This is a genomic window from Thermocoleostomius sinensis A174, from assembly GCF_026802175.1.
Taxonomy (GTDB): Bacteria; Cyanobacteriota; Cyanobacteriia; order Elainellales; family Elainellaceae; genus Thermocoleostomius; species Thermocoleostomius sinensis.
On record NZ_CP113797.1, the window covers coordinates 2,764,961 to 2,880,303 of the forward strand.

The following is a 115,343-nucleotide window of genomic DNA, read 5'->3' on the forward strand; positions in this document are numbered from 1 at the left end:
CATTTACCGAGTGGTACATTTCGTTGACTACATTCGTTCCATGCATAATCTGATCAATACTAGCGTTCGTTGCTATTATTACTGCATGGATTTGTGTCTGAATGTTTTGAACAAGCGTTTCAATTTCTGTTGTTGATTCTGCCGATCGTCGAGCTAGTGTCTGGATCTCATCAGCCACTACAGCAAACCCACGTTCTGCTTCACCCGCACGAGTCACTTCAATCGCTGCATTCAAGGCCAACAATTGAGTTTGTGCGGTAAAAGGACGAATTAGGTTCGCAGCTTCGGAAAATTTCTGCGACAGTTCGTACAGGCGTTTAATCTTTTTGTTACTGTCGGAAATAGTATTGCGAATATTCAACATTCTGTTTGTCATTTTATTAGCAGTTGTATGACCTTGCTGAACGATCGCTGTGGTAGTTTGTATTGCTGTTGTGAGTTGTTGAGCATCGACAGCTATAGTTCGCATTGAATTCATCAGGGAGCGAATCTCCTGGGTATGCCAATCAAGCCGTTGTCCAAGGTTCGCAATCGCTCGCACAACTGTGCGTTCTCGTTCGGCGACTTTGGTCAATTGCGCGTCGGCCTGAAGCTGTTGCAGTCGTAACGCTAATTCTGTGCCCATATGCCAAAGCAGATCAGTGTCAGCTTCTTGCCAATGACGATCGTCTACTTGAAACGCAACCAGCCCGCCCCAAGCTTGTCCATTTACCCAAATCGGCAATGCCAAGCCCGTAGTCATTTGTAACCGCTCCAACAACTGCTCACACCAGGAACGTTGCCTTGATGAATCAAAATTTTGATGATTGATTATTACGGGACTAGCTTGATAATCCGGATCAACGCATAGTGCAAATTCAAGATCCTCCGCAACTACAAAGGTTCCTTGCAACGATCGTGATTCCTGCGCTGTGTCAGCCAATATCTTAAGCTGAGAGTGATTGACCCACTGCAATAGCAACACCCGATCGCTCCTAAGACCATGCTGAAGCCAAGTCACAGCCACTTGATATAACGACTCTACATCCCCCGCTTGTCGAAGTGCTTGCCCAACCGCCCTGCCTTGTTGCCGCATCGTTTGTAACTGCTGCTGCACTCCCATCTCAATCAAATCTTCGATGCCGTCGTGCGTCGTTTGGAATAACTGCCCGATTTGCTGTAACCTCGTTTGCAATCCGGGTTGATTCAGCAAGCCAGCCTTTTCCAACTCGGTTCTTAGACCAAGCATAGCGGTGGCAAATTTCTGTGCGTCTGGACTGTTTCCAAGCTCAGCTTGTCGCACCGTGTCAATCACCCTTGCCCGCTTCCAAGACTGGTGATCGGGGGTTTGATGATGACGACCCTGAATTAACTCTACCTCCTCACCCACTACATCTGAGGATTGGAAGCTACTTGAGCTATTCGTTGTCTGAAGACAAGAAGGGCCGATCTCAGCAGATACAAACGCGACCCCATCAAACTCACTAAAGAGATCTTCATCGGGCTGCGCAGATGGATAGTATGGATTCATAAGATTCACTCTGTTAAAGAAACAGAAGTAACAAAACAAAATCTAGTGATTAGAACCAGTCCTGAAGCAACTTTTTAATTTGCTTAACTATCAAACCTGATACAGATGTAGATGCCGATCGTGGATAATTGCAATCGCACTTAGAAGAGGAATTTGGGAATCTTGTAAATAACTTTGAACAAACGGTAACGGAATCGATGAAGATAGAAATGTGGCGGCAGCTTGAAACTTCTGCCATGAATAGGACTCAATGTCTAGAACTGTGGATACTACAAATCCGATCGTCTGTTGGTCTGCTTCAATCACAATGACGTTGAGGCTCGGAGATGGCGATGAAGGAACATCAGATTGACCCATTGCTCTCGATCGATCGAGTACTGAAGATTGAGTTATGCCTAATTGTAGTCCCAAATCTACTAGCCACAAAATTCTTCCTCGGTGGTAATACACTCCTAAAACACAGCGAGGCATCTGTGGAATCGACAAAATCTCCTTTGCTGAAATACTTAAAACTTCTCGAACGCATTCTAAGTGGAACAGGGCCGTTACCGTCGAACCAAGCTGAAACCGCAGTACTCGAATTTGGTTAATGTCGATTGTTTCTCGCCAAGCTGGGCGCGTTTGTCCGATCTGCCGTCCGTAGACCTCAACCTTACAAATTTCCTCTAAATGCAGTTGGCTAAACTGTTGCCGCATCCAAGTGCTCAGTAAGGATTGATCAGGAACCGTCACTGCTTCTACAACAACCCCAAGTCGATCGTCTTTACGACCGCACTTCACAGTCATTTCCATTGGTTGCAATCCTTGATTCAGCAGTTTCGCAATGGCGGAGGGAATACCCTGTTGCACCTGCTGACGTTCGCCGGAACCAAGGTTGGGCAAAGACTGTTGCTGCATCCAGCCGGACTGTACCATTGCCATCGTTGTCTACTATTGTTATCTACTATCGTTACTATCGTTAGCTGCCATCGTCCGTTCCTACAATTGTTCGCGGCAGTATTGGCTTTACAAACGCGAGGAACGATCTCATTTGCAGTATCTAGTAAACCCAAAAAACAGCCATAACTTAACAGGATCATTGACTCAACCGATTGAACTCCAACCAAAATCAACCAGTGAGACAAAATACAACACAAAAATTAATGTGGACTTGGATAAAGTTGCTCCGCTGAGGGGATAAGCAAGGATGTTTGTCTAAGATATTTGTCTAAGATATTTGTCTAGTTCATCCATTCCTGTATTGCAATGGTCAACCCTTGCTTGAAAGATTCATCCAGATCAAAGCGATCGGCGTATTCGTGTAATCGTTGATATGATTGTTGCCAATCAAGTTGCTTTAAAGCAGCAATCGCGTGAAAACGCACACTGGCACTTGAATCGGCGAGAAGATGGATTAGGGCATCAATCGCTATGGGTTGCCCTAGTTGTCCTAAGCTGAGGGCAATGGTTTGCTTATGCTTAAGGGTGAGAACCTGACCAGAGCGATGCAGTAAATCCAGCAGAATTTGAGTTGCTTGCTCTTGCGTTTTTGGTGATTCCGTGCGCCCTAACACGGCGAGAATTTCTTGCTGAACGTCAGATGTGAGGAGGGTAGCAAGCTGGGCTGAAGCGGATACAGAGTGTTTGATTAGAAAATGCAATGATTCTAGGGCGTGTGGGGTGTCGATCCGGGATAAAGCGCGCACCGCTTCTAGTTGTAACGCTACAGGTGTATGAGGCGATTGCAACACCTCGAACAGCGCATCGGCTGCCTGATTGGTACCAATCCGACCAAGGGCGATCGCTGCTTGACAACATACGTCAAGATTAAAATCTCGCAATCGTTCCTGCAAGTGTTGTGTGAGTTGCCCTAACTCAGGGGTATCCATATGAGCCGCTTGAATGCCCAGTCCAATCACGGCCGCTTTGCGCACACTGGTTGTCAGGTCCGCAAGGGCTGGCAGCAGCACAGTTGAAACAGCGGGTGTGTGGAAATGGCTAAGGGCTTCGATCGCGGCAGCACGGATAGCAGGATCGGGATCGGATACCAACGTCAGCAAAGGAGAAATAGCCTCAGGGTGACGAATTTGAGCTAATGCCTTAACTGCGAAAAGCCGGGTAGCTTCTTGTTGCAATAGGGTGGTGAGAGGAGCGATAGCGGTTGTGCCGTGATGGGCTAATGCAGTGGCGGCCATCCCTGCCACATCTTCATGGGTTGCTGTGGCTAACAAATTCACCAACGCGGAAACGGCAGCAGGATGCGCGATGTTGCCTAAGATCCGCGCTACAAACCACAGCAGTTCCCAATCGGAATCTTCTTCTTCAAGAATGACCAACAATGGCTCGATCGCGACCGCACCGCTTTTAGCAAGCAGTTTGCTGGCTTCCCAACGAGCTTGAAAGTCGCCCATCTTTAAGGTGTCAACGGTTACTGCTACCTTGAATTGAGCCTCAGAGAGAGACGACTCAGCGACATGCGGGCGAACTGAACTGGATTGTGTGTTGGTCGATCGATTCTTAGTCATGATCGCAGAACAGACTTGGAGTTATGCCGAGTCTACTGTGAGTTTGATGCAGAATGCTACTAAGTTTGACTTTGTTTAGTACCATTCGCGCTCACACCATGTAAAAATCGCATCATCATAACGCAATTGATACATGTAGCCTTTTGATTTGTGTTCAAAGTTACGAAAGAGCTTTGTCTACTTGTTTAGGATGAAATCAAGCAATTGATTTAGTTAATTGATTTCTACCTTGAATCAATCTATAGGGTGAGGAATTGAAAGAAAGGTTAACCCTTGATCGGGTTCAAACTAATGTCTGTTTAGTGACCTATGACTATGACACGTTCAACCCTAGTAATGATCAAATTATGAACAGCTTATTAATTTGCTTTCCATGCAATTCAATGATTTTTTAAAAGAGAAAAAATTGCTACAAAATCATCAAAATTTCAACGCTAGTCTATTTTTGATTTATTGAATGAGAAGGATCTAACTAAATAAGAAATGTTGATGTTGTAGCTAATGCAATTGTTGTTTTTCATAAGTTAAGCCGTGATATCAAGATCAGATATCTACGGTAGGTATTTACGTGACACAAGTTTGATAGTTTCTCAATGTTTGACTAGATTTAATCGAAAATTTGACCGAAAAAGATGACTCAAGAATATATTGCTCATTTCTTCAGATTCATTCAATGTCTATCTAAAGTCATAGAATTACACCTTATTTTGTTAAAAACACTTGTGCTTTTTGTAACGTAATAGCCTTTGATTTAAGTGCTCAAGGCTTAGCATCAGCCCTTGGATAGATTTATGCAGAAATTGCATGGCGTAATGCGAAAAAGACATTTGAGATGAACTTTTGTAACTGAGGCTACGAAATTAAGCTTGTATTTTCCTTACCTTAAGCCATTAAGTTGGCTGCAACGAACGTTTTCAAAGTCTGGAAGAAATCAATAGTTTCAAGTTTCAGAATGTTACACACTCAGCCATCTAACGCAAATAGAGGATAGATCCGTGACTAGTGTTCTCACTAATCAAGCCAGCCAAAATAAGTTCGAGAAATTCAAAGCTGAAAAGGACGGTCTGATGGTCAAGGATGAGCTTGATCAATTTGCCCAAATCGGATGGGAGGCGATGGATGAAACCGATCGCGATCATCGATTGAAATGGGTAGGGCTGTTCTTCCGTCCAGTCACACCTGGCAAGTTTATGTTGCGGATGCGGATGCCAAGCGGAATTCTCACCAGCCATAAAATGCGTGTACTCGCAGACATTGTTCAACGGTATGGAGAGGATGGCAATGCTGACATCACCACCCGGCAGAACCTTCAACTTCGGGGTATTCGGATTGAAGACTTTGCTGATATTTTCCGCCGCTTGCGGGAAGCTGATATGACCAGCGTTCAGTCTGGCATGGACAATGTGCGCAACATTACCGCGTCACCAGTGGCTGGATTAGATGCCGACGAGTTGATCGATGTGCGGGATCTGGTGCAGCAAGTGCAAGACATGATCACTAATGGCGGCGAAGGTAATCCTGAGTTCACCAACCTACCTCGCAAATTCAACATTGCGATCGAGGGTGGGCGAGACAATTCGGTTCATGCCGAAATCAATGACATTGCCTTTGTGCCAGCCTTCAAACCAGAACCCAACGAAACAGTTTCCAACCCTCAATCCCCAACCTCCCCTAGTCCCCAGCTTGGATTTAATGTCCTTGTGGGTGGTTTCTTCTCGGCCAAGCGCTGTGCCGCTGCAATTCCTTTAAATGCATGGGTTGCCCCTGAGTCTGTGGTTGCACTCTGCCGTGCGATCTTGGAAGTTTACCGCGATCATGGATTGCGGGCGAATCGACAGAAAGCTCGGTTAATGTGGCTGATCGATGAATGGGGACTGGAAAAGTTTCGATCGGCGGTGGAAGAAAAGATGGGTCAACCGCTGCATCCGGCGGCTGAAAGAGATGAGATTGACTGGGAAAAACGCGATCACATCGGGGTATATCGACAAAAGCAACTGGGATTCAACTATGTCGGCTTACATGTGCCCGTGGGTCGGTTGTTCGCCCCGGATATGTTTGAAATTGCCCGTTTGGCGGAGGTATACGGCAATGGTGAAATTCGCCTGACCGTAGAGCAAAATCTAATTATCCCAAATGTTCCCGATTCGCGCTTAGAAGCCCTGTTGCAGGAGCCGCTGCTAGAGAAGTTCTCTGTTGAGCCGACACCACTGGTACGATCGCTGGTTTCCTGTACTGGCGCTCAGTTTTGCAACTTTGCCCTGATCGAAACCAAGAATCGAGCATTGGCAATGATTCGGGAACTAGAAACTGAATTGGAACTCACGCAACCAATTCGGGTGCATTGGACAGGTTGCCCAAATTCCTGTGGACAGCCGCAGGTCGCTGATATTGGGTTGATGGGCACGAAAGCGAGGAAAGACGGCAAAGCAGTTGAGGGCGTGGATCTGTATATGGGCGGCAAGGTCGGCAAAGATGCGCACCTTGGTTCCTGTGTCCAGAAAGGCATTCCCTGCGATGACTTGAAACCTGTACTACGTAATTTAATGATTGAGCAGTTTGGAGCGCGTCCAAAACTGGAGGACACTATGGCTTAAATTCTTACTGGATTGTTCCCGGAAGCTGGGTCTGATGACTGTTTAACCAGGAAATATGGTTCATGCAATCACGTTGGAATGGAGTCGATCGATTCACCTCTGAATGAGATTGTATGGTCAATTTTAGATTGCCAGATTTCATCGCAATTCTAATCGCTCCACCACATTGTATTGATTTGCGTTTTGTTACACAGTTTTGTTCACTTTTAGTCCTCTAGATAGAGAAGGAAACAGTTAACTCTTTATGTCCAAAATTACTCGTCGCAACTTCTTAATTACGGCTGGAGCTACCACAGCAGCTACTCTTTTGGTGCATGGTTGCAGTTCTGGACAAAATACCAGTTCTGAATCAAATGCATCCCCTGCTGCTAGTCCGGTTGCAGCGATCGATACCCCCGAAGTGACTACAGCTAAGCTTGGGTTTATTGCGCTAACAGATTCGGCTCCGCTGATTATTGCCAAGGAGAAGGGACTCTTCGCGAAGTACGGAATGCCCGATGTAGAAGTTGTCAAGCAAGCTTCTTGGGCAGCTACCCGTGACAATTTGGAGCTTGGGTCGCAAGGGAACGGCATTGACGGCGCGCATATCTTGACGCCAATGCCTTATTTGATGACGACTGGTAAGATTACTCAACAACCGTTGCCAATGTATATTTTGGCGCGGCTCAATACCAATGGACAAGGGATTTCAGTCGCCAATACCTATGCCGATCTGAAGGTAGGCACGGACAGCAGTCCCTTGAAGCAGGCGTTTGCTCAAGCCAAATCGCAAGGTAGAGATCTCAAAGCAGCCGTGACTTTTCCTGGTGGAACACACGATCTCTGGATGCGATACTGGCTAGCAGCCGGCGGCATCAACCCAGACAGCGATATTTCTACGATCGTTGTTCCACCGCCACAGATGGTGGCCAATATGAAGGTGAACACGATGGAAGCGTTTTGTGTCGGAGAACCCTGGAACGCACAATTGGTAAGCCAAAACCTGGGCTACACGGCGTTGGTGACGGGCGAGTTGTGGAAAGATCATCCTGAGAAAGCCTTTGCTTTGCGTGCTGATTGGGTCGATCAACATCCTAAAGCCGCAAAGGCGCTGACAATGGCGGTTTTAGAAGCACAACAATGGTGCGATCAAGCGGAAAACAAAGCTGAAATGTGCGACATTATCTCCAAACGAGAGTGGCTGAAGATTGATGCTCAAGATATTTTGGGACGAGCCAAGGGCGACATTGACTATGGTACAGGGAAGACCGTTGAAAGCAGCCCGCTGTTGATGAAATTCTGGGCAGACAATGCCTCATATCCCTTCAAGAGCCATGATCTCTGGTTCCTGACAGAAGAAATTCGTTGGGGCTATTTGCCACCTGATACCGATACAACTGCCCTAGTGGAGCAAGTAAACCGCGAAGACATTTGGCGGGAAGCGGCCCAAGCTATTAACGTACCTGCTTCCGACATCCCTAGCAGCACCTCTCGCGGCGTAGAGACCTTTTTTGATGGCAAAACCTTTGATCCTGAAAACCCTGAAGCGTATCTAAATAGCCTCGATATCAAGAAAGTGTAACCGACCAAGCCAGGCTGAGGATTAAATGAGGAAGTTCCAGTTTAATTACTCGGCCGTCGTCTAATTTGTCCCCCATCCCTGATTGCTTCAATTCAACTCCATTTTATTCTCATCCATCCCTCACTTTGACTTATGACTGTCACCCGTCAACGATCCACTCGATCGACTCAAACTAACTTTGCATCGCAATTGTTGTCTCGAAAGCAAACTCGAAAAATTGTTGCACCCATCATTGCGCTATTCATCTTTCTAGTTGTTTGGCAGTTGCTATGTATGTCTCCTACGGCTCCCATTCCAGCGCCAACACAAGTTCTGCAAGATACTTGGGAACTGATTGTTGATCCATTCTTCAACAATGGCGGAACGAATGTTGGTTTATTCTGGCAAATCATGGCTAGCTTAAGGCGGGTAGCGATTGGATTTACCTTGGCAGCCGTAGTTGGCATTGCGCTTGGGGTTCTGATTGGAACCAGCGGTTTAATTTACGATGCAATCGATCCATTGTTTCAAGTGCTGCGAACGGTGCCTCCTCTGGCTTGGCTGCCGATCTCGCTAGCTGCATTTCGTGACAATGAACCCTCGGCGATTTTTGTGATTTTTATTACTGCTATTTGGCCCATCATCATCAATACGGCTGTTGGGGTGCAGCAAGTTCCACAGGATTACAAAAATGTGTCCAGAGTGTTGCAACTTTCTCGTTGGCAGTACTTCACCAATATCTTAATTCCCGCTACCGTTCCCTATGTGTTTACCGGATTACGCATCGGCGTGGGGCTATCTTGGTTGGCGATCGTTGCAGCAGAAATGTTAATTGGTGGTGTTGGTATTGGCTTCTTTATTTGGGATGCATGGAACAGTTCGCTAATTAGCGAGATTATTTTGGCACTTGTGTACGTGGGAATTGTGGGTTTGCTGCTTGATAAACTCATGGCCTTCATCGGTAGGCTGGTTGTTCCTGGAGAAGCTGGAAGATAAGCATTTTCATCTTCTCACTATCCCTTACCCTTCATCCTTCATTATTTTCCACTCCCATGTCTACTTTCGTTGAAATTGACCACGTTGATAAGGTATTTTCGCTACCCAATGGCGATTACTATGTGGCCCTAAAGAATATTGATTTAAAGATTCACCAAGGTGAGTTTGTGTCGTTAATTGGGCATTCCGGCTGCGGCAAATCGACACTACTCAATATTGTTGCCGGTCTCGATCGCACAACAACGGGCGGGGTACTGCTAGAAGGACGGCAAGTGACGCAACCGGGGCCCGATCGCATGGTGGTGTTCCAAAACTACTCGCTGTTGCCTTGGAAAACAGTTTACCAAAACATTGCCCTGGCAGTAGATTCGGCTCTAAAGCATTTGCCCAACGGCGAACGGCGCGGCATTATTGAACAGCACATTGATCTGGTAGGGTTACGCCACGCTCGCGATAAGTTTCCCCATGAATTGTCAGGGGGCATGAAGCAGCGGGTGGCGATTGCTCGCGCCTTGGCCATTCGTCCCAAACTGCTGCTACTGGATGAACCATTTGGCGCACTCGACGCCTTGACACGCGGCAATTTGCAAGAGCAGTTGATGAAAATTTGTCAGGAAAGCCATGTCACCTGCATCATGGTGACGCACGATGTGGATGAAGCGCTGCTGCTGTCCGATCGGGTGGTGATGCTGACAAATGGACCCGAAGCTCATATCGGTCAAATCTTGGAAGTGCCGATTCCGCGGCCTCGCCAGCGGTTGGAAGTGGTGAATCATCCCCGTTATTATTCACTGCGTAGCGAGATGATTTATTTTCTCAATCAGCAAAAGCGGGCCAAGCGGCGGCAGTCTCAGCAAAAAGTGGCGATCGCTGGCAACGGCTTAAGCAAGGTGAATCTAGATATCGGCTTCATTCCCCTCACTGACTGCGCTCCGCTAGTAGTGGCTAAAGAGAAGGGCTTCTTTGCCAAGCACGGACTAGAACAAGTCACGTTGTCGCGGGAACCGAGTTGGAAGGCCATTTCAGAAGGCGTGGCATCGGGACGATTGGATGCAGCACAGATGGTGGCAGGAATGCCACTGGCAATGACCTTGGGCGTGGGTTCAAAGGCTCCTTTGCCGGTAATTACGGCGCTAGTACTCGATCGCAACGGCAATGCCATCACCTTTAGCCGCCACTTGTTCAACCGAGGCGTGCGCACCGTTGCTGATTTCAAAGCCCTGTTAGCTGACACTCCCGATCGAACGCATACGCTGGGCATGGTGCATCCGGCCTCAATGCACAACTTGCTGCTGCGCTATTGGCTGGCTTCGGGTGGCATTGACCCCGATCACGATGTCAACCTGACGGTGATTCCTCCGGCTCAAATGGTCTCGAACTTGAAGGCGGGTAATATTGATGGCTACTGTGTTGGAGAACCCTGGAATTCGCGGGCTGTTTACGAAGGCTTGGGCGTCGTCATGGCAACTGATCTTGACATTTGGGCTGGACACCCAGAAAAAGTGTTGGGGGTGCGAGAAGACTGGGTCAATGCGCATCCCGAAACCCACAAGGCCCTCGTGAAAGCTCTGCTGGAAGCGTGTGACTACTGTGATGATATGCGCAACCGCGAAGAGATTCTGGGCTGGTTGTGTCAGCCGCAATACGTAGGAACAGATCCCACCTATACGCGCATGGGTTTTCTCGATCCCTACGATCGGGGTACAGGAGCGGAACCGGAATGGTTGCCGCGCTTCAATCAGTTTCATGTCGATCGAGCCAACTGTCCCGGTCGGGCTGAAGGGCTGTGGATTTTAACCCAACTCGCACGCTGGGATATGACTCCCTTCCCCAAAAACTGGGTAGAAATTTTGGAACGGGTACGTCGGGTTGATTTGTATGGAGCCGCCGTGCGCGAATTAGGACTTCCCGATCTAGAACTCGATCGCGAACCCTTTCAGTTATTCGACAAAGTGGTATTCGATCCCGATGATCCGATCGGGTATCTCAATAAGTTCTCGATCTGTCGCGACTTCCGCATTGAAGAAATTAACATCGACGTACCTACTTCTGTTGCTGCCTGACTTCATTCTTATTCCTCCTCCGTACCACTATGCATACCCTAAACGATCTCCATCTGACTCCCGTTGCTACTTGTTCTCCATTTCTGCGGATTGAGAATGTTTCCAAGATCTATCCCACTCCTAATGGCCCATATCCAGTGTTGCAAGGGGTTGATCTCACGGTCAACGAGGGCGAGTTTGTTTGCTTGATTGGTCACTCTGGCTGCGGCAAAACCACTTTGTTAAACATGGTGGCGGGATTTAGCCAACCCACCACAGGCGCAGTTTATCTACAAGATCAACCAATCGCTAAACCCGGACCCGATCGCATGATGGTATTTCAAAACTACTCGCTGTTGCCCTGGAAAACGGCCTACGAGAATGTCGATTTGGCGGTCAAAGCGGTGAATCCTAACATGTCGGCGGGGCAACGACGCTCAATTGTGCATGAGCACTTAAACATGGTGGGGTTGACCGAAGCCGCCGATAAGCGCCCCGGGCAATTGTCGGGTGGTATGAAGCAACGGGTGGCGATCGCCCGTGCCCTAGCTATTCGCCCACAGGTGTTAATTCTCGATGAACCGTTTGGAGCACTTGACGCGATTACCAAAGAAGAGTTGCAGGAAGAGTTATTGACCATTTGGCGAGATCACCAAGTTACTGTGTTAATGATTACTCATGATATCGACGAAGCTCTATTTTTAGCCGATCGACTGGTAATGATGACGAATGGCCCGGCGGCCCAAATTGGTGAAGTGTTGGATATTCCTTTTCCACGCCCTCGAAATCGTGCTCGAATTTTAGAAGACCCCAACTATTACGATCTACGCAATCATGTTTTAGATTTCCTCTATCGCCGGTTTGCACACAGCGAAGATTAAATCGAGCAAGTTTGTCAACTGTGAGTGGATGGATTTAGTGGGTCTTCGTTGGCAACAGGGACAGCCACGTGACCCATTTTTCTTCCCCACTCGGTTCGCTAATCTACTGAATCTGATGTGTGGCGCTGAACGTGTGGCGTTCTAGTGTTTTGAGGCAGCTATGACAGAATGCACAAAAACTCTTTGCCCTTACTGTGGTGTTGGTTGCGGTTTAGAAGTGTCGCCACCAGCGCGTCCGGGTGGTAAAGCAACGCACCGAGATAGTCAAGGTAATCCCATTTGGCAGGTGCGGGGCGATCGAACCCATCCATCGAGCCAAGGCATGGTCTGTGTCAAAGGAGCGACGGTCAGCGAGTCGTTAGACAAAGATCGCCTCAAATATCCAATGTGGCGCGACAGCCTGAATCAGCCATTTCGCCGGATTTCGTGGGATGACGCCCTCAACCGAATTGTCGATCGGATTCAAACCATCCGTCGCCACCGTGGCCCTGATGCCATTTGCATGTATGGGTCGGGACAGTTTCAAACTGAAGATTACTATGTGGCCCAAAAACTGATGAAGGGCTGTTTGGGAACTAACAATTTTGATGCCAATTCCCGCCTGTGTATGTCGTCAGCCGTGGCAGGCTATCTGCAAAGCTTTGGCTCTGATGGTCCACCCTGTTGCTATGACGATCTAGAATTGACTGATTGCGCTGTCTTGGTTGGTACAAACGCCGCTGAATGCCACCCGATCGCCTTTAACCGACTGCGCAAACATCACAAGCGCAACCCGCACGTCAAGATGATCGTGGTTGATCCGCGCCGCACTGCCACCGCCGAAGCCGCCGATTTGCATCTGGCAATTCGCCCCGGTACAGATATTGATTTGTTCAACGGCATTGCTCATCTGCTGTTGCGTTGGGGCTACTTTGATACAGCGTTTATTGACGAATGCACAAACGGATTTTCCAAGTACACTAGCTTGTTGCCGCACTATTCCCCCGATCGAGTGGCGCAGCACTGTGGTATTGGCGTAGGTGATCTGGAAACAGCCGCCCGTTACTGGGGCGAGGCGAAGCGCGTGCTATCGCTGTGGTCGATGGGCATGAACCAATCCTCAGAGGGAACGGCGAAAGTCTCAACGCTAATTAACCTACACTTGATGACAGGGATGGTGGGTAAACCAGGAGCCGGACCCTTTTCTCTCACAGGTCAGCCCAACGCGATGGGTGGACGAGAAGCGGGAGGATTATCTCATCTATTGCCAGGCTATCGATCGGTGAAAAATCCGCAGCATCGAGCCGAAGTCGAACAAGCTTGGGGAGTGCCAAGGGGACAAATTTCACCGCAGCCAGGACGTGATGTGTGGCGTATGATTACTGGACTAGAGCAGGGTGAGGTAGAACTGCTGTGGATCGCCGCTACCAATCCGGCTGTGAGTATGCCCGATTTGCAACGCACCAAGGCGGCGCTGCGCCAGTCACCGTTTACAGTGTATCAAGATGCCTACTATCCCACGGAAACGACCGAGTATGCCCACCTGCTATTACCAGCGGCTCAATGGGGAGAAAAAACTGGCACCATGACCAATTCTGAACGAGTGGTGACGCTGTGTTCAAAGTTCCGCGATCCGCTGTGGGACGCCAGGGCCGATTGGGCTATTTTTGCTGAAGTGGGACGCAGGCTGGGATTTGTGGAGCAATTTAACTTCGCCAGCTCAGCAGAAGTTCATGCAGAATTTGTGCGGCTAACCCGCGATCGTCCTTGCGATATGTCAGGCATGAGTCACGATCGGTTGCGGCACGGCCCGATGCAGTGGCCCTATACCCAGGCGGATGCCGAAAACCCAGATGCGAAAGCTTATACAACGGGTAAACGGTTGTACACCGACTGGCGCTTTCATACGCCGGACGGGCGAGCTCACTTTGTAGCGTATCCTTCTAAAGGATTGGCCGAACCTCCCGACCCCAACTATCCGTTTGTGCTGACGATTGGACGGCTGTATGGACACTGGCATACCCAAACTCGCACGGGACGCATTGAAAAAACCGCCAAAATGTACCCAAACCCGTTCTTGGAGATTCACCCCCGCGACGCCGAAAAGCTGGGCATTGCTGATGGTGATTGGGCAGAGGTGCGATCGCGACGAGGCAGCATTCGCGTTCCGGCCAGCGTCACTAAAAACATTGCCCCTGGAACAGTGTTCGTACCAATGCACTGGGGTGCTCTGTGGGCCGACAACGCCGAAGCCAATGCCTTGACTCATCCAGAGGCTTGCCCCTCATCACTGCAACCAGAACTGAAAGCCTGCGCTGTGCAAATTCTTAAAGTTCCGCCGTCTACTGTGAGCGAATCAGCAGCAATCGCACAGGTCATTCCGGAAGCTAATCCCGCTATGCACGTTTAGCAATAGGGCTGTAAAGCTGGGATGAGGTAGTGAATCAGTGTCGAGGCATCGACTCCTAACTCCGATCGCTCTGTTGCCGCCATGATCCCGGCTTGGGCGTGCCACCAGGCCGCACTGAATACTACCTGTTCAATTGCCGTTCCCCGTAACACCCCCTGTGCTAACAGTCCGCCCATCAGCCCAGTTAACACGTCTCCTGTACCCCCTCGCGCCAAAGCAGGGGTACTTTCAGGATTGAGCCAAGCCGTGCCGTTGGGGCTGGCGATCGTGGTTCTGGCCCCTTTCAGGAGTACCACCGCTCCGCTTTGTTGGGCGGCTTGCTGGGCTGCGGTAATCCGATCGTCGCTGGCTTCTGCCAACTCGGGAAATAGGCGCTTGAATTCGCCCCAGTGTGGCGTCAGGATTGTGGGGGCAGTCCGAGCCTTGAGCGTAGGTAAAGTTGCCAAGTTGGCCAAAATATTCAGCCCATCGGCATCTAGTACGACCGGACGATCGCGAGCCAGGACTTGCTGCACCACCGGACTCGCCGCAGGCGTTACCCCACAGCCGCAGGCGATCGCGTTGTATTTTTCCATCTCCAAGTCCTCTGGCAACTGAGCCATTGCACCCGTATCATCTTCAGAGCAACCCATCACCAGCGCATCCGGCAACTGGGCAATCAGCAGTAACCGCATTGATTCCGGTACGGCGATCGACAACATCCCCACGCCACTTGCCCTAGCCGATAATCCTGCCAACACTGCCGCTCCCATGTATTGCCGCGATCCGCACACTAACAGCAAATGTCCCTGTTTGTACTTATGCGTCGTTGCTGGGCGGGACAAAGGCAGTGATTCGATCGCCATCGCTGGAGTAATTCGTTGCAGCTTGGGCGTTTCGCCTAACACCGCTGTAATATCAGCTAGCGGCAGCCCAAAATCGATCAAGTGAGACTCACCCATATAGGCTAGGGCTTGTTCTTGCAAAAAAGCGCGTTTCCACAGCCCTAAACACAAGGTATGCGTTGCCTGAATCGCTGTTCCTAACACAGCCCCCGTATCTGTGTGCAAACCAGATGGTAAATCAATACTGACCACAGGCTGCGACCATTGATTGACTTGATCCACCGCTGCCGCGATCGCTCCCTCTAGCGATCGGGTGAGGCCAAAGCCAAACAACCCATCAATCACTAGATCGCACGAGGCCAGAGCCTCAATCTGATCCTGTACGGAAATGCCCAAACTGGCGATGTATTGAGCATGGCTAGCCGTAAGATCTTTCAATTGGCTGAACGGTTGATATAGCTTCACCTCATAGCCGCTGACATGTAACTCCCGCGCCACCACCAGCGCATCGCCGCCATTGTGCCCCGGTCCCACTAACACCCCCACGCGAGGAAATTGGGATACCGAAAACCGCGATCGCACCCAGGCGGTAATCAACCCCGCCACTTTTTCCATCAACGCCGCCACAGGCATTCCCGCAGCAAACACGCGCCCCTCAATGTGGCTCATTTGCTCTGCTGTCACCACAAACCGCTGAATGGATTGCGATCGGTTCAAACCTAAAAACTGTTTAGAATCGGGATGTATCATGACCAGTAATCAACCTTGATAAGAACGAACATCAAATGAACCTCGATCGATTGGATCATTTAGTTTTAACGGTACGCGATCTGGAAGCAACGTGTGATTTTTACACGACCGTTTTAGGAATGACGATCGTGACCTTTGGGGATAACCGCAAAGCCCTACAAGTTGGACAACAAAAGATAAATCTACATCAGGCTGGACAAGAATTTGAACCGAAAGCTGCTGCGCCAACGCCCGGTTCTGCTGATGTGTGTTTCATGACCAGCACGCCATTGGAACACGTGATCATCCATCTGCAAACGCAGGGTGTCGCGATCGAGGAAGGAATCGTGCCACGCACGGGGACATTAGGAGCGATGCGATCGATCTACATCCGCGATCCCGATGGTAACTTGATTGAACTCTCGAACTCCATCGATTGCTGTGCATGAAGCAACCCAGCGACCTACCCTCTATGCTTGTTCAGTGTAGAGTTAAGCATGTCGAGTCAGATGTCTACTAGGCTTACCCACACCTTTCCTTATGCGTACCATTGCCGAAATCAATGAAAAGATTCGCCGTCGCCAAGCCGTTGTTTGGACGGTCGAAGAATTGAAAGCGCGGGTACAGACAATCGGAGTGGGGCAAGCGGCGAAGGAAGTCGATGTTGTGACAACGGGCACATTTGAGCCGATGGAATCGTCGGGCGCTATCCTCAATCTGGGTCACACCGATCCCCCCATCAACATTCGCCAATGCTGGTTAGATGGCGTACCAGCCTACTCCGGCTTTGGAGCCGTAGATCTCTACCTCGGTGCAACGCAAATGTCCGATTTTGGGGGCATGGCCGATGGCGGTGATGGTGGCGAGTTGCGCGACCGGGGAGGTGGACATGTGATTGCTGATCTAGTGGCTGGCAAAACGGTACATTTGCGGGCGATCGGACAGGTGAGTGATTGCTACTCGCGAGCTTCCTTCGAAACCACCATCACCCGCAACACTATTAATCAATTTTACTTATTTAACCCTAGAAATCTATATCAGAATTTTATTGTAGGGGTGAACGGAGGCGATCGACTGCTCCATACCTACTTGGGGCCGCTACAACCCCATCTAGGCAACGCCGTGTATTCCAATCCAGGGGCGATTTCCCCGTTGCTTAACGATCCTGATTTAGAGTTAATTGGCATTGGCACACGCATTTTTCTGGGCGGCGGTGTGGGCTATGTCGCCTGGGAAGGGACACAACATTTTCCGCTACAAAAACGATTGCCCAATCGCACCCCGATCGGCCCGGCTGCAACGCTAGCGTTAATCGGAGATGCCAAACAAATGCAGGCGCGCTGGGTGCGCGGTTGTTTTTTCAAAAGCTATGGCCCGTCATTGATGCTGGGGGTGGGAATTCCCTTACCTGTGTTGCATGAAGAGGTAGTAGCCCGCTGTGCGGTACAAGATCACGAGTTGGCCGCTCCAATTATGGATTTTTCAATTCCGCGACGAGTACGTCCTACCTTTGGATTGGTGAGCTATGCTCAACTTAAATCCGGTCGAATTACTATTGAAGGAAAATCAGTGCGTGTAGCGCCGCTTGCTAGTATTTATTTATCTCGACAGGTGGCGCTAGAGCTAAAACAATGGATTACGTCGGGCAAATTTACACTCACTGAAGCGGTAGCTCCGATTTCAATGGAACGATCGTTTCTGGCTCAGGAACAGTGGGGAACTCGTATTTCATTGGAATGAAAAGTTTTGAAATTTTTAGCCGCCCGATGATTGCTACCGATACTTCTCAAAACAAAACCTGCCCGTACAGAGGGCAGGGGCTGTGCTCAACTGAAGCAATTGCCGTTAACTCTCAGGATTATCTAAGTTGCGGCGCTTAATGGGACGAGGGCTGGGCGGGCGATTTTCTCGATTTTGCGGAGGAGTCGGACGATCGCTACCACCACTGCGAGTTGGACGCTGTTGACCATCGCGATTCTGCCAGCGCTTCCGAGGGGGGCCGCCCTGCGGTCTTCTGCCACCGCCGCCCCGACGCTGATTGAACGGAGGTCGCTTGCTGCGTTTTTGGGGCGGCACTGCCCCGATCATGGTGCCTTCTTGAACCACCAGCATGTTACCTTCTCGCTGAACATGCAAATCCCAAAAATAGCCGACAGCCTTGCCTTCTAGTGCCCCCACCAGCATGACCTTAAACGCTTTATTCTCGGTTGTACCCGGACGAGGCGCTCGCCGAATTTTCACTAGCAAGCGCTTATCTTCGATTGATTGATAAATTACCTCACCCCGCACTGAGAAATACCGATCGTCGAGATCATCAGCAGTCGCCTGGGCTGGAGTGCTCTCGGTGGCGACGCGGTTAGATTCTGACCCTGTTTCCGACGGTGTTATAGCAGCGGTATCGCTCGGAGCCAATTCTGTCTCAGTCTCTACCTGTACATCAGATTCTGCGGCCTTTTCCTCGGTCGTTGTACCGAGCGCTGTGTCTGTTGTTGCGGCTTCAGATGACTCATCCACAGCCTCTAATTCTGATTCGGTTGCCTCTGCCTCTACCAGCCCTGTTTCCTCGTTAATGGCATCGATAGCTGGCTCTTCGGTGTTGTCGCCGAATCGCTCGTCATCTGCGTCATCTTCTGCGTCATCTAATGTCTCTAATGTCTCGTCTGTTTCATCCTCAACCATCGCTTCGTCCACTAGATCGTCCGATAGATCGAGATCATCCTCCTCAGATTCATCTTCGGACAGGCTTAATGCTGAGTCAGCCATTTCCCGATTGAGATTTTCGGGTTCCCAAACGCCCACAATTTGCACATGCAAATTGCCATCGCCCTTCTCTCGGGTGCGAGGATAGACGACCCAGAGGTGAGACTGCTCCAAGTCTAGATGCTTTTTCACCAAGCTCATCACCCGTCCCAGCAAAACGGCTCCGATCTCAACGCCATCATCTGTGATAATTTCACCGCGTGTAAACTGTTCTCCAGACGGGACATACTTTCCGCGAATTAAGCCGATCGCCCGATATTGCATGGGTTCGCTGGCTGGCGGAATCGGTTGCTGTCGTAGAACAGATTGTTTGGCTGATTCGCCTTCCGACGCCGGGATTTCCGACGAAGTGCCTGCTGATGCAGTTGAAACAGCGCCAGATGGAGAAGATTCAGCAGCTTGAGGGGGCGTTGTAGACTCGGTGGAAGCAGTGGAAGCGGACTCTGTAGATGAGGACTCTGTAGATGAAGATGAGGGATCTGTAGATGACATGGTCTCTGACGGAGTGGGAGGAGCGGGAGGAACTGCAATTAAAGGTGAATCGAGAGGCTGATCCATTGCGTTTTCTGCGGAAGACGGAGGTTGCGGGACGACTTTGGCTGGATCATCAGCCGATGGCTTTGAGGACGAAGCCAACTTAGATGACTGATGAGACTTGTTCTGGGCAGAACTCATAGAACCTCCTTGATAGCGGGAACTCGCCGTTCACCGTTAGCTAGAACAGCAGCACATAACCTGAACACTAAATTCTAGTGTGGAATTAAACACTAGGTTAGCATTCAGCTTGAAAGTACTCTGCATATAGGTTAGGTCTTTAGGCAGTGAACTGAGACAATTTGGACGATGTATTCCAACAGGACTAAAATTCTAGCCTTAAGCTGGGAACAATACGTCTTAACTTCACAGTTTTCTGTCTAAGTTTCCAATTTCAGAGTTCCCAACTTTCAACGAAGTTATGAGAACGACCCTGTTTGATTTATCCATTTTGTTTATACAATTGCGATCGCCGAGATCAGGGATTTCTGCTGTAAATTCTCTGCAAAGAGTTGATTTTGGCTTAGTTTAGGACACTTGGCAGAGATCGCTAAGATGGCTGTAGAGTTTGGAAACAAAGTGTGCTTAAAAAGCAAAATCGCTGGATTATTACAACCGTGATGGCATTAGTGGCGCTAGCGTTTGCCGGACTGTCCATTGCCCCCTTGTTAGGAGCGTTTCAAAATACTCCCCAGGTTGCGGCTAGTCCTAGTTCCCCACAAGAGCGATTAGAAACCGAGGCTAAGGGCTATGAGTTAGTGCTTCAGCGCGAACCAGACAACCAAGCGGCACTGCGAGGTTTGATTGAAGTACGGGTTCAACAGGGAAATATTGAAGCGATCGTGCCCGTTCTGGAAAAATTGGCAGAACAAAACCCAGACCAAGCCGACTATCAGGTGTTGTTGGCACAAACCAAGCAGCGCACAGGAGATTTAGAAGGTGCGGCCCAAGCCTATCGCACGGTGTTAGAAACTCGTCCAGGCGATATCAATGCGCTCAAAGGGTTGTCAGATCTGTTGATTCAGCAGGAACGCCCGCAGGCGGCGATCGGGCTATTGGAAGAGACGTTAAACACAGCCGATGCGGTTAACCAAGCTCAGCCTGGCACGATTGATCCAACTTCAGTTCGGGTGTTGTTAGGAGAAGTATACTTCAAACAACAACGGTATGAGGACGCGATCGCCACGTATGACCAGGCTGCTCAAATCAATCCTGAAGATTTTCGCCCAATTTTAGGAAAAGCCCTCGTTCTGCAAGCCCAAGGCAAAACCGAGGAAGCAGCCCCCCTCTTTGCTTCGGCTGAATCGCTGGCTCCGGCTCAATTTAAAGATCAGGTGAAACAACTGGCTGCTGCCCCCAGTCCGTCCCCGGTTCCAACGACAGAGGTGACTCCTGAAGAGCCAGCAGTTGAGAGTGGGGAGTAGGGAATGGAGAATGGAGAGCTGCTCTTCGGTGGTTGATTCGATGGTTGATTCGGTATTCAATCGAGGGTGATTTGCTCTAGCACTTTGATTTCTCCTTCGTCGTTGACTGTCCAAACGTCGTAGTTGCCAACCACGTCGCCGTGTTCGTCTAAATTCAAGTTGCTGCCAGCCCCTTGATAGTCAATGTCTTGTCCTGATTTCAATAGCTTGAGACCTGTACAGATGTTGGTGACTTCAACTCCAGGTGGATTGGCGACCATCGCCAGTTGCTCCTTGATTAAAGCTCCGTCATTGGAGCTAGCCGCCTGAGCCGCTAGCATTAGTAGGGCCACTGCATCCCACGTATGGGCTACATAGGCTCCCGGTGTTTCCCCTAAACGCTCTTTCCACAACTCTATAAAGTTATCCAAGGCAGGACCCGATGCCCGGGGAACGGCTCCAAAGGCTCCTTTCAGAACCTCTTTGCCATCGTAGAATTTGTTGATTTCTTCGAGTAGTGACTGGGGTTGGATGTTGCCCGCAATTAAAACGGGTGTTCCTTGAGATAGTCCAGCTTCGTAAGCCGCTGTCAGCAATAGCGCTCCCCCTTGATCATCTAAGGCGGCTACAACTGCGTCGGGTTCTCCAGCATAGGGTGAAAAGGCTTCAAAAGCTTCAAAGGTTAAACTGCTGGCTTCGGGAGGATAGCGAGTGGGGTAATCTTTGTTGAGGACAGTTCCACCTAAGGCTTCAAAGGCTTCAATAAAAGCTTGTTCAAAACTGATCCCGTCATCTGTGTTGGCCACGACGATCGACACCCTGCGATAGCGGCGTTTGATAGCTAGCTTAGCAAGAGCACGAGCTTGATACATATCCGAGGGAACCGTGCGGGCCCAATATCCTTCAAATTCTCCGTTTGCGGCTCGTTCAGAGAAAACTGGGCTGGTGGTAGCAGGCGATACGATCGGAATTTTGTTTTGCACTGCAATATCCAGCGCTTGGCGGGCGTCACTATCGACAAAGCCGATCGCGACAACGTTAACTTTCTCAACCGAAATGAGCTTTGTCATAGCCGATGCAGCTACCTCTGACCGTGACTGATCATCCTCTACAACTAAACTCACGCTGTGATCGTTGACACCCCCACAAGCATTCACTTGGTCAATAAGCAGCGGCAAGGTTTCAATCATAGGTTGTCCAACGCTAGCCAATTCGCCTGTATATGGCAGGATGGCCCCAACTTTGAGTCCTTCTGGCTCTTCTACCAGCGGATCATCCGGTGTGACTGGCGGAGTGCTGCCTAAGGATTGACACGCAGCTAATGGGGCAATTGCGAAGCAGCCGATCACCAAGGACAACAGTTGTTTGTGCAATCGACATGTTTTGCGATTGAGGTTTTCACTCGTTAATGTTTTGCGATTTATCATTTTTATCAACCACACCATCAGCACCTATGCAGCCAACCACGCGATGCCCCTTCTTGATATCCCTGTCGTAACGACCTCGGCATCAAGGCGATGCTTTTAGTCATAATCCTCGCTAAACTTTTGCGCAAAGGACAGGTTTCTTAACTGCAATCGTTACAATCTGTCTGCAATCCGGAAGATGTTTCGGGAGTTGCCGTTATGATGAGTAGACCGTTGGATTAACCAGCGTCCAACATTCAACAATCTAATCCAAAACCTAATCCAACCATCTAATCCTAGGGGACTTTTCAGGGAACGCCTTGAATGTTTTGTCTCCCTTAAAACTAATTCAATCTGCTCAGGTGACTTCACGTTTTAACGTCGCATATGCCTTCAGCTTCAACGCAATCACGATCGGCATTAGGCAGCACCCCTACGGCTGCGTCCACAGGTGTGCCCTTTCCTCGCTCGGAACCCGGAGAAACCAAGTTTACTAACGCTGACTCTGTCGGTATGAGCCAGGTGATTGTTAGCTTTAACCAGGTTAGCAAGGTTTATCGCAATGGTTGTCAAGCCCTGGAGGCGATTAACCTCCAAATTCGTCGGGGAGACTTTTTATTTATTACAGGTGCATCGGGGTCGGGCAAGTCAACGCTATTAAAGCTGATGTATGGTGAAGAACGTCCAACACAGGGCGAGGTGATGATCAATGATGCCAACCTAGCGGGACTGCGTGGCGATCGGCTGTCAAAGCTCCGGCGTCAGATTGGCGTTGTTTTTCAAGACTATAAGCTCATTCCCCGGCGCACGGTCTTTGAAAACGTGGCGTTTGTGTTGTGGGCCCAGGGTTTTACCCGCAAGGAAATCCATCGGCGCTTGTTGCCAACCCTAAAACTCGTGGGATTGCACACCAAAGCCGATTGCTTTCCAGAGGAATTATCTGGGGGTGAACAACAGCGCGTCAGCATTGCCCGAGCGATCGTTAGCACTCCTCCGCTACTGCTAGCCGATGAACCAACGGGCAATCTTGATCCAGATAATTCGCTTCAGGTGCTCAAAATCCTCAAAAAGCTGAATGCGATCGGTATCACAATTGTCCTCACTACCCACGATGAGCAGCTTGTTCGAGCCACTCGCGATCCGGTGATGCAGCTACGCAACGGGCATCTGTTTCAGGCTCGATGAAGAGTATCGCTACTCGGATCTACCTTGTGACGTTTTATTCAGCTTTTCGAGGGGTTGCCGGAGACGGCACAGGCGATGTTGCCCGTTTCAGCAGCCGATCGCGAATCTGATTCAGTTGAGCTTGGCTGTCAATTGGCGATCGAGGCTGCGGTAATTCGTTATTGGGCCAGGTGTTTAAATCATTGCAAGGGCAATCTAGGGTTTGTGCCCCTAGGCTCACCATTGGCACAGGCATCGCACAGCGAGCGCACGATTCGATCTCCCACTGCGAGGATAGCAACTCATGGATACTTTGTGACGTGCCTTCTAGATAGCAACGATGACCATCAAACTCAAGCACCCGGTTCCAGCAGGCTTCAAATTCAGGGCTATAGTGGTTGTTCTGAAGCACAGGTTGAGGCAGCAGGGTTTCTTGCCCATCATTCAGCACAAGAGGCTTGCCAAGCTGGAACCAGTAAGCGAGATACCGTTTGACCTGATCAGAAGACGCCATAATTCCTTTGCACGCTGCTGTTATAACAAACAAGAACCAAAACTGTTAAACCAAAACACCAAAACTTTTACAAAAATAGAAGATTGCTAAATTGCTGACTCAAATGTACACAAGTCACTATTTCTGATCACTCTATCCAAAGAACGGCTCTGTAAAGTGTGATAAAGCTAGGATCTTTCTCTATCCTAACGAGGATAGGGCCCCTTCTCCAGCTTAAAATCCGTAACAATCATTAAAGTTCTATAGAGAATTGATCACGAGTTGAAGCATTGTTTGAGAAACACTTGACCAAGGGGACTCCTAATTGACTGAGATTTAAGGCATATCCGCCTGTGACGAGGTAAACCGGATCAGCCAATCCTCCAATATGTCGAGTTAATTTCCCCAATCGATCGCGAAACTGACGCCCGCTTGGATAAGCCGGTACAACGCCCCAACCTGCTTCTTCGCTGACCAGAATCACCAACCGATCGGTTGTCGCTAAACACTGCAATAAATCTTCAGCCGTGTGTTCCCAAGCGGTGTCATCTTGGTCAAGAAAGTTTGCCAGCCAGGTTCCTAGTGAATCAATTAGTAAGCAAGCACTTGCTGGACTCCTACGAATAGTAGCCGCTAGCTCGATAGGGGCTTCGATCGTTTGCCAAGAAGCTGGACGACGGCGCTGATGTTCAGCGATTCGGGCCTGCCAATCTGGGTCATTCGGGTCAAGGTGGGCTGTGGCGACATAAATCACAGGCTGACCTGACTGCACGGCCAACATCTCTGCCCATTCACTTTTGCCCGACCGGGCTGGGCCTGTCACCAAAATCGGAGGCTGACTCATAGGCGTCTACTTAGGAAAATAAAAAACATATATCTGACCAGAAAAAAATCGTTAGAATGATCGTTGTATTCGGATTATTCAACTACAGGTAGTGTGTTGAGGCTGTGGCAACGGTTTTTTAAGCAATGGGCATTGGAGCCACTGTGTTGGGGGATGATCTAATCCACCAGCAATCCTGTTTCTGTCTGGTATTGATTCAGGACGATCGAGGAGATTAGATTCGGGACTTTGTCAGAGTAGTAGCTCAGCACTTCGACACTAGCTTGGGGAAACTGCGCTATGAAACTTAGCTTAAAGCGGATTGCAGCCACGTTAGATCAGCTTGGTGCTTACATCAGCGCCGCGAATATATGCCCGATTGATTACAGTGATTACGCCACTAGTCATGTTGGTCTTTCTCGTTTAGGTTTAAGGAGCGCGATGTCTTCCACTCAGCCAGCCAAGATGAAATCCTCATCGATTGAACCGTTTCCCTTACCTAACCCATTGGGCGGGGCGCTGTCAACGACTCCTGGAACCTCTGGAATGTCTCCAAAGCCGTCAAAGAAGCAGTCTCAGGACCAATCAGCTAGTCAGCGTCATCAAGCGCAACGGATAGCGCCAACAGATGCTATGGCTTCGGGTGGGGCGTCTCTGACGGGACAACCTGGCACGATGATGTCACCGGGTAAGCCAGGCAAAGGCCACCCCACCCCAGATCCATCACAGCGGGCGGGTCTCGAAATGGGGGAACCTCGGTATGCTGCCAATCCAAACTTGGCGATCGGGCTGTTGAAGCAGGTGGAGACGCTTGTCCAAGGGTGGCAGGCTGAACTTGAACAGATTGCTCAGCAAATTCGAGCTATTTATGACGATGGTCCAATTGTAGATGGTTGGCTAGAATCCTACCCTGCTGATGCACAGCCTGCTCAAGCAGCCAGCGTATCGGTGTTGCGCTATGCCGAAATTGATCACTTGATGAAGCTAGTTGAACAGATCTGTGCTACCCAGCCTACCTCTATGAGTGAGGACATGTGCCGTACGCAGTATCGCCTCTGTGGCCTCGATCCAGATGGTAAGCTGTGGTCGCGTCCCTGCCCTTCCCAGCAAGTTCCCTACGTTAGTTTGGCGATCGCCCGATATCAAAAACTGCGAACCTTGTTTGCCAAAAAGCAATCAATCGACGCTCGCCTTATGAACTTGGTTGAGTCTCTCACTCGGCTACATGGGCAAATCGGGCATCATTAAAGTCTTTCTCGAGAAAATCTTACTCGAGGTAGCCCTTATCCTTGCGATTGTCCTTCATCTGCCAGCACTTTCTCCCTAGAATCTCCCCAGTAAGCGCTATACGTCCACACCTCATTGTTACCACGTGTCTCCATTGACCAGCGATAGATGGCGGATTTAGGATCGACGCCAACTTCGATCAGCTTAGCGCCCATGTAATATTCCATCTGCATTTTGGTTCGCTCTTTTAACGCGGGTGGTTTGTTTTTTTCGATCGTGCGAGACAAATGTGCTTGGGTATGTTTAGCCATAGAACGAAATCGGAACGTCGAAAGCGTTGCGTTGATTAATCTTCTAATTATCTGATTAAGGAGAATTGGTCGTGGAATTGCTAGTGGGTGAATTCGTAGCGGCGCTAGCGGTAAATGTGCGTTCTTCAACGGCTCCGAGTTCTCCCATCCGTTCAGCTCTAGCGTTGTTAAAGGCGACTTGAACGGCTCCAGCATTGCCCGCCACAATCGTTACAGCTTCCCGACCGTTCCAACGACGTCGAGTGCCTCTTGGTAATGTTTCCTCTAGAGCGACCTGCCCATCGACGATTACTTGAATCCAAGAATCACCCGTTAGATTTACGTCTACGGTGACAGGAGCGGCTGGCGATTGAGCCGGACTGGGCTGTAGCGTGGGCGAAGGAGACGCCACGGGAGACGAAGCGCTAGCTGGCTGGTTAGGTGAGGGAGACGGCGAAGGGGGTGTTACCGTTGCGGTAGTGGGAGTAGGTGCGGTCGCGGTTGCAGGCGGTTCTGCGTCGGCTGGGGCAGGCGATGGATCGGCAACGACAGTCGGTTGCGCGTCAGAGCGGCTGAGTAACCAATACAGTCCTCCTGCTAACAATGCTAGTCCTAGCCCAAGCCCCCAAATCGGCAAGCCCGATCGGCGAGAGCGCCGCATTGAAAATCGTTTAGGCAGTGGGGCATCTACAACAATCGGTTCGGAGGTGGAGTGAGCGAGGGATTCATCAATGTAATCAGGTTTCGCATCGAGATGAGTTGCTGCATTGTTGACGGGAAATTGCTGGGCAATCTCCCAACCGTCTAGCCCCAAAGCATCGGCATAGCGACGAATGAACCCTTGCACAAACACTGGCTCTGGTAATATTTGCGATTGCCCCGCCTCGATCGCTCGCAGCAACCGTAGCGGAATGTAGGTTCTTGCCGCAATTTCCTCCAAGGTACGCGCTTGGCCTTGGCGAATTTCACCAAGGTAAGCCCCGATGGCTTGCAATTGCTCTGACTGTGTTGAGTCCAGTTTATTCACCCTTTTTCCCCAACTGTTCTACAAACGGTCTACAAACGCCTATAGGTCGTAAATCCACAAAACTTAATAGTGACTATTAAGTTAATCCTTTGAGCGGTCATTTTCAAGCGGCACCGGCACCGGATCATATCCGCCGGGATGAAATGGATGGCAGCGCAACAGGCGGCGCACGCTGAGCCACCCTCCCTGAATTGGGCCAAAGCGATCGATGGCTTCTATAGCGTACTGCGAACAAGTCGGTTGAAACCGACAGGTAGGCGGAAATAGAGGCGAGATGCCCACGCGATACAGTCGAATCAATCCAATCAGCAAAAATTTCATGATTCTTATTCTAGAAAATGCTTCTAGGCAGAACGATCGTTAAACTCTTGGTTGCCATACGCCCACAGGCTGGCAAACCCTGCCCTTAGAGCTTCTACCAGTCCAGCGATCGAGTTTGCTCAACGGATGGTATCGATGGCTCAAGCGGCAACGTCAGGGTAAAGGTGACTTGATTATTGCTGCTGTTTACCCAGATCTTAGCGCCTAGATGCTCAGCCAATCGCTTTACTAGGGCTAATCCCAGTCCTGTGCCTCCATACTGCCAGAGATCGGGACTGGGAATTCGATAAAATTTATCAAAAATTCGTGGAAGGTCAGCCGCAGGAATTTCAATTCCGGAGTTGCAAACCTGGAGCTTCAATTGTGAAGTTGTTACTAGCGGAGAAGCGGTGCGTAGCAGGAGAAAGTCAGTAGCGTTGGGTCGATCGGCTCGTGAGTGAGCATTGGCTTGACCAGAAACGTAATCTACCATAACTCTAATATTTTCTCCGGCTGGAGTATATTTACAGGCGTTGTGCACCAGTTCCGTGAGAATTCGCTCTAAGCTACGCAGATCAGTGGATACTAACGGTACAGTGTCTGAAATCTCGACTTGTAGCCGTTGAGCTTGGCAGCGGGCCCGTTCTAGAAACGGTTCAAGCACATGGGGAATCCAGACTTGTAAGTTAATCGGGGTTAGAACGATCGGCTCTGTGCCAGCTTCTAACCGAGACAGATCTAATAAATCATTGATGAGCTTGGTTTCCCGAATACACTCATCTTGTAACATACGAAAGTAGCGAATAGATTGCTGAAACGAGGCAGGATGTGGCAATGCATGGACAAAATAACGGGCTGGCAAGCGATCCGTTGAATGGTAGGTAGAATCACAAACAGACGATGGGCAACGATCTGAGTGGTGAAGATCTGAAGAACAGCAGTCTGGTATGGCTGGCTGATGGCAAACTGAATCACCCTTAACGTCAGTTTCTTGCTCTGGAAACAGCAACAGTTCGAGCATTTGAATCGCCATTTCAATGTTTGCCATTGGCGATCGCAGTTCATGGGAGACGGTATTCAAAAATTCATCTTTGAGAGCGTTGAGTTGTTCTAATTTGCGAACTTGGGCTTGGGCTGCTTGATAGAGACGAGCTTGCGGAATGGCGATCGCACACTGGTGTGCAACTTGTTCAATTAACCATATTACTTCTGGGTCAAAATAGGTATCTGCTTGGTTATACAGCCAGATTTCGCCAATTGCTGTGCCGTTGTGCATGATGGGGCAACACAGCACTGCCACGGGTTGGTTAAGCGAACGGAGATGAACAGGTAACACAATCCAACAGAATTGAAGACAGTGCCCTCGCAAAAGCTCGGAGTAAAGGTCGAGATGTTCGGACATCTCCAAGACCAGTCCTTGTACAGTCGGCATCTTACCCGCTGGAGTAAACTCATAGGCAATGGTTGACGTGCCCTGCGTCCAATCCAGTTGCCCCACTTGGCAGCTATAGGTGTTTAGACCGATCGCTAGTTCTTGTGCAGTTGCTTGTAGGATTTGGGCTTCGTCTAGACTAGCGCGTACCCGATCGGTGATTTGTCGCAGCAACGCTTCCAACTTCAGCCGCTTTTCCCAGCGTTGCGCCGGGGACGAGAGGGCTGATTCCAGTTCGAAGGGAGGCAATAGAGCCTGGACAGAACCATTCATCGATGATGTACTCTGCAATTGCTCTAACTTGGCTGCCAAAATCAGGGCTACACCTTGCCATATGTCCAGTTCGCTGGTTTCCCACCTATGGGGATGACGATGAATCAAGACGATCGCCCCTTGCACCTGCTGATGTACCATCAACGGCACTATCAGAACCGCACCGATACCATAAGAGTCCAATACTTGCTGCTCGGTTGCTGAACCCTCGATATGGGTCTGCTGAATCACATCTCCTTGCTGTAACCGCATAAACCAATGGGACAACTCTGGTTCTGCTAGCAGCATTGCTCCATCGATCGCCGCAACCGTTATATCTGTGTCTGATACTTTTGTGTCTGACCAAGTGGCCACCAACTGTACAGATTGGATAGATGGTTGAGCGTTTGTTTGTAGGCTTGGAACGAATACCGCCGCCGATGCATCAGTGACAGCAAAATTTAACTCAACCAAACAGGCATGAGCCGCACCAGAAGCCACTCCAACTCGCTCGATGACCGCTGTATAGCAAGCATGAGCACTCTGACAGAACAACAACCGCCGTTCAATTTCAATTAAGGCATTGAGATAGGGGTTGCGGATCGGTACCATTTGGTGGGGATGCTGTTATTTTGCTTATGTCACGTGACACTAACCTTTAACTCCACTGCCTGTTTCGGTTGGCACGATGTAACGTTGCATCAGTCCAAAAAATAGCAAAATTGGCGCGATCGAAATCACCGATCCGGCGGCAATCAATCGCCAATCCAAGGAGAAAGCCCCGGCTAATTTGGCAACTCCAAGCGGCAGGGTGTAATAGTCTGGCTGATCCAACACAAGCAGTGGCCAGAGAAAATCACTCCAAGAACCAATAAACACGAAAATTGCAAGTGTCACCAAGGCTGGGCGAATAGAGGGCAGCATCACAAACCACCAAATGCCCAATTCCGAGCAACCATCCATGCGGGCTGCCTCCTCTAGTTCTTTGGGAACTCCTTGAAATGCTTGGCGCAGTAGAAAAATGCCAAACGCAGACGCAATCGCCGGAAAAATTAACCCTAAATAGGTGTTTCGCAATCCCAACTGCACGGTGAGGATATACAGCGGAATCATGACAATCTGAAACGGAATCAGAATGGTGGAAACAATCAGCGAAAAGATTAGCTCGCGTCCCCGAAATTGCAGCCGCGCCAACGGATACGCCGCCAGTGAACAGAGAAGCAGATTCAGCCCCACCGTTAGCACTGCTACCACACTGCTGTTAAACAAATAGCGCCCAAACGGATTCGTTTGCCAAACTTTGACAAAATTCTGTACCGTTGGCTGCTGGGGAATAAACTGCGGCGGGAATTGAAAGATATTCTCTGTGGGTGATTTGAACGCTGTGCTGGTTAACCAAATCAACGGCAGCAGCATCACCAAGGCGATCGCGCTCAACAGCAAATAGGTCCAAACCGGACGCAGCGAGGAAGCTAGGAGCCGAAAAGAGTTCTGAGCAGGACGTGAAAACGGACGCTCCATACCTTCTATGCCAACCTGCTCCTTCATGCATCCTCCGCTTCCCTATCACCTATTACCCACTACCTACTACCTTTTACCACCTATCAGACTAACTGCGTCATCTCATCATGTTGAGGGTGTAACGATTTACCCGCTTGCAGTGCCCCATAGAGACGGTTTAAGGCGTTCATGTAAGCTTGGGCCGAAGCGACAATAATGTCAGTGTGAGCACCGTGACCAGAAAAGATCCGATCGTCATGCTTCAAGCGAATCGTGACTTCACCGATCGCGTCAATGCCAGCTGTAACGGATTGCACCGAGAATTCAATTAGTTGGTTGGGAATATCAACCACACGATTGATGGCTTTGTAAACCGCATCGACAGGCCCTGTACCGATCGCTGCATCCGTCAATTCTTCACCGGTGGGAGTGTGTAAAGTGACGGTAGCCGTAGCGCGGGCATGATCGCCACACGAGACTTGTACGTGCTCTAGCCGAAATAGTTCTGGTACTTGCTGCACTTCATCGTTGGCGATCGCTTCCAGATCCCAATCAGTGATTTCTTTCTTCTTATCGGCCAGTTCCTTAAAGCGCAGAAAGGCCCGGTTTAGCTCTTGATCGCTCAGTTCAAAGCCCAGTTCTTTCAGACGTGTGCGGAAGGCATTGCGGCCTGAATGCTTGCCCAGCACAATCTGATTATCGTTGAGTCCGATCGACTGCGCATCCATAATTTCGTAGGTAAGCTTGTGCTTCAGCACGCCATCCTGGTGAATCCCCGATTCATGGGCAAAGGCGTTGGCCCCCACGATCGCTTTATTGGGCTGTACCAGCATTCCGGTGAGGTTAGAAACCAATCGCGAGGTTTTGTAGAGTTGGCGCGTGTCAATGTTGGTCAACGGCGCTTCCGATTCTGGAGGACGCCCCAAAAAGGGATTGAAATACTGCCGGCGCACATGCAATGCCATCACCAGTTCTTCTAGTGCTGCGTTGCCCGCCCGTTCGCCAATGCCATTGATGGTACATTCCAACTGCCGCGCCCCATTCTTGACCGCTTCCAGGAAGTTGGCCACCGCTAGCCCCAAATCGTTGTGTCCATGCACCGAAATGATGGCTTGATCGATATTGGGCACATTGTCTTTGATGCCGCGAATCAGTGCACCGAACTCTGAAGGCGTCGTGTAGCCCACGGTATCGGGAATATTGATGGTGGTGGCTCCAGCGGCGATCGCCCGTTCCAGCACTTGATACAAAAATTCGGGGTCTGATCGTCCAGCATCTTCCGGCGAAAACTCGACATCCTCGACAAACGATTTGGCATAAGCCACCATTTCTGGTGCAATGTCCAACACCTCTTGGCGCGTTTTTTTCAGCTTATATTCCAAGTGAATGTCGGAGGTGGCAATAAAGGTGTGAATGCGGGGTTTGGCAGCAGGGGCCAACGCTTTAGCCGCCGTTTCAATATCTTGACGAGTTGCTCGGGCCAGACCACAAATGGTGGGGCCATGCTCTACTCCTACCTGCTGGGCAATTTTCTGCACAGCTTCAAAGTCCCCCGGACTGGCAAAGGGAAATCCTGCCTCAATGACATCTACACCCAACCGCGCCAGTTGTCGGGCAATCGATAGCTTTTCTTCAACGTTGAGCGTAGCACCAGGTGATTGTTCACCATCACGAAGCGTGGTATCGAAGATGATAATGCGATCGGGCTGCAACGGATTATTCATAGCAGGATTAACCGAAAGTAGAGGGAATTAAGGAAATTAACTGAATCAATAACTGATCAATACGCCTAGGCAGCTTTTTAAAGCAACAGCAATTAGCGCTACCGATCGTAGCATTGACAATCATAGCGATTCTACAAGTCTCTTTTTAAGAGAATTACGGTGCTGCCTAATGAATAATGTCGAATTCTGTCCATCACTCTCCTAGTTAGAAGGAGTCAGAAGGAGCAGCTTCAGGAACGATGGAGGGCGGCTCTGATGAAAATGAACCTGGAGCGGTGTCAATGGAAGGCAGATCTTCTGCAAAGGGGGCTGGGGCCGCATAGGGGGCAGGTGGATCTTGCACAAAGGAATCCGTGGGCGGCGCTTCAAAGTTGTAGTCGTAGGTAGGTGCTTCTTGTACAAAGGAATCGGTGGGGGCTGGAGCGACCTCAGGGATGGGAGGAGCCTGGCCAAAACTGCCCGGCGATGGTATTTGAAAAACAGGGGCAGGCGGATCTTGGGCTACAGGTGCTGTTGTGGTGCTATCGCTAATGCCAGAACCAGCCTCGGTTGGGCGCTCGATCGGGCCAAGGGTACCTGCCTCTGGGGTTCCTTCTGGAGTTATAGCGATTCCGGTTTCCGCCGATGAGCTTGAAGATTGAGTGGCTTGTGCTGCTTCCTGAATGCGGCGGATTTGATACAGTGCATCCTCTACCCGATCGGCTCGTCCCTGCTGGGAAAACAGGTCGGCAGACTGCTGCAAATCAGCGATTGCGGCGTCAATGTTTCCCAAAACGGCTTGCCGGATACCGCGTCCGTAAAAAGCAGCAGCAAAACTAGGATCGATTTCTGTGGCTTTGGTGTAAGCCTCGATCGCTCCTTGATGATTGCCCTGAGTTGTCAGCACATTACCCAAATTGTGATATGCGACCGCATCATTAGGATCGCGTTGAATTGCCTGTTGATAGTCATTCAGGGCTGACTCGTAATTGCCGAGCCGTTCCCACACCAGCCCTCGGTTGTTGTAGCCATAGGAATCATTGGGATTCAGTTGCAATGCCCGAGTACAGGCGTCGATCGCTGCGTCGTATTGTCCTAAATTGCTGAGATTGTTGCACAAGCTAACAAACGCCGTGTAGTTATTGGGATTCAGTTCGGTGGCTTTGGTGCAGTCTTCCACCGCTTTTTGGTGTTCGCTCATCTGTCCCTGTGCTTGACAGCGGGCAATGTAGGCTTCGACGTACTCTGGATCAAGTTCGATCGCCTTGGTGACATCTTCAATGGCGCCACGCCGATCGGCCAAGCGAAATCGAGCGGCTCCACGATGGTAATAGGCATCCGCATTCGTGGGATTCAGTTGAATTTCTCGCGAACTTAAAACTACCGCTTGGGTGTAATAAGTATTGGCTTCTTCCCGGTTGCGTTGCTCGGTGTAAAAGTTACCCCAATTGAGGTGAGCGATCGCATTATCTGGATCAAGATCAAGTGCCCGTTGGCAGTCGGCTTCGGCGCGATCGTTATCTTCCAAGCGCAGATGCATTCCACACCGACGCGCATAGGCATCTGCATAGGCTGGATTAATCCGAATTGCAAGGTTATAGCGATCCAGAGCGGCTTTGATGTCACCAAACCTGGCTTTTTGTCGTCCTTGATCGTGAAAATAAGTTGCGACTCGATTTTTTTGACTATAGCCAATGCCTGCAAAACTGCCGAGGGTCACTAGGGCAATCGCCGTTGCGGCTAGAAACCGTTTCAGTCCAGACGGCACAGACGACCTAGCTGGAACCGTCCCCGCTGTTCCAGAGTTAGCGCTCGCATTCGAGGCAACAGCATTGACTTCACTCGATGTAGACGTTGCCTGCTCAGTCCTGGTTGCAGGCGATGCGGTAGCCAAAATGGTTGGAACCGCTGGGGGCATCGCCTGAATTTCTGGTAACACCGTTGTGGCTAGTCTATTCGGGACAAGTTCATCTAAATGAGTCAGATCGGCAAGAACCAAGGCAGCTGTGGCATATCGCTGTCGGTAATCCAGCCGTACCATGTTATCGATGACAGTGGCTAACGCTGGACTGACCGATCGTCGATGGCGCCATCTGACTTCACCGGGTGGATGGCTACTGGAATCTTTAAGCAACGAGATTTCATCGGCGGCCAAACCTAACAGGGCTTGAATGGCAATCATTCCCAGCGCATAAATATCGCTGTTGAACTGGGGTTGCCCGTTGAACTGCTCGATTGCCATATATCCAGGCGTGCCAATGGCGATCGTGGGGGTATGTTGCCCCAGCGCAATTTGCGTTCCCAGTTCTTTGACGGCTCCAAAGTCTATTAGCACCAGCTTATCGTCAGGTTGGCGACGCATCAGGTTGGCAGGCTTAATGTCGCGGTGAATGACGCCTTGTCCATGCACGAACACCAAAATTTCCAAGGCTTCTTTGAGAAACCGCACCACCTGATCTTCAGACCAGGGCACACCCGGAATCATTTCCTGCGTGAGCGGATGCCCCGGAATAAATTGTTCCACTAGAAAAAATTCTTGCCCTTCTTCGATATCAGCCAGCAATGTCGGAATCTGGTCATGATGTCCCAATTTTTCGAGAATTTCTGCTTCTTTTTTGAACAAGCGGCGAGCATGTTGCAAAGCTTGCGGGTTGCTGTGAGAGTAGCGCAGTTGCTTGATGACACAATAGGGATGCCCCGGACGCTTAGTATCCTTTGACAAAAACGTTTGCCCAAACGCCCCTCCGCCTAAGATTTTAATGACCTCATAGCGTCCGTCTACGATCACACCATTCATACGGCCACCTCAGCCCTTTTCAGTCAATACAACCTGCAAATTGGGTACACACAAGCCAACACAACGATCGTTTCAATATTGATTATGAGGAGAAATTTCACGCTATGCTTTGCAAATTCACTCCCACGTGTATTGACTTCCGACTGTTTTTCCAATATTCCGGATCGATTCAATAGACGGTAACACGTGCCAAGCCGTAACTAATGCAGCGGTGTTCCCGACTCGACTACCCGATCGCCAGGACTGACCTGAAATAAACAGCTACCTGCGAAAAACCCTAATATCAAACCAGAAGCGTGACCCACCAGGCTGACTTGGGGCGTAAACACATCAAAAACGACTTGCAGCACTACAATTAGCAAAACTAGCCGCAGCCGCCTTGCTGCAATTCTAGCTTTTTCCTGCCGCCAGCCTTTTAACAGGATGGCAGCCATGACGCCTAGTAGACCCATAATGGCTCCAGAGGCCCCGACGGCAAGCAGATCGGAAACCTGCGTCAGCATGGCCAAGGCAGCGATCGCTAACATAGAACCGATGCCACTAAAGAAATAGACCAGCAAAAACTTGAAATGGCCTAGGGTTGCCTCCACGAACCCACCGATTGCCAACAGCGCTATCATGTTTGCCAGCAAATGCACTGCACCATAGTGCAGAAACAGCGCACTGATCAGCCGCCACCAGTCGCTTGGCAAATTTTCGGGAACCAATGCCCCCATCCGATATAAGGTGGCCAGGTTTTCGCTACCGCCCCACCACATTTCTAATGCAAAGATCAAGCTATTCAACCCAATCAACCCATAAGTAACATACGGTTTGCTGCTTGTGCCATTGGCTCGGCCGCCATAGCGCGCTTCCTGTCGAATAGTTTGGGTAAGCTGAGTCAAGGTGTCTCGCGATTCGGCTGTGAGTTGCTGCAATGGGATCAGGGAATGCGACAGTCGCCAGGTGATGGCGTTGTACATAGATGGATCGCAGTGCTGTTGTAAAGTCAGCAAGGCCTCGCGGGACGATCGCTCATACCCTGCGGCCCAATCGGCTGTAGCCAGCCAAAACTGCCGCATCTCTGGGGAATAAATTTTTAAAGGCCCAGTTAGCAACTGCTGCACTAGTTGGGATTGCCCGCAAAAAGCCAGAACTAATAGCCGAGCCACATTGAGAGTAATCGCGTCGCTGCTTTTCTCAAACTGCTGTTCAAAAAGAGCCAGCGATCGTACCAATTCATTCACCTCTCCGGTTTCCCCCAGCGCCCGCAGGTAATGAAGAGCGATCGTCGAGTCGCGAAAAATTTTCTCCTCTGACCAGTTACAACGAATCCAGGTCAGCAGTTCGTCCCACTGTGCCCCCATCCGATAGAGAAACGCCGTTGCAATTCGCCCTGTAGAATTGGTGACCCTGCTATGGCGTTGAAACACCTGTTTAGCGGCTTCCAATTGATCTTGCTGCGCCAGTTCCAGCCCCAACAGCACATCTGGATACTCTAGCCAGCCATCAGCCGGATGCAGCCACCGCAACCGGGAGGCCAGTTTCCGAGCTTGACGATAGCGTTCTTGATAAAACAAGCGGTTTACCCTGGCAAATCCTATTAACGGCGTCGCCACAAACAGCGCCCAAAACCCGCCACTGATCCAACCCGCTCGATCGGGAACTACGACATACGCTACAACCAGAATGATCAAAATCACGCTGGAAACGATCAGCCAACCCCGAGGCAGCCGGGGCGATCGCAACAGCGAGAATAAGCAAGAGAAGAAAACAATTTGCAGCAGCAGAATGTTGAAACTCATGGGGTAGGGTGAAGATTGGGGGAAGGAAGGCTAAAGTATACAGGCTACAGGCTAAACGGAGAGTTGCACTACATCATTTATCCTTTCTTTCCTGATATCCCTTCCCATTATTCCTTACTCTCCACTGCCCTATCCCCCCATCCTTTATGATCAAAGGCAACCGTCTCAATTAGCATGACAAGCTATGGCTATAGTTTGGGAGTTGGATTTCTACTCGCGCCCAGTGCTGGATGAAAATCAAAAAAAGCTCTGGGAACTACTGGTGTGCGAAAGTCCGACGGATATTCGTACCAATCCTGACTCTTTGTTTCGCTACTCAGAGTTTTGTGCCAGTACCGAGGTCAACTCTGTACGACTGCGGCAAGCTTTGGAGCAGGCGATCGCCCAAGCGCCCAAGCCACCCGATCGCATTCGGTTCTTTCGCCGCCAAATGAACAATATGATCACCAAAGCCTGTGAAGACGCAGGCATTTCGGTCTATCCGAGTCGCCGTACGTTAGCGCTGAACCGTTGGATTCAACAACGACTGCGGGACGTTTATCCCACTCTGCCCAACTACCAAGCCAGCAGTAACCCGTCGGTGAACTTACCTGCTTCTCCACCACAACCGCTACCCGATGCGCTGCGCGGCGAAAAATGGATGTTAGTTACCTTACCTGCCTCTGCACTTGCAGAAATGCCAGAATGGGATATTTCGTTTGGTGAAGCATTTCCTCTAGAATTGGCAGAGGTGCCACCCGATACAGCCATTCCGGGGCTGATTATTTTCTCGTCGCGGGCCATGCCTCTAGCGGCTTGGATGTCGGGATTGGAATTGGCGTTTTTGAAGCTGAACCCTGAGCCGCCAGCCAAGTTAGTGTTGGAAACCGGAGCTAACGATGCCTGGATTTTAGCTAATGTGGCGTCCGCACCCTTGCAAATCGAAGCCCAAAATTTTGAACAAGCCAAGGAAAAAGCAAATTGGGTGCATTTCGTGGCGGTGCAATCAGACCCAAATGCCGAGTCGTTTGCCGGGTTTTGGTTGCTCCAGGAATTGAATCTACTCCATAGTGCATAAATTTCTACAAATGCCCTTGTCGCAGGGTGCAGGTGTGATGGTGAATTTATGATGGTGAATTGCCTAAAGTTGAGCTAGAGTAGCAGAAAAGGCGGCGTAACATCTAGACCTTTTCAGTTTCCTTGGAGGGTTATCTCCGAATTCGTTTTCTGATGTCTAGTGTAGCTGCGGAGTCTGCGGAGGAAAGTCAAAATGTGCATTTGTGTGAACTGCCATTATGTCGATCGCTGTACTACCTATCACGCCGTAGAACATCAGCATCAACAGCCCCATCTTACGGACTCTCCCACTTTTGAAGCAGTTGAACCCACCATCAATGTCAATATTCGTCAGAGGGATGACTTTATTGAAATGGAGTGGGATGTAGTGGGATGTTTGAGCTTTGAAGAAGAAGTGGGCAAGTGGTCGAGGTTGCGCCCAGGTGAGCTAGTGCCGACCTGACCTTGACGAGGGTAGGAGAGGTAGTCCGGCTGACCTTGCCTCTGAAACACCGTCATCCTAATAGTCGCAGTCCGGCCGATCGCACCACCTCGTAGGTTTGATTCATATTGGCATCAGGTGGGATGAAGACAATAAAGCCATCACGACCACGAGTGAGTAGCACCCGATAGCTGTTGAGTCGTAGCCGCAAGGGGTCGCGCACCTGTCGCTGCCGGGAAGTTGTTACCCAGGTGGACTCTTGCCAACGCAAATCATTCCCCCAGCCTATGATTGGCAAATCGAGTTCCAATCCCTGACAACCAAATTCGGTCACAACATCTGCGAAGGCGCAACAGGAAAGCGGCGAATCAGGCGGGTCGATATACCAAGGGCCAACTTTCACCCGCTGCGTTGCTTTGTAGTCGTTGGCGATGCCGTATTGGCTAAGGTTGTGGGCGCGAGACGAAGCCAGCAGTCCATAGCGTTTATTGGACTGTGTGACATAGCGATCGCGACAGTAGGTTTTAGCCGCCTCCAGATCGCGAGTCAGGTAGGCATCAAATCCGCTAGAAATGAGCGATGGCATCAATTGCGTTGCTGCCTCAAAGTTTCCCGACAGTAGATGAGCTACCCACGTTTGCACATCGCTAGCGAGATGGCTGCGCAGTGACGTTGTTAGATTAAACATCGGCTCGGCGTGGAGGCGATCAGGTGACACGGCTGTAAAGTGATGGGCTGGTTCAGGTGGACAATGCACATGCCACTCTGATTGAACTTGCATTAACCCCTGATTCCACTGTTCAATGCCATCTTCTTCGCCCACATGGATCTGTTGTCCTTCGCCAATTAGCCCAACCACTACTCCCCAATTGGGCGATCGTTCCGCAATGCTTAAGACTGTCCCGGCAGCAGCACTCTGGATACCATACTTCTCCGCCATTCGTTCCGCATCCCAGGCTCGTTGCGCTTCATCAAACACAATCAAATGTTCACGAGGAGCTTTCCGCTGACGCACTTCATGGTCGATGTAAAAATTTCGAGCTGCTTGCACGAATACTCGACTTTTAAGGGCATATTGCAACACCGCTACCAAGGGCGCATTCCCCGATAGAAATACAGCTTGCCGATCGCCTGATTGCAGATGCGCTTGGTAAACAAACTGAAGCCCCACCAACGTTTTGCCTGCCCCCGGCACCCCCGTGATCAATACTAGATGTCGTTCGTGGTGCTGTGCCGCTGTTTCAACTAATCGATTCAGATAGGCAATGAGATCAGGAATACCAGCGCTGCGGGCCCGTTTGATGTCAGGCAACGGCTCATGCTGAAAAATATGGCGGGCTGCCTGCACAATCGTCGGTAGGGGCTGATACTCTGCACTGAGCCACGCATCAGGATTGATGGGCGCGATCGATGCTGTGTTTGCGGCCAGTTGGCTGAGGTAATTGGCAATGTCATTGGGATTAAGAATCAATACCTCGTCTTGCCATCGGCTGCTTGCAGTGCACTGGGTTGGAATTAGAATTGCGCTGATGTGGTGATGGGCAGATGCACTGTGATATTCAGCCAAATCACGGGCATAGGCCGCCACTTGGTCTAGATCCGCTGTGGAAGGCGATCGTTTTTGCTTAAACTCAATCACCAAAATCTGATCAACCGCGAGGAGAATTAAATCAGGTCGGCGTCCCCCTTCGCGCGGCAATTCATACTCAAAGATCAACGTCCAATTGGCCGCGGCCGATCGAGTCTCAACAAATTGAGTGAGTTGGGACTGTAAAATCTCAGCACTATCTAGCCACGCTTGCCGCTGGGTTGCGGTGGGGCGCTGCCGGTAAAGCCGTTGGTAGGCGCTGCTGATCTTGTCCAACCAATCTGTAGGCAAAAGTTGGAGAAATTGGACGATCGAGCCTTGCCAACCATAGGGGGCAAACTCAGCAACAGAGGTAGGTTGCTGAGGATCAGGTTGAAAAAAAGAGAGTTGATTGACTGGTGGCATCGTTGATGAATGGGTTGCGATCAGAAGAGTTGGGCAGTAGAGGCAAATCTTTAGCAGCTCAAACGAGTCCAATTGATTAATTGTTGCAGAATATTAAGTTTTTCAAAGCTCTATGCAGTGAATTCAGAAATTTAGATTCGGTGATCACGTCAAACGATCGGCTAGCCACCACAGCACCGGAGACAGCAACAGGGCTGGCAAAAAAGAAGCAACGCGAATTTGAGCAATTTGCAGCAAACCAAGCCCTAATCCCAGAATCATTAGCCCGCCTACCCCCGTCAACAGCAAGACTGGAGGAGCCGTCGCCGGATCGGGCAAGGTTTGCGCTAAACTACCTGCCAGCAACGACAAGCCTCCTTGATATACCAAGATGACGAGAATTGAGAAACCGACGCCAATCCCATAGCTACTGGTGAGAGCGATCGCTGCCAGCCCATCCATAGCCGCTTTCAGCGTCAGCAAAGTATTGTCGCCTGTAAGACCGTTATTGAGGCTGCCAATCAACGTTAAGGGGCCAATGCAAAACAACAGACTAGCTGCCACAAAGCCTTCTGTGAAACTGCCCTTCCCCTTGAATCGTCGCTTCAACCAATTGCCAATTTTGGTCAGCCCTTCTTCCAATCGCCACCATTCGCCCAGTAGCCCGCCGACTACGATCGCCAATAACCCCACGATGACTCCATCGATTTGCCCCGCCTGCGCTTGTGTAAGGCTATTGGCCATCGTCAAACCGATAAATAGCGTTATCAACCCCAATCCTTGAGTAATAATTTGCTGCATTTGCGCTGGCAACCGACCACTCAGCGCTAATCCCAGTGCTGTTCCTAGTAATACTGTGATGGCATTGATCCACGTACCGCTGGTCTTTGCCCAAAAGTCGATCGACATAATGAAATGTCTAAAGGCTAAACTCTAAAGGCTCTCCTCTGCAACCTGGCACTTTCTTATTAGCCCTTAAAAAAAGGGAGCACCGTTGCCCCCTCTCCAAACCTAGATGTATTCAAAAATGCAGAAAAAACCGGATGGCGTTCCAGATATGTGGTCTCTATTCCCCCGGCTGTCGCCGTCCCCCTGATTCAGGAAGATTGTAGGGGATGCCAAGAGATGTCACCAGGCTTGAAACACCATTAAAAAACCGCACCGAAATCGGTCTTAGTAGGCTAGACCCATACTGCGGGTTGTTTCTGCGCCTAAATACACCCGAATGCTGAGGAAGTCTGTCGGACAAGCCGTTTCGCACCGCTTGCAGCCTACGCAATCTTCTGTGCGCGGCGAGGAAGCAATCTGCCCGGCTTTACAGCCATCCCAAGGAACCATCTCTAAAACGTCTGTTGGACAAGCACGAACACACTGAGTGCATCCAATGCAAGTGTCGTAGATCTTGACTGAATGAGACATTGATATAACGGCTCCAAACGACGTGATATTAAGGGCCGCCCCATGAGATTTGCGCGATCGGCTTAACCTCAAGAGTTGACCGGCTTTTGACGTTCTTTAATGTCGAAATCCAGTGTACAGCAAGGCTTTTACCTAGCCTTGAAAAACTTTAAAGAACGTAATATGGGGAGTGAGTGGGGAATGGGGAACAGGGAAGGGGAGTCAGGAGTCGGGTCAGGTTCATTCTGCGCATCCACTTATTCTCTCTTAACCTTTCTTCCTCCTTCCTCACTGCCTTCTCTAGATAGATGACAGCATCTGCCCCTCTCAGGTGAAATAAAACCAAAACTCGCGGAATCTGAAGCTATGGCACTCTTTGATCAAATTTTGGGCGCACTTAACAACCCAAATCAGCAAGCCAGCCCCGATCAACTCAGCAGCATTTTGGGAACGATGCAGCAGACATCTAACCAGCAGGGGATTGATCCAAACACTACACAAGCCGCTATGTCGGTCTTAGGGGGATTTGTGCGTTCGGCGTTACAGCAACAACGCCAAACACAAGGGCGAGCAAGAGCCGAGGCGATCGTGAATCAGTTTGCTGGAACGACCCCTAGTATGGCAGCCGTTCAAGCCCTATTTGGTATGAATGGGCAAAATCAAGTCGTTCAGGCGATTTCGCAACGAACAGGTATCCCACCGCAAACAATTCAAATCTTGCTGCCGATCTTAGTACCACTCGTATTAAATTTGTTGAAAACTGGAGCAAGTAATTCTAGTGCCTCTGCTACAACAACAACAACATCTCGTTCAAGTTCTAATTCTGTACTAGATTCATTTTTAGATTCAGATGGAGATGGTCAAGTGGATGTCGGAGACGCACTACGTTTAGCTGGGCAATTCCTCAATCAACGCCGATAAATTTCGTGAATTTAATGTTAATTCATTAGCAAATTTATTGAGTACCATTCATTGAGTTGATACCAGTCTTCTCATTTAATTCATTGCATCGATCGCAAGTCACTGTCTATTTGTACAGTGGCTTTCTTGTTTTGATTTTGGAGAAATTGTTTACTTTATCGTTGTCACAATTCTAGGTTTATTTCAAGCTAAAAACACCCCTTAAAATAGTTTTTTTTGCACCTATACAAAGCAATAAGTTTTTGCTCATTCGTATTCTAACTATCGGCATAGAAAAAGATAAACATTATAACTAGAAAGCGAAAGTTGAAGAAAAACAGCGATATGGCGTGTGGGCAATCATTTAAGCTATCTGACTGGATTAATTTCTGATTTTTAGCTCAATTCTTGTAAAATTCCCACTTTTACCTTCATGTTTGTAGAAAAAATTGATTAATTTACGAGCGCCAAAAAATGACACTATAAGACGAGTCACCCTGAAACAACGAGAAATTTCTTAACAACTGGAGTAGTTTAGGGTTGAAGGGAACAAAGTGTTATGTAGTTAACCAAGTAACGCAATAAAGATATCTCTCTTCAGATTTGGTGGATGAGTCAATTGAGCGATGAGCGAGGCAAATCAATTCTTTACTATGAAAACTAACAACTGATTTGAAGTTTTAGAGGATACAAAATGGCACTCTACAAGATCAGAGATTTCTATCCTGACTATCGCGATCTGTTTGGTGATCATGACATTCTAGGGTACGACCTTTATTCAGGAGACGAAAAGGTTGGTTCGGTTGATAATTTGTTAGTAGATGAAGATGGTAAATTCCGTTATCTAGTAATTGGAACAGGCGTTTGGATCTTTGGGAAGAAAGTGTTACTTCCCATTGGTCGGGCGCGTATGGATTACAACAACCGTCGGGTTTATGCTGATACCTTAACCCGCGAGCAGGTAGAAAATTTGCCTGAGTTCAATGAGGATGATGTCATCGATTACGACCAAGAGGAGCGTGTACGGGGCGTTTATCGTCCTTCAGCAGGCACAACGATGGCATCAGGGATGACTTCTGGTGCAGTGATGCCACCAGGAGACGTTCCAGTGGATACTGGTGCACCAATGGGAATGTCTGCACCTTTGACTGGAAACACAACCGATCGAGTAGACGATCGTCCCCTAGGTACCACTCCAACCTACGATCGTGACAGCTACCGCTATGACTACGATCCAGATTTGTACACCATGAACGAGCAAAATCATCAGCAATTGCGGCTGTATGAAGAGCGCTTGGTGGCAGACAAGACTCGGCATCGCACAGGTGAAGTTCGCGTTGGCAAGCGTGTTGAAACTGAAAACGCCCATGTATCTGTACCCGTTGAGCGGGAACGGGTTGTCATTGAGCGTAATGCACCAACGGATGCCAGAGCGACTACAAATCTAGGGGCGGACGCCTTTAATGAAGGTGAAGTTGCGCGTGTAGAGGTCTACGAAGAAACGCCGGATATCCGCAAGGAAACGTTTGTGCGGGAAGAAGTGAGTATACGTAAAGAAGTCGATCGCGAAACTGTGGAAGCCGATGAGCAACTCCGTAAAGAGCGCCTCGATATCGACAGTGAGGGCAATCCGGTTGTGCGAGATACTAACAACCCCTTAGATCCTCGTCGATAGAGCTTAGCTAATCGTTCCCTGTTGCGGATGCCTCTAGATCAGCTTTCTTGGCTTGATTGGTGCAACTTGGCTGGTAAAGGGCTAGTTCTATGAATCGACCTTGAATCTGATTTGATAGTGGGATAGTTCGAGACAAAAGCCATGTAGATAGATCTAAATCTCTGTCTGCATGGCTTCTAGTGCAAGCTTTACTCACGCAAACTCAAGTAACCAGTGTTAAAACGACCCATGCACGACCGTCATCCAGACCCGATCGCTCCGGTTAATTCTGCTTCCACGTCTATAGAGCCTCTTTCTCACAAACAAATTCAGCTATTAGAAGAGCGGCTGCGTGTAAACTTGCGTAAGCGCAAAGTGGGGGAAATTGTCCTTCGCAAAGAAATTGAAACGCAAATTGTTGAAATTCCAATTCGTCGCGAAAGACTAATTGTTGAACAAGTCGGCTCAGACCACAGACAACTTGCTTCGATCGATATTGGTAAAACTGAATTTACAGAGGCAGAAATTGCCGCTCTCATTCATCAATCCGATGAGGAGTTGAACTCGCTACCGTCAACCCCTGCCATTTCTGTGCAAGTGGCACATCAATTGCTCACTGATGTGCTCAGCAGACCAGGATATGAACAAACAAACATTCGACTTAGCTTTGAAGATCCGGAACTGCAATCAATTTATCAGCAATGGTTAGAGCGTCATTTGAGACCCATTTAAGCGATCGGTCGGATAGTTATCAATTAAAAAACCGCCCAGGCTGAAGCTTGGCGGCTCTAGTTAGACTTAAATAAATAAAGTAAAACAAAAGTAAAACAGTGGACGTTGCATTCCACTCGCCCTTCGGTTAACGGTTTGCTATGGCTGGCATTCCAAGCACGTCCTCAATTCGGGGCATTGCTTCGAGAGGAATGACACGACCTTCCTCTTCAAAGCCAGGAATTTGATCGAAGTTGAGGTATCGATACAGATCGGCGGCAAACGGATCGAGTTTATTGGTTATGATCTCCATATACTCCTCGATCGTAGGAATGCGTCCCAGAAGGGCACACACAGCCGCCAGTTCTGCCGAACCTAAATACACTTGTGCACCTTTGCCCATGCGGTTATTAAAGTTGCGCGTCGAGGTCGAAAACACCGTTACACCATCGGCCACTCGCGCCTGATTGCCCATGCAGAGGGAACAGCCGGGCATTTCGGTTCTGGCCCCAGCGGCAGCAAAAATGCCGTAATAGCCTTCTTCGCGTAGTTGCTTTTCATCCATGCGCGTAGGGGGACAAATCCATAGGCGTCCTTTCACAGGGCCCGCTCCTTCCAAGACTTTGGCCGCTGCGCGATAGTGACCAATGTTAGTCATGCAGGAGCCAATGAAGACTTCATGGATAGGATCGCCTGCACATTCCGACATCAGCTTTATGTTATCGGGATCATTGGGGGCCGCTACCAAGGGTTCTGTGATTTGATTGAGATCGACTTCAATTACATCAGCATAGTCAGCATCGACATCGGCTTCCATCAACACCGGATTCGCGAGCCATTGCTCCATCTTGGACACTCGCCGCAAAATGGTTCGAGCATCACCATAGCCCCGTGCCACCATGTTTTTCAGCAACGCCACGTTCGATCGCAGATATTCCGCCACGGTTTCAGGGCTAAGTTTGATAGTACAACCCGCAGCCGATCGCTCTGCGGTTGCATCAGTGAGTTCAAAGGCTTGCTCTAGTTTCAGATCAGGTAAGCCTTCCATCTCAATAATTTTTCCCGAATAGATATTTTGTTTATTTTCTTTAGCAACAGTGAGTTTACCTTGCTGAATCGCGACATAGGGAATGGCATTGACAATATCGCGCAGCGTTACACCGGGTTGCAGCGTCCCCTTAAACCGTACTAGTACTGATTCCGGCATATCTAACGGCATCACGCCCAAGGCTGCTGCAAACGCCACTAGTCCCGATCCCGCCGGAAAAGAAATCCCCAACGGAAAGCGCGTATGGGAATCGCCCCCCGTGCCCACCGTATCTGGCAGCAGCATCCGATTCAGCCAAGAGTGAATAATGCCATCCCCCGGTCGCAGAGAAACTCCACCACGAGAGGTAATAAAATCGGGCAATTCATGATGGGTTTTGACATCCACGGGTTTAGGATAGGCTGCTGTGTGGCAGAAGCTTTGCATGACTAGATCTGCCCCAAAGCCCAAGCAGGCCAATTCTTTCAACTCGTCGCGAGTCATAGGGCCAGTGGTGTCTTGAGAACCCACCGTTGTCATCATTGGTTCGCAGTAGGTGCCCGGACGCACGCCCGGCAATCCACAGGCTTTTCCTACCATCTTTTGCGCGAGGGTGAAGCCCTTTCCAGAATCGGGGGGCATCTGGGGACGAGTGAAGACGGTGCTTGGTTCCAATCCCAAGGCGGCGCGAGTTTTGTCGGTCAGCGTTCGACCAATTAAGAGAGGAATGCGACCACCTGCGCGCACTTCATCCAGAATGGTATCGGGTTTGAGGGTGAAGGTGGAAATTACCTCTCCCGCGTCGTTGGTGATTTCGCCCTTATAGGGATAGATCGTGATCACATCCCCTGTTTCCATCTTTGTCACATCGCATTCGATCGGCAGCCCGCCTGAATCTTCTACAGTGTTGAAGAAAATTGGGGCAATTTTGCCACCCAGTACATAGCCACCTGTGCGCTTATTGGGCACAAACGGAATATCCTCGCCGATGTGCCATTGCACTGAGTTCGTGGCCGATTTACGCGAGGAACCAGTCCCTACAACATCCCCCACATAGGCCACTGGATAGCCCTTCTGTTTCAGTTGAGCGATCGTTTCTAGCGCACCTGGCATGCGGCTTTCTAGCATTACAGTCGCATGTAGGGGAATGTCGGGGCGGGTGGTAGCGTGAGGAGCCGGGGAAAGATCGTCGGTGTTGGTTTCACCAGGAACTTTGAATACGGTGACAGTAATCGATTCAGGCAGTTGGGGGCGACAGGTAAACCACTCGGCATTAGCCCATGCATCGACGACTTGTTTAGCATAGACATTGCCGCTCTCGGCTAGCTCCAGGACATCGTGAAAGGCATCATACACCAACAGCGTTTTGCTAAGGGCAGCTACAGCGGCTGTCGCCAAGTCTGCATCGTCAGATTGCAGCAAATCTACTAGAGATTGGACGTTGTAACCACCCATCATCGTGCCCAATAGCTCTACAGCTTGCTTAGGTGACACTAGGGGACTGGTGGCTTCACCCTTGGCAAGGGCTGTCAAAAATCCGGCTTTCACATACGCCGCCTGATCGACCCCTGGAGGAATCCGATCGCGCAGCAGGGACAGAAGGGCTTCTTCCTCGCCTACTGGAGGATCTTTCAAAAGCTCACATAGAGCTGACGTTTGCTCAGCAGAGAGTGGCAAAGGCGGAATGTGTAGGGACGATCGCTCTGCAACATGATTCCGATAGGATTCCAACATTTCTTATACCTCTTCAGGCAGCAAAACTTTGTAGCCAGCCAATTTCAGCCTCTAGATTTTAAATCTTGGGTGGACGGAAATAAACGATAACCATCTGAGAGATCAGGAGATTCAGTCATTCCACGATCGCCCCAGTGCATTGCCAAACCGTCAAATGAGTATGACGATTGGAAACTTTACCCCAAATTCTTGGTCTAGCTGATTAGGCTAACTAGGTGTTACTTGACCACACTCTATAGATAGATCTACATTTCTACGGTAGCTTGCTGCACAGTTCGTTGAGTTAATTCTTCCATTGCTTTGTTGACCTGCTATTAAAGACTGAGAACTTGACAGCCATGCTGGAACCGTCTTTACCATAGGGCAGACTAAAGATGCAGATTCAAGATATGAGTCAGTAGAGTGGACACACTCCTACCAAAATCTATCAAAAATCTATCAAATGCGCTCCAGTTGTGGTGTTGAGGTAAAAGTAGTGAACGTTCGCGAATGGTTATGTTCAGCAATTCAGGGTGTTGTCCCCCATAGTCTTGCTAGCCGACGGGGGCAAACCCAGTTATTGCTATATTTTTGGGGCGCGATCGCGCTTTGGCTCTCGATCCATTCTGTCCCTAGAGTGGCTCAAGCAACAGATACTCAAGCAACGGATACTCTGGCGGGGATCGCTGAAGAACCAGACGCAACTCCGGTAGCTCCCTCTCAAGGGGCACGATCGTCTCAATTAAGCCTACGCCTCCATCCCGGCTTCTCTATTCCAGAGTTGCCTGACATTCAGCCGATTTTGCCCGAAGCCCAAACCATGCGCTTGGTGCTGAATTTAGGTGAGCGGCGCGTGTTTGTTTATGAAGGAGACGAGGTGAAGGCAAGTTATCCTGTGGCCGTTGGAAAACCCGGTTGGGAGACGCCGCCCGGAAGCTATCAAGTGATTTCGATGCTGCAAGATCCTGGTTGGATCAGCCCCTTCACCGGAGAAGAAATTCCGCCAGGGCCAGATAACCCCTTGGGCGATCGCTGGATCGGCTTCTGGACAGACGGGCGAAATTACATTGGATTTCACGGCACACCTAACCGCGAGTCTGTGGGGCAAGCGGCTTCCCACGGCTGCGTGCGCATGTTTAATGAACACATTCGACAGTTGTACGAGATGGTAGATATGGGAACACCCGTGATTGTGGAAAATTAGGGAATGGGAAGTCGGAAGTTGGGAGTCGGTAATTGTCTCACTCCTCATCCTTATCTTCCCAAAGCCTTGATCAACGCAGTTTCGGTACTTTCCGGGATTTCTCTGTATTCTTTGTACAAGTGTTAGAGTAGAGAGCAACGAGTATACCTAGATGCAACGGTAGGAAAGTTCCTAGCTATGCTAAATCGGATTGGCGGGCAATGGCAGGCTGGCGATGTCATCTTAGACTTGTACAAAGTAATCAGCATTCTGAGTCAAGGTGAATTTGGCGAAGCGTACAAGATCCGACATTTGGGCTGGGATATCGATCTGGTTGTTAAAAGCCCAAAACCAGCAATTGTAGAAGCGTTAGGGGTTGATCAGTTTGAGCAAGATATCGACGCCTGGGTTCAATTAGGGACGCACCCCCACATTGTTAGTTGCTACTATGTGCGACGGGTGAATAATAGTCCTCTAGTGTTTTCTGAGTATGTCGCCGGGGGCAGTTTGCATGATTGGATTCAAAGTCGGCAGTTGTATGCTGATGGCACCACTCGATCGCTGCATCGCCTTCTGGACATTGCTATTCAGTTGGCTTGGGGGTTGCACTATGCCCACGATCGCGGGGTGATTCATCAAGATGTCAAACCCGAAAATGTATTGATTGGCTCTACGGGTGTGGCTAAGATCACAGACTTTGGCTTGGTCAATGCTAACGCAATCGCCAGTAGCCTCAGCGTCAGACAAAACTTGGGGGGTGCCAATACCCTGCTGACGGAAAATCGGGGCGTGGTGACGGCCGCCTATTGCTCACCCGAACAAGCCAGTCAAACGGTGTTGAGCCGGCGCTCGGATCTATGGAGTTGGGGCTTGACAGTCCTGGAAATGTTTGCTGGAAAGCGCACCTGGACATCGGGGGTGGTGGCCGCACAAACCCTCGATCGCTATCTTCAATCCAACCACGAGTGGCATTTGCCGCGAATGCCCGCTCCTGTGGTGGCGCTATTGCAGCAGTGTTTTCGCGAAAATGCGGATGAGCGGCCTCACACGATGTTGGATGTGGCCCAGTCGCTTCAGCAGGTCTATCAACAGGTGACAGGCGAAAGCTATGGTCGGCAACTGCCGGATGAATCGCATGGGGCAGATGGGCTAAATAATCGAGCGGTGGCCTTGTGGGATTTGGGCCATCATGAGGAAGCAGTGCAGCTTTGGGAACAAGCTCTTGCAACTCAACCGCAGCATCAAGAAGCACTGTATAACCGTGGGCTGGTGCTGTGGCGATCGGGGCAACTGAAAGATGACACGGCGCTCTTGACGCAACTGCAAGCCAGTCGAACTCAGCCAGCCGATTGGAATGTTGATTACTTGTCAAGCTTGATTTACCTTGAGCAAGGCGATTACCAAACAGCATTGTCTATCTTGGAAACTCTCCGCACGGCTGGTGTCCGATCGGAACGGGTAGATGCGACGTTTGCGGCCGCCCGGGAGCGATCGCGACTAGCAGCCCGCCATCTACCAGACTCGGAGCAGTTGCAGCAGTACGCCCACCGGGATGTCACCTCTGTGGCGTTGAGTCCCGATAACCGCTATGCCATTACGGGCAGCGACGACAAAACCGTGCGACTGTGGGATGTCGCCTCCGGCCGCTGTATTTGCACCTTCCGGGGCCACAAAGCTGGAGTATCTTCGGTGGCCTTTAGTCCTAACGGCAACTACATTCTTTCAGCTAGCTGGGATAAAACTATCAAGCTATGTGAAATCGTCACTACGAGCTATGTCCGCACGTTTAAAGGACATTGGGGGGCGGTACAGTCGATCGCCTTTAGCCCCGATGGCTATTACTTTTTATCGGGTAGTGATGACAAAACTCTAAAACTCTGGGAATTGACGACCGGGAAATGCCTGCGTACATTCCGAGGTCATCGCAGTCGTGTGTCTTCGGTTTCCTTTAGCCCCGATGGACGCTATGCCTTGTCTGCCAGCGATGACAAAACCCTGAAACTTTGGGAAATTGCTTCGGGTCGCTGTGTTCGCACCTTTGAAGGGCATACCGCCTATGCCACCTCGACGCTCTATAACTTCGATCGCTACTGCATTTTGTTTGGTAGCCCTATGCAGATGTTGGAAGTGTCGAGCGATCGAATTATTCGCACCTTCGATGGACACCAACTGTGGGTGAGAACGGCCGTGTTTGAGCGAGACGGCCGCTACATCCTCTCTGGCAGTGACGATACGACGGTTAAACTCTGGGAAGTGTCCACAGGTCGCTGTTTACGCACGATGACAGGCTATACACAGCCAATCCGCTCGGTTGTCCTTAGTGTAGATGGGGCCTATGCCCTAGCGGCAGATTCTGAACAGGTGAGGTTATGGGCAGTCAACTGCAACACGTTACCATACCAGGCTCCATTGCGCTTATCGCAGTCAAAAACCCAGGAGATGGTGGTATCCAGCAATCAGTCCTATGGGCAAGAATTGGCACAGGCTCAAATGGCCCGTGAGCAAGGCGATATGATCAGTGCGGCACAACACCTGCGCAAAGCTCGATCGCAGCCTGGCTATAATCGCAGTTCCGATGCGCTGGATGCTTGGCTCAGTCTCTATCGCTACTTACCGCGCCGCGATCTGACAAATGGCTGGGAACTGTCCAGTTTCGATCGCCATGCTGATGCAGTCTATGGAGTGGTGTTCAGTCCCGATAGTTCCTATGCCCTGTCTGCTAGCGGTGACGGCACTATTAAGCTGTGGGAAGTTTCCACGGGGCGAGCACTGCGCAGTTTTGAAGACCATCGCGATCGGGTCAATGCCATTACCCTCAGCCCCGATGGCAACTATGCTTTGTCCGGCAGCAGCGATACCACCCTGAAGCTGTGGCAGGTGATGACTGGCAGTTGTTTGCGCACCTTACGCGAACATACCGATGCTGTCTATGCGGTGGCCTTTAGCCCTGATGGTAGCTATGCGCTATCAGGGAGTGCCGACTGTACATTGAAACTGTGGGATGTCACCAGCGGACGCTGTTTGCGCACCTGGGATGGGCATCGGGACAGCATCAATGCCGTCGCCTTTAGCCCTGATGGTAGCTATGCGCTATCAGGGAGTGCCGATTACACCTTAAAGCTGTGGGATGTGGCGCATGGCACATTTGTGTGCAACTACGAAGGGCATCATGACGCGGTGCGCTCGGTCGTATTCAGCCCGGATGGGCATTATGCATTGTCAGCCAGCGATGATGCTACGTTGAAACTATGGGAAGTGTCGTCGGGACAATGTGTGCGTACACTCGAAGGTCATACCGGAGCGGTGCGATCGGTGGTGTTTAGTCCCGATGGGCACTTTGCCTTATCAAGTAGCCACGACAAAACCCTGAAGATTTGGGATATTTCTACCGGGCAATGTTTACAAACCCTCGAAGGTCACACTGGAGCTATCCGATCGGCAGTCTTTAGCCCCGACGCTCGTTATGCGCTCTCGGGTGGAATGGATCGAAGCTGCAAACTGTGGCTTTTGGACTGGGATTTGACCAATCAACCACCCGCAAAGTGGGATGAGAAAGCCCGCCCCTATTTACAAACTTTTCTTACCTTGCACACCCCCACCGTCGGCAGCTTGCCCCAGACCCGCGAAGCTAGTCAGCAAGAAATTACGGATGCTCTCACCCGTCAAGGATTGCCCGCTTGGACAGAGGCGGACTTTGGAGCGTTGATGTATCAGCTAAGCTGTGCTGGGTTTGGCTGGCTGCAACCGGATGGAGTGCGACAACAGTTGGCTCAGATGGCGGTGACAGCAAACTCGCTGGCTCCTGCTCGATCGGAGGAACCAGACAAAGTAGACCGCACGGCCTTCGCTACCGACTATGACACGGCCTTCGCCACGGCTGTTGTGGAACCAGGGCAAACCATAAAAGTGGTGCTGGCTGTCACCGAGGGCAGCCTTAAAGGACAAGAGTATGAATTTGGCGATCGCACTACCTGCGTCATTGGTCGAGCGAAAGACTGTAACCTACAACTGCCCAATGACGAATATCATAAAACAATTTCGCGCTATCACTGCCTGCTAGACATTAATCCTCCTGCCATCCGTATTCGCGATTTAGGTAGCCTGCACGGAACCTATGTTAACGGTCAAATGATTGGCCGGCGATTGCCCAATCAAACGCCCGAAGAAGTGGCACAAATGAATTTTCCAGAGCATGATCTGAGCACTGGTGATGAAATTAAACTGGGCAAGACAGTCTTTCGAGTTCGAGTGGACGGCGCGATTGATGAAGCGAATATGCCCACCTCGATCGCACCACCCCTAGACCAAATGGATCAAACCGTGCTGGGTAATCCAGTCGCTAAGTCGCCAAATGTCTCGATTCCGCAAGCACTGTCCGATCGTCTTGCGGCTGAATCGCTCTCGGCAAACCATTATGCCGTACATGCATCTGCGATGGAGCAGATCAATGCATCCGATGCCATTGAGGCTCAGGACACTCCCTTGCCCTTAGTCGAGGGTTACACCATTCTCAGGCAAATTGGAGCCGGAACTACAGGGGTGGTGTACTTAGCGCTAAGCCACCAACTGGAAGAACGAGTGGCGCTGAAGATCCTGACTCCTAAAACCGTCGTACGATCGACAGTCATCGATTTGTTCTTGCAAGAAGTGGAAAACACGAAGGTTTTACAGCACCAAAACATCGTAAAACTGCTAGAGTCTGGCTATGTGGATGGCAAGTTTTTCTTCGCGCTGGAATATTGCGATGGTGGCAGTGTTGCCGATCTGATGCAGCAACGTGGCGGGCGCTTGTCAATCGATGAAGCCATGCCAATCATCCTGCAAGTCCTAGAGGGGCTGGAATATGCTCACAATATTGAGGTTCCTAATACGAACCACAATGGCGCCAAAACGCTGCCTTTAGTCCATCGGGCACTCAAACCAGCAAACTTGTTACTGACCTATGCTCCCGGAGCACGCATCGCCAAAATTGCCGAGTATGGGTTGGCTAAGGCATTTGATCAAGCTGGGCTGGGGGGGCTATCCACTAGTGGCAGTACGGTAGACATGACACGGTTTATGCCGCGACAACAGGCGGTTAATTTTAGGTACGCCAGCCCTGAAGTCGATGTTTGGGCCTGTGCTGCCTGTCTCTATTACATGCTGACCGGTAACTATCCCCGTGACTTTACAGGAAAAGATCCCTATCTGGCCGTTCTGCAAAACCAACCTGTGCCGATCAATCAGCGCCATGTTGCCATTCCTCCAGCCCTGTCTGAGGTGATTGATTATGCGTTGGTTGATAATCCAGAGATTCAGTTTAAAACCGCTAGGGCGTTTAAAGAAGCTTTGAAGCGGGTGGTGTAGCCACTGGACACCAGACTGCTTTCGCAACATCGAGAAACGCGAAGGTAGCACTGGGTAATAGGCTGTTGGCTAAAATGGCGACTCCAATCACCCGCTCTAAGGGAACGGGTAAGTGTTTTACCTGAATTTCGTCAGGAATCGGCTCTGCCACAAGACGGGCTATGATAGCGGCTCCTAGTCCTTGCTGAATCATGCTGGAAATGGTGGAGTCTTCCCGAACCCTGTAGGCAATCTGTCGCGTTTGACCAAACTGAGCTAGATGCTCATCTACTACCCGATTGTGATGAACACTACGCTGATTGATGATCATGGGTAATTGAGCGAGTTGTTCCCAGGTTAGCGGTCGATCGTCTTTGTCAGTGGTAGGCGGCAAAAGCACCACAAACTCATCGTAAAACAAGATCCAGGTATCAAATTCCGGGGCTGTGGGCAACACTGTGAAGCCAATATCGGCTTGTCCATCGCGCAGCGCTTGTTCCACTTCCAAGTAACGATCGTATTCCACCAGCACCACCTGAACCATAGGAAACTTGCGGCAAAACTGAGCAATGACTTTGGGCAAAATATGAGTGGCAATGCTGCGTACAGCGGCCACCCGCACCTGTCCACTTTGTAGCCCTCGATCGAGATTGGCTTTCGTTGCAATTGATTCCAATAACCCTAAGATCTGCCGCGCATCCGAAAGAATCTCTTGTCCGATCGGCGTTAACGTCGCTCCGTGCCGTCCTCGCATCAGTAACAGCACCCCCAGTTCTTCCTCCAACGTAGCAATGGCATGACTGACAGTAGATTGAGAAACCCCTAGGTCTAGCGCAGCCGCACTAAAGTTTTGGCAAGTTGCCACAGCGACAAAAGCTCGAAGCTGAGAGATTTTGAGGTTAATTTCGCTCATACACCATCCCATTCTTCCTCTTCATTCATACAAATCCTGTTTCTATCGATCTATCGATGAGATCGATACAACCCATCTAAACCATCCGTTGTTTAACGATTGCATTGATTTTAGGGTGAATAAGGATTGTAAGAACGATTTATGAATTACCCAGTTCTTTGTCAATTGACCAATAATAACTAACAGAGGAGGCAGACATGACAGTTAATCATGATTGTAATCAAGATAATTTTTTGACTAAATTCGGTACCAGTTTTAATAAATATACCGATAAACGCATTGTCATTCGTTGTGCAGCAGTCGATGATGTACCAGTAATTCTGAAGCTAATTCACCAAAAAGCCGAATATGATGGCTGTCCTGACTTGGTAACAGCCACCGCCGAGCACCTGCACGCTGATCTATTTGGAGCTAAAAGATCAGAGATTGTTTTGTTAGTTGAAATTGAGGATACGATTGCTGGATTTGCTACCTATTATTTCACCTATTCCTCATTTCTATCCAAGCCAGGAATCTGGTTGGACGATCTCTATTTAAGACCCGAATTTCGTGGGCAAGGAATTGGGCAAACACTCATGCAGCAGCTTTGTTACATCGCTCAGCAAAGTGGCTGCGAACGAATGGACTGGACAGTTGCAACACGTAACGATCGCGGCATAAAGTTTTACCAAAAAATGGGCGCTACGATAATAGAGACTGTACGGTTGTGTCGTCTAGACAAACAGGCGATCGCTCGACAGGCGAAGGAAACCCCAGGCGTACATTCATGAATTGCTAGCGCATTGATTGAAACCCTATTTATTTTGCTGCCCTATTACGATTGTTGTTATTGATTGTTGTTATCGCTGTAACACTTTGATAGGGTAGGCAAGACCTACCCCAGAAAGTGTGTTGCTTCTCCCGCCTTAATCCCAAGCACTCCGCATTCTTTCTCGTCGTTTTAAGGCAGCTAACATTTGCTGCTTAACGGCACCTGCCCACTGATCAAAGTTGAAGGTGGGATCAGTAGCTCCAACGGTGGTTCGTTCAACAGAGGATGCGGTTGTTTTTTCCGATCGGGAGGTATTGCTCATCGTAAACCTGCTTTTCATAAAACAAGACATATAAGACTAGTCTGCCCTAATCTACCCCCCTAAAGTCCAGTGTTTTTAGCACAATTTTGCTTCAGCTATGCATAGGCTGCATGAGATTTCTGCATTTTCTGCATAAGAAAAGCTCACATAAAAAATAAGTCCTCCTAATGGCATAGATTCTGTGCTATGTGGGCTAACCCAAAAGAAGGACTTGAGTAGGATGAGGGTAGTTTGAGCCATCATTGAGCCTGTTCAAACAGTCTAAGAGATTGTTTGTTCAGGGTCGCTTAATTGGTCGAGTCACTCGTACCTGAATCGGAATTCGGCGATGGTATAGTCGGAGTCGTGAGATCAGGTAGCTCCAGAGGGCTGGGATTGACTGGGTCAAATTCGGGTAAGGAGGGAGTTGCCTCGCTTCCTGGCGTTAACTCGGGTAATTGAAATGGCTGTCCATCAGCACTGGCGGGCAACGTTGCCAACGCGACTCGGCTTCCCCCCACCGATCGCAGCAAATCTAGTACCTGAACCACATCGTTGTAACTGGCAGCCCGTGAAGCATACAGCACAATTAGCCCATCGGCACTGGTTTGACGAAAATTCAATAAAGCATCGTAAAGTTGCTGGCGTGAGACAGGTTGCTTTTCGATGTAAGTCTGACCGATCGGATCAACACTAACAATCAACAGTTCTCGCAGTTGAGTTGCTCCAGTGTTAGCGCGAGGAAGATCGACATTGATGGCGGTTTGCCGGGTGAGGGTGACAGCCGCCAAGATAAAAAATGTCAGGATACAGAAGATGACATCGATGAGCGGAACTAGCTCAATTCGGACTTCTTCTTCAGGATTTTCGTAATTCCACTTCATAGCTTCAGTAATTACCCGTTCCCCTCAAGGACAGTTCGATTGGGGGGGTCTTGAATAGCAGGGCGATCGGGGCGCGGCATCCAAGATTTGCGGTAGATTAATTCCAAATCATTTCCCGACTGGCGAAAGATTTTGACTTGACCGGAAATCAATCCATTAAATAGGCGATAGAAAGCCAGGGTTGTAATAGCCACGATCAAGCCAAAGGCTGTACTGATCAACGCTTCTGAAATTCCTAGCGTTACTCCAGTAGTGGCATCAGTTCCCAGATCGCCGAGTCGAATGGAGCTAAGGGAACTAATTAACCCCAGTACGGTTCCCAACAATCCTAACAGGGGCGAAATAGCAATGATGGCTTCCAAGAGCTTATCTCCCCGCCGCATGGCAGCCAATTCCTCATCAGCAGAAGCTTGCAGCGCTAATTGGAATACTTCTGGATCAGGATACTCTAACCCGAGTGCTGAATAAAGAAACCGTCCGATCGGCTGATCATTCGATTTCCGAGCAATTTCTGCGGCAGCCCCCCAATCTCGACGAGCCGCTTCCAACACCCGGCCTGCGACTTCCCGTTCACGGGTGAGAATTTTTGACCAGAACCACACCCGCTCAATAATAGTACTTAGGGATAAAAATGAGAGGAGGAGCAACGGCCACATTGCTGGTCCGCCTCTGGCAAATAACTCAAACACATTCACTGCTTTATCTTCCCTCCTTGATGTGGTGATGCCAGATTTTTGATGCCACCAGGTGTGAATGCAACACAGAAACTCAGAGCATTTCAATTCTAAGAGCTTTCTTGAAGCATGAATGGCTCGTCTTTGTGATTCTAGTCAATTGCAATCTTGGTTTGATTTCTCTTTCATCCTGCTTTAGCATTTAGCATTTTTCATATCCACGCCTTACAGGCTTTCCGGGAAAAGGTCAGGACACTCAGCAAAAAATGACCCCCTGTTCGCCGGAGGGCAAAACAAGGGGCTGGGTATTCAATGGGTGCCCGATCAAATACGGGTTCTAGCCAGTGGTCCGGCGAACATGATCAAGGATCTGTTGCTTGCGCTCCTGTTTCGCTGCCGATGAGCTAGAGGGTTTGATAAAGTCACCTGTGCTGCGAGCCAAGTGTTCCATAATTCGTTTCTTGCGATCGTCCATGGTTGCCATTCTTTAAATTCCGTGAGTTTCCGTGAGTTTCCGTGAGTTCAATATTCCCCTACTAGAGGAGGCTCTTTAATTGTAAAAAAATGTTTCGATAATTGGAAACAGGCATCTTTAGCGATCGTAACGTTTTATGTCTACAGTCAGAAGCCGTTCGGATCGCCTCCAGAAATCCGGGAACGCTACTGAAGAAGGCTGGCGATTGTTGGTGAGGCATACTTACAGCGCATGGATATCGAGTATCTATTAAAACACTATGAACTGGGCGAACGAAATTTTAGAGGGCTAAATCTTACAGGGGCCCGCCTACACAAAGTAAACCTGACAGCGGCCGATTTTACCGGAGCGGGGTTAGGGGCAGCGCAATTGAATCGAGCGATTTTAGTGCAAGCCAGTTTGTCTCACACGTTTTTGCACATGGCCGATCTGAGTTTTGCTACCCTAAGTGGTGCCAACTTAACCCATGCCGATTTGACCAAAGCCAATCTAACGGGAGCGTGGCTGGTCAAGGCGAATCTTGAGGGAGTAAAGTTAAGCGGCGCTACCCTCAACGGCGTCAATTTGAGGGGAGCCAATCTCCAAGGCGTCAATCTAGCGGGTGTCAATTTACGAGGGGTGAACTTGCGATCGGCCAATTTGCAAGGAGCCAACTTACGCGAAACAGATTTAACGGGTGCCCGCTTGAGTGGGGCTTGTTTAACTGGGGCACAGCTACAGGGAGCCAAGTTAACTCGCGCTTATCTAAATGGCATTGATTTCTATGGGTTGGACTTAGCTCACGTCGATTTGAACGGAGCGAAGATGAATGGAGCAAATTTAGCAGGCGCAAATCTGGCAATGGCTGATCTGCAGAACACCCATTTGCGAGTGGCCAACTTAATTCACGCTAACCTGCGAGCCACTCACTTCACCCACGTCGATTTGCGTTATGCCGATCTGCGAGAAGCCAATTTGAACCACAGCAACCTTACCAAAGCCAACCTCAACCATGCTGACTTGACCGGGGCATTTCTCAACGACGCCACCCTTAATCACGCTAACTTCACTGCTGCTAGCCTTAAGGGTGCTCATCTGCGCCGCGCTAAGTTGATTGCAACGAACCTCATGCACGCCAACCTCACCAAAGCCAACCTACGTGGGGCCATGGCGATCGATCTAAACCAACGCGGAACGATTTGGTTCGAGGTGACGTTACCAGACGGAACGATATTTGGGGAAGAGTCACAAGGCTAATGGCGACAAACCAAAGAACCAGGAAACCATCAATCTAAAGTGGTAGAGACAACTCTAACTGCATACGAACCAGCTTCGTGCCATCACTCCAGGTTGGGCGGAGCGTTTGCGTTACCCTCTCGACTTCATCCTTCAGCTAAGGACAAGATATCAACTGAATTTGACGTTTTAAGCGTGTTATCTTGCTGCGATTGTTACCGAACTATATAAACTTTTCTCAAAAAGCGCTGAAATCCACATAAATTAAAGGTTTCAACGATCCATATTGGAAAGAGACCCCTTAGAATAAATCATTGAAAACTTGAGAGCATGGGAGTTTCAGCGATTTTCGCTGGGCTTCCCTCACAGTTCACGCCTCGACTCTATTGTCATTTCATTGTTAGTTCGCTGAAATCATGTTTGAAGGAGATACCCATGAACAAAGGTGAATTGGTGGATAAAGTTGCAGAGAAGGCAAACGTCACCAAGAAGCAAGCCGATGCCGTGTTAACGGCTGCGATCGATTCCATCATGGAAGCCGTTTCCCAGGGTGACAAAGTAACATTGGTTGGCTTTGGGTCATTTGAGCCACGAGAGCGCAAGGCTCGCGAAGGTCGCAATCCCAAAACTGGAGAAGCAATGGAAATTCCGGCAACTAAAGTTCCTGCTTTTTCTGCCGGTAAACTTTTTAAAGAGATGGTTGCTCCCAAGTAATGGCAGCCAGTCTTCAAGCATATTGGTAGGACTGACGATAGGACGGTTCGGTGCACGATTTATCTGGAAGTCCAGCCCATGGGGGGAACTTGACCTGGGCAGCCTCGCTTGCAGGGTGTTCCCCTTTTGCCATTTTGGACTTTTCTGCTAGCATTAACCCTTTGGGCCCACCCAAGTCTGCGATCGCCGCGATCCACTCCGCTCTCAAGGCTCTGCCCCATTATCCCGATCCTAGTTACCAAACACTGCGACAGGCAATTGCGGCGGAGCACAATTTTGCTGACCTGGGACTAGACGCTGATTGGATTTTGCCGGGTAATGGCTGTGCAGAACTGCTGACTTGGGCTGGACGAGATTTGGCGGACCTGTCAGCTACTTACCTGCTCACGCCTGCATTCGGCGATTATCAACGTGCCCTCAACGCATTTGGAGCAACGATCGTTAACTGTCCGCTGTCGTTAGCTTCCCCTGATCTGTCCCTCTCCCCGTTTTTCCACCGTCCTGTCCCTGCTGCCGGGCTGCTGCTCAACAATCCCCATAACCCCAGCGGTTGCCTATTCTCAGTAGAAACGATCGGGCAACTGCTTGACCACTTTAAGCTAGTGGTGATTGACGAAGCGTTCATGGATTTTTTGTGGCCTCAGCAACAGCAATCATTGCTGGGCATAATTCAGGACTATCCCAATGTGGTGATCCTGCGATCGCTCACCAAATTCTATAGCTTGCCAGGGTTACGCTTGGGGTTTGCAGTGGCTCATCCCGATCGGTTACGGCAGTGGCAGCAGTGGCGTGATCCGTGGGCAGTGAATGTGCTGGCAGAAGCGGCCGCCATCGCGGTATTATCCGATCGCCCCTTTCAGCAGCAAACCTGGGAGTGGTTAGAGGAAGCTCGATCGCAGCTTTTTCAAGGATTGGCTGCGTTACCCGGGCTGCACCCGTTACCCAGCACAGGTAATTTTCTGCTAGTGCGATCTAGCTATTCGGTGGTTTCCCTGCAACAACAACTGCTGCAACAGCACCAAATTCTGATTCGAGACTGCCATAGTTTCCCGGAATTAGGCGATCAATATTTCCGCGTTGCGGTTCGTACACATCCAGACAATCAACGACTGCTGCATGGCTTGGCCGATATCGTGAGTTCTTATGTCCTTTGACTACAACCTTGTCATCCTGGGTGGCAGCCTCACCGCTCGTCATGCCGCCGTTAAAGCCAGTCGATGGGGAGCACGGGTGGCTCTGGTTGAACCCGATCGCCTGCCTGCCGTTGAAGCAAGCGCACAGCACCAAGCAGCAGTTGACCTATTGAGGTATTTGGAATACCAAGTCGGGAACCAGTCCGGTGGTTTCGCTGATGCCCATAGCGCGACCGATCAAACCTGGGCGGCTTTGTTAAATGAGATGGATCGAATTCGATCGATTGAGATTACTGAAGCGATCGATGAAGGACGGGGGCAGCTAGCGGCCGCAGGCGTGGATGTCATCATCGGCGAAGGCTACTTTGTGCCAGCGACCCGTTCCAAACGCACTACTTCCTCTGCATCCACTATCAATCAACCGCAACACACTTCAAACGCGGCTCCAACATTTCTAGTGAATGGGCAATTGCTTCGATCGCCCAATTATTTGCTAGCTTCAGCAGCTTCCCAGCTTTCACCTTCGTTTGGATCATTGAATGCTGCTCACTGCCGAACACTGGAGACACTATGGCAGCAACCCTGTCCCACCCGACCATCGAGCTTGCTGATAGTGGGTGATGATCTGCGCGGAATTGAACTCGCACAACTGTTCAATCGGTTGGATTGCCAAGTCACGCTTCTAATACATCAGCCACGGCTATTGGCTGCTGAAGATCCAGAAGTGGTGGCTTGGTTGCAAGCACAGCTAGAGGCAGAAGGTGTTGCTATTATCACGCACGCTTCTATTACTCAATCTCAACAATTGGGAAACCAAATTTGGCTACAGGTAGGCGATCGTGCCCTTGAAGCCGATGCCTTGCTGCTCGCGCAGTCCCAACGACTCGATTTCAGTTCTTTGCACCTGGAGGCGATCGGGGTTGACTGGCAGCCCAGCGGTGTTTCTGTGAATCAAACGTTGCAAACCACTCATCCCCGTGTCTATGCCTGTGGCGATGCCTTGGGGGGCTATTCCCTGCCGCATCTCGCAGATTATGAGGCAACAATCGCCTTGAAAAACATCTTGTTTGGACACCAAACCACAGTAGATTATCGCTCTATTCCCTGGCGTTTACGCACTAGCCCTTCTCTAGTGCGGGTGGGTTTAACCGAACCGCAGGCGCATCGCCATTGCCAAGCTAACGGCGAGGAGCTTGTGGTGTTACGATCGCCACTTCCAGGCACCGGGTATTTCTCCAGGCAACCAGACACGGGGGTAAGTAAGCTGATTTTGCGAACCAACGGCGAAATTCTTGGTGCACACATTCTAGCTGCTAATGCCACCGACTGGATGAGTCCCTTAGCACTGGCGATGAAGCACCACCTTCCCCTCCATGCCATCGATCGATCCATCGCCAGTTCGATCGAGTTTTCGGACTGGTTGGACGCCTTGCTTGACCAATGGCAAGCCCAACGTCAACCCCGATGGCAGCAAGAACTTTGGGAAAATTGGTTTGCTTGGCGACGTTAACAGGGCTGAACGAACCAGTTGTTAGATCACTGTTAGACAACCCGTTTAGAAAAATGTTTCTTCATCCGACTGCGGATCTGAAGCATTCGACATGCCTTTCGATCGGCTCATTTGTTTTAACCAACAACGCTCTAAATAGTGCACAAATTCTCTGTTCAAACGCGGATCGGTTCGCCAATCTGCATCTGCCCAACAAGCATCTAAAAATTCTAGTAAACTATTGACCTCCTCCGGGTTTGGCTCCGGGCTATTGACCCACGCTATTTCTAACCGTTCTAGACTATAAAGATACCAAAACCGTCTTGGACGAAAGGATTTAAACGCTGCGCCAAAAATCGGTTGAGTTAAGTATGCCCAAAGTGGAAACCGGAGTGTCATTTTGTTGTATGCGGTGCTCATAAGCAGGGTCAGCTTCTAGCAGATGGAAAAGCAAACAATAACCAATACTGGAATATGAGCAAAACGTCAGGGTAATTTAACGATCGCTACTAAACCTATACATAGCAAGATCGACCCGCAGGCAATTGTGACGACGATCATCGCCGCAATTGCCTTTTGGATTTATTGCCGGTTTGAATCGGGCTTTTCTGATGGCATGGAATGAGCCGCTTAAGAGGCTAAAATTTGCAAGCGCTCAATGAGCTTTTGGGCTGGCACAACTCCCTCAATGCGATCGATCGGTTGCCCCTGTTTAAACAACACCAGCGTTGGCAGCGATTGAATTCGATATTGAGACGCCAAATCCGGGTAATTTTCGGTGTTGATCTTAACAATTTGCACCGACTGGCTCATCCGCGCATTCACTTCTTCCAAAATTTTGGCCATCATTTGGCATGGCCCACACCACGGAGCATAAAAATCAACTAACACCGGCTTACTAGAGCTAGCAATTAGCTCCCGAAAACTGCCAAATTTCTTTTTGGTTGCCATTTTAATTTTTCAGTAGGTCTAATGGACGTGACAGATTATTAGAACAGAATTAACCGTTGCCAACCTCGTTAGAACGATCGCTAGAACGAACCTGGCTACGCCTGACAGCCCAGTCGGAGTTGGCATCACTCGATCGCCAAACCAGCGTTCGTCTCTAATCCTAGTGAAAAACTTTCTAGACAGTAGAGAGACACGCAAATGTCTTAACATTAAAAACTGTGCAGTTTCGAGGGATTGTTCATGACAGCATCTCCAGTTGCTTCGTTGCGCTTGCAAGATCAAATTGCCCTTGTCACCGGAGCCTCACGGGGCATTGGGCGAGCAACGGCCTTAGCCCTAGCCGCAGAAGGAGCCAAGGTTGTGGTGAACTATGCCAGTTCCAATACCGCCGCCGATGCTGTTGTCCAAGAGATTATGGCAATGGGTGGCGACGCGATCGCCCTACAAGCGGATGTAGCCCAGTCTGATCAAGTCGATGCTCTATTCAACGCGGTTATGGAAAAATGGGGACGCCTTGATGTCTTGGTCAACAATGCCGGAATTGCACGGGATACCTTACTGCTGCGGATGAAGCTCGAAGATTGGCAAGCAGTGATTGATCTGAATTTAACAGGGGTGTTTCTTTGTACCAAAGCCGCCAGTAAAGTCATGCTAAAGCAGCGATCGGGGCGAATTATTAACGTTACCTCTGTAGTCGGCGAGATGGGTAATGCTGGACAAGCCAACTACAGCGCGGCCAAAGCTGGGGTGATTGGCTTCACTAAAACCATGGCCAAAGAGCTAGCTAGCCGTGGTATCACCGTCAATGCCGTTGCTCCTGGGTTTATTACCACCGATATGACGGCTGACATTAAAGCTGACGAGATTTTGAAACTGATTCCTCTAGGACGCTATGGACAGCCAGAAGAAGTTGCCGGATTAATTCGATTTTTGGCGTCCGATCCGGCCGCTGCTTATATCACGGGACAAATTATCAATGTGGATGGCGGCATGGTTATGGCCTAGGTGAGTGACCCTTGCGCGAGTAAGTAGCACAAGCAATGAATATGGAAGGCGTGTGGTGATGCTTGAAGTCATGGTTGCGCTCATCCGAGCGATGCCTCGTCGTTTAAACTGGTTTGCTTCTCAAAAATCCTTTCAACTCGCTTATAAAACGGGCGTTTGACGACGGTGGCTGGATAGACCTTACCGCGAATTTCTACATCGACTAACTGATTCAGCTTCGACAAGGCAGCCGGTACATAAGCCAGGGCGATCGGATAGCCTAACGTTGGAGACAAGGTGCCGCTGGTGATCGTGCCTACAAGCTCGCCACAGTGTCGCACTGGGTAATGATGACGGGCAATATTGCGTCCTGCAAGCTGCAAGCCCACCAACCGCCGCGTCACCCCTGCTTGTTTCTGTTGTTCTAGCACTGATCGCCCAATAAACTCGCCTTTACGATCGAGATGCACCAACCAACCCATCCCCGCTTCTAACGGAGTCGTGGTTTCGTCAATATCCTGACCATACAGCGCCATTGCCGCCTCCAAGCGCAAGGTATCGCGAGCACCCAATCCGCAGGGAACCACACCTGCCAGCAATAGCGATCGCCACAGCGCAATCCCCGTTTCTACATCGACCATGACCTCAAATCCATCTTCACCCGTGTAGCCAGTCCGAGCCAGAAAACCGGGTTGCTCCAGCACCGTTCCTTGGATATGCCCAAAGCGCTTCACCTTCGATAGATCCTCTTGCACACAGGTTTGCAGCGCTGCCACTGCTGCCGGCCCTTGCACCGCCAACAGCACTCGATCGACTGATAAATCTGTCAACGTCAACTGCCCCGCGTCTAGGTGGGTTAGGAACCAGTTGCGATCTTTCTCCGTAGTGGCGGCGTTGACGATCGTCGTTATCTGGGGTTCGCCTGCCGCATTGATGCCTTGGTAATACAAAATTAAATCATCGACAATCCCCCCCTGGTGATTCAGCAACACCGTATATTGCGCATCTCCTGGTTGCAGTTGGCTTAAATCGGACGGAACCAATCGTTGCAGTTGCTCGATCAATGTGTTGCCACTCAGGACAAATTTACCCATATGGGAAATGTCGAACATGCCTGCCTGTTGGCGCACGGCTTGGTGTTCTTTACCAATGCCGCTATATTGCACGGGCATCTCCCACCCAGAAAACGGAACCAGCTTAGCTCCAAGCGCCCCATGCAGTGGATAGAGCGGTGTGCGACGAAGAATTGGAACCAATGGGTCTGATGGAGAAATGTGAGCCATAGAGATTTAGCAAGCGTATTGCTTTGGATTTTACCCCGAACTGATTTACAAACTCTTCACAGAGCTAGCCACAAGATTTCTCGTCATAAAGTTTTTGAACAGACTAGGATGTGAGCAGCGTTTTTTCTATGTAAACCTTTCTAAGTAAACCCCGAATGTCTTACGAATCTGAGAAGCAGGTTGCAATTCAAGCCGCGTTGGCTGCTGCACGATTATGTCAGCGAGTGCATCAAGAGATTGTTCCACAGGCGATCGAAAAAAACGATCGGAGTCCTGTCACAGTGGCAGATTTTGGCTCACAAGCCGTAATTTGCCACACGATCGCCGCCGCTTTTCCTAACGATCCAATTGTCGGCGAGGAAGACGCGGCCGTATTGCGCCAACCGGACATGGCAACTTGTCTTCAACAAGTCACTCACTATGTGCAATCTGAGATTCCAGACGCAACCCCAGAGGCGGTTGTGTCCTGGATCGATCGCGGCAACGGGGGCATAGGATCTCGCTATTGGACGCTTGATCCCATCGATGGGACAAAAGGCTTTTTGCGGCAAGACCAATATGCAGTGGCGATCGCTTTGATTGAGAATAGCGACGTAAAGGTGGGCGTTTTGGCGTGTCCTGCTTTGCCCATTGATCTTTCTCAACCAACACAAGACCACGGGGTGTTGTTTGTAGCCGTGCGTGGACAAGGAGCCGCCATGATGCCGTTGCAAGGTGGAGAACCCAAACCCATTCATGTGTCCACTGCTGAACAAGCCGATCGCCTACGGTTTGTAGAAAGTGTGGAATCGGGTCACGGCAACCATGATCTCCAGGACGCTGTGGCCAAAGCTGTGGGCATCCAAGCATCTTCCATTCGCATGGACAGCCAAGCCAAATATGGAGCCGTCGCTCAAGGAGAAGCCGCGCTGTATTTGCGGTTGCCGTCGCCCAAATCACCGAACTATCGCGAAAAGATCTGGGATCATGCGGCCGGGGTATTAATCGTGGAAGAAGCAGGCGGTAAAGTGACCGACATGCACGGCGCACCTCTGAAGTTTTCGCTGGGGTCAACGCTGGAAGCTAATCAGGGCGTGGTGGTCAGTAATGGTTCCATTCATGAGGGGGTGCTACAAGTGCTACGCGAGCAACTGACCACCTCAATCGGACGCTGACTTGCCTCAGCCCAACAGGACGCTACTGGGGCGATTGGGCGATCGTCCCTGGAGATTTCCTCTTAGCTGAACAGCCATACTGCTGATTGGCTGATACACCTCGCACCGCCTTCACCTTAACCTCGCTCAGCGCAGGCGAGGGGCTTTCGATCCAGGGTTTGGGGTTGAAGTCCCTTCGCCCCGTGTGAGAGAAGAATTCGTCCTTACGGGCGCTATTTGCCAAACCCTTTGGCGCGATTGGCTGATGGCATACAAACGCAGTGTTGCAGTTGTTCTCTCAGCGTGTTGTGGTCAAGATTTTGCCCAATCAAGACCAGTTGGTTTTGCGGCTGCCCTTTCCACTCAGAATCATCTAAAGAAAAGCGTTTGCCACTGAGATGGAAGATATGACGCTTGGGGCTTTCGTCAAACCAGAGAATGCCTTTGGCTCGAAACACGGTGGCTGGTAACTGGTTATCCAAGAAGTACTGAAACTTGCGGATAGCAAAAGGTCGATCGCTCTGGAACGAAATTGAAGTAAAGCCATCGATCGCCAGATGATCGGAATGATGGTGATGGGCGTGATCATGGTGCGCCTGATCGGAGTGATCGTGGTGATGCTCATGATCATGGACACAATGCCCATGATCGTGATCGCAATCAGAGTGGTCATGATCGTGCCCATGATCGTGTTTATGGACTGTTTCGGTTGGGTCAAAATACTTGTCTGACTCAAACAGTCCTACACTAAGAACGAGAGGCAACGGCACTTGTGATTGGGTGGTGCGCAAAATTCTCGCCCCTTCTTTCACATCGCGAATTTTGGTCTCTAACTGCTCAAGTTGTGCTTCATCAACTAAATCGGTTTTGTTGAGCAGAATGATATCGCCGTAGAGAATTTGGTTATAAGCCGCTTGGCTATTGAATAGATCTAAGCTGTAGTTCTCTGCATCGACCAAGGTAATGATGGAATCGAGGCGAGTCAGATCGCGCAATTCAGTTCCCAAAAAGGTGAGCGCGATCGGCAAGGGATCAGCAAGTCCAGTGGTTTCTACAACTAAGTAATCGATTTGATCGCGACGCTCTAACACCCGATACACCGCTTCAACTAGATCGTTGTTGATGGTACAGCAGATGCAGCCGTTGCTGAGTTCTACCATGTTGTCATCGCTGCCTTCTAGGGTAATGAGCAGTTCATTGTCGATGCCAATTTCACCAAATTCATTAACCAGAACAGCGGTTTTCAATCCTTCTTGATTCGTCAGGATATGATTGAGCAGCGTTGTTTTGCCACTTCCCAAGAAGCCTGTAATAATCGTGACCGGAAGGCCATGCTTTTCCACATCCATTGCAGAGGTGGCATTTGAAATAACGGCTGATGACATAGCGCAGTAGTCAAGAACGTCAGAGTATATTAAGGAGAGGCAATAGAACAACAGCAAAGATTGGAATAGTTGCTGTTGTGCTTGATATTGATTTCTATTATTGCCGATCGGCCTTAAAAGAATCCGGGATAAGGAATAAAGGATAAAATTTGTTTTCTATCTCTGTTTTCTGATTCCATCCCGTCTATCTTGCTGATTTAACCTTTCGCCCTTAAATTCTAGCTTCTTTCCACCATGTCCCTAACGCTATACAACACTCTGACGCGACGCAAAGAGCCGTTTGAACCACTGGAACCAGGTACGGTGCGGATGTATTATTGCGGTGTGACAGTGTATGACTATTGCCATTTGGGTCATGCACGGGCTTGCATTATTTGGGATGTGGCGCGGCGATACTTGCGGTGGCGCGGTTATGCAGTACGCTATGTGCAGAATTTCACCGACATTGATGACAAAATTCTCAATCGGGCCAAACGCGAAGGCACAACCATGGAAGCAATATCCGAACGCTTCATTCAGGCTTATTTTGAGGATATGGCTCGTCTGAATGTGATGGAGGCCGACGAATATCCTCGCGCTACGCATACAATCGACGGCATCAAGCGGCTAATTCATGAGCTAGAGCAAAAAGGCTACGCCTATGCGTCTCAGGGGGATGTGTATTATGCCGTGCGCAGCTTTCCTGAATACGGTAAACTGTCTGGGCGCAAATTGGATGACATGCAGGCGGGGGCTAGCGGTCGGGTAGATGCGGAAGACCCAGAAGGGACGCGCAAGAAATATCCGTTTGATTTTGCCCTCTGGAAAGGAGCCAAACCCGGAGAGCCAGCATGGGAATCGGCGTGGGGGGCGGGACGGCCCGGTTGGCACATTGAATGCTCGGCAATGGTGCGCGATCGACTGGGTGACACGATCGATATTCATGCGGGGGGCAATGATTTGGTGTTTCCCCATCACGAAAACGAAATCGCTCAGTCGGAGGCTGTCACTGGCAAGCCCTTAGCCAATTATTGGCTGCACAACGGTATGGTCAATGTGGGTGGCGAGAAGATGTCAAAGTCTTTGGGTAACTTCACTACCATTCGGGCCTTGCTGGATAGTGAAAATGCACCCGACCCAATGGCACTGCGGTTGTTTATTCTGCAAGCTCACTACCGCAAGCCGATCGACTTTACCAACGAATCGATCGCTGCTGCCCAGAATAGTTGGGAGACACTGAAGGAAGGCTTGTTGTTTGGCTATAAGTATGGTCAGCAACTCGGCTGGACAGATACAGATGATGCCTCCTTTGGCAACCCCGAATATATGCGGATTCCTACTGACGGTGATGCCGTGCAGCGCTTCCAGACTGGAATGGATGATGATTTGAACACACCCGCAGGACTTGCCGTATTGTTTGAACTGGCCAAAGATTTGCAAAAAGAAGGCAACCGCCTGACACACGAAGGCAAAACAATGTTCGATGCCCAAGAACTGCGTGCTCTTTGGCAAACGCTGGTAGTTCTGGCACAAGTACTGGGATTGGAGGCAAGACTCGAAGCAGAAGCGTCGTCCTTAGAACTGAGCGACGCCGAGATTGAGTCTATGATTCAACAACGCTCGGATGCCAAAAAAGCTAAGAACTTTGCTGAGGCCGATCGCATTCGCAATCACTTGAAAGAGCAAGGTGTCATTTTGGTCGATAAACCGGGTGGTGTCACCGAATGGCATCGCAGTTGAGCCATGCTGAAGGTGCAGATCAATTTGGCACAGTTTCAACTCGGCGGATTTTTCTTAGAGCAGCAACCGCTCCATTCGGGTAAGAAGACGGATGACGCAACGGATGCAAATCTTTCGCCGCCTGTAACGCCGTTAGAAGCCGAGACCCTGACAAAGTTGAAGTTCATTGAATCGATTATTGGAAAATATCGAGAATCTAATAGCGAACTTGCACAACTGGCTACTGCTACGATGGCAGATGAAACCAACACAGAAGCCGTTTTACCCAAAAGCACCCTTCTACCAATCACTCCCTAGTCTCACTTGCCATGTCATTGTTCTCAACCGCGATCGGGCTTTTGGCAGAATCGATTTGTGCATCTGAAATTGGAATTCGATCCCAATTATGAACAACAAGTGATTCAGGAATTGCGCTGGCAACGACAACAAAACCGCATTGCACTGCGTTGGCTACTGATTTTGTTGTTGGTTCCCATTTTGCTGCAAGTTTTGGCAAAAAATTTAGTATTTGAACCAATTCTAGGAAGCTATAGTGATAAAAATCCGAGCAAAGTAGAACTTAATCAAGAAATTCAAGAGCAATTTTTTCGAGAATTTACAGAGTTAAAAGAGCAATTAGAGATTGCTGAATTATTGGGAATCGTTCCACCCTTATCTGAAACTGAACGGCGAGAACGGCTGGAAGAAGACGCTGTTGAACTGTAGCGAGAAGCACGCGAGAACGAACTCAATGGACTCAAGTTTGATCTTTATATCTTGTCATTTGTTTTCGCTTACATCCTCAAACTTATATCCCACTCCAATTACAGTTCTGACAAAGCTAGGATTGGCAGGATCGGGTTCAATTTTTTTGCGTAACCGCGCTACATGGGTATCAACTACCCGTTCATCTCCGTAGAAATCGCTGCCCCACAAGCGCTCAATCAACTGAGTGCGGTTCCAGACCCGTCCTGGAGAACTCATGAAGGTAGTCAAAAGATCAAATTCCAGAGTCGTGAGTTCCAACGGTTCGGTGATTCCGGTTTCGGAGTAGCGATTGGCCACCCGTTGATCGAGATCGACCGAGAAATGAGGAGTTTGATAAACACGGCTTTGCCCACCTTGCCGCATCGTCCGTCGCAGCAAGGCCCGCACTCGCGCCACAAGTTCCCGAGGGCTGAAGGGCTTCACCATATAATCATCGGCTCCGGTAGACAAGCCAATGATGCGATCGAGTTCCTCACCCTTGGCGGTCAGCATCAAGATATAAGGATCTTTGGCACCAGGTTTTTGTCGAATGCGGGCACAGACCTCCAGCCCATCCAAGCCGGGAAGCATTAGATCCAAAATGATCAAATCAGGCTGTTGCTCTTGAAATACCTGAAGCGCTGTTGGGCCGTCGCGACAAATCCGACAAGAGAAGCCTTCTTTTTCTAGGTATAGCTGAATTAATTCGGCAATTTCCGCTTCATCTTCGACAATCAAGATGTCCATTTCCGTACTCAACACCTACTCCTCAGTTCGTATGATTGTTTCGCTATTATCTGGGTTTCTAATGTTCTGAACGCACTATCCAAGACAACCTTCAGCCTGATTCTAACTGGTGCTTGAGTGCAGTCAATTGCTCGGAACTCAGCGGCATCTCAATTTCTAGCTTTTGCGCTTCATCGCGCACAACCAAAACGCGGCGATCGCCTGCAATGGTCAGCATCCATTGCGGGTTTTCCAGCTTGACTTGTTGATAGACGACTTGGGGCCGGCCCACCTGAATCACTAGCCCTAGTTGCGACTGCGGGTAAATATAAAGCTGCTGTTTGAGATGATCAAGCTCCAACTTATGCACCGTAGTATTACGTTCTTCGGTTGCCGTTGGTTTTTGCCAGTACAGGGTAATGCCGCGCACTTGGGGCGATCGAATCACAAACACTTCATCAAACCGCTGTGGTTCCCAATTAAGATCACTGACATTTCCAGATGCCGGAATCAGTCGTTGTCGCCATGTAATTTCCTGCCCATCTAGATCTGTCCACCACTGGCTGATGGTAGCAAAATGAGTAGCATTGTCTGGATCAGCGCTGCCCTGTTGCCAGACGGTTTTTATCTGCATCACCAACCTCCCTATGAACCCCCAAATGAATTGAGCACTTAGATTGCTGTAAAATCGCTGGCGTCGATCAAAGTACGAGGTACATTTTCTAAAAGGGCGATCGGATTATTGACCACACTGATGACGGTGGTACTGCGCTGCTGTTGAATGGTTAGATCTCTAAATCGTAAGCCATCTAATAGGGCAATGCGATCGATGCCATCAGTGAAGTCTCGAATGGTTTCCAGTCCGGCTCGCTCTCCAATCACAAAAATATCGGGTCCGGCTCCTCCAATCAACGTATCACGACCACCATTACCAAACAAAATATCAGCCCCAGCCCCACCCCGCAGTAGATCTTGTCCGGCTCCACCCCGGAGAATATCGTTCCCCCGTTGTCCTTTCAAGATATCGTCGCCTTGCCCTCCAATCAGCGTATCATTACCACCGCGCCCCAATAGCCGATCGTCACCGCCAAAGCCAAGGATGCGATCGGCTTGACTAGTACCGCGCAAAACATTGTTATTTCTGTCTCCTTCAATGCGATTGGTAGGTACGCTGCTAACATTGCTGCCACGATAGCGCTGGGCAAACACTCCTAGGCCATCTCCATCGCCCAAGCTGAGGTTGCGACGGGGAGTTTGGCTTTGCCAAGCCGCCACAAAATTGCCGTTAGATTGTACCGCCAGCGCCGGATTAGACTGATCGTCCTCGGTTGTGGTGTTAATCCGAAAGACACGATCGATCCGCGCCCCATTCTGATCAAACTGCTGCGCATAAACGCCCGATCCTGATCCATCTTCATTGCGGCTGTCACTCGTCCAGGCGATCGTAAAATTTCCTTCTGCATCCATGCCGATGGAGGGCGCAGACTGATTGCCCCGTGTGGTGACATTCACCCGGAACGGTAGCCCTCTGGGATTGCCGTTGTCATCATATAGCCGAGCATAAATGCCGCTGCCACTACCATCTTCACGCACACTTTCCCAAGCAACAACAAAGCGTCCTGCCCCATCGACAGCTACCACCGGGTTAAATTGATCGCCAGTGATATACGTGTTGACCTGAAACTCAAGCCCTACTTGTCTACCACGGCTGTTATAGCGTTGACCAAATACCCCTTTGCCGCTGCCGTCTTGGTTTTGACTTTCCCAAACCACCATAAAGCTGCCATCTGGTTGAATTGCGACCGAGGGATTCTCTTGGTTGTTCGTGGTGGTGGTGTTGATGCGCAACAAACTGTTCAATGGGGCGCCGTCTGTGTCATAGCGTTGGGCATAAATTCCAGTGCCGCTATCGTCAGCATCATCGATATCCACATTGCGCCCAGTCCAGGCTACGACAAACTGACCACTGGCATTCCGAGCAACCACGGGATCGCTGTGGTCTCCATCGGCTGAATTGACTCGAAATTCCGATCGAATCCGGCGACCATTGGCGTTGTAACGTTGGGCAAAAATATCACCATTGCGTCTGTGGTTGCTGGCCCAAGCGACCACAAAATTACCGCTGCCATCCATTGCCACCGAGGGACTCGTTTGATCGCCTTCTGTGGTGGAATTGACTTGAAACTCTGGGCTAACGGGACGACCACCCGGACGATAGAGCCGCGCATAAATCCCTTCGCCGTCACCGTCCTGTTCCTCGCTTTCCCAAGCAATAACAAACGTGCCAAGTGGGCTGATGGCGATCGCCGGATTATCTTGATCGCCAACCACAAACGAGGAATTGACTCGTAATTCAGAGCCAACTGGATTTGCTTTCATGGTCTCTTCCAAATATGTGGTCTGTTTTTAAAAGGATACGCTATATGTAGCGATAGGAATAATTGATTCAGCTTTCTTGATTTGCGTGTGGTGATCGAATAAGGTGTCTTTACCACGGCTGGGTTTGTTTAAGCTGACCTGCATAAGACCGGGTTTGTTTCCAGTTCGCTCGATCGCCTGGCCTGGCAAAATCAGTGATACGTTAATAGGAACAGGTTGGTTGCTGTCGAATCCGGGCTTGGGTGCTATAAGTAATATTGAGATTCCTGAACATTATTTAATAGAAGTATTTACGGAGAGAGAAATCGTGGCTGTCGAGACGATTGAACAACGTTCAACTTCTGCTGCTCGGAAACATGCTCCTCGTTACAAGGTATTGCTCCACAATGACGATTTCAACACCATGGAACATGTGGTGCAGTCTTTGGTGAAAACAGTCGCTAGTCTAACGATTCCCCAGGCTGTGAGCATTATGATGGAAGCGCACACTAACGGAATTGCTCTAGTCATCACTTGCGCACAAGAACATGCTGAGTTCTATTGTGAAGGGTTAAAGCTGCAAGGCTTGACCAGTACGATCGAACCAGAAGAATAGCCGCCTTCCGTTACTTTTAGTGTTATCACCTAGTGTTATCACCCGCCCTGTTTACAATTGCACTGGATTGAACCTTAAAGTATTCCGTTTGGCTCGTTGGGCTGCCCCCCTGCGTTTGTTAGCATTTCTGCTGATGCTGGTGCTAGCGTGGTTGCCGATGGCCGCTTTGCTGATGTGGTGGATTGCCGATGCGAATACGGTGACGATCGCCACAATGTCTTTGCTATTCGTGGGATTTTTACTTGGGATTCGGCAATGGGGACGGCGCGTTCACAAAGACCCTCGCATTTTCCAAACCTATGGGCTGGTTTGGACGCTGCAAAACGGGCGTGAGCTATCAGCAGGATTGGGTCTAGGGCTAGGCAGTCTGTTCGGGTTATTTCTGGTTCAGGGGTGGCTCGATTGGATAGCCTGGCAACCAATTTCGATCGGGCTGGAACGGGTGGTTTTAGAAGGATTGCTGACTGGTTTGGGAACTGGCTTTGCCGAAGAACTGGTGTTTCGCGGCTGGATTCTTGATGAGCTTGAGCGAGATTATGGTCCTAAAGGGGCACTGTGGATCAACAGTCTGCTGTTTGCGCTACTCCATTTCCTCAAGCCCATACCAGAAATTATTCGTACCTTTCCCCAGTTTCCAGGACTCGTGCTGCTAGGCTTGGCGCTCGCATGGGCTAAACGATTGACCCAAGGGCGCTTGGGCTTGCCGATCGGACTTCATGCTGGGCTTGTGTGGGGCTATTACATTGTCCACGTTGGTGCACTTGCCACGTATACGCAGACCGTCCCTGAATGGATCACCGGAATTGACCAAAATCCGTTGGCTGGGCTGGTAGGATTAGCACTTTTGAGCGGACTGGCGGCTGGGATAAGGTGGGGGTTAAGGACTAGGGGTTAGGGCGCATCTTGTCTCTGTTCCCTGATTTACATCGCGCCATCGGCAGCGCTTTTTTGCTATCGTACCCACAGATAGACTCTTCCTGTCTCTTTCCCTTCCTACCTTTTCCCCTGCAGCTATGGTAAACCGATCGGATTCTGTGTCTCTTCCTCCTGCGGTGCGACGAGTGGCTGGGGCACTGCGAATTACGGGCTGGGCTAGCTTTTGGGTACAGCTAGTTCTGGGCATCGTTTCAGCCGTGGTGCTGTTGTTTGCTGGCTCGAATTTGGGAACAACGGCTCGCAATCCGTTGAATCCAACTTCTCCAGCGGCGGCCAATCCAGGAACAGGGGCAGGGCTATTGTTTGCCGTATTGGCATTGTTAGGGCTGTTTGTAGCGGCATACTGGGCTTTCCGCTATACGCGGCTGGCACGGCAATTACGGACCCCTAATGCTCAGGTGCGCCCCCGGAGAGGGGATGCGGTGCAAACGTTGCGGATTGGGCTAGTCATTAACTTGGTCGGCATGTTGCTAGCCATTTTGGGAGGGCAGGCGATCGCTGGATCATTAGTACTGAAATCGTTTGAGCAAGGGTTTGCGATTTTCTCTGGAAATCCTTTGCGGTTCATTACTCCCTTGGACTTATTTGTGGTGCAGGCCAATGCCAATACAACGCTGGCCCATTTTATTGGACTGGTAGCAACCCTCTGGCTTTTGCGCAGTGTGAATCGCCAGTAAGTTCCAGATTTAAGTTCCAGATTTTTTCTTAGAAATCCCCTTCGGGCGTAATAGCGCTAGGCTAGTATTGGCACAAGCCACCAAATTCATGAACCTCCTTTGGACGTATGACGGCTCCTTCTGATATTGAGACAGCTTCTGCCCGCACTAACGGACAGACGATCGCCCCCAATGCCGATGGAAACGACACGTTGGACTTGGATGAAGCCCCGGATGATGTTGAGATGTCGCTGTTTGACCATTTGGAAGAACTGCGGCTGCGGATTTTTCTATCGCTGATTGCAGCAATTGTCGGCATTATTCTCTGCTTCTTCTTTGTCAATGACATTGTGCGGCTGTTGGAAATTCCAGCTCAGGGAGTCAAATTCTTGCAGTTATCCCCGGGTGAATACTTTTTTGTGTCGCTGAAGGTGGCGGGCTACAGTGGCTTGCTAGTATCAAGTCCGTTTATTTTGTACCAAATCATTCAGTTTGTGCTGCCGGGGCTAACGCGGCGGGAACGACGGTTACTGGGGCCAGTGGTGCTGGGTTCAAGTGTATTGTTTGTGGCAGGGCTAGCGTTTGCCTACTATGCTCTCATTCCAGCGGCGCTGAATTTCTTCATCAACTATGGATCTGAGGTGGTAGAGCAACTGTGGTCGATCGATCGCTATTTTGAGTTTGTGCTGCTGTTGCTGTTTAGCACCGGACTCGCCTTTCAGATACCGATCGTACAATTGCTGCTGGGTGTGCTGGGCATTGTCTCCTCTCAGCGTATGGTGAAGGGTTGGCGTTATGTGATTCTGGGCGCGGCCGTGCTGGGGGCAGTGCTAACGCCATCAACAGATCCGGTTACCCAAGGCCTATTGGCAGGGGCAACGTTGGGGCTTTATTTTGGTGGAATTGGGTTGGTGAAGTTAGTAGGACGCTAGGCAGACATCGTGCCGCTTGAATCTGATCGAATGCAACGAGTGCAATCTCCCATCATTCCGATTGTGGGAGACCTGATTCGTCAAGTCCCTGGAACAATTTCCTTGGGGCAAGGGGTGGTGTACTACGGGCCGCCACCGCAAGCGATCGAACAAATCACTCAGTTCTTGTCTGACCCTAATCATCACAAATATCAAGCAGTACAGGGAATCCCCGCCCTAATCGAGTTGATTGCCACTAAGCTCAAAACCGAGAATGGTATTGCCATTGACGGCACAAACCAGATCATGGTGACAGCGGGCAGCAATATGGGCTTTGTCAATGCGGTGCTGGCCATTGCCGATCCAGGGGATGAGATTATCTTACCAACGCCGTATTATTTCAACCACGAAATGGCGATCCGCATGGCCAACTGTCAGCCTGTGTTGGTGCCCACAGACGATCAGTATCAACTGCGTCTAGATATCATCCAACAAGCGATTACGCCACGCACCAAGGCAATCGTCACGGTTTCGCCCAACAATCCCACTGGCGTTGTTTATCCAGCAGCGGACCTACAAGCAGTAAATTATCTCTGTCGTGAGCAGGGGCTTTACCACATTCACGATGCCGCTTACGAATACTTTACCTATGATGGGGCCTCTGCCTTCTCTCCCGGGGCGATCGCCAACAGCAGCGAGTACACCATTTCCTTATTTAGCCTCTCCAAAGCTTATGGATTTGCCAGTTGGCGGATTGGGTACATGGTGATTCCTACTCACTTGTTGGAAGCCATCATGAAAATTCAAGACACGATCGCCATTTGTGCCCCGGTAATATCGCAGTATGCCGCCTTGGGAGCTTTGCAAGCGGGTGTGGGCTACTGTCGGCAAAAGCTAGAATCGATCGAGCAGGTGCGGCGACATTGCCTTCAGCAATTGGCAACCATTCAAGACATTTGCACGGTTCCACCAGCCGAGGGTGCATTTTATGTTTTGCTGCAAGTTCACTCAAACATGCCCCCCTTGCAACTAGTAAAACGGTTGATACAAGACTATCAGGTGGCGGTTATTCCCGGCACGGCGTTTGGCATCGTGGGGTGTTATCTGCGCATTGCCTATGGTGCGCTACAACAGGAAACTGCTGTGGCAGGAATTGGGCGATTCGTTAAAGGATTACGAGAACTGGTTCCAACTGCCCCCCTTGCCTCTGACTAACTTCCTTGCCTCTGACTAACTTCCTGGCTTGAGGCAACCCTATCCGCGATCGATGGAGAACAGGTGATGGCACGTCCCTCCAATTTGGCTCAATACTATCAGCAGTTGGAATTACCTACCAATGCCACCGTGCAGCAGGTCAAAGAAGCCTATCGACGATTGGCAAAGCAGTATCATCCGGATCTAAATCCGGGCGATCGTTGGGCAGCGGAGCAGTTTTTGCGCATTCAGCAAGCCTATGAAATGTTGATCACTGCTCTAGAGCAAGCAGGGACCCATTCCACCCACGATCGATCTGACCAAGAACAGGAGCAAGCCTCGCCTCGCTCAACCCGCGTTAAGGTGCATGTTAAAAAGTCAGCCGATCGAGCCACCAGTTCAGCGGCTGCTAAGCTTTCCCCTGACCAAGAACGTCTTAAACAACGAGTATTAAGCCAAATTCATCGGCTATTGCGCCATCAGCAGTGGCAACAAGCAATCTATTATGCAGAAGACTTAGCCGCTCGCTTTCCCCAGCAACCTGACGTGTGCCGCATGTTGGCCAAGGCTTATCATGGTCGTGCCCTGTATTTGATCGATCGCCGCAAATATGAAGAAGCCCGTCCTTATTTACAGAAAGCGAGCAAAACCGATCGCCATAATCGCCAGCTTTGGCAAGATATCAATCGAGCCTATCAGCGCATTGAACGGGGGATGGGATTGTAGAAAAGCGACAGCCAACCAGAAAGTTGCTAGACCGAGACCGGCTCAACATAATGACAATTAGAGATAACAAGTTGCCATTTAGAGGCACTTAACTCAGGACAGGTTTTTGCTTTCTGTGCAGCAGCAAGGCAAAATTCTGTTAATGTATGCCAGAGTTATTCTTAATCAGAATTTAAACCAGTCGCGATTTGTGAAGCCGTGTAATTTAGGCGAATCCTGAGCCAGGTCAAGCGTTATGCCATTGTCTCGTGTCTTCAGTGCTATTGTTGCGATCGTCCTTGCTTTAGGGATGACGTTTCTGGGCGGCTGGTATTTCACCCTTTGTTTTGGTGTCATTGTTTATTTGGGACAACAGGAGTATTTCTCGTTGGTGCGAGCGAAGGGCATTGCGCCAGCGGCCAAAACCACCCTGGTGGTCAGCCAAATTTTGCTGATCACTGCCACTTTGTCTCCGGCCCTCACCGATGCCGTCATGCCCGTAGCTGGAACCTTCATCTGCTTCTATTTGCTGTTTCAGCCTAAATTAGCCACGATCGCCGACATTTCCGCTTCAATTTTGGGCTTGTTCTACGGTGGCTATCTGCCTAGCTATTGGGTACGATTGCGGGCGATCGGCAGTGCAGAGGTGAGCAATTTACCCTTGGGCGGCTATTTCCCAACCGAGATACCCACTTTACACTCGTTATCCACGGGACTGATCACAACGCTTTTGGCGTTTGGCTGCATTTGGGCCGCCGATATTGGCGCGTATGTGTTCGGCAAGCTGTTTGGACGCACTCGTTTAACCGATATTAGTCCCAAAAAAACTGTCGAAGGAGCGGTGTTTGGTGTTTTGGGCAGTGTGACGGTAGCCACGATCGGAGCGTGGTATTTGGGTTGGGCTGGGTGGCCGCTCAGCGGCATGGCTTTAGGGTTGCTAATTGGCATCGCTAGTTTGTTGGGCGATCTGACCGAGTCCATGATGAAGCGTGACGCAGGCGTTAAAGACTCTGGGCAATTAATTCCGGGGCATGGCGGCATTCTCGATCGGGCAGATAGCTATGTGTTTACGGCTCCACTGGTTTACTACTTTGTTACGTTGTTGTTGCCGCTGTTACCTCAGTAACATCCGTAACTATATGATTTGCATCTATTGATTTGCATCTATCATTTGCTCATAATTTAAGAGGCAATCTCCTCGAATTGGTATCTAAACTATCAATTCAGCACGATAAGATTTAGGCAGATTGTATGATTTCCGGCGGCTGAGATAGGTAGCTGAAATGGGTAGCCCACGCACTCACCGGACGGGAACTACAACAGACTGAAAAGAAGTCAATAGGTTTGTCGTGCTTAATAGACTTGCCTGTAGCCAGTGACACCGATGTTGCTACCTGGAATTCCTGGATGGTCAATGTAATTTATTCCGGAAACGAGCCGTTTCTTTCTCCCATTGTGAATGACAATCGCGAGCGCACCCTTGCGGCAATCGACGTCGGTACGAATTCCATCCACATGGCCGTTGTCAAAATTCAACCCAGCATTCCTGCCTTTTCGATTGTCGATCGCGAAAAAGCGACGGTTCGGTTGGGCGATCGCGATCGTCGCACCGGGCGCCTTACCACAGAAGCCATCGATCGGGCCATTGCAGCCCTCAAGCGCTGTCAGGAAATTGCCAAAAGCCATGGAGCCGAAGACATCATAGCGGTGGCCACCAGTGCCGTTCGAGAAGCCCCAAATGGTCATGCCTTTCTGCATCAGGTGGAACGAGAAACCGGGCTGATTATTGATTTAATTTCGGGGCAGGAAGAAGCTCGACGCATCTACTTGGGCGTGTTGTCGGGCATGGAGTTCAATCAACAACCCCATGTCATTGTAGATATTGGCGGTGGTTCCACGGAATTGATCTTAGGAGATGGGCATGAACCGCGCACGCTTAGCAGCACCAAGGTGGGAGCTGTGCGACTATCTAGGGAATATGTCAACACCGACCCAATCAGCAGCAGCGAGTTTCACTATCTGCAAGCCTATGTGAGAGGAATGCTAGAGCGATCGGCAGAGGATGTGCTGGCGCATTTGCAGCCGGATGAAACGCCGCGCTTAGTTGGAACATCGGGCACGATCGAAACCTTGGCTATGATTCATGCCCGCGAGAAATTGGGCATGGTGCCTGCCCCGTTAAATGGCTACGAATTTAGCCTAAGAGATCTGCGCGAGATTGTAAACCGTTTGCGTAAGCTCAACTACGCGGAACGGGCTGCCATTCCGGGTATGTCCGATCGCCGCTCTGAAATCATTGTGGCCGGGGCGGTGATTTTGCAAGAAGCAATGTCCTTGCTTGGCTGCGAAAGTATTGTGATTTGCGAGCGGGCCTTGCGCGAAGGCGTCGTAGTGGATTGGATGATTACCCACGGACTCATTGAAGACCGCTTACGCTATCAGGGGTCTGTGCGGCAGCGGAGCGTGATTCGCATTGCCCAGAAATATCAGGTGAACCTCACTCATGCTGAACGAGTTGCTGCCTTTGCGCTGAGTCTGTTTGACCAAACTCAAGGTAAGTTGCACCAGTGGGGCCCGGAAGAGCGCGAATTGCTGTGGGCAGCGGCCATCCTACACAATGCTGGTCATTTCATTAGCCACTCTGCGCATCACAAACATTCCTACTACCTGATTCGCAACGGTGAACTGTTGGGTTACACCGAAATCGAGGTCGAAACGATCGCCAATTTGGCCCGCTATCACCGTAAAACCGGTCCTAAAAAGAAGCACGAATCTTATCGCAACATCAGCAGCAAAAAGCATCGACGTGTTGTAGAGCAATTGAGTCCACTGTTGCGGTTGGCGGTAGCGCTCGATCGACGACAAATTGGTGCCGTTGAATCAATTCGGTGTGAGTATGTGGACAATGAGCGCAAGTTATATTTACACCTCCAGCCAGCCAATCCTCAAGACGATTGTGCGCTGGAACGGTGGAGCCTCGGACTGAAGCAAGACAGCTTTGAAGCCGAATACAACGTGAAGCTAGTTCCCATTCTAGATACTGCCGAGTCAGCCGATCGCTCGGAATGGCGGGTTGAGTTGGAAGCTTAACGGAGTAAGAATCAACATAGGCGTTGCTGAACGCCGAGATGAATTGTCCGCATCCCCAACCCTTCTTCCCAGGGAGAAGGGAGTCAGACTTGTTGTTTCCTCTGCTTTGGGAGAGGGCTAGGGTGAGGACTGTAAGAAGCTCCAGCACAAGAGTCATGCCTCTGTTCAGCAACGCCTCAACATACTCTCTTGCAACATACTCTCTTGTATTGATGTGCAGGGTTGTACGTGTTAACTGAGATATAGCTGGCTGACAAAATCCTGCTGAGTTGACTTGCTATTTTAGGGAGATTCAGACACTCTGAAGTCAGAGGTCTGTTCTGCCTTTAGTGCTCCGCTGCCCAGTTGCGTCCTATGTCCGAGGATCATTTTTATCACCTTGATCAGCTTCACACATCCGATCGCCTCTGGGTAGGAGATAAAGCTTTCTATCTGGGGCTGTTGCAACAAAAGGGATATCCGGTGCTGCCAGGCGTAGTGGTGTCACCCATATTGCTGCAATTGTTTTTAGAGCAGACTGAGTGGTCGGAGCCGATGTTTGCCGACTTGCCCCATTCTTCGCTCTATGTTGATGTGGACAATCCCCGACAGCTTCAGGCAGTGGCACAACAGATCCGTCAAGCGCTGCAAGCGGCAAGTTTTCCAGACCAGTGGGCTGATCAATTACTGGCGCTGATTCAACCGTGGTCAACATCTGCGGTCATTTTGCGCCCTTCGATCGCTTTGCCGTCGGGGTTTGATCCAACCGTGAGTCTTAAAACGTCCAGCCTGCTAGAAGCCAAAGTATGTTGGGTTAACAAAACCTCGATCGCTGAGAGTTTAAAGCAAGTGTGGGCTGAGTTGTTTCGCGCTAGAAGCTTGTTGTACTGGCAGCGATTACGTATTCAGCTTCAGCACGTGCATTTGGCTGTCCTAATTCAACCGATTCACTCGGCTATTGCGTCCGGTGATGCGCAAATCCATCCTTCTGATCTCAATATTCGGGCTGTTTGGGGACTCGGACGGGCATTGGTCAACGGCGAAGTAGCACCCGACTGCTATCACCTTGATCTGCAAACAGGTGAGCAGTCCTATCAAGTGGCTCATAAAATCTACGCTTACCGCATCCATGCCGATGATGCCATGCCCCTTGATCTGTCGGCAGCGTCCCGCAGCGAGTCTAGTTGCTACTGGATTGAACCGATCGAGTCCTCTCAGCAAACGCAGCCAGTTCTATCTCCGGATCATCTGCAACAATTGCTGCTGTTGTCCCAGCGCCTAGCAACCGATTTGGGAACGCATTTGCGAATGGAATGGATGCTTGGGCCAGCCGGACCCTCACCGCAACTTTACTTAACTCAGGTGACACCTCATCTAAATCAAGGACGTTGGGAGACACTTGATCGTTCACCTCAGTTGGGAGAAACGAAGTTAGGAGAAACAAGATTAGAGGTTGAAAAGGTACCGCGTGTTTCCCCTGTAGATCAACCAGTCCAGCCAGTTGTTTTGCCAATAGCCACCGGATTGGCGGCGGCTCCGGGTCAAGTGGTTGCGCCAGCTTGGGTGAGTCAACAGGCTAGCCTACCCCAACCCATTCCACCAGGATCAATTCTGGTTGCTTCGCACATTACGCCCGATTGGTTACCCTTGCTGAAACAGGCAGCAGGAATCATTACGGAACAGGGAGGGATGACCAGTCATGCGGCCGTGTTAGCTCGAGAACTGGGATTGCCGGCGATTACGGGAGTCTTGAATGCGACTCAGCAGATTCGGACTGGAGACTGGCTGCACATGGATGGCGATCGCGGAGAAATCTTACCGATCGCGGAAGTGGTGCAGTCCGATTCCGTCGTGACTGATCCAACCGTGACTGATCCAGCTATGCTCCATCTGCGGTTCCATCAACCGTCCCAATTCACCGAGCACTTTCGCCTCAACCAGGTACTAACGGCGGATACGGCATCGATACTCCTTGATTCGTCTATTGCGTCTACACAATTGTTTGTGTCACTGAGTCAACCTGCGTCGATCGCCAGAGCCGCCAATTTGCCAGTAGATGGGGTGGGGCTGTTGCGATCGGAACTGATGTTGTTGGATGTGCTACAACAGCATCATCCTACGAGTTGGCTAGAGCCAAACCAGCAAGCTGATCTAATTCAAAGTTTGGCTCAACCGCTTCAAGCCTTTGCCCAAGCCTTTGCCCCCCGCCCGGTGTTTTATCGATCGGCAGATTTGCGCCCGGATGAATTTAGCCATCTCATAGACCCCGATCGGCCGCCAGAATCAAATCCAGCCTTAGGACTACGAGGCAGTTTGCGCTATCAAACTGAACCCGGCTTGTTTGATATTGAATTAGCCGCGCTTCGGCAGGTGCAACAGCAAGGTTACACTAACCTGCACCTAATTCTGCCATTTGTCCGCACAGTAGAGGAATTTACATTTTGTCGTCAGCGGGTTGAGCAAGCTGGACTGAGGCAAAATCCCCATTTCCAGTTATGGATCATGGCAGAAGTGCCCTCGGTGCTGTTACTGTTGCCAGATTACATTGCCGCTGGCGTTGAGGGAGTGGCAATCGGCAGCAACGATTTAACTCAACTGTTGTTAGGAGTCGATCGCAACCAACCTCAGCTTGCTTCGGCTTTCAATCAGCGGCACCCTGCCGTTTTACGAGCTATGCATCAGATCATTCAAACGGCAAAACAAGCAGGCATTCCCTGTTCGGTCTGTGGGCAAGCTCCGACACAATATCCAGAAATTATTAATTTATTGGTGCGTTGGGGCGTGACTGCGATCTCGGTTGATTTGAACGAGGTAGCGGCTACCCGCGAGGCTATTGTGCGGGCAGAGCAACGCTTGTTACTAGAGATGGCACGACAGCGACTCAATTCATAGGTGTTGTTGCATTAGCGGGAGGGGAAGGGGGAATAGGGGGTAGGAAGTAGGGAACAGCAACGCCATGAGCGACTTTGTTTCGACTTTGTTTACTTACCTATTAGCCATTCTCAAAAACCAAGAACCCTAACCTAGCTCGCAACCTGACTGTCACACAATAATCTGCCACAGCAGTATGGTAAACCCGATCGTCCCTAGGTGTTGAGGCAGCAGGTGAAAAATTGACTGACGAGCAATGTTTTGAGTTAACACAACACTTAGTAAGGTGGCGACAATTAGCGTGGTTCCCTGTAGAAAGGAAATGACAGCCGGATCAGCAACGATCACTGGAGCCGAGATGCCGCTGAATCCGAAGGTGGCCAGCGTGACAGGGAGGATGCGTCCGGCTTCAGTCAAACCCAGGCGTAAATAGTGCGCTAGGGTACTACCCAACACCAGGGGCAAATAGCCGTAGGCCAGTTCAATGAACGATCGAGGTTTTAAAGCGCGATTGATCAGACGAATGACACCGTAGATACCGAGCGCTATCACTCCCGGAATTGCCAATGCTGCGATCGAGACTGCCGCATGAGTTACGAAATTGTCCAGATCAATCGTCCAGGGCAGTCGATCGCCAATTTCCGGCAAGCGATGCAAAAATACACCGCCAAATAGTAAAAAGAGAAGCGCCACTTCATGATGAGTGGGGTTGTGGGTTGTCCACAGTTCAATGCCGGGAGGTCGCAAGTTCAGTTCTACCGATCGATGGGGGCAAGCTTTCAGGCAGGTCATGCACAAAACGCAATCACGATTATCTTGCAGTTGTGCTGGATGGGAATAGATGGGACAACCTCCGGTTGCCATGCCTTCGCCTTTTTGTGGCCCGCCTTTATAACATTGATAGGTGGTGCAGGTGGCCGCACAGATACCTTGCTGGGCCCGTAGTTCAATCATCGACAGTTTGGCATACAGCCCATTCATGCCACCGATCGGACACAGATAGCGACACCAAAACCGTCGCTCAAAAATTAGGGAGCAGACGATCGCACCCGCTGTAATTAGTAACAATAGCCAGCTAGACAAATAAGCCGTATTGGGCAAATCCCACAGTTCTTCCCACAGAAAAATCAGGGCAAACAGCGTAAACAAAAACCAGCCCCCCCATTTTTCGGCACGTTGGCGCGGCCAGGATTGCAGTTGTCGGGGAAATACCTTCAGCGATAAGGTTTGCACCAGTTCTCCGTAGATCATAAACGGACAAACTGCACACCAAACCCGTCCCACAAACGGAAAGGCAATCAGCACGACGGGCCACCACCAGGCCCAAAATAAATTCAACCCCACATTGGCATCGCGGGTTTGCGGCCCAACAAATAAAATGGTGACAATTGCTGCAAAGGCAGTCAGCGTGAACCCATAGTTGATTCGATCGGGCCACCAAGGGCTACGCAAAAATTGTCGCAGTTTGGGATAGGCATTCAGCAGATTCAGGCGATAGCGCTTGGCCTTAGGACTGGTAGACCAAAACACCTCTTCGGTCAGGACAGATGCGCCATTGGACTGGACGATCGCCCGCTCTACCATACTTTCCAATTCAGATAAATTGCCTGGAAAGTCATAGCTTTGCAATCGGCGAATGGCTTCGGGAGCGACGTGCGGCTGCGGTAGTCCCTTCGATCGACAATATAAGCTGATGTAATACTTGACTTGGGCGGCTATGTCGGCTTTTGTGACCCGCAACGGTGGCACTTTAATTAGGTGCCCCACCCGTTTTTGGCTTTCGGGCATGGTGCGCTCAGCGGTCATGATGATGCGAGCCTCCGATCGACGGGGCTGTGGCTCGGCAGCCCCTTCTCGCTTAGCGGGCACATACTCCCCGGTATCTAATAAATGCAGTAGCTTTTTTCGTACCTCGATTGGCAAATCCTGAGCATTGTTGAGCATCAGCGTCCCGCGTCCAACCCACTCCAACAATCCCGGTTTGCCGCCCGATCGCCCAAATAGTTCAGCCCCGTTCGGTTGCAGCGTATCGCAGTTAATCTTAATTAAGGGTTGCTGACGATCACTAGAACCAAAGTGAATCAGCGCCGCAATATTATCTTTTCCCAGCCCTGGTTCACCAAAAATTAGCACGGGCTGTCGATCTTGGGATGCTTTTTTAATCGCCTGCCGCAGTCGTACAGCATAGCGACTGGTTCCCACAACCCCCTGCTTGACCTTAGGGACAAGGTACGGTCGCAAAGCCATCTGCCGTTCTTGCTCAAAGGCGAGTTGAGCCGCGACTTGATCGAGTTCAGCCGCTAATTGCCGCGAGAAAGTGCGATTAATTTCGGGAAACTGCTCCACTAACTTCAAGAAAGCCTGACGGGGCAAGCTCCACAGTTCACAATCGCTGAGCGTAATAGCCGTTTGCTCGGCCGGTTGGTCTAGCAGGAGTTCCTTCAAATGCAACACCGATCCTGGCAATAGGCTGCTCGCTCCCTTGGCAAGGCTATCAGAACTAGTGTGATAAACCTCCAACCGTCCCGATCTAAGCAGGTAGAGAGCTGGCGGCAGCATGTCTTCCAGTACCAATCGCCGATTTGCGGGAATCTGTTCAATTTGAATCTGCTCAACGATCGCCCTTAACACCGGTTCTGAAAGCACCCCCAGCGGTGTGTGTTGCTGCAACCATTGCACGCGATCGTCTGGCATAGATATCACCACCTTATAGGGAAAGGCGAAAACAGGCTCTAGTCCCTTTACCCGCAGTTGTACCGATGTCTGAAGGGGGTGCGGGGAACCCCCCGATTCAACCATTACCCCTATCCTAGCCAACTAAACCGTTCGTTCGGCCGCTTCAAGATTAAACAATAAGCGCAACGTTTGCATGGCATGGCGTCGAGCTTCAATGTCCTGCTGCGCTCGCAACTGCACCATTGGATCGTGAAGAATTTTGTTCACGATACCGCGAGTCAACGCTTCGATCACATCTTTGTGCTTTTCACCAAACTCTGTCCCTAACCGAGACAATGCTTTTTCCAATTCCTGCTCACGAATAGCTTCCACTTTATCGCGGAGGCAACTAATGGTAGACACTGTTTCCAACGATCGCCACCACAGATCAAACGCTTCTACTTCTTCGTCCAAAATGCCTTCGGCTTCCAGGGCCATTTGGCGACGGCTTTCCTGATTTTGTGCCACCACCGCTTTCAAATCATCCACGTTGAACACATGCACATTGGGCAACTCATTGACATCCGCATGGACATTCCGCGGTACCGAAATATCAAACAGTTTCAACGATTGTCCAGGGGCTAAGATTGCTTCTAATTTAGCCCGATCGAGCAGCGGTTCCGTGGCAGCCGTAGCCGTGAAGACCAGATCTGACTCCAGAATCACCTGCGTCAGGTCAGCCATTAAGTGTAATTGCAGGTTTACTTCTTTGAATTGCTGTGCCAGTTCCCGGGCACTATTCAGCGATCGATTAATAATACAGATGTGCGTGGCTCCTTTGGACAACAGATGTTGCACCACCAACCGTGCCATTTTGCCGGCTCCCAGCAATGCAATGCGACACGTTGCCAAATTTTCGACCTTGAGTTGAGCTAGTTCTACCGCCGCAGAGCTAATCGAAACGGCCCCCGTCCCAATGCTCGTTTCAGTGCGCACCCGCTTGCCCGCTGTAATTGCCTGGTTAAATAAGCGATTGAGAATCCGTCCAATGCCGTTGTATTGCTGTCCAACCTTGTGAGTATGCTTCACCTGTGCCAAAATCTGCCCCTCACCCAGCACCAAGCTATCTAAGCCGGATGCCACCCGCATGAGGTGCATCACAGCATCCTGATGGAGCAGGATGAATAAATAGGGGCGCAATTGTTGAACGGGCACCTTTCCATGTTCTGCCAAAAACTGAGTGACTTCACGAACCCCCTGTTCTGTTTCGCTGACCACCACATACACTTCTAACCGATTGCACGTGCTTAAAATGGTTGCTTCTTCAATATGTGGATAGCTGCGAAGATGAGCGATCGCGGCTTCCATTTGAGGTGTAGGAATGCTAAGTTTTTCTCGCACGTCAACTGGAGCGGTCTTGTGGCTCAAACCCACGACAATGATGTTCATCCTTCCTCCCAAAGCATTTTTTACCAGCACAAATGTCACATTAAGTTGCTAGACAACTGCTAGCGTTGAACCATTTATTGAGCTAAAAATCACCAAGATGTCACAATTATTTGCACCGTTTCAATCAATCAGTAAGTAACGGCTCTACTTCTTGATCGATCATTGAAAAGTTTATCAACTGATTGCAACCTTCAGCGCAGGCGGTATTGTTGTCTCAACGGGATTTGGCCGTAAATTTTTGTAAATCACAGTGGATCTTTAAGATAGCGTAGAAACAAAAATAGAGGCATTCACCAAAATGCCTCTACTGCATCAAACCTAAAGTGACAGAATACAGGGTTTGCTAATCTCTTGCCACCTCAGATGCTTGAATCTGGCTTTGCTTTGCACAAGGCTGCTCTGTCAGGATGGATTGTAGCGTGGTTTAAACTGTCAGCGATCGATGACAACCTACGAAAGTAGTGACTGATAGCCCTTCGATAACGCTGAAGAGCCGTTGTCCTTAGCGCAACTGAATGTAGTTGGGGTGATCGCTGAACATGTGAATGGTATCGACAAATCGAGCCGTATTGGACTGGTTGGAGATGACCAAGCTCTGAGTTCGTGCACCGCCTTTGAAGAAGCGCACACCTTCCATCAGGGTTCCTGATGTAATGCCGCACGCAGCAAATAGCACTGTTTGTCCAGATGCAAGTTCTTCTGTTTCATACACCTTGTCAGGATCGGTGATGTTCATCTCTTTCAAGCGAGCGATGTTTTCTTCCTTGGTTTTATTAGCCCATTCTTTCGTCATCACCACGGCTGGATCAGCAACCAGTTGTCCCTGAAAGTGACCACCCAAACAGCGCAGGGCGGCGGCTGAAATCACACCTTCGGGTGCTGCGCCGATACCCATCAGTGCATGGGTGTTAGTTCCAGCAAAGGCACAGGAAATCGCGGCTGATACGTCACCGTCGGTAATCAAGCGCACTCTGGCTCCGGCCTCTCGGATTTCTTTGATCAGGTCATCGTGGCGATCGCGCTTCATCACTACTACCACCAGTTCATCGATCGAGCGATCTAGGCACTCAGCCAAAATCTTCAGGTTTTCCGTGGCGCTCTTGCGAATATCGACCTTACCCTTGGCGGCTGGGGGGGCTGCCAGCTTGCGCATGTAGAAGTCTGGCGCGTTGAACAAACCGCCTTTTTCCGAAATGGCCAATACTGCCATCGACCCCGGTTGCCCATAGGCGCAGAGGTTGGTACCTTCGCAGGGGTCAACAGCGATGTCAATTTCAATTAGCTCATCCGGGTTACAGTAATTTTTGGCATCAGGGCGGGTACAAATGCCCACTTCCTCACCAATGTAGAGCATAGGAGCTTCGTCGCGTTCGCCCTCACCAATCACAATGCGACCGCGCATGTAAATCTTATTCATCCGTTCCCGCATGGCTTCCACGGCCACCCGGTCTGCTTCGTTCTTGTCACCTTTGCCCATCAAGCGAGCCGATGCGATCGCTGCTTGCTCAACGACTTCAATAATTTCTAAACCGAGTGTTGATTCCACCGGATAAACCCTCCCGACTGCTGTGTTAAGTCAGATGTGTTAAGTCAGATACTCAGTCAAAAGTCTACCAGACTGGGGATCACTGGGGAATGGGAAAACTGGGATTCAGCCATGAGACAAGATGACTTTCGAGGTCAAGTCATTGACTCCAATATGAGCGATTTGCTCTAGGAATTCCATAAAGAGAGCGACGTTCGCTCATCGACCAAATGTCATATGGGCCAGTTTTTTCTCGCAATGAATCGACAGATTGAGTGACAGAACTTAAGATCTGGAAAGTTTGGTTTTTTGGTCTGTCCACCTCTACCCATTCTTAGCTTGTGTCTCAGCTGGCGATCGCACCTCCATCGACCGTCTATTCGGCACTTCACTGTGTCAACCCCGATTGTAGAGCCCCCTATCCTCAAAGCTGGGGCAACAAATTTTGCCAGTGCTGCGGCTCCTCGGTCATTCTCAATAACCGCTATTTGCCGCTTCAGCGCTTAGGTTCTGGTGGGTTTGCTGTCACCTACGTGGTTTATGATATGCAGCAACAACACGAGCGGGTGTTGAAGGTTCTAGGGGAAACCAGTGCCAAAGCCGTTGAGTTATTTGAACAAGAGGCGCGAGTGCTGTCCCAACTGCGCCATCCCGGCATTCCACAAGTAGACAACGACAGCCTGTTTACGTTGTCAGTGCGTCATCCCACTGATCGATCGTTGCCCTGCTTGGTGATGGAAAAGATTGATGGTCAAACTTTACAGGAATGCTTGAGCCAGTATCCTAAAGGATGCCCGGAAGCAACTGTCATCAACTGGTTTCATCAGGCGATCGACATTCTGCGGCAACTGCATCAACAGCAAATTATCCATCGCGATTTGAAACCGGCAAACTTCATGCTACGGCGTGAGTCTGGGCAACTAGTCGTAATTGATTTTGGTGGAGCCAAGGTCGATCCGCAGCAGTCTGTCGCCCAACGCAGTTCCACCCGACTGGTGTCTCCAGGATATAGTCCTCCCGAACAAGTCGCCGGCGGAGCCGTGTTGCCCGCTTCCGATTTTTATGCCTTGGGTCGCACATTGATTCATTTGCTTACGGGCCGCTATCCATCCGATCTTGAAGATCCGACCACAGGCGAACTGCGGTGGCGACGGTGTGCAGCAGTCAATCCCGCCTTGGCAGATTTACTCGATGATATGGTGCAGTTTGACGTGCGGCAACGGCCGGCCACTGCCGAGGTCATTCAAGCTCGTCTTTGGCAAATTACCCCTCCTCCTTCTATTCTGCAATCAACCCGGCAATCGGGAGGACGGTCAACCAAAGGGAACTCCCTTCGCCGTCCAGTTCAAAACCTAGCCCGACTAGCGCAAGCCAAAGGCGGGATTCAACCGCCATCGAATTCAAGCGGCAATCTTTCACTATCGCATTCTCTTGCAGATACAACTTGGAGTATGTTGCTCGCTGGCGTCGGTGGCGGCATTGGTACCATCGTTGGCTTCGATCTAGCCTATCGATCGCCCACGCTACAGTTTTCGGTCTGGTTATGGCAGGTTAGCCGCCCCTTCAGCTTAGAGGCGTTAGTTCCTATGCAGTTGGGTTGCGAGTTGATGGTGTTTGGAGCCGCTGGACTAGGAACAGCGCTGGGGCTAACCATTGCCGGCGGGTTTGACCAACGCCGGCGCCCGGTTCAAGCTGGATTAATGGGGGCGATCGGCTACATCAGCGGACTGCTGGGGTTACGACTGGCGGCCCTAGATGGGGTGTTGGTGGGGCTAATTGTTTTTGCCGAATTGGCCCCGGTGCTCCTAGTGCTAGGGTTAGGATTACCTACTCCGCGCTTACTGTACGCTGCTGTCGCTGGAATTGCTACTACGGGTGCATTGGTCAATCTGGCCGCCGCTAATCTAGGGTTCATGGTATCGTTCTGGCAATTTCTCTATCCGCCAACCCCTGGTATGGCGGCTGATGAGGCAAGTTGGTGGGGCTGTTTGATTGTGTTTAGCTTACTGGGAAGTTTATTAGCGGGGTGTTTGGGGCTAAGCCGATATGTCTTAGTGCCACTGTTTCGCTGGCTGCGATAGTGGAAAATGGCTGGAAAATGACTGAGTTATCCTCTACTGCTCAATCATTACTTGCCACACTGCCCCCGCTGCCGCAACAGATGATCGCACAGCACGATCGCCATCATCGCTTCCACCATTGGTACCGCGCGCGGCAACACACAGGGGTCGTGGCGTCCCTTGGCCGCTAAAACGGTCTCTGTGCCATCTGTTGTCACGGTGCGCTGTTCTTTACGAATGGTTGCAGTCGGCTTGAAAGCCACGCGAATAAGGATATTCTCGCTGTTGGAAATGCCGCCCTGCACACCGCCCGAACGATTGGTGACTGTGCGAATCTGTCCCTGTTCGTCGGTGTAGAACTCGTCGTTGTGTTCGCTACCCGTCAGCAGCGTTCCGGCAAATCCCGAGCCAATTTCAAAACCTTTACTGGCTGGTAGTGACATCACACCCTTAGCTAAATCGGCTTCCAGTTTGTCAAACACGGGCATTCCCAGCCCAGCAGGTACACCCCGCGCCACACATTCCACGACCCCCCCGATCGAATCGCCTTGGCGGCCAATCTGCTCAATTAAATCAATCATGCGCTCGGCACAGTCGGCATCGGGGCAGCGGACGATATTACTTTCCACTTGTTCTAACGTGACCGTGTCTGGATTGACTGCGCCTTCGAGATCTTTAATGCGCTTGACATAGCCAATAATTTCGACACCTGCCTGCTTGAGGATTTTCTTGGCGATCGCGCCTGCTGCTACTCGTCCGATCGTTTCTCGAGCCGACGATCGCCCCCCACCCTGCCAATTACGAATCCCATATTTAGCGTCATAAGTAGCATCGGCATGAGACGGGCGATAGGTGTGTGCCATCTCGCTATAATCTTGCGGGCGAGTGTCTTTGTTGCGTACCAAAATGGCGATCGGTGTTCCCAAGGTTTTGCCTTCAAACAGCCCAGAAAGGACCTCGCACTGATCAGCTTCTTTGCGTGGCGTCGTGATTTTGCTTTGTCCTGGACGGCGACGATCAAGTTCAAATTGAATCTCGTCGATCGAAATTTCTAATCGTGGCGGACAGCCATCAATAATGACGCCAACGCCCCCCCCATGCGATTCACCAAATGTGGTAATGCGAAACAGATGCCCAAATGTGTTACCCATTAGCGGTTGCCTATCCTTCGGAATTTCGATTGTAGCTGAAAATGCGTCATGCTCCGGCTACAAGGCTCGATCGGGATTAATTCCCTGTGTTCTCAATGGGTCTGCGAGGCGATCGGCGCGTTGGCGTCCTTGCTCAATCTATTGTTTTGCCGCCGCTGCTTGCTCATCCCCTGTCAGCAGCAGGGTGCCTGCTGCTGACAGGGGATGAGCAAGGGCATTTGGAGGTCTGTATGATAGTCCAGTACAGTTTATCTACTTCAGTGTTTTATTGGCTCTGTGCTATTGATGTCCTCACACGGACTTGTATCCCCTGAAATTTGCTATTTCTAGACCTGGTAGTATTTCAAACCTAGTGACATCTCTTGATGCCCCCCTACAGTCCCCCTGATGAAGGGGAACGACGACAGCCGAGGGGCTGGAAGCCACCTATCTGAAACGCTATCTCTAGACCTTAATTGACCTAGAGGTTTGAATGTTGAGACACCTGCATCTCGAATACATGTGGCTATCGAAAACAACTGAATACTGAAATACTTACAACTGAATACTGACATCTATTGCATCTACATCTATTGCATCTACGAAGGAATTCTATGCGCTTTGTGATTCTTGGAGACTTGCATTATTCCGATTATCTGACTCCTGAGCAGGCAGCTGCTCGCGATCGGATCTTTACTCACTTTTTTCAGCAAGTGTTGGATCAACATCCAGATTTTGTGTTTGCGGTAGGAGATACCACCCATTGGGGAACGCTATCAGAAATGAGGGGATTAGAAGCGATCGTCAAAGCAACGCAATTACCGCTCATTCGAGTCACTGGAAATCATGATTGCTGTAGTGTAGACAAAGCTCTTTTAGCGCCTTTCTTTCTAGGCGGACGGCGGTCCCAATCAGTCACAGACTTGTATACCAGCTTTGATGCAAGCAATGTCCGGTTTGTGTTGCTAGATACTGCTCGCAGCAAACATGATCCTGCTCCGGGTGGCTTTCTTTCACCTGCTCAATTGGATTGGTTAGAGCAACAGATTCTTACGTTTAACGAAACAGACTCTCTTCAGCATCTCGTGCTGTTAGGACACTATCCCTTGACTAATACCACCCGTCGCAGCCATCGTGAGGTCATGAGTATTTTCAACAGCGATGCCGTGACACGGGTCTTTGCCCTACTTCAAGCCGGACTAGAGTCGCCCAAATCGGGGTATTACTTTTGTGGGCACAATCACACCCATAGCATTTATGAATCTCCAGATTTACCCTGGTTACACGTGCAAACCGCCGATCCACTAGATTGCCGTAGCTTTCGTCTAGTGACGATCGATTGCACGGGTCTGGAAATTAAAACGATCGATTTTGATCTCAGTTCGCCCCATCTGCAAGCTGATTTTGAGACTGCCAGAGATAATATTCCCTCTGGTTTTGCCCCTCAAAAATTTGCTGCCTCATATGGTGAAGCAACCGATCGCTATGTTCTACGTCGAGCCACTGTCTCCGTGTAGTCACTAAACGGCAGAAGGAGGGAATCAAATGTGATCGTTACAGTTACCCATCACTCATCACTCATTACCCATTACCAGCGATCGATTACCAATTACCGTTTTCCTTCTGCCCTGCCCTTTCTTCTACCATTCTTCCTGCTACACTTCGCTAGAAACCGTAGACGCTTGCTCATCTCGCCCCATTAATTCTGGATAGGTTGTCGGAGAAACTGGCAGCGCCTTCACGTCGGTTGTAGCGATGTGTCCCACATAAAATGCACCAGCTTCAATATCCAACGATTTGGCAGTAACATCGCCTTCTAAGCGGGCTGTGCGACTGAGGGTCAATCGCCCTTCAGCAATGACTCGTGCCTTAATCACTCCATGCACAATGATGTTATTAGCCCGCAGTTCCAATCCTTCAATTAAGCCACTCTGAGAAATTTCCACATCCCCGCGTACATCCACATTGCCATGAACAATGCCATCAACTCGTAAGTTGCCTTCTACATTCATATCGCCCCGAAACTCGCTAGTCGCACTCAGATAGGTCAACGAGTAGACTGGTTTGCGCTTAAACATCTGCTTCTATTCCTTAGAGAGAATCCAGAGAGAATCCAAAGAAAATGGTTGAGTGAGTTCTTAAATAAACTCAGTTCAAGATAAATCCAACGAGTAGTCTAATCCAAGTATTTCTTGGGGTCTACTACCTGTCCGTTTCGGAAAACACTGTAGTGCAGATGCGGGCCACTAGAGCGCCCTGTATTTCCCAAATACCCAAGTACTTGATGCCGATCGATCCGCGCACCTGTATTTACCTTGATTTCCGATAAGTGAGCATAAAGGGTTTCATAGCCATAGCCATGATCTACAATTATGTAGTTGCCAAACCCCGATTCCCATTCGGCCTTAGATACCCTACCTGAGGCAGTGGCATAAACCGGAGATCCATAAGCCGCCACAAAGTCAATTCCTCTATGAAATTCATAACCCCAGCCAAAGGGATTAGGTCGTAGACCAAACAGCGAGGTAATTTCCGTATCGCTTGCCTGCAAAGGTACGCCCCTAGGTTTGGCTTCCTCTCGCACAAACATGGCTTGGAGGGCTGGTTCGACTTCTCCCTGTAATTCTTCTACCAATTCTGGCAGTTTAGCTTTAGCAAGTTCCAATAGCTCTTCAGCAGCGATCGACCCACCTACCCCGCCTTGAATAGGGGCGATTTGACCATGCGCAGACTGCTGGCTCAAGTTGTCATCGGGTGGGCCTTGGCGTTCTCCACGCCAATCATTCCAATCATCGTTAAAAGCATCTTCGTCAGGTGCATTATTATCATCGAGTTGGTCTGAATCGATCGTGTCTAACTCTCCATCGAATGCTTCATCCACTACAGCATCGATGCGTGCACCTTTAGTGAGTTCCTTCGTGAGTTCATTTGGCATTACTTCAGAATTGGGGGTCTCAGACTGGTTCGCACGCTCTTGCAAGTTAGAAATAGAAGATTCCAGGGCCTCTAACTGTTGGAGAATGCCAGCCGCTTCCTCAGTCAATTGCGAATTCCGTTGGGAAAGACGCAAATTTTCCCGCACAAACGATACCAGAAGGGCGCTAACTAAAATAGCTGGCAAGCCTACACCCAAAATGATGGCGAAGGGGCGTAGTGAAAGGACGATCGGTTCTCGCCCTGTGCCTGCAATCCAGATAGTATAGCTCGTTGGTTTTCGACGATTCATGAGTCGTTGTTCTTGATCCCCAAGAAAAGCACCGCAGAAGCAGCAATAACAGGTTAAGCATAGAACGGAAGCAACAAAAAAGCGATCCCCAGATGGAGATCGCTTTAATTTATTCAACTAGAGATGCGGCTTTAACACCGCCAATTGGTCAATTAACCATTAATTTGGGGAGCCGTCAAAGCGACCGGAGTTGCTTCACCCGCCGCCAAGTCCAGCGGGAAGTTGTGCGCATTGCGCTCGTGCATCACTTCCATCCCCAAGTTCGCACGGTTGAGAATGTCCGCCCAAGTATTGACAACACGTCCTTGGCTATCCAACACCGACTGGTTGAAGTTGAACCCGTTCAGGTTGAACGCCATCGTGCTGATGCCCAACGCCGTGAACCAGATACAAACAACGGGCCACGCACCCAAGAAGAAGTGCAAGCTCCGCGAGTTGTTGAAGCTGGCATACTGGAAAATCAACCGACCAAAGTACCCGTGCGCTGCCACGATGTTGTAGGTCTCTTCTTCCTGCCCAAACTTGTAGCCATAGTTCTGGCTCTCGTTCTCGGTCGTCTCACGCACCAGCGAGGAGGTCACCAACGACCCGTGCATGGCGCTGAACAAGCTGCCGCCGAACACCCCAGCAACCCCCAGCATGTGGAACGGGTGCATCAGAATGTTGTGCTCAGCCTGGAACACGAACATGAAGTTGAACGTGCCGCTGATGCCCAATGGCATTCCATCCGAAAAGCTGCCTTGCCCGATCGGATAGATCAAGAACACGGAAGTAGCGGCTGCCAGCGGTGCAGAGTAAGCCACACAGATCCAGGGACGCATACCTAGGCGGTAGCTCAGTTCCCACTGACGACCCATGTAAGCAAAAATACCAATCAAGAAGTGGAACACTACCAACTGGTACGGTCCGCCGTTGTAGAGCCACTCGTCGAGAGAGGCTGCTTCCCAGATCGGATAGAGGTGAAGACCGATGGCGTTCGATGACGGCACCACTGCACCAGAGATGATGTTGTTGCCGTAGATCAACGACCCTGCCACGGGTTCGCGGATGCCGTCGATGTCTACCGGAGGAGCGGCGACAAAGGCAATGATGTAGCAGATGGTGGCAGTTAGCAAGCAGGGGATCATTAGCACGCCAAACCAACCGATATAAAGACGATTGTCAGTGCTGGTGATCCAGTTGCAGAACCGCTCCCATGCATTGGCGCTTTCGCGACGTTGAAAGGTAGTGGTCATAATGATTGCTTTCGTTACAAAACGATTAATGATTTGAGATGTATGTAGCAAGTTAAACCTTGCTTCTCATAAATATAGAAGCCCCCCTTCTTTTTTCCAATAATTAGTGACTTAATGTAATTTTTGTTCATTAAGTTGTGCAAAGCAGATTTCTTTTTTGGCAAAATTTAACTGCCTGTTGATGGTTGACACTTCTAAAACAACCAAAATCAGCAGAATCTCAGGGATTGTGAGACTAGAAACTTGAATTCACTCAGCCAAAAACTAATACACTTGCACCGTTTAATACTGATACAAAACGAAACAAAGTATGTTGTTCGGAAGATAATTCAACGCATCACCATGCAAATATTAACAAAACTAAAATATCCTTAGTTTTTCTTAACTAAAAATACTTTTTAGTAACAAAAAAGAGCGATCGAACTTTAAGGTAGATTGCCTGTTTAACAGGAATCGACCTGCTTCTATTCGCCGATCGTTGATCAAGGAATTGACTGAAAGTACGTAGGTAAGCATTTTTGCCCTTCTGCTGATGTCACAACAAGTGTCAGCCTTGGTTGAAGTTTTATATCAAACCCAGGAGTCGCTCCTCATTCTCAGAATTGACTGCAAACAGCGCTAGAAGAAAAGGGGGGGTGAGCTTAAATTTTGCCTGTAAAACGAATGCAGCTAAAAGTGTAGTTGAGTCAAAGCCGCTTGCAGCAGCCCGATCGTCGTAGCTGGAGCTTCCAAGTGTGGTAAAACACCTACATTGGGAATCGCCCAAAAAGCTTTGACAACGTCTGAATTTAAGCTGACCAACCGCCGTCCTAGCGAGGGACTGCCGAATCGCGATCGATCGCCCCAAGTGATGAATGTGGGAACTTGCAACTGTGGCATAAATTGCCCTAAATCAAAGCAAAGATTGCCCTTTAATGATGCCAGTGCCGCATATTCTGCGTTGAATTGTTGCGCCGAGGCGAGATAGGCAGACACCATTTCTTGGGTGAGGCGCGCTCGATCGGCAAACAAAAAATTCTCTAAAAAGTTACGCACCGCGAATTCATTGGCGGCTCCCAAGGTGTAGAGCAGGCGATCGATCCCAGGAGTTCCAGCTAGTTGGGCTGCAATGCCACGACTGTAATCGGCTCCAGGCTCCCCATAGCCCGATGGACAAACGAGAAACAACCCTGCGATTAAATCAGGGCGTTGAATCGCTAGACGAACCATGATTCCAGCCGTCAACGATGAGGCCGCCACTACTGCTGGAGCAGCTAAAGTCTCTAAAAACTCCCGCAGCATGGTGAAGTAATCATCGATGAAATAGTCACGGGCTGGGTGAGTAGATTGCCCCCAACCAATTAAATCGGGTGCTACAACTCGATAAGAACTGGCAAACGCTGGATAGACTTTAGACCATTCATAGGCAGACGAGCCACCCCCCAAACTATGCAGAAACACGATCGGCGGTAAATGTTGTCCGTCCCCAGCAACTAGCCGCCATGGGGCCGCCACAGGCGTATAGTAAGCCATGACTCCCAAGGAGGTATTGCAAACCTGTTGTCCAAACCCATAGGGTTGAAATTGCAGCATTTTGAAAGGCTTAAAACATTGAGTGCTATCTATTAGCCTAGCGTTCCAGTTACAAACGAAGGTGGCATAGCGATTTGAGTTTTTTCAACGCCAAAGGCTCAATTCAACTCAATGCTCCTAGGTTTAACCTCTTTATCTTTAATTCTTTCTTTTTTAGTCTCCTCCCTCACCTCTATGGAATTTTTGACGATTTTGCTGTCAGCGCTACTGGGCATTATCTCTCCTGCTGGATTTGTGCTCGATCGCGTGGCAGAAACGGCGATTCGCAATCAACTGGATTCAGCCGAAGAACTGAGTGTTCGCATTGATAATACGCCTAGCTATCAGGCATTGCGAGGACGGGTCGATCGGGTGCGGATAGCTGGTCGGGGGCTGTTTCCAGTAGCTGGAGTGAGAGTGGCGGAGTTAGAAGTGGAAACAGACGCGATCGCGCTTGATCTGGATCAGTTGCGGCAGGGACAACCAGAACTAGAGCAGCCCCTACAAGCGGCAGTTAAATTTGTCCTAACTGAAGCCGATCTAAATCAAGCATTGCAGTCTGAACTGGTCGCTGAGCAACTACGACGGTTAAATGTATCGCTCTCTGGTACTTCGGCAGCGTCGGAACTGATTGATCCACAACTAGACTTTCTGCCCAACGATCGTCTGCGGCTGCAAGCCACCCTGCAAGATCCACAAACGGGTGAACAAACTCGCGTGGTAGCGGAGACTGGGCTAGAGATGATAGCAGGACACCAGCTTCAACTGCTTGAGCCAACCATTAAGGTGAATGAACAAATCGTTGCGCCGCAATTGTTAGCTTTCTTAATTGGTAACGTGAGCCAACGCTTCGATCTAACAAATCTGGAAGAGAGCGGAATCACGGCGCGAGTTCTAAACTTAGAGATAGAAGCCGATCGCTTAACTCTGGTTAGCTTTGTTCGCATTGAACCCGGAACCGAGTTGAACTGGTAGAGAGAGATGGGTGATGAACCATTCTGGCTCAACCTGACTCAACCTACTGAAAAGTTCAGTAGGATAAATCAATTGAAAATTTCGATCGTTACATTCACGCCCAAGCCCCCGTTGGAGGAACCGATGCAAGACCATGATTCGATGCCATCTAAGCAACCATCCCCTTCACGTCCTTCCCGAGCGCTTCCATTGGGTATTTTAGCGGGCGCTGCAATCTTGGCACTGCTAGCAGGTGGTGGCACAGCTTGGTGGACGTGGCACTCCGTCAATTCCAAACCCACAGCCCCGCTTCCGGCTGCCAAAGTCCCAGACACGTCTCAAGCATCTCCTAGCCCCCTCACGCAAACCCCTGCCCAGCAGACCGTTCAGGTTTACTGGCTGAAAACCGATGCCGATGGTATTGAACCAACCGCTAGCCCTGTGACAGTGGCGGCTGATCAACCCAACGCTGTGCTAAAAGCCGCTTTTGAAGAAATGCTCAAGGGTTCTGATGATCCAGCGCTAACCTCCACTGTTCCTCAAGGCACAATCCTACGAGAAGTACAGGTGAAAGAGGATGGTGTTCATGTCAATTTATCAGAGGAGTTCACCACTGGGGGTGGGAGCACGTCGATGACGGGTCGGTTAGCCCAGGTAATCTACACAGCCACTACGCTTAACCCCAATGCACCTGTTTGGATCTCGGTGGAAGGGAAACCGCTGGAAGTGCTGGGTGGAGAAGGGTTGGTTGTAGATCAGCCCATGACTCGTGATAGCTTTGAAGAAAACTTCAGCTATTAGCCGCTGCTTTCATCTTTAGCTTTTAATCCCGAACGCTAATCCCTAACTCCGAATCTCGGCTGGCCAAACTAAAGGCACGAAAATACTTGGCCTGTTGCTCAATGCGACTTGCTAGTCGATCGCACACTAGATTGCATAGCTCGAAGATTAGCTCATCCGAGACACTATAGTAAGCCGAGGTGCCTTCGCTGCGGCGAGTTAAGATGCCCGCTTGTAGCATCACCTTTAGGTGCTTTGACACATTAGCTTGACTGGTTTGCGTCGCATCGACTAAATCTTGGACGCATTTTTCGCCATCTCGCAACAGATTGAGTAGGCGCAATCGCATCGGTTCACTCAACACACCGAAGTACTCAGCAACTTGCTGCACAACTTCTGCGGGCACAGTCTCTGCTGGTTTCATGCAAATCTATCCATGATGTTAAGGCCGTGATCCCCAACCATTAATCTGATCCCAGATTGTATCATTCAACCTTTGTATGGCAATGGAGTAATGGATAGAATTTATCACTGTCAAGCTGTGATGAAGTGTCTAAGTTGCAGCAAAACGGATTTTTAGGTAATCTTCCTCCATCTTGGCTCCGGCGGGCTGCAATGCTGCTAAGGCTTGAGGCAGAACCAAATTACGGCGATGGTTGCCAATACGAATATTCAATTCATCGCCTGTTTTGCTGAGTTCCACTTGGTTTTTGGGAATTCCAGGCAAATATACCTCTAAACTGTACTGGTTTTGCTCTTGCACCACTCGCAATGTGGTTTCTTTATAGAACACTTGCGCTGGATCTTCATCGGCATACAGCGTTTCTTTGAGGCGATCGAGCGCGGCCAGCCCACACATCTCTTCTGAATAAAGCGGCACTTCTTTGATTGGCAACGGGCTAAAGTTTTCGTGAATTTCCTGGCGATACTGCTGCTGATTGTCTTTCCACTTTTGGAAGAATGGATCAGTCACCTGATCGGGAATAATGCGGTTGGCCACCACCATATCGGTTGCCACATTGTAAAGGCTGAGGTAAGCATGGGCCCGCAGCGATTCTTTAATCACCATTTTTTCAGGATTGGTCACTAAACGCACCGAGGTTTGGCTATTGTCGGTTAGAACTTTTTCTAACGCTTCAATTTGCTGATAGAACTCGTAGGGCGCATCCATTACTTCTTGATTGGGCAGCGAGAATCCGGCGATCGGGCGAAACAATGGCTCTACAAGAGGGCGCAGGGCGGCTGATACTGCTTGCAGAGGTTTGTAGAAGCGACGCATATACCAGCCTGCCACTTCTGGCAAGCTTAACAAACGCAGTGCTGTTCCTGTAGGGGCCGAGTCGATAATGAGCACATCAAACTCGCCTTCGTCATAGTGGCGCTTCATCCGCACTAAGCTAAAAATCTCATCCATGCCGGGCAGAATCGCCAATTCTTCAGCTTCTACACCTTCCAAGCCTCGTGCTTGCAACACTTGTGTAATGTAGCGTTTGACGGCTCCCCAGTTGCTTTCCAACTCCATCAGGGCGTCTAGTTCGGCTCCCCACAGATTGGGCCGCACCGATCGAGGGTTATGCTCCAGTTCCATATCAAAACTATCGGCAAGCGAATGAGCCGGATCGGTACTCAAAACTAGAGTTTTATAACCTAATTCGGCACAGCGCAGCCCCGTCGCCGCTGCAACAGAGGTTTTACCAACGCCTCCCTTGCCCGTCATCAAAATTACACGCATGAATGGTGAAGCCCTTTCTGAGAAATCTTTATATTCTTTTACCTACTGTATCTGTTTTTTGCAAAGAGGGGAGTTTGGGGTTGAGAGTTGAGAGTTAGGAGTTAAGCAGGCTGACAATTGCCTCAATCAAAATCTGGTTTTGTGCGTCGGTGCCAACGGTGATACGCAGTTTGTCGTCAAGACCAGGCTGTTTGAAGTAACGAAGGAGAATGCCCCGTTGTTTCAGGGCTTGTTGCAGAAACTCAGCCCTGCCGTCTGGTGGAGTGGCTAGAACGAAATTGCCATGGGAGGGCAAGACGGTGAAGCCTAAATTTTTCAGATCGGTGCTGAGTTGGGTGCGCGATCGTTTGACTTTCTCGGCACAAGCATTTTTGTAAGACTGGTCGCGCATGGCGGCTGTACCGATGGCGGTCGCAATGGCATCAATGTTATAGCTGTCTTTGACCTTGAAAAGTCCGGTTAACAGCTTGGGATTGGCAAGGGCAAAGCCCATGCGCAGCCCTGCTAGCGAGTAGCCTTTAGAGAGCGTCCGCAGCAAAATCACATTCTCAAACTCTTGCAGCAACGGCAACGCCGACGACTCAGCAAAATCGACATAAGCTTCATCGATCGCTACAATGCCCGCAACCTGTTGCGCCAACGTACGCAAATCCTCTAGTGGCACACAATGCCCAGAGGGACTGTTGGGTGTGGCAATAAACGTGATCGCTCCCTTGGCAGCAACTAATGCCTCAATCGGTAGCTGAAACTCTTCGCCATAAGGCACTTCCACTACATCAGCTGGCTGCATGGCGGCCAACGTGCGATATAACACGTAGGTAGGCATGGGATAGACGACTGAACGATCGGCTCCCTCTGCACAAGCCCGCACCAGCACATTCAGCACATCATCACTGCCATTGCCTACCAACACCCAATCGGCTGGCACCCCCAACACCTCGCTCACCGCTTGACAAAACTCTTTAGCAAACGGATCAGGGTAACGCCGCAGCCATTCACTATCCAACGATCGCAACACCTCCAACGCCTTTGGAGACGGTGGATAAGGATTCTCATTCGTATTCAATTTAATAATATTCGTGCCGGGCTTCGGTTGCTCTCCTGGAATATAGCCCGTCATTGCCTCAATCGCCGGACGAAAATAGCCCATATCCATGATTTCCTCACTCCCCATTCTCCATTCCCGACTCCCCACGCCCCAACTTGAAATTTTGCTTCAACACGTCTAACCGGGAACAGTGCCAGTAGTCAATATGAGAGACGATTAAGCCTTGCTCATTGAGCGTTAACTCACTCCATCCGGGAATATGCAGGCGCGGCTTCCAGGGCAGCGGTGAGGTCATGTTTAAAGTCCAGTCCGATCGAATTTCATTGCCATTTTGCTGGAGGTTATGAAGATCCAATTGCGGCTTGACAAACAACGTATCGATCAATTGGATCATCCGCTTATATCGATCGCAGCCGCGAAATTCATTCAATGGATCTTTAAAGTACACATCGTCTGCGTAAATGCTGTAGGTTTGGTTTTTAGGAAAACGGCGATAGTCTTCTCTAAGAATGTCCAAAATGTCCATAGTTCGTGAGCGCCAGAAACAGATGCCGATGTCACATGAGATCTTGTCAACCTCGATTACAGCCCTACCCGTGGGAGGATTCATTGCCATTCTCTTCAGCCTACCACTGTCAGCGATAGCCAATCCGGCAGAGATCGCTTTGCAACAATGTCAGCAGCGAGTAGCAGAGGACCTACCGGGAACTAGCGGGCAGTTTCAACCCCACCCACAGCAGCCCAACGGCACCGTTGTGATTCACTGGCAGACAACCCCCCATGCAACAGGCTATTGTCGAGTTGACGGTGAAAACGGCACAGTAATTGAGTTTGTCAATCCCTATGCGGTTCCAAGAGGACAGCGCCCCATCGAAACCATGCTGGCATTCCAGACTACAGACTATAGCGTGCGAGTTGTGCGATTAGTTGAGCAACTATACATGAATGTTTACAACCGCAAAACAAATCGCTTGGAACTCGATCGAGGTCTAGTGCGTGTAACTCAAACAGATACAGGAATCCTTTACACCACAGTACTTGGACATCAAACTTATCAAGCGATCGTGTCAGATGTTCCATCTGACGATCGTTATCGACTGGTGATTCTAGCCGGGCACAATTCCATCTATGATGAGGCGGGCGGCTCCCTCTATCCATCTGGCGCGTTGGAGATTGCTCCAGGCGCGGTATCGATTCCTTCACAAAACTAACCCGTTAAGCTTCGCCTATTTATTAACTTTTCGCTCGTGCCTTCCTTGTTCATCCATATCAAAGCTGCAAACTCAATCGAATTTAAATCGAGAGACACCGCTAAATGTGTTACTTGTAGACATATTGCTAGGCTAGAAATTAAACATCAAAATTAGTTTTTTAAAGGACTTTTTGGCACTCAATGCTATGTCAGTCTCCTTTCACACCACTTGATTCCCTACAGGATTGTAACAAGTTATATCAATTTCTTGACTTCTGTAAACAGCAATCAATTGCTGAACAGCATGAGAAAATAGCGAGTATTTCCAGTACGATTGAATCGATCGATCCGCTAGCAGTTTTGTGGCAATTTGGCAAACCTCAGCAGCGACATTTTTATTTTGAAAATCGTGATCAAGAGCGGGCAATTGCGGCGATTGGTGAAGCTCGATCAATCCAAATAGAAGGAACGCGACGATTTGAAACTGCACAGGAATTCATTCAACGCTGCTTAAAACATTTCGTTATTAGTGATGCGTCTAATTTGCCGTGGGCACAGCCTTGTTTCTTTAGCAGTTTTACCTTTTTTGATCAATCTACTGCCTCTAACTCCTATTTTCCAAGTGCGATCGTTTTTCTACCCCAATGGCAAATTGTGCAAGGCAGTGATCGAAGTGCTATTCTTTTACATCAAGTTATTGAGGCTGACACGAATATTGAATTATTAACTGAAAAGATTTGGCGTGATTTTCAATCAATTCAACAGATCAGCTACAGTTTTTTTCATTTTTCAACTCAACTACCCACCCTACTAAACTGGGAAATTGTTGACACTCACGATTTTCAATCCACAGTCGTTGCAGCGTTGAAATCCATTCAACAGCAACAGTTAAATAAGTTAGTTTTAGCTCATGCCATTGATGTTGTTTCGCCGTTGCCCTTTCAATGGGGGCATTCCTTACACAATCTGCGGCAACTTCATCCTGATTGCTATGTGTTCTCGGTTGGCAACGGTCATGGGCAAAGTTTTGTTGGAGCCAGTCCCGAGCGCTTGCTTAGTGTTTGCGATCGAACGTTGATCACCGATGCCCTGGCTGGTTCAGCTCCACGTGGGCGAACCCTTGCCGAAGACACAGAATTGGCCCAGCGGTTACTCAACAATGACAAAGAACGACGCGAACATCAAGTTGTGGTCGATTTTATTCATCAAACCTTGGCCCAATTTGGTTTAAAGCTGCGGTTTACCCATGTTCCTGACCTATTGCAATTGTCCAATATTCAACATCTACACACACCAATTCAAACGGTGCTACCCGTGGGACTGCATCCGCTAGAAATTTTAGCTGCTCTGCATCCCACTCCGGCTGTGGCGGGTTTGCCCAGAGAAATTGCCTGCGAACAAATTCAACAGTATGAACAGTTTGAACGATCGCTCTATGCTGCTCCCATTGGTTGGGTGGATGCTCAAAACAATGCTGAGTTTGTCGTAGGCATTCGATCGGCGTTGCTGGATGGCAATCGAGCTAGACTTTACGCAGGAGCCGGAATTGTTTCCGGTTCTGATCCAGAACGAGAATTTGCGGAAGTGCGGCTCAAGTTGCAAGCGCTGTTACGGGCGTTGGTGTAACTCAATCCGGAGAGATTCCATCCCTAACGCAGGTGTTGAGTCAACTACCTAAACTTGGTTAACCGACCAATCTTTTCCCCCTCATTCCTCAATTCCTTCTCTCACAAGGGGCGAAGGGACATTAAAGCGAAACCCCAGCGCGAAAGCCCCTCTCCGGCTCGGAAAGAGGGATTGGAGTGAGGGCGATTCGAGTGTTGTCAGTCAACCAACTACCCAAACCTTGCCTCAGTTCAAGCAGCCCTTTAGAAAACGTTGTTGTTTCCTGGAAAAAACGGGGAACTCTAGAGAGTGGGGCACTGTTGCGGTCTTAGCCTAATAAAGCTCTAGTTTGACGCATGTACTCAAATCGAAAATCGCAACAATCAACTGATGCAGCTTATGCAGCACCAATGCAGCACTTAGATGAACTCACCGATGAACTCACCGTAAAAGACCCTGCTCCGCTGAAAATTTTGTTGGCGGAAGACAATCTCACCAACCAAAAGCTTGCGATCCGGCAACTGCAATTTTTAGGCTATGAGGCTGATGTAGTCACCGATGGCAAAGCGGCGATCGCCGCCGCAACTCAATCTCACTATGACTTGATCCTAATGGACTGCCAGATGCCCATCTTGAACGGGTTTGAGGCCACAGCCGCCATTCGTAATTGGGAACGGCAGTTGAGTCGCTCTGTCCAAATAATCGTGGTAGCAATGACAGCTAGCGATCTACATCAAGATCGAGAACGGGCGATTGCCGCAGGCATGGATGATTTTTTAATAAAACCTGTGCACAAAGAAATCTTGGCAGCCTTGTTGACTCACTGGCAACAGAGGCTAGCAATGAACCAGCGAGCGGCTCAACCTATGCGGCGGATTTTGGGACATCCCCCGACATCTGTACTCCAACGCTTGCCTGTTCTCTTAGATTTAGAACACCTGCATCGGTTGTCGGATGACAAACCAGAGTTTGAATTAGAACTGTTGCAAATTTTTCTGCAAGACAGCCGCCGTCAGTTAGAGATTTTGAAACAGGCTGTTTACCGACAAAACACCCCGCAAATTTATCAGAGTGTCCATCACATTCGCGGAGCTAGTGCCAACGTTGGAGCAAGAGCCATGCAATTTGTGGCTGAGCGGTTAGAAGCCTATGTGCAGCAATCAATGCCAGTACTCAACTTCTCACCAACCGATCGATCGCTAGACACCATCTCTCTGAAAATTGCCATGATGCAAGAACTTACGGCCAAGCTAGATTTTTCGCTAGCGCAGATTCAACTCGCTGTCGATCAGATGCGTGTGTTAGATCAATCGCAACCATCTGGGCATTGCTCACTAGACCTATGAACCGATCGGCTTGCTTCATACGTTGATTTGGCAGCCATCCAATTCAGCTTATTTGCCGGATGTGTAGTGCTTGGTAATTATTAGACAATTGCGCTGGTTAATGCGAGTGTAGCTGACTTGATCAGCGATTTTACCAATGATTTTGATGCCGCGTCCATGTTCGGCGGTTTGATCCATGTGAGGATTTCGCAAAGATTCAGCAATATTAAACCCAGAGCCAGAATCCCAGATTTTTAATTCAATGGACTGATCGGTTATGAAAATCTCGACCTCGATCGGGGTTTCGGGGGCTTTGCTGGCATGGGCATGACGAACCGCATTGGTAAACCCTTCTGCTAGGGCAATTTGACATTCAAGCCAAACAGTATGGGGCAACGGAACCTGGTCAAATTGCTTAAACCAATCCAAAACATCAGCGACGGAGTTGAGATCGGTGTTAAACTGAATGCTTTCCTGGTATACAGGCGTTGTTGAGTTCATCCGCACGGGAGGTAACGTTAGTAGAGTAACTGATTGGGATGGCTGTTTTTTTCAGATATGGAAACCAGTTATTCAGCAAGACCTAAAATCAGTTAGGTTGTTAGGTAGCGGTTCTCAGGGTTCGCATGAACGAAGCTACAATCACGCATACGGTCACATAACAAATACACCCCTACCCTCATCTTCTCCTTAAGACAACTGAGCTTTTAAATCGACTGTTGTCTTTCAAGCCCGAGCGCTACAAACTAGCACCAACTGATAGAGCTATCGCTCGATCGAGCAGGGCAATTTTAAAAAATAGATATAAAACACGGGTTAAGCCAATCACGAGCCATCAATGGAAAGTGCGTTAACAGCCAAAATTTTAGTAATTGATGATGACCCTGGAATTCGATTAGTAATTCAAAAAATTCTACAAAAGCAAGGATATGATGTCATTCTAGCGAGCGACGGGCAGCAAGGTATTGATTTAGCAACACAAATTCAACCAGCCCTGATTATCTGTGATTGGATTATGCCGGTGTTAGATGGGTTAGAAGTATGTCGCCGGGTACGAGCTAATCCTGCCTTAGCTACAACGTATTTTATTTTACTAACATCTCGGGGTGAAGTATCCGATCGGGTCACTGGCTTAAACACTGGGGCAGATGATTTTTTGTCAAAGCCTGTCGAAATCAGTGAATTGCAGGCCAGGGTACGGGCTGCCCTGCGCCTACACCAACTCAGTCAAGATTTGCAGACTCAGAAACAACTGCTCGAAGCAGAATTGGCGGAAGCGGCTACCTACGTTCGATCGCTATTGCCACCACCGCTGCTGGGTACTGTCAATATTGACGCGCGCTTTATTCCTTGTCGGCAATTAGGCGGCGATTGCTTTGACTATTTCTGGCTTGATCCCGATTATTTGGCCATCTACCTCTTAGATGTATCTGGGCATGGATTGGGATCGGCGTTGCCCTCCAGCTTGGTGCTGAATTTATTGCGATCGCACGTATTGCCAGCCGTTAATTTCTATCAGCCGCATGACGTACTGCATGGGCTGAATGAGGCCTTCCAGATGAACCTTCAGAACCAGAAGTATTTCACCATTTGGTATGGCGTATATAACCAAGCCAAACGGCAATTAACCTATGCCAGCGCCGGCCATCCACCTGCCATCTTAATTGCACCAACCGAGACCGGATCGCCAGCGGTGCATCGGTTAGCCACCCCCAGTGTTCCCATTGGAATCTTGCCTGAAGTGTCCTACAACAGCGATCGCCAAACGATTCCACCTAACAGTACGCTTTACATCTTTAGCGATGGCATCTACGAAGCTGGGCAACTCGCTACTCCGTCTAAATGGAATCTAGATGCGTTTGTTGAGTTGCTTGTTCAGCTAAATGCCAGCGCTAACCTAGACTCCATCTTAGAGCAGGTACAGCAATCGAGTGGGGTAGAAACGTTTGATGACGATCTGTCTCTGTTGAAAGTCAACTTCAGTTAAATGAAGCTGGCGACCTCCCAACTGGCATCACACTGGATTTAAGGATTGTTCAAACGTCTCGCGATCGGCAAAGATGTCAAACACTTGCATCATATTCGTCAATTCAAACAACAGTCTGACTTGATCATTGAGAGAACAGATACAAAGTTGACCACCAACTGACTGAATCGCCTTGAGCGCAATGACAAGACCAGCCAAGCCAGAACTGTCCATAAACGAAACATCCTTCAAATCGATCAAAATTTCCTTGACGCCAGTAGAGACTAGCTCGTCTACTTGAGTGCGAAGCTCACTCGCCTGTGTAACGTTGAGAATTCCGCTTGGCTCGATGACTTTAAAGTTCAGCAGCATCATTGCAAGTGCGTTAAGTAGCTTTTATGACGAAGTACCGCTAAACACTATAACTTCTAAACCCTCAGACGCTGGCAAATTCCGATAGGCAATAACGCTTTTTAAAAATTGATTAATAAAGATTTGAAACAAACTTATGAAATTTGTCCTGAATGGGAATTTTGAAATTGTCGTCCGTTAAACGGACAGCCAAAAATAGATTCGTATGATCAGTTTAGGGGCAGTGGCTTGGGATGTATTCCAGTTTTGCAAATTTACCCTCATCTCCAACTCCTGCGCTTGATGCGGGAGCAGAGCTAGCTTAACGTTTCTCTCTTTCAGAGCGAGGAACGTTGAGTCAGGGCTACACAAACCTGGAATGCACTCGCGGCATGGGAATGGCTGCGATAGATACCAGCAACTCTAAACTTCTTGAGGGCCGGTTTGGGCTGTAAATAGCAAGATGCGACTGTTCACCGTTGATATGCTCACTCTTAAAAATATCTGCGTCTACAACCGCAAGCCTTGCGTATTGAATAATCGGGTTATCCGATCGCCTATATCGACGCATCTTCTCCGTACCTTTTCCCCAATCTTTGATTTTTTCCGCCTTTTGTTCTTCACGTAACCCGACGCGAGTAGACACCCGAATGGCGAGTGGACTTTCTTCTAGGCAACGCTTAATTCAGACCTCGCTCGTTAAAACTCCCGCCAATCGCGACATTCTGCTGTGGCGATCGCTGTTTATCATGCTAGGAATTACGAGCTTGATGGGAGTCTGTTTGTTTCGCTTGATCCAACTCCAATTAATTGACGGACAGCAGCACCAGCAACAAGCAGAATTAAATCGGATTCGTCCGGTTCCGTTACCAGCCGATCGAGGCAACATCATTGATCGGGACGGAGCATTGCTAGCTTCCAATCAGCTGGCCCGTGGGGTTTATCTGTGGCCGCGTCAACAATCGCCGCAGCAGTGGAAGGGGACGGCGGCTCGATTAAGCCGCATTTTGGGCATTCCTGCTGAAGAGATTCTCGCTCGCCTAGAGCAAACTGGCTATCACTCGCCCTTACCCGTGCCTGTTGCCCAAACCATCACACCTGATGCCTTTGTAGCTTTGGCCGAGCAAGCGGTTCACTTTCCAGGCGTGGAAGTGTTAGCAGGTTCAACCCGCTTCTATCCGTACAATCACCTAGCGGCCCATGCGATCGGTTATATCGGAGAAGCAACAGCGGCCGATCTGGCAGCCAATCCTGATTATCCCTTTGGCATGATTGTCGGGCAAATGGGCATTGAACGGTTGGTCAATGCAGAGCTAGAAGGCAACTGGGGCAAACGTTTGATTGAGGTAGATGCCAGAGGTCAAGAAGTACGCTTGCTGGGGGTTGAACCCCCAATTAGTGGCTCTACGGTACAACTGACCCTTGATTTAGAGATGCAGCAGGCGGCTGAGAAAGCACTGAATGGCAGACGTGGAGCGGTGGTTGCGTTAAATGTCCACACCGGAGCCATTTTAACCCTAGCCAGTTCGCCGTCGTTTAATCCTAATATGTTCACTCGTCGCGTCTCCGAAACCGACTGGCAGCGGCTACAGCAAGGAGATCAACCATTTCTCAATCGCGCCTTGCAGACCTATCCACCCGGCAGTACCTTCAAGATCGTTACCTCGGCTGCTGCGATCGAGTCTGGCAAGCTCGGCCCTGATTCGATTTTGTCAACCTCTGCCTTTATTACGCTGGGCAATCATCAGTTCTGGGAACATAGTAGGCAGGGCTATGGTGCGATTGGCTTTCGCGAAGCTTTGGCCTACAGCAGCAATACTTTCTTCTACCAAGCGGGGCTAATGGTCGGACCAGAAACGATTTCTGAGTGGGGTAAACGGCTAGGGATTGGTTCAACTCGCTTGGGGCTAGAGGGCGAAAATTCAGGGATGATTCCGACGCCTGATCAGAAAGAAAGCCTGTATGGTGAACCCTGGTATGGCGGCGACACCGTGAGTACGGCAATTGGACAGGGCTTGGTGCAGGCTTCTCCGTTGGAATTGGCGGTAATGGTAGCAGCGATCGCGAATGGAGGGAATCGGGTGCAGCCCCACTTACTTGCCAGCCAAACCAACACGTCCGCAACCCAAAAACAGCCTACGGGACTATCGGATGCCACGATTCAAGCGATTCGATCGGGCTTAGTGGCGGCCGTGCAGCAAGGAACCGCACAGCGGTTGAACGATGGCTCGATTCCCTTGACCGCGGGTAAAACTGGAACCTCGGAAGTGATTGGACAACAGCCCCATGCCTTGTATGTGGGCTATGGCCCAGTGAGTGATCCTCAAATTGCGATCGCGGTTATCGTTGAAAATGGCGGTTATGGTGGCGTGACGGCAATTCCGGTTGCCCATGAGGTGTATAAAAAGTACTTTCAGCAGGCCAAGAAAAATTGAGTTTCTAGATGAACGATACAATCGGGGCCACCTCACTCAAATCGGTTTACTGTGTACTTAAACAGTGAGGGCTATGACGAGACCCCTCCCAACCTCCCCTTAGTAAGGGAAGGTGCCGCAAGCGATAGGGTGATCTAAATGTGAATACTTATTTAAATCAAATTAAATCAAAGTTACCCGATCGAAGTGCCAAAGCTCCATCTCATCTCATTAGAGAGACCGATCGCTCGCACTCTTGTCATGGCTACCAGCGGGTAACAGTCCAGCAGCAATCGGAATCATTAATCGGCTCAGAACTCGTCCGTCTTCCAGCTTGTACAGATCAAATTCGCCACCTAAGGTTTGCATGAGCCGCTGACAGATGACGAAATGCAGCCCAGGTGGTTGATCAAGCGTGGAAGGCATGAGCCAATCGCTGGAGCGTCCCAACTGTAATTCATCTACCAAGCGTTGCTCGATTGCGCCGCCATCTGTCACTGAAAGCTCTAGCCAACGAGCGTCTACCTGCCGACACCAAATGTCGAGCCGCCCGCCAGAGGGCGATCGATGACACGCGGACATCAATAGCTCATGCAGCACCAATTCAATTTTAGGAATATCTCCGCCAACACTGAGATTGGCGTCACTGTGCACCTGTGACCACAGATGTCGTTGTTTGATTAAGGTATCGACTCGTTCTAGCGATCGTTTTAGCAAACTGGCCAACGGCATAGTTTCGTACTCACTCTGAAACGCCCACGGCTCATGCTTGAGAACCGGGGTAAGGGTTGTCAGCAGGCTACCAAAGTGACGCAAAATCTGCTGGAACTGCATACTGACCAGCCCGTCCTTTTGCTGGCTCAATTCATTCAAGCGCCGAACGCCCATCCCCATAACCCGATAGAGTTCCTCCATTCGTCGCTGTTTATACCAATTCAGTTGTTCCAGATCCTCTCGCCGAGCTAACAACTTTTCCGTTAGTAGCAAATAGCGCCGACACCAAGCTAATTGGCTTGTTAAGGTCCCAAACGCGGTCAGTTGATGCTCTGTCCAGACACGATCGCGGCGATCGCCAATCAATATAATGGCAATGACTTCATGCTCAGGATCTGTACGCAACGCCATCACCAACACTTGACCAATTTCCGGGCTATTCAACCATTGCCGTGTTTCGGGGGGGATTTCTTCGATTGGCACAGTCAGCAATCCATCAGACTGTAAAGCCCACTGTACCAGTAAGTCAGTATAAATCGAAATAGGGATATCCGTGAGGATACTGAACGATGAGTTGCTGATGATTGGAGCCGTGATTTTAGCCATGGCACGACCCGGTTGCCAGGTAATGAGTGCGGCTAGGGGGGCTTGCAACAGTTGCGCGATCTGCTGCATGGCGGCTCGTTCCAAGCTATCAAGCTGGTGCATTTGCTGCATCCTCGCTAGTCCCCACTGAATCGCCTGACAGGTTTTGTGCAGATGATCAGTTTGGCGTTGTAGATGCAGTTGATGTAGGAGCAGTCCCAGTTGTTGACTCACGACCTGTAGCAGTTCACGTTCTACCCGATTCCAACTGCGGGGGGTGTCCTGCGCCGCGATAATGATGCCTTCCGGCGATTTGCCGATCGCCGTACTGCATACCATCAGCGATCGAACATTGGCATGGAGAAAGTCCGATCGCCATGTCATCAGCTTCAGATCTTCTTCCAGATTTTCAATACCAATCGCCTCAGTACTCTGTTCTAACATTTGCCAATCCACAGAATTGAGGGGAGCGAAGGGAGAAGAGAGTGGGCGACGGTTCGCTCCCTGACGTTGATAGCAAATCTCGAAGGTACTTTGACTTTTGTTGTAGAGCAGTACCAAAAACCGGCTGATTTGCAACCGGCGAAAAAGCTGATCTGCACAGCGGTTCATGGCGGCTTGCCAATCATCTTCGCTGTAGAGCGCGCGGGAAATTTCAGAGGTGAGGGACTGATCCAGCTTAACTTGCTGAATCGTTTCTTCCATTTCCTCCAGCGGTGTGGTGAGGGCAATCAGTTGGGCTGCGCCGCGCAGGTAATGTTTCTCTTCCTCCGTCCAAATCCGGGGTTCTAATCCTTCAACCGTTAAAAA

At 49.8% G+C, this 115,343-nt stretch carries 93 protein-coding genes and 1 pseudogene (2 of these 94 running past the window's edge); 46 read left to right on the forward strand and 48 right to left on the reverse strand.

Annotated elements, in window-relative coordinates:
* The 3 genes from OXH18_RS11950 to OXH18_RS11960 all read right to left on the reverse strand — a co-directional run.
* On the reverse strand, positions 1-1,510 hold the 5' portion of the coding sequence (locus OXH18_RS11950) for a methyl-accepting chemotaxis protein (RefSeq protein WP_268613006.1). It extends 200 nt beyond the left edge of the window; 1,510 of the gene's 1,710 nt are visible here — the first part of the coding sequence; the start codon lies at positions 1,508-1,510; the stop codon falls past the left edge of the window.
* Positions 1,511-1,600: 90 nt separating this feature from the next.
* Complete coding sequence (locus OXH18_RS11955; protein WP_268613007.1) at positions 1,601-2,431, reverse strand: chemotaxis protein CheW; 831 nt, start codon at positions 2,429-2,431, stop codon at positions 1,601-1,603.
* Between the two features lie 299 nt (positions 2,432-2,730).
* On the reverse strand, positions 2,731-4,014 hold the full coding sequence (locus OXH18_RS11960; protein WP_268613008.1) for a HEAT repeat domain-containing protein: 1,284 nt from the start codon (positions 4,012-4,014) through the stop codon (positions 2,731-2,733).
* Positions 4,015-5,009: 995 nt separating this feature from the next.
* On the opposite strand from OXH18_RS11960, the gene OXH18_RS11965 reads away from it, so the two are divergent.
* The 6 genes from OXH18_RS11965 (at position 5,010) to OXH18_RS11990 (ending at position 14,456) form a co-directional block, all read left to right on the forward strand.
* The gene (locus tag OXH18_RS11965; protein ID WP_268613009.1) at positions 5,010-6,608 is read left to right on the forward strand and encodes a ferredoxin--nitrite reductase; all 1,599 of its coding nucleotides are present in this window, start codon (positions 5,010-5,012) and stop codon (positions 6,606-6,608) included.
* Positions 6,609-6,852: 244 nt separating this feature from the next.
* The gene (locus tag OXH18_RS11970) at positions 6,853-8,169 is read left to right on the forward strand and encodes a CmpA/NrtA family ABC transporter substrate-binding protein (RefSeq protein WP_268613010.1); all 1,317 of its coding nucleotides are present in this window, start codon (positions 6,853-6,855) and stop codon (positions 8,167-8,169) included.
* Between the two features lie 132 nt (positions 8,170-8,301).
* Positions 8,302-9,144 (forward strand): nitrate ABC transporter permease, encoded by an 843-nt coding sequence (gene ntrB, locus OXH18_RS11975; RefSeq protein ID WP_268613011.1) that lies wholly within the window; start codon positions 8,302-8,304, stop codon positions 9,142-9,144.
* Positions 9,145-9,200: 56 nt separating this feature from the next.
* On the forward strand, positions 9,201-11,207 hold the full coding sequence (locus OXH18_RS11980) for a nitrate ABC transporter ATP-binding protein (protein WP_268613012.1): 2,007 nt from the start codon (positions 9,201-9,203) through the stop codon (positions 11,205-11,207).
* Between the two features lie 29 nt (positions 11,208-11,236).
* A complete protein-coding gene (locus OXH18_RS11985) occupies positions 11,237-12,067 on the forward strand; it encodes a nitrate ABC transporter ATP-binding protein (protein ID WP_268613013.1) in 831 nt (276 codons plus the stop codon).
* Positions 12,068-12,227: 160 nt separating this feature from the next.
* Complete coding sequence (locus OXH18_RS11990) at positions 12,228-14,456, forward strand: molybdopterin oxidoreductase family protein (protein WP_268613014.1); 2,229 nt, start codon at positions 12,228-12,230, stop codon at positions 14,454-14,456.
* Here OXH18_RS11990 and OXH18_RS11995 read toward each other — a convergent pair.
* The gene (locus tag OXH18_RS11995; protein WP_268613015.1) at positions 14,453-16,030 is read right to left on the reverse strand and encodes an NAD(P)H-hydrate dehydratase; all 1,578 of its coding nucleotides are present in this window, start codon (positions 16,028-16,030) and stop codon (positions 14,453-14,455) included. The genes OXH18_RS11990 and OXH18_RS11995 overlap by 4 nt on opposite strands.
* A 35-nt stretch (positions 16,031-16,065) precedes the next feature.
* On the opposite strand from OXH18_RS11995, the gene OXH18_RS12000 reads away from it, so the two are divergent.
* Entirely contained in the window at positions 16,066-16,458 is a 393-nt protein-coding gene (locus OXH18_RS12000; protein ID WP_268613016.1) for a VOC family protein, read from the forward strand.
* A gap of 91 nt (positions 16,459-16,549) precedes the next feature.
* Positions 16,550-17,749: a homocysteine biosynthesis protein gene (locus OXH18_RS12005; RefSeq protein WP_268613017.1), complete on the forward strand. Its 1,200-nt coding sequence runs from the start codon at positions 16,550-16,552 to the stop codon at positions 17,747-17,749.
* Between the two features lie 1,031 nt (positions 17,750-18,780).
* Here OXH18_RS12005 and OXH18_RS25330 read toward each other — a convergent pair.
* A pseudogene (locus OXH18_RS25330) lies at positions 18,781-19,072 on the reverse strand (hypothetical protein); the annotation flags it as partial.
* A gap of 812 nt (positions 19,073-19,884) precedes the next feature.
* Here OXH18_RS25330 and OXH18_RS12015 point away from each other — a divergent pair.
* Entirely contained in the window at positions 19,885-20,727 is an 843-nt protein-coding gene (locus OXH18_RS12015) for a tetratricopeptide repeat protein (RefSeq protein WP_268613019.1), read from the forward strand.
* A gap of 56 nt (positions 20,728-20,783) precedes the next feature.
* On the opposite strand, the gene OXH18_RS12020 is transcribed toward OXH18_RS12015, so the two are convergent.
* Positions 20,784-22,133, reverse strand: coding sequence for an ABC transporter substrate-binding protein (locus tag OXH18_RS12020; protein WP_268613020.1), 1,350 nt, complete (start codon positions 22,131-22,133; stop codon positions 20,784-20,786).
* A 366-nt stretch (positions 22,134-22,499) separates the two neighbouring features.
* On the opposite strand from OXH18_RS12020, the gene ftsE reads away from it, so the two are divergent.
* A complete protein-coding gene (ftsE, locus tag OXH18_RS12025) occupies positions 22,500-23,297 on the forward strand; it encodes a cell division ATP-binding protein FtsE (protein WP_390904369.1) in 798 nt (265 codons plus the stop codon).
* Between the two features lie 34 nt (positions 23,298-23,331).
* Here ftsE and OXH18_RS12030 read toward each other — a convergent pair whose 3' ends face one another.
* Both OXH18_RS12030 and cobU read right to left on the reverse strand, forming a co-directional pair.
* Positions 23,332-23,790, reverse strand: a complete 459-nt coding sequence (locus tag OXH18_RS12030; RefSeq protein ID WP_268613021.1) for a hypothetical protein — start codon at positions 23,788-23,790, stop codon at positions 23,332-23,334.
* A gap of 232 nt (positions 23,791-24,022) precedes the next feature.
* A complete protein-coding gene (gene cobU, locus OXH18_RS12035) occupies positions 24,023-24,613 on the reverse strand; it encodes a bifunctional adenosylcobinamide kinase/adenosylcobinamide-phosphate guanylyltransferase (protein ID WP_268613022.1) in 591 nt (196 codons plus the stop codon).
* 279 nt (positions 24,614-24,892) lie between these two features.
* Between cobU and OXH18_RS12040 the strand changes: the two genes are divergently transcribed.
* A complete protein-coding gene (locus OXH18_RS12040) occupies positions 24,893-25,840 on the forward strand; it encodes a hypothetical protein (RefSeq protein ID WP_268613023.1) in 948 nt (315 codons plus the stop codon).
* A 35-nt stretch (positions 25,841-25,875) separates the two neighbouring features.
* On the opposite strand, the gene OXH18_RS12045 is transcribed toward OXH18_RS12040, so the two are convergent.
* The 8 genes from OXH18_RS12045 to OXH18_RS12080 form a co-directional block, all read right to left on the reverse strand.
* Complete coding sequence (locus tag OXH18_RS12045; protein ID WP_268613024.1) at positions 25,876-26,130, reverse strand: hypothetical protein; 255 nt, start codon at positions 26,128-26,130, stop codon at positions 25,876-25,878.
* A 55-nt stretch (positions 26,131-26,185) separates the two neighbouring features.
* The gene (locus OXH18_RS12050) at positions 26,186-27,136 is read right to left on the reverse strand and encodes a helix-turn-helix domain-containing protein (protein ID WP_268613025.1); all 951 of its coding nucleotides are present in this window, start codon (positions 27,134-27,136) and stop codon (positions 26,186-26,188) included.
* Between the two features lie 81 nt (positions 27,137-27,217).
* Positions 27,218-27,457 (reverse strand): membrane protein insertion efficiency factor YidD, encoded by a 240-nt coding sequence (gene yidD, locus OXH18_RS12055; protein WP_268613026.1) that lies wholly within the window; start codon positions 27,455-27,457, stop codon positions 27,218-27,220.
* A 94-nt stretch (positions 27,458-27,551) separates the two neighbouring features.
* The gene (locus tag OXH18_RS12060; RefSeq protein WP_268613027.1) at positions 27,552-29,732 is read right to left on the reverse strand and encodes a sensor histidine kinase; all 2,181 of its coding nucleotides are present in this window, start codon (positions 29,730-29,732) and stop codon (positions 27,552-27,554) included.
* 39 nt (positions 29,733-29,771) lie between these two features.
* A complete protein-coding gene (locus OXH18_RS12065) occupies positions 29,772-30,536 on the reverse strand; it encodes a carbohydrate ABC transporter permease (protein WP_268613170.1) in 765 nt (254 codons plus the stop codon).
* Between the two features lie 188 nt (positions 30,537-30,724).
* The gene (locus OXH18_RS12070) at positions 30,725-32,344 is read right to left on the reverse strand and encodes a 2-isopropylmalate synthase (protein WP_268613028.1); all 1,620 of its coding nucleotides are present in this window, start codon (positions 32,342-32,344) and stop codon (positions 30,725-30,727) included.
* A 205-nt stretch (positions 32,345-32,549) separates the two neighbouring features.
* Positions 32,550-35,120: a serine/threonine-protein kinase gene (locus OXH18_RS12075; RefSeq protein ID WP_268613029.1), complete on the reverse strand. Its 2,571-nt coding sequence runs from the start codon at positions 35,118-35,120 to the stop codon at positions 32,550-32,552.
* A gap of 200 nt (positions 35,121-35,320) precedes the next feature.
* Positions 35,321-36,904: a rhomboid family intramembrane serine protease gene (locus tag OXH18_RS12080; RefSeq protein WP_268613030.1), complete on the reverse strand. Its 1,584-nt coding sequence runs from the start codon at positions 36,902-36,904 to the stop codon at positions 35,321-35,323.
* A gap of 184 nt (positions 36,905-37,088) precedes the next feature.
* Between OXH18_RS12080 and OXH18_RS12085 the strand changes: the two genes are divergently transcribed.
* Both OXH18_RS12085 and OXH18_RS12090 read left to right on the forward strand, forming a co-directional pair.
* Positions 37,089-37,961, forward strand: coding sequence for a Tab2/Atab2 family RNA-binding protein (locus tag OXH18_RS12085; RefSeq protein ID WP_268613031.1), 873 nt, complete (start codon positions 37,089-37,091; stop codon positions 37,959-37,961).
* Positions 37,962-38,153: 192 nt separating this feature from the next.
* Positions 38,154-38,402 carry a Ycf34 family protein gene (locus OXH18_RS12090; protein ID WP_268613032.1) on the forward strand — a complete coding sequence of 83 codons (249 nt, stop codon included), beginning with the start codon at positions 38,154-38,156 and terminating at the stop codon, positions 38,400-38,402.
* Positions 38,403-38,454: 52 nt separating this feature from the next.
* On the opposite strand, the gene OXH18_RS12095 is transcribed toward OXH18_RS12090, so the two are convergent.
* The 3 genes from OXH18_RS12095 to psaC form a co-directional block, all read right to left on the reverse strand.
* Positions 38,455-40,374, reverse strand: a complete 1,920-nt coding sequence (locus OXH18_RS12095) for a DNA/RNA helicase domain-containing protein (protein WP_268613033.1) — start codon at positions 40,372-40,374, stop codon at positions 38,455-38,457.
* A 144-nt stretch (positions 40,375-40,518) separates the two neighbouring features.
* On the reverse strand, positions 40,519-41,262 hold the full coding sequence (locus tag OXH18_RS12100; protein WP_268613034.1) for a DUF554 domain-containing protein: 744 nt from the start codon (positions 41,260-41,262) through the stop codon (positions 40,519-40,521).
* Positions 41,263-41,526: 264 nt separating this feature from the next.
* The gene (gene psaC / locus OXH18_RS12105; RefSeq protein WP_006515950.1) at positions 41,527-41,772 is read right to left on the reverse strand and encodes a photosystem I iron-sulfur center protein PsaC; all 246 of its coding nucleotides are present in this window, start codon (positions 41,770-41,772) and stop codon (positions 41,527-41,529) included.
* 345 nt (positions 41,773-42,117) lie between these two features.
* Between psaC and OXH18_RS12110 the strand changes: the two genes are divergently transcribed.
* From OXH18_RS12110 to OXH18_RS12120, 3 genes are all read left to right on the forward strand, one after another.
* Positions 42,118-42,672 carry a DUF937 domain-containing protein gene (locus OXH18_RS12110; protein WP_268613035.1) on the forward strand — a complete coding sequence of 185 codons (555 nt, stop codon included), beginning with the start codon at positions 42,118-42,120 and terminating at the stop codon, positions 42,670-42,672.
* 673 nt (positions 42,673-43,345) lie between these two features.
* On the forward strand, positions 43,346-44,326 hold the full coding sequence (locus OXH18_RS12115; protein WP_268613036.1) for a DUF2382 domain-containing protein: 981 nt from the start codon (positions 43,346-43,348) through the stop codon (positions 44,324-44,326).
* 228 nt (positions 44,327-44,554) lie between these two features.
* Positions 44,555-45,037 (forward strand): DUF2382 domain-containing protein, encoded by a 483-nt coding sequence (locus OXH18_RS12120; RefSeq protein WP_268613037.1) that lies wholly within the window; start codon positions 44,555-44,557, stop codon positions 45,035-45,037.
* Positions 45,038-45,164: 127 nt separating this feature from the next.
* On the opposite strand, the gene acnB is transcribed toward OXH18_RS12120, so the two are convergent.
* Positions 45,165-47,777 carry a bifunctional aconitate hydratase 2/2-methylisocitrate dehydratase gene (gene acnB / locus OXH18_RS12125; RefSeq protein ID WP_268613038.1) on the reverse strand — a complete coding sequence of 871 codons (2,613 nt, stop codon included), beginning with the start codon at positions 47,775-47,777 and terminating at the stop codon, positions 45,165-45,167.
* A 475-nt stretch (positions 47,778-48,252) separates the two neighbouring features.
* Between acnB and OXH18_RS12130 the strand changes: the two genes are divergently transcribed.
* Both OXH18_RS12130 and OXH18_RS12135 read left to right on the forward strand, forming a co-directional pair.
* On the forward strand, positions 48,253-48,960 hold the full coding sequence (locus tag OXH18_RS12130; protein ID WP_268613039.1) for a L,D-transpeptidase: 708 nt from the start codon (positions 48,253-48,255) through the stop codon (positions 48,958-48,960).
* Positions 48,961-49,137: 177 nt separating this feature from the next.
* The gene (locus OXH18_RS12135; protein WP_268613040.1) at positions 49,138-54,285 is read left to right on the forward strand and encodes a protein kinase domain-containing protein; all 5,148 of its coding nucleotides are present in this window, start codon (positions 49,138-49,140) and stop codon (positions 54,283-54,285) included.
* Here OXH18_RS12135 and OXH18_RS12140 read toward each other — a convergent pair.
* Positions 54,257-55,177, reverse strand: a complete 921-nt coding sequence (locus tag OXH18_RS12140) for a LysR family transcriptional regulator (protein ID WP_268613041.1) — start codon at positions 55,175-55,177, stop codon at positions 54,257-54,259. The genes OXH18_RS12135 and OXH18_RS12140 overlap by 29 nt on opposite strands.
* Positions 55,178-55,374: 197 nt before the next feature.
* Here OXH18_RS12140 and OXH18_RS12145 point away from each other — a divergent pair, with 197 nt between their 5' ends.
* Positions 55,375-55,947: a GNAT family N-acetyltransferase gene (locus OXH18_RS12145; RefSeq protein ID WP_268613042.1), complete on the forward strand. Its 573-nt coding sequence runs from the start codon at positions 55,375-55,377 to the stop codon at positions 55,945-55,947.
* A gap of 135 nt (positions 55,948-56,082) precedes the next feature.
* Here the strand turns inward: OXH18_RS12145 and OXH18_RS12150 are convergent, their stop codons facing one another.
* The 4 genes from OXH18_RS12150 to OXH18_RS12165 form a co-directional block, all read right to left on the reverse strand.
* Complete coding sequence (locus tag OXH18_RS12150; RefSeq protein WP_268613043.1) at positions 56,083-56,250, reverse strand: hypothetical protein; 168 nt, start codon at positions 56,248-56,250, stop codon at positions 56,083-56,085.
* Positions 56,251-56,537: 287 nt separating this feature from the next.
* Positions 56,538-57,113, reverse strand: coding sequence for an ExbD/TolR family protein (locus OXH18_RS12155; RefSeq protein WP_268613044.1), 576 nt, complete (start codon positions 57,111-57,113; stop codon positions 56,538-56,540).
* An 11-nt stretch (positions 57,114-57,124) separates the two neighbouring features.
* The gene (locus OXH18_RS12160) at positions 57,125-57,808 is read right to left on the reverse strand and encodes a MotA/TolQ/ExbB proton channel family protein (protein ID WP_290428453.1); all 684 of its coding nucleotides are present in this window, start codon (positions 57,806-57,808) and stop codon (positions 57,125-57,127) included.
* Between the two features lie 316 nt (positions 57,809-58,124).
* The gene (locus OXH18_RS12165) at positions 58,125-58,271 is read right to left on the reverse strand and encodes a hypothetical protein (protein WP_268613046.1); all 147 of its coding nucleotides are present in this window, start codon (positions 58,269-58,271) and stop codon (positions 58,125-58,127) included.
* A 222-nt stretch (positions 58,272-58,493) separates the two neighbouring features.
* On the opposite strand from OXH18_RS12165, the gene OXH18_RS12170 reads away from it, so the two are divergent.
* From OXH18_RS12170 to OXH18_RS12185, 4 genes are all read left to right on the forward strand, one after another.
* Positions 58,494-59,498 carry a pentapeptide repeat-containing protein gene (locus OXH18_RS12170; protein WP_268613047.1) on the forward strand — a complete coding sequence of 335 codons (1,005 nt, stop codon included), beginning with the start codon at positions 58,494-58,496 and terminating at the stop codon, positions 59,496-59,498.
* A 414-nt stretch (positions 59,499-59,912) separates the two neighbouring features.
* Positions 59,913-60,191 (forward strand): HU family DNA-binding protein, encoded by a 279-nt coding sequence (locus OXH18_RS12175; protein WP_268613048.1) that lies wholly within the window; start codon positions 59,913-59,915, stop codon positions 60,189-60,191.
* 50 nt (positions 60,192-60,241) lie between these two features.
* Positions 60,242-61,345, forward strand: a complete 1,104-nt coding sequence (gene cobD / locus OXH18_RS12180; RefSeq protein ID WP_268613049.1) for a threonine-phosphate decarboxylase CobD — start codon at positions 60,242-60,244, stop codon at positions 61,343-61,345.
* Positions 61,335-62,834 (forward strand): FAD-dependent oxidoreductase, encoded by a 1,500-nt coding sequence (locus tag OXH18_RS12185; RefSeq protein ID WP_268613050.1) that lies wholly within the window; start codon positions 61,335-61,337, stop codon positions 62,832-62,834. Before cobD ends, OXH18_RS12185 begins: the two co-directional genes overlap by 11 nt.
* A 45-nt stretch (positions 62,835-62,879) precedes the next feature.
* Here OXH18_RS12185 and OXH18_RS12190 read toward each other — a convergent pair whose 3' ends face one another.
* Positions 62,880-63,233, reverse strand: a complete 354-nt coding sequence (locus OXH18_RS12190; RefSeq protein WP_268613051.1) for a hypothetical protein — start codon at positions 63,231-63,233, stop codon at positions 62,880-62,882.
* Positions 63,234-63,443: 210 nt separating this feature from the next.
* Entirely contained in the window at positions 63,444-63,764 is a 321-nt protein-coding gene (gene trxA / locus OXH18_RS12195; protein ID WP_268613052.1) for a thioredoxin, read from the reverse strand.
* Between the two features lie 240 nt (positions 63,765-64,004).
* Between trxA and fabG the strand changes: the two genes are divergently transcribed.
* Complete coding sequence (gene fabG / locus OXH18_RS12200) at positions 64,005-64,769, forward strand: 3-oxoacyl-[acyl-carrier-protein] reductase (RefSeq protein WP_268613053.1); 765 nt, start codon at positions 64,005-64,007, stop codon at positions 64,767-64,769.
* 80 nt (positions 64,770-64,849) lie between these two features.
* Here fabG and gcvT read toward each other — a convergent pair whose 3' ends face one another.
* Positions 64,850-66,031, reverse strand: a complete 1,182-nt coding sequence (gene gcvT, locus OXH18_RS12205) for a glycine cleavage system aminomethyltransferase GcvT (protein ID WP_268613054.1) — start codon at positions 66,029-66,031, stop codon at positions 64,850-64,852.
* Positions 66,032-66,186: 155 nt separating this feature from the next.
* Here gcvT and OXH18_RS12210 point away from each other — a divergent pair, with 155 nt between their 5' ends.
* On the forward strand, positions 66,187-67,185 hold the full coding sequence (locus tag OXH18_RS12210; protein ID WP_268613055.1) for a 3'(2'),5'-bisphosphate nucleotidase: 999 nt from the start codon (positions 66,187-66,189) through the stop codon (positions 67,183-67,185).
* 22 nt (positions 67,186-67,207) lie between these two features.
* Here OXH18_RS12210 and OXH18_RS12215 read toward each other — a convergent pair whose 3' ends face one another.
* Positions 67,208-67,408: a hypothetical protein gene (locus OXH18_RS12215; RefSeq protein WP_268613056.1), complete on the reverse strand. Its 201-nt coding sequence runs from the start codon at positions 67,406-67,408 to the stop codon at positions 67,208-67,210.
* Positions 67,398-68,549: a CobW family GTP-binding protein gene (locus OXH18_RS12220; RefSeq protein ID WP_268613057.1), complete on the reverse strand. Its 1,152-nt coding sequence runs from the start codon at positions 68,547-68,549 to the stop codon at positions 67,398-67,400. Before OXH18_RS12220 ends, OXH18_RS12215 begins: the two co-directional genes overlap by 11 nt.
* A 234-nt stretch (positions 68,550-68,783) precedes the next feature.
* Here OXH18_RS12220 and cysS point away from each other — a divergent pair, with 234 nt between their 5' ends.
* From cysS to OXH18_RS12235, 3 genes are read left to right on the forward strand one after another with little or no spacing between them, the layout of a single operon-like run.
* Entirely contained in the window at positions 68,784-70,268 is a 1,485-nt protein-coding gene (gene cysS, locus OXH18_RS12225; protein ID WP_268613058.1) for a cysteine--tRNA ligase, read from the forward strand.
* Positions 70,269-70,271: 3 nt separating this feature from the next.
* A complete protein-coding gene (locus OXH18_RS12230) occupies positions 70,272-70,565 on the forward strand; it encodes a hypothetical protein (protein WP_268613059.1) in 294 nt (97 codons plus the stop codon).
* Positions 70,566-70,622: 57 nt separating this feature from the next.
* Complete coding sequence (locus OXH18_RS12235) at positions 70,623-70,973, forward strand: hypothetical protein (protein ID WP_268613060.1); 351 nt, start codon at positions 70,623-70,625, stop codon at positions 70,971-70,973.
* Between the two features lie 54 nt (positions 70,974-71,027).
* Here OXH18_RS12235 and OXH18_RS12240 read toward each other — a convergent pair whose 3' ends face one another.
* From OXH18_RS12240 to OXH18_RS12250, 3 genes are all read right to left on the reverse strand, one after another.
* On the reverse strand, positions 71,028-71,741 hold the full coding sequence (locus OXH18_RS12240) for a response regulator transcription factor (protein ID WP_268613061.1): 714 nt from the start codon (positions 71,739-71,741) through the stop codon (positions 71,028-71,030).
* 91 nt (positions 71,742-71,832) lie between these two features.
* Complete coding sequence (locus tag OXH18_RS12245; protein ID WP_268613062.1) at positions 71,833-72,354, reverse strand: hypothetical protein; 522 nt, start codon at positions 72,352-72,354, stop codon at positions 71,833-71,835.
* Between the two features lie 38 nt (positions 72,355-72,392).
* Positions 72,393-74,099 (reverse strand): calcium-binding protein, encoded by a 1,707-nt coding sequence (locus OXH18_RS12250; protein ID WP_268613063.1) that lies wholly within the window; start codon positions 74,097-74,099, stop codon positions 72,393-72,395.
* A gap of 307 nt (positions 74,100-74,406) precedes the next feature.
* Between OXH18_RS12250 and clpS the strand changes: the two genes are divergently transcribed.
* From clpS to OXH18_RS12295, 9 genes are all read left to right on the forward strand, one after another.
* Positions 74,407-74,694, forward strand: a complete 288-nt coding sequence (gene clpS / locus OXH18_RS12255; RefSeq protein WP_268613064.1) for an ATP-dependent Clp protease adapter ClpS — start codon at positions 74,407-74,409, stop codon at positions 74,692-74,694.
* 88 nt (positions 74,695-74,782) lie between these two features.
* Positions 74,783-75,589, forward strand: a complete 807-nt coding sequence (locus tag OXH18_RS12260; protein ID WP_268613065.1) for a CPBP family intramembrane glutamic endopeptidase — start codon at positions 74,783-74,785, stop codon at positions 75,587-75,589.
* 118 nt (positions 75,590-75,707) lie between these two features.
* Positions 75,708-76,307 (forward strand): DUF3611 family protein, encoded by a 600-nt coding sequence (locus tag OXH18_RS12265; RefSeq protein WP_268613066.1) that lies wholly within the window; start codon positions 75,708-75,710, stop codon positions 76,305-76,307.
* 107 nt (positions 76,308-76,414) lie between these two features.
* Positions 76,415-77,218, forward strand: a complete 804-nt coding sequence (gene tatC, locus OXH18_RS12270; RefSeq protein ID WP_268613067.1) for a twin-arginine translocase subunit TatC — start codon at positions 76,415-76,417, stop codon at positions 77,216-77,218.
* Between the two features lie 30 nt (positions 77,219-77,248).
* The gene (locus OXH18_RS12275) at positions 77,249-78,412 is read left to right on the forward strand and encodes a pyridoxal phosphate-dependent aminotransferase (RefSeq protein WP_315874712.1); all 1,164 of its coding nucleotides are present in this window, start codon (positions 77,249-77,251) and stop codon (positions 78,410-78,412) included.
* 66 nt (positions 78,413-78,478) lie between these two features.
* Positions 78,479-79,117 carry a J domain-containing protein gene (locus OXH18_RS12280; RefSeq protein WP_268613069.1) on the forward strand — a complete coding sequence of 213 codons (639 nt, stop codon included), beginning with the start codon at positions 78,479-78,481 and terminating at the stop codon, positions 79,115-79,117.
* Between the two features lie 235 nt (positions 79,118-79,352).
* Entirely contained in the window at positions 79,353-80,222 is an 870-nt protein-coding gene (locus OXH18_RS12285; RefSeq protein ID WP_268613070.1) for a phosphatidate cytidylyltransferase, read from the forward strand.
* Positions 80,223-80,503: 281 nt separating this feature from the next.
* On the forward strand, positions 80,504-82,186 hold the full coding sequence (locus OXH18_RS12290) for a Ppx/GppA phosphatase family protein (RefSeq protein WP_315874713.1): 1,683 nt from the start codon (positions 80,504-80,506) through the stop codon (positions 82,184-82,186).
* 354 nt (positions 82,187-82,540) lie between these two features.
* Complete coding sequence (locus tag OXH18_RS12295) at positions 82,541-85,057, forward strand: putative PEP-binding protein (protein WP_268613071.1); 2,517 nt, start codon at positions 82,541-82,543, stop codon at positions 85,055-85,057.
* Between the two features lie 150 nt (positions 85,058-85,207).
* Here the strand turns inward: OXH18_RS12295 and OXH18_RS12300 are convergent, their stop codons facing one another.
* From OXH18_RS12300 to glpX, 3 genes are all read right to left on the reverse strand, one after another.
* Positions 85,208-87,730: a sigma 54-interacting transcriptional regulator gene (locus tag OXH18_RS12300; RefSeq protein ID WP_315874714.1), complete on the reverse strand. Its 2,523-nt coding sequence runs from the start codon at positions 87,728-87,730 to the stop codon at positions 85,208-85,210.
* Positions 87,731-87,853: 123 nt separating this feature from the next.
* Positions 87,854-89,140: a glutamyl-tRNA reductase gene (locus tag OXH18_RS12305; RefSeq protein WP_268613073.1), complete on the reverse strand. Its 1,287-nt coding sequence runs from the start codon at positions 89,138-89,140 to the stop codon at positions 87,854-87,856.
* A gap of 502 nt (positions 89,141-89,642) precedes the next feature.
* Entirely contained in the window at positions 89,643-90,686 is a 1,044-nt protein-coding gene (gene glpX / locus OXH18_RS12310; RefSeq protein ID WP_268613074.1) for a class II fructose-bisphosphatase, read from the reverse strand.
* A gap of 320 nt (positions 90,687-91,006) precedes the next feature.
* Here glpX and OXH18_RS12315 point away from each other — a divergent pair, with 320 nt between their 5' ends.
* Positions 91,007-92,746, forward strand: coding sequence for a serine/threonine protein kinase (locus OXH18_RS12315; RefSeq protein WP_268613075.1), 1,740 nt, complete (start codon positions 91,007-91,009; stop codon positions 92,744-92,746).
* A 47-nt stretch (positions 92,747-92,793) separates the two neighbouring features.
* On the opposite strand, the gene aroC is transcribed toward OXH18_RS12315, so the two are convergent.
* Entirely contained in the window at positions 92,794-93,876 is a 1,083-nt protein-coding gene (aroC, locus tag OXH18_RS12320; protein ID WP_268613076.1) for a chorismate synthase, read from the reverse strand.
* A gap of 593 nt (positions 93,877-94,469) precedes the next feature.
* Here aroC and OXH18_RS12325 point away from each other — a divergent pair.
* Positions 94,470-95,372, forward strand: a complete 903-nt coding sequence (locus OXH18_RS12325) for a metallophosphoesterase family protein (protein WP_268613077.1) — start codon at positions 94,470-94,472, stop codon at positions 95,370-95,372.
* Positions 95,373-95,510: 138 nt separating this feature from the next.
* Here OXH18_RS12325 and OXH18_RS12330 read toward each other — a convergent pair whose 3' ends face one another.
* From OXH18_RS12330 to OXH18_RS12345, 4 genes are all read right to left on the reverse strand, one after another.
* Positions 95,511-95,933 carry a bactofilin family protein gene (locus OXH18_RS12330; protein ID WP_268613078.1) on the reverse strand — a complete coding sequence of 141 codons (423 nt, stop codon included), beginning with the start codon at positions 95,931-95,933 and terminating at the stop codon, positions 95,511-95,513.
* Positions 95,934-96,031: 98 nt separating this feature from the next.
* Positions 96,032-97,081 carry a M23 family metallopeptidase gene (locus OXH18_RS12335; RefSeq protein ID WP_268613079.1) on the reverse strand — a complete coding sequence of 350 codons (1,050 nt, stop codon included), beginning with the start codon at positions 97,079-97,081 and terminating at the stop codon, positions 96,032-96,034.
* Between the two features lie 152 nt (positions 97,082-97,233).
* Positions 97,234-98,316: a photosystem II q(b) protein gene (gene psbA / locus OXH18_RS12340; protein ID WP_268613172.1), complete on the reverse strand. Its 1,083-nt coding sequence runs from the start codon at positions 98,314-98,316 to the stop codon at positions 97,234-97,236.
* A gap of 669 nt (positions 98,317-98,985) precedes the next feature.
* Complete coding sequence (locus tag OXH18_RS12345; protein ID WP_268613080.1) at positions 98,986-99,888, reverse strand: alpha/beta fold hydrolase; 903 nt, start codon at positions 99,886-99,888, stop codon at positions 98,986-98,988.
* Positions 99,889-100,062: 174 nt separating this feature from the next.
* On the opposite strand from OXH18_RS12345, the gene OXH18_RS12350 reads away from it, so the two are divergent.
* Positions 100,063-100,842 carry an LmeA family phospholipid-binding protein gene (locus tag OXH18_RS12350; protein ID WP_268613081.1) on the forward strand — a complete coding sequence of 260 codons (780 nt, stop codon included), beginning with the start codon at positions 100,063-100,065 and terminating at the stop codon, positions 100,840-100,842.
* 123 nt (positions 100,843-100,965) lie between these two features.
* A complete protein-coding gene (locus tag OXH18_RS12355) occupies positions 100,966-101,622 on the forward strand; it encodes a GerMN domain-containing protein (protein ID WP_268613082.1) in 657 nt (218 codons plus the stop codon).
* 22 nt (positions 101,623-101,644) lie between these two features.
* On the opposite strand, the gene OXH18_RS12360 is transcribed toward OXH18_RS12355, so the two are convergent.
* The 4 genes from OXH18_RS12360 to OXH18_RS12375 all read right to left on the reverse strand — a co-directional run bounded on the left by OXH18_RS12360 (position 101,645) and on the right by OXH18_RS12375 (position 104,907).
* Positions 101,645-102,025 (reverse strand): ArsR/SmtB family transcription factor, encoded by a 381-nt coding sequence (locus OXH18_RS12360; RefSeq protein WP_268613083.1) that lies wholly within the window; start codon positions 102,023-102,025, stop codon positions 101,645-101,647.
* Positions 102,026-102,154: 129 nt separating this feature from the next.
* Positions 102,155-103,333, reverse strand: coding sequence for a TRC40/GET3/ArsA family transport-energizing ATPase (locus OXH18_RS12365; RefSeq protein ID WP_268613084.1), 1,179 nt, complete (start codon positions 103,331-103,333; stop codon positions 102,155-102,157).
* A gap of 94 nt (positions 103,334-103,427) precedes the next feature.
* On the reverse strand, positions 103,428-104,483 hold the full coding sequence (gene hisC / locus OXH18_RS12370) for a histidinol-phosphate transaminase (RefSeq protein ID WP_268613173.1): 1,056 nt from the start codon (positions 104,481-104,483) through the stop codon (positions 103,428-103,430).
* 13 nt (positions 104,484-104,496) lie between these two features.
* On the reverse strand, positions 104,497-104,907 hold the full coding sequence (locus tag OXH18_RS12375) for a DUF2358 domain-containing protein (RefSeq protein WP_268613085.1): 411 nt from the start codon (positions 104,905-104,907) through the stop codon (positions 104,497-104,499).
* On the opposite strand from OXH18_RS12375, the gene OXH18_RS12380 reads away from it, so the two are divergent.
* The 3 genes from OXH18_RS12380 to OXH18_RS12390 all read left to right on the forward strand — a co-directional run bounded on the left by OXH18_RS12380 (position 104,900) and on the right by OXH18_RS12390 (position 108,524).
* Positions 104,900-105,592, forward strand: a complete 693-nt coding sequence (locus tag OXH18_RS12380; protein ID WP_268613086.1) for a hypothetical protein — start codon at positions 104,900-104,902, stop codon at positions 105,590-105,592. The two genes, OXH18_RS12375 and OXH18_RS12380, sit on opposite strands and share 8 nt — an antisense overlap.
* A 182-nt stretch (positions 105,593-105,774) precedes the next feature.
* Positions 105,775-107,199 (forward strand): isochorismate synthase, encoded by a 1,425-nt coding sequence (locus OXH18_RS12385; protein WP_268613087.1) that lies wholly within the window; start codon positions 105,775-105,777, stop codon positions 107,197-107,199.
* A gap of 389 nt (positions 107,200-107,588) precedes the next feature.
* Positions 107,589-108,524 (forward strand): response regulator, encoded by a 936-nt coding sequence (locus tag OXH18_RS12390; protein WP_268613088.1) that lies wholly within the window; start codon positions 107,589-107,591, stop codon positions 108,522-108,524.
* A gap of 48 nt (positions 108,525-108,572) precedes the next feature.
* Here the strand turns inward: OXH18_RS12390 and OXH18_RS12395 are convergent, their stop codons facing one another.
* On the reverse strand, positions 108,573-109,004 hold the full coding sequence (locus OXH18_RS12395; protein ID WP_268613089.1) for an ATP-binding protein: 432 nt from the start codon (positions 109,002-109,004) through the stop codon (positions 108,573-108,575).
* 337 nt (positions 109,005-109,341) lie between these two features.
* On the opposite strand from OXH18_RS12395, the gene OXH18_RS12400 reads away from it, so the two are divergent.
* Positions 109,342-110,490 carry a PP2C family protein-serine/threonine phosphatase gene (locus OXH18_RS12400; protein ID WP_268613090.1) on the forward strand — a complete coding sequence of 383 codons (1,149 nt, stop codon included), beginning with the start codon at positions 109,342-109,344 and terminating at the stop codon, positions 110,488-110,490.
* Positions 110,491-110,517: 27 nt separating this feature from the next.
* Here the strand turns inward: OXH18_RS12400 and OXH18_RS12405 are convergent, their stop codons facing one another.
* Positions 110,518-110,841 (reverse strand): STAS domain-containing protein, encoded by a 324-nt coding sequence (locus OXH18_RS12405; protein ID WP_315874715.1) that lies wholly within the window; start codon positions 110,839-110,841, stop codon positions 110,518-110,520.
* A 629-nt stretch (positions 110,842-111,470) separates the two neighbouring features.
* On the opposite strand from OXH18_RS12405, the gene mrdA reads away from it, so the two are divergent.
* The gene (gene mrdA, locus OXH18_RS12410; RefSeq protein WP_268613092.1) at positions 111,471-113,255 is read left to right on the forward strand and encodes a penicillin-binding protein 2; all 1,785 of its coding nucleotides are present in this window, start codon (positions 111,471-111,473) and stop codon (positions 113,253-113,255) included.
* Between the two features lie 210 nt (positions 113,256-113,465).
* On the opposite strand, the gene OXH18_RS12415 is transcribed toward mrdA, so the two are convergent.
* Positions 113,466-115,343: the 3' portion of a sensor histidine kinase gene (locus OXH18_RS12415; RefSeq protein ID WP_268613093.1), read on the reverse strand. The gene runs 942 nt beyond the window's last position; only the last 1,878 of its 2,820 coding nucleotides appear in the window; the start codon falls outside the window, past its right edge — the gene reads right to left on this strand; it ends in the stop codon at positions 113,466-113,468.

What these genes read in the sequence shown, in the direction of transcription:
- OXH18_RS12325 (WP_268613077.1), top strand. Translation starts at nt 94,470, where the DNA reads ATGCGCTTTGTGATTCTTGGAGACTTGCATTATTCCGATTATCTGACT.
- OXH18_RS12300 (WP_315874714.1), bottom strand. Translation starts at nt 87,730, where the DNA reads ATGCCAGACGATCGCGTGCAATGGTTGCAGCAACACACACCGCTGGGG.
- OXH18_RS12230 (WP_268613059.1), top strand. Translation starts at nt 70,272, where the DNA reads ATGCTGAAGGTGCAGATCAATTTGGCACAGTTTCAACTCGGCGGATTT.
- OXH18_RS11990 (WP_268613014.1), top strand. Translation starts at nt 12,228, where the DNA reads ATGACAGAATGCACAAAAACTCTTTGCCCTTACTGTGGTGTTGGTTGC.
- hisC (WP_268613173.1), bottom strand. Translation starts at nt 104,483, where the DNA reads ATGGGCTATTTTCGTCCGGCGATTGAGGCAATGACGGGCTATATTCCA.
- tatC (WP_268613067.1), top strand. Translation starts at nt 76,415, where the DNA reads ATGACGGCTCCTTCTGATATTGAGACAGCTTCTGCCCGCACTAACGGA.
- OXH18_RS12380 (WP_268613086.1), top strand. Translation starts at nt 104,900, where the DNA reads ATGTCCATAGTTCGTGAGCGCCAGAAACAGATGCCGATGTCACATGAG.
- cysS (WP_268613058.1), top strand. Translation starts at nt 68,784, where the DNA reads ATGTCCCTAACGCTATACAACACTCTGACGCGACGCAAAGAGCCGTTT.
- OXH18_RS12030 (WP_268613021.1), bottom strand. Translation starts at nt 23,790, where the DNA reads ATGGCGTCTTCTGATCAGGTCAAACGGTATCTCGCTTACTGGTTCCAG.
- OXH18_RS12405 (WP_315874715.1), bottom strand. Translation starts at nt 110,841, where the DNA reads ATGCTGCTGAACTTTAAAGTCATCGAGCCAAGCGGAATTCTCAACGTT.
- OXH18_RS12040 (WP_268613023.1), top strand. Translation starts at nt 24,893, where the DNA reads ATGAAACTTAGCTTAAAGCGGATTGCAGCCACGTTAGATCAGCTTGGT.
- OXH18_RS12210 (WP_268613055.1), top strand. Translation starts at nt 66,187, where the DNA reads ATGTCTTACGAATCTGAGAAGCAGGTTGCAATTCAAGCCGCGTTGGCT.
- OXH18_RS12170 (WP_268613047.1), top strand. Translation starts at nt 58,494, where the DNA reads ATGGATATCGAGTATCTATTAAAACACTATGAACTGGGCGAACGAAAT.
- OXH18_RS12375 (WP_268613085.1), bottom strand. Translation starts at nt 104,907, where the DNA reads ATGGACATTTTGGACATTCTTAGAGAAGACTATCGCCGTTTTCCTAAA.
- OXH18_RS12005 (WP_268613017.1), top strand. Translation starts at nt 16,550, where the DNA reads ATGCGTACCATTGCCGAAATCAATGAAAAGATTCGCCGTCGCCAAGCC.
- OXH18_RS12100 (WP_268613034.1), bottom strand. Translation starts at nt 41,262, where the DNA reads ATGTCGATCGACTTTTGGGCAAAGACCAGCGGTACGTGGATCAATGCC.
- OXH18_RS12155 (WP_268613044.1), bottom strand. Translation starts at nt 57,113, where the DNA reads ATGAAGTGGAATTACGAAAATCCTGAAGAAGAAGTCCGAATTGAGCTA.
- OXH18_RS12145 (WP_268613042.1), top strand. Translation starts at nt 55,375, where the DNA reads ATGACAGTTAATCATGATTGTAATCAAGATAATTTTTTGACTAAATTC.
- OXH18_RS12295 (WP_268613071.1), top strand. Translation starts at nt 82,541, where the DNA reads ATGTCCGAGGATCATTTTTATCACCTTGATCAGCTTCACACATCCGAT.
- OXH18_RS12275 (WP_315874712.1), top strand. Translation starts at nt 77,249, where the DNA reads ATGCAACGAGTGCAATCTCCCATCATTCCGATTGTGGGAGACCTGATT.
- ntrB (WP_268613011.1), top strand. Translation starts at nt 8,302, where the DNA reads ATGACTGTCACCCGTCAACGATCCACTCGATCGACTCAAACTAACTTT.
- OXH18_RS11995 (WP_268613015.1), bottom strand. Translation starts at nt 16,030, where the DNA reads ATGATACATCCCGATTCTAAACAGTTTTTAGGTTTGAACCGATCGCAA.
- OXH18_RS11970 (WP_268613010.1), top strand. Translation starts at nt 6,853, where the DNA reads ATGTCCAAAATTACTCGTCGCAACTTCTTAATTACGGCTGGAGCTACC.
- psaC (WP_006515950.1), bottom strand. Translation starts at nt 41,772, where the DNA reads ATGTCTCATTCAGTCAAGATCTACGACACTTGCATTGGATGCACTCAG.
- OXH18_RS12240 (WP_268613061.1), bottom strand. Translation starts at nt 71,741, where the DNA reads ATGGACATCTTGATTGTCGAAGATGAAGCGGAAATTGCCGAATTAATT.
- OXH18_RS12265 (WP_268613066.1), top strand. Translation starts at nt 75,708, where the DNA reads ATGGTAAACCGATCGGATTCTGTGTCTCTTCCTCCTGCGGTGCGACGA.
- ftsE (WP_390904369.1), top strand. Translation starts at nt 22,500, where the DNA reads ATGCCTTCAGCTTCAACGCAATCACGATCGGCATTAGGCAGCACCCCT.
- OXH18_RS12290 (WP_315874713.1), top strand. Translation starts at nt 80,504, where the DNA reads ATGGTCAATGTAATTTATTCCGGAAACGAGCCGTTTCTTTCTCCCATT.
- OXH18_RS11985 (WP_268613013.1), top strand. Translation starts at nt 11,237, where the DNA reads ATGCATACCCTAAACGATCTCCATCTGACTCCCGTTGCTACTTGTTCT.
- trxA (WP_268613052.1), bottom strand. Translation starts at nt 63,764, where the DNA reads ATGGCAACCAAAAAGAAATTTGGCAGTTTTCGGGAGCTAATTGCTAGC.
- OXH18_RS12065 (WP_268613170.1), bottom strand. Translation starts at nt 30,536, where the DNA reads ATGCTGCTGCCGTTGATTTGGTTAACCAGCACAGCGTTCAAATCACCC.
- OXH18_RS12360 (WP_268613083.1), bottom strand. Translation starts at nt 102,025, where the DNA reads ATGAAACCAGCAGAGACTGTGCCCGCAGAAGTTGTGCAGCAAGTTGCT.
- OXH18_RS12280 (WP_268613069.1), top strand. Translation starts at nt 78,479, where the DNA reads ATGGCACGTCCCTCCAATTTGGCTCAATACTATCAGCAGTTGGAATTA.
- OXH18_RS12305 (WP_268613073.1), bottom strand. Translation starts at nt 89,140, where the DNA reads ATGAACATCATTGTCGTGGGTTTGAGCCACAAGACCGCTCCAGTTGAC.
- fabG (WP_268613053.1), top strand. Translation starts at nt 64,005, where the DNA reads ATGACAGCATCTCCAGTTGCTTCGTTGCGCTTGCAAGATCAAATTGCC.
- yidD (WP_268613026.1), bottom strand. Translation starts at nt 27,457, where the DNA reads ATGAAATTTTTGCTGATTGGATTGATTCGACTGTATCGCGTGGGCATC.
- mrdA (WP_268613092.1), top strand. Translation starts at nt 111,471, where the DNA reads ATGGCGAGTGGACTTTCTTCTAGGCAACGCTTAATTCAGACCTCGCTC.
- OXH18_RS12395 (WP_268613089.1), bottom strand. Translation starts at nt 109,004, where the DNA reads ATGAACTCAACAACGCCTGTATACCAGGAAAGCATTCAGTTTAACACC.
- OXH18_RS12085 (WP_268613031.1), top strand. Translation starts at nt 37,089, where the DNA reads ATGGCTATAGTTTGGGAGTTGGATTTCTACTCGCGCCCAGTGCTGGAT.
- OXH18_RS12135 (WP_268613040.1), top strand. Translation starts at nt 49,138, where the DNA reads ATGCTAAATCGGATTGGCGGGCAATGGCAGGCTGGCGATGTCATCTTA.
- gcvT (WP_268613054.1), bottom strand. Translation starts at nt 66,031, where the DNA reads ATGGCTCACATTTCTCCATCAGACCCATTGGTTCCAATTCTTCGTCGC.
- OXH18_RS12075 (WP_268613029.1), bottom strand. Translation starts at nt 35,120, where the DNA reads ATGAATGGTGTGATCGTAGACGGACGCTATGAGGTCATTAAAATCTTA.
- OXH18_RS12110 (WP_268613035.1), top strand. Translation starts at nt 42,118, where the DNA reads ATGGCACTCTTTGATCAAATTTTGGGCGCACTTAACAACCCAAATCAG.
- OXH18_RS12345 (WP_268613080.1), bottom strand. Translation starts at nt 99,888, where the DNA reads ATGCTGCAATTTCAACCCTATGGGTTTGGACAACAGGTTTGCAATACC.
- OXH18_RS12080 (WP_268613030.1), bottom strand. Translation starts at nt 36,904, where the DNA reads ATGAGTTTCAACATTCTGCTGCTGCAAATTGTTTTCTTCTCTTGCTTA.
- psbA (WP_268613172.1), bottom strand. Translation starts at nt 98,316, where the DNA reads ATGACCACTACCTTTCAACGTCGCGAAAGCGCCAATGCATGGGAGCGG.
- OXH18_RS12350 (WP_268613081.1), top strand. Translation starts at nt 100,063, where the DNA reads ATGGAATTTTTGACGATTTTGCTGTCAGCGCTACTGGGCATTATCTCT.
- OXH18_RS12115 (WP_268613036.1), top strand. Translation starts at nt 43,346, where the DNA reads ATGGCACTCTACAAGATCAGAGATTTCTATCCTGACTATCGCGATCTG.
- OXH18_RS12070 (WP_268613028.1), bottom strand. Translation starts at nt 32,344, where the DNA reads ATGAATAATCCGTTGCAGCCCGATCGCATTATCATCTTCGATACCACG.
- OXH18_RS12355 (WP_268613082.1), top strand. Translation starts at nt 100,966, where the DNA reads ATGCAAGACCATGATTCGATGCCATCTAAGCAACCATCCCCTTCACGT.
- OXH18_RS12120 (WP_268613037.1), top strand. Translation starts at nt 44,555, where the DNA reads ATGCACGACCGTCATCCAGACCCGATCGCTCCGGTTAATTCTGCTTCC.
- OXH18_RS12335 (WP_268613079.1), bottom strand. Translation starts at nt 97,081, where the DNA reads ATGAATCGTCGAAAACCAACGAGCTATACTATCTGGATTGCAGGCACA.
- OXH18_RS12095 (WP_268613033.1), bottom strand. Translation starts at nt 40,374, where the DNA reads ATGCCACCAGTCAATCAACTCTCTTTTTTTCAACCTGATCCTCAGCAA.
- OXH18_RS12400 (WP_268613090.1), top strand. Translation starts at nt 109,342, where the DNA reads ATGGAAAGTGCGTTAACAGCCAAAATTTTAGTAATTGATGATGACCCT.
- OXH18_RS12220 (WP_268613057.1), bottom strand. Translation starts at nt 68,549, where the DNA reads ATGTCATCAGCCGTTATTTCAAATGCCACCTCTGCAATGGATGTGGAA.
- OXH18_RS11955 (WP_268613007.1), bottom strand. Translation starts at nt 2,431, where the DNA reads ATGGCAATGGTACAGTCCGGCTGGATGCAGCAACAGTCTTTGCCCAAC.
- OXH18_RS12150 (WP_268613043.1), bottom strand. Translation starts at nt 56,250, where the DNA reads ATGAGCAATACCTCCCGATCGGAAAAAACAACCGCATCCTCTGTTGAA.
- OXH18_RS12365 (WP_268613084.1), bottom strand. Translation starts at nt 103,333, where the DNA reads ATGCGTGTAATTTTGATGACGGGCAAGGGAGGCGTTGGTAAAACCTCT.
- OXH18_RS12020 (WP_268613020.1), bottom strand. Translation starts at nt 22,133, where the DNA reads ATGATAAATCGCAAAACATTAACGAGTGAAAACCTCAATCGCAAAACA.
- OXH18_RS12000 (WP_268613016.1), top strand. Translation starts at nt 16,066, where the DNA reads ATGAACCTCGATCGATTGGATCATTTAGTTTTAACGGTACGCGATCTG.
- OXH18_RS12140 (WP_268613041.1), bottom strand. Translation starts at nt 55,177, where the DNA reads ATGAGCGAAATTAACCTCAAAATCTCTCAGCTTCGAGCTTTTGTCGCT.
- OXH18_RS11980 (WP_268613012.1), top strand. Translation starts at nt 9,201, where the DNA reads ATGTCTACTTTCGTTGAAATTGACCACGTTGATAAGGTATTTTCGCTA.
- acnB (WP_268613038.1), bottom strand. Translation starts at nt 47,777, where the DNA reads ATGTTGGAATCCTATCGGAATCATGTTGCAGAGCGATCGTCCCTACAC.
- OXH18_RS12190 (WP_268613051.1), bottom strand. Translation starts at nt 63,233, where the DNA reads ATGAGCACCGCATACAACAAAATGACACTCCGGTTTCCACTTTGGGCA.
- OXH18_RS12185 (WP_268613050.1), top strand. Translation starts at nt 61,335, where the DNA reads ATGTCCTTTGACTACAACCTTGTCATCCTGGGTGGCAGCCTCACCGCT.
- OXH18_RS12060 (WP_268613027.1), bottom strand. Translation starts at nt 29,732, where the DNA reads ATGGTACCGATCCGCAACCCCTATCTCAATGCCTTAATTGAAATTGAA.
- OXH18_RS12390 (WP_268613088.1), top strand. Translation starts at nt 107,589, where the DNA reads ATGCAGCACTTAGATGAACTCACCGATGAACTCACCGTAAAAGACCCT.
- OXH18_RS12165 (WP_268613046.1), bottom strand. Translation starts at nt 58,271, where the DNA reads ATGGCAACCATGGACGATCGCAAGAAACGAATTATGGAACACTTGGCT.
- OXH18_RS12175 (WP_268613048.1), top strand. Translation starts at nt 59,913, where the DNA reads ATGAACAAAGGTGAATTGGTGGATAAAGTTGCAGAGAAGGCAAACGTC.
- OXH18_RS12045 (WP_268613024.1), bottom strand. Translation starts at nt 26,130, where the DNA reads ATGGCTAAACATACCCAAGCACATTTGTCTCGCACGATCGAAAAAAAC.
- OXH18_RS12330 (WP_268613078.1), bottom strand. Translation starts at nt 95,933, where the DNA reads ATGTTTAAGCGCAAACCAGTCTACTCGTTGACCTATCTGAGTGCGACT.
- OXH18_RS12285 (WP_268613070.1), top strand. Translation starts at nt 79,353, where the DNA reads ATGCCATTGTCTCGTGTCTTCAGTGCTATTGTTGCGATCGTCCTTGCT.
- OXH18_RS12385 (WP_268613087.1), top strand. Translation starts at nt 105,775, where the DNA reads ATGCTATGTCAGTCTCCTTTCACACCACTTGATTCCCTACAGGATTGT.
- OXH18_RS11960 (WP_268613008.1), bottom strand. Translation starts at nt 4,014, where the DNA reads ATGACTAAGAATCGATCGACCAACACACAATCCAGTTCAGTTCGCCCG.
- aroC (WP_268613076.1), bottom strand. Translation starts at nt 93,876, where the DNA reads ATGGGTAACACATTTGGGCATCTGTTTCGCATTACCACATTTGGTGAA.
- OXH18_RS12090 (WP_268613032.1), top strand. Translation starts at nt 38,154, where the DNA reads ATGTGCATTTGTGTGAACTGCCATTATGTCGATCGCTGTACTACCTAT.
- OXH18_RS12245 (WP_268613062.1), bottom strand. Translation starts at nt 72,354, where the DNA reads ATGCAGATAAAAACCGTCTGGCAACAGGGCAGCGCTGATCCAGACAAT.
- OXH18_RS12250 (WP_268613063.1), bottom strand. Translation starts at nt 74,099, where the DNA reads ATGAAAGCAAATCCAGTTGGCTCTGAATTACGAGTCAATTCCTCGTTT.
- cobU (WP_268613022.1), bottom strand. Translation starts at nt 24,613, where the DNA reads ATGAGTCAGCCTCCGATTTTGGTGACAGGCCCAGCCCGGTCGGGCAAA.